Below are 115,343 nucleotides of genomic sequence, written 5' to 3' on the forward strand. Positions count from 1 at the left end.
CAACAGCGTGTGCACCGCCAGATGCGCGGAACGCAGCGCAATCGTCACTCCGGACGAAAACACCGGGTCGAGGAACTCGCCCGCATTGCCAAGCAATGCGTAACCCGGCCCATGCAGCCGTTCAACGTTCGCCGCATAGCCGCCAATCTGCCGCACCGGCATCAAAAACGGCGCATCGCCGACCAGCGCGGCAAAGGTCGGCTCGGCCTGGAGCAGCGCACGCAGTCGCGCGTCACGCTGGTCCTCCGGCACATCGAGAAAGCTCGCCTCGGCCACGCAGCCCACCGACACGCGGCCGCCCGCAAGCGGGATCATCCAGTACCAGACGTCGCGATGCTGCGGATGCACCGCAACCAGAATCTTGTTCCGATCGTAGGCGCCCGGCGGATTCATATCGCTTGCATGCGTGAAAATCGCCGCGCGGGTCGGCATGCGCGTCGGCGCTTCGAGATTCAACAGGCGCGGCAGCACGCGGCCAAAGCCGCTCGCGTCGAACACGAAACGTGCACGCACCTGATACGCGGTGCCGGCTTCGTCTTCGACGTGGAGCACGGGTGCGTCGCCGGTTTGCATCGCCTGCACGGTATGGCCAAAACGCACGTCCGCACCGTCGCGCATCGCACAGCGAATCAGCAGATCGTCGAAGGTCGCGCGTTCGACCTGATACGTGGTGCCCCAGCCGGGCGAATGTTTGTCACGAAAGTCAAACGCCGCGAATCGTTCGCGATGCACGAATTGCGCGCCGTTCTTGAACTGGAAACCCGCTTCGACCACCGCCTGCAGCATGCCCGCCTCTTCGAGGTACGCCATGCTTTGCGGCAGCAGGCTTTCGCCAATCGAAAAACGCGGAAAGTGCTGACGTTCGAGCACCAGCACCGACAGCCCGGCTTTTCTGAGCAGCGCTGCGGCGACCGCGCCTGATGGACCCGCCCCGATAATCGCGACGTCGGTCGCGATGTTTTTTGCATTGTCGTTATTCATGTGTTGCGACCACTCCGATCAAAAATCACTGCATTCAATACGGCATCCGCTACACGGCTTTTGCGTCGCGATTACAATGTCGCGCGACCACACGATGAATTGAACAAACCGAATAATCACCGGGGAAACTGATGCCGTCGTCCGAAACATCCAGCGTGCCGTATGTGCCTGAATCGGCATTCGGCGTCTGGTTTTTGCGCACCCATACGTGGGAACACCATGTATTGCGCGTTGCAATCCACGATCTGAAACTACTGATCGACGCACCGCTGCCCGAGCGGCCTGTGCTCGTCGATGCAGGCTGCGGGCAAGGCATTTCATTCCGGCTGCTCGCTGAAGCGTTCAATCCATCGCGCATCGTCGGCGTCGACTTTCATCAACCGTCGCTGACGCTCGCCGCACATGCGGCTCGCGCATGCGGCGAGCGCCATCCACAGACCGCATTCGAACTGCGACATGGCGACTGCGCGGCGCTGCCGGTGCAAGACGCAAGCGCCGACATCGTGTTCTGCCATCAAACGTTTCATCACCTCGTCGAGCAGGAACGCGCACTCGCCGAATTCCATCGCGTGCTGAAACCGGGCGGCCTGCTGCTGTTCGCCGAATCGACCGATGCGTATATCAAGTCATGGGTTATTCGCCTGCTGTTCCGCCACCCGATGCAGGTGCAGAAAAGCGCGGACGGCTACCTCGACATGATCCGCAACGGCGGCTTTGCGTTTAGCGGACGCAACGTGTCGCTGCCTTATCTGTGGTGGAGCCGTGCCACCGACTTCGGTCTGTTCGAGCGGCTCGGCCTGCATCGTCCGCAGCCGGGCAAGCGTCGCGAGACGCTGGTCAACGTCGCCGCCGTCAAGATCGCGTGACGAACTGCGCGTGACTCACTGACGAACGGCAGTCACGCACCGGCCCGCCATGCGCTTACTTCTTCAGCGTCACCACGTCGCCCTTCAGCGCGACACCGGCGACCATCGCGCCCGCGCCACAGGTGAACTCAGTCGCGCTCTCGCGAAGTTCATTTTTGTAGTTGCTCTTGATATTGATCACCGCGTTCGCGCCCTCCTTGCGCGCACGTTCCTGCAGTTCGAGAACCGCGGACAGGAACACGTGCTGGCAGGCCGTCTCGTCGCTCTTGCCGAACGCGTTGGTCTTCTTGTTGGTGGCAAATTCACCGAACGACTTCGCGACCACCGCGTGTTTCTGCCCCGCGAAATACAGGGCGACGTCGTCGCCAACCTTGCCGGGTTCGCTCTTCAGCGCCGGTTCGATCGCATAGCTGCCGATCGAATCGCGCGCGAACACAGGCGACGACGACGCGCATGCGAGGGTCAGGATTACAACGGTCATCTGGCATTTCAGCTGCTTCTTCATTTTTATTCCCCGTCTGGTGGTTTTACTGCGACTCGAGCACGACAACGTCGCCGCGCACAATGATCGACGCGGCGCTGGTGCTCAGGCCGCAGGTGTAGTTCGTATTGGATGACGTCTCGGTGCTGTGAAAGCGCGTCGTGATATTGATCACCGCGTTCGCCTGATGATCGCGCGCATAACCGCGCAGCTTTTGCAGCGCGTCGGTCAGCGCCTGATCGCACGACGCCTGCTTATCGTCGTTCTTGCGTGCGATGCGTACCGATTGCGTGCGTTCGCCCAGCTTGCGCTTCACCCCCGGATGCGCCTGCGAGCCGAAATACAACGCGACGTCCTGCTGCGCGCCAGCCTGACTCGTCACCGGTTGCAGCGACAACGACTCGACATGGGTTGCACAGCCGGCTTGCGTCAATGTGACGACAGCCAGCACCCCGATCGTGCTTCTGACTTTCATTGTTATTCACCTCGTTGTAGAGAAAACCACTGGCCCGCTCACGTCATACGTCTTTCCAGGCCTCGAATATCAGGCTCGCGCAACTGCCGCCGAACCCGAATGAAACCGACATCACCGTGTCGAGCGCCGCGCCGCGCGTCGCCCGCACCAGCGGCAACCCTTCGATGCAAGGGTCAGGCGTCGCGATCCGCGGCGTGCCGGCGATCAACCCGTCGCGCATCATCAGCAGCGCGTAGATCGCTTCGTGCGCGCCGCACGCGCCGAGCGGATGCCCGGTCAGGCCCTTGGTCGACGAAAACGGCGGCATCTCGTTGCCCCATACCACCTGCAGCGCGCGCAGTTCCTCGATATCGCCAAGCGGCGTCGATGGCCCGTGCGTGTTCACGTAGTCGGGCCTCCGCCCGCCGGCATCCGCGAGCGCGCTGCTGATCGCGCGTGCGATGCCCTGCGCGCTCGGCGTCACCATCCCCGCGCCGTCGGCGCACTGCCCGAAGCCGGTCAGCTCCGCGTGGATGCGCGCGCCGCGCGCGCGCGCATGCTCGAGCGATTCGAGCACCAGCACGCCGCCGCCCGATGCAATCACGAAACCATCGCGCGCGACGTCGTACGGACACGATGCATGTTGCGGTTCGTCGTTCGAGCGGCGCGACAGAGCGTGCATCGAATCGAACATCAACGTCATGTTGTCGTGCAGGCCTTCGCTGCCGCCGGCGAGCACGATATCCTGCGCGCCGCTTGCGATCAGCTGCATCGCCTGGCCAATCGCGAGTGCGGACGTCGTGCACGCGGACGACGGCGAATACGCAACACCTTCGATGCCAAACACTTGCGCGACGTTCGCGGACGCGGTGCTGCTCATCACCCGCGGCACGGTGTACGGCGGCACCTTGTCGAGCCCGCGCGCGAGCGCGGTGGAGATCGCCGCGTCGTACGCCGATATCGTGCCGACGCCCGAGCCGATCACCGCGCCCGCGCGCGGCGAGTGCAGCGCGTCGTGCGCCAAGCCGGCGTCGTCGAGCGCGCTGCGCGTCGCGTGACACGCGAAGCGCGCGGTGTCGCCCATAAAGCGTTCGAGCTTGCGCGCAAATGGCGGCTCGCCGTCAGTCGACGCGACGCCCGCGACCTGACTCGCGAAACCGCGTTCGCGCCACGCGTCGACACGCACGATGCCGCTTGTGCCGTCACGCAATGCGGCGGACACGCGCTCGAGCGTATTGCCGATACATGACACGATGCCCATCCCGGTCACGACGACGCGCCGGGGTTCCGTCGCGACACGCTGGATGCTCATCGAACGCGCCTGAAAATCAGCGATGTATTGATGCCGCCGAACGCGAAGTTATTGCTCATCACGTACTCGGCATCGATCTCGCGGCCCGCGCCGGTGATGTAATCGAGCGGCGCGCACGCGGGGTCGACCTGCGTGAGGTTCAGCGTCGGCGCATACCAGTTGCGCTTCATCATCTCGATCGACCACCAGGCCTCGATCGCGCCGCACGCGCCAAGCGTATGCCCGATAAAGCTCTTCAGCGAACTGATCGGCATGCGCGCGCCGAACGTCTGCGCGGTCGCCGCGCTCTCGGCTACATCGCCGCGATCGGTTGCGGTGCCGTGTGCGTTCACATACGCAATCGCGTCGCGGTGCAACTGCGCGTCGTCGAGCGCAAGCTGCATCGCGCGCGCCATCGTGGTGGAACTCGGCTGCGTCATATGCGCGCCGTCCGAGTTGCAGCCGAAGCCGACCACTTCGGCGTGGATGCGCGCACCGCGGGCGCGGGCATGCTCGTATTCTTCGAGCACCAGCGTCGCCGCGCCTTCGCCGACCACGAGTCCGTCGCGCGCCGCGTCGAACGGGCGCGGCGTCAGATGCGCTTCATCGTTGCGCGTGCTGGTCGCGTAAAGCGTGTCGAATACGGCGACCGCCGGCCCCGACAGTTCTTCCGCGCCGCCCGCCAGCATCAGCGCCGCCTTGCCGGTTGCGATCGTTTCGTACGCGTAGCCGATTGCCTGACTGCCCGACACGCACGCGGAGGACGTCGGCACGATGCGGCCCTTCAGATCCCAGAACAGGCTCACATTGACGGCCGTCGTATGCGGCATCATCTGCACATAGCTGTTCGACGTGACATTGGACATCGAACCCGTATCGAGCATCGTGCCGAACGCGCGAATCGGCTCGACCGAGCCGGACGACGAACCGTACGCGACGCCCATCCGGCCGTCCGCAATCGACGCGTCGTCGGCGAGGCCCGCATCCGCGAGCGCCAGTTCGCTCGCGCGCACCGCGTACATCGACACCGGCCCCATCGCGCGCGTCTTCTTGCGCGGGTAATGCGTGGGCGTATCGAAGCCCGGCAGCGGACACGCAAGCCGCGTATGCAGCGACTCGAAGTAATCCCACTGCGGCATGCGCCGCACCGCATTGCGGCCGGCCTTCAACGCCGTTTCGATTTCTTCCCAGCGGCTGCCGAACGCGGTCACGCCGCCCATGCCGGTAATGACGACGCGTTTCATCACACCATCCCGCCGTTCACGCCAAGCACCTGGCGCGTCACATAAGAAGCCGCATCCGACATCAGGAAGCTGACCGCCGCCGCGACTTCGGCCGGCTGGCCGACGCGATTCATCGGCACGGTCTTCAGCGCATGATCGAGCGGCACATCGTCGAGCATGCCGGTTTCGATCAGACCCGGCGCGACGCAGTTGACGGTGATGCCGCGCGACGCGAGTTCGACAGCCAGCGCCTTGGTCGCACCGATCAGCCCTGCTTTCGCCGCGCTGTAGTTCACCTGGCCGCGATTGCCCATCACGCCGGATACCGATGCGATCGTGACGATGCGGCCGCCCTGCTTCGCGCGCACCATCGGCATCGTCAGCGGATGCACGACGTTGTAGAACGCGTCGAGGCCGGTTTCGATCACGATGTCCCAGTCTTCGTCGGTCAGAGCGGGAAACGCTGCATCGCGCGTGACGCCGGCGCTGCACACGATCCCGTAGTACGGGCCGTGCGCGGCGACGTCCGCTTCGAGCACCGCGCGGCACGCGGCACGCTCTCGCACGTCGAACTGCAGCACGCGCGCGGCGCCGCCTTGCGCGGCGATGCCGGCGGTGACCGCCTCCGCTTCGCTGCGGCCGGTGCGGCAGCCGACGGTGACCGCGAATCCATCCGCGGCCAGTTGATAAGCAATCGCGCGGCCGATGCCGCGGCTTGCGCCGGTAACGAGAACGCGGCGGCTCATGACTCGACACTCCCTTCGATAAATGCGTGAAAATCGGTCGGCTGGAACACCTTGATCACCGCTTCGGCGACGCGCGCGCCATCGTGATCGATCGTGCATTCGTACGCGCCGTGGCCTTCGGTGCTGCGCAGCACTTCCTTCACGTCGATGCGCAACGACGCGCCGCGCGCGAATGCCGGCACATGCGCCTGATAACTGCGCGAGCCGAGCAGCACACCGGGCCGCGCGCGGCCGCCCGCGCGCATCGCGATCACGCACACGTGCGCGGCGATCGCTTGCGCCATCAGTTCGACGCCGATCCATGCGGGCATCGCGCCATCGGCATCCGCATACCATGCGTTGCTGTCGACCGTTGCATGCGCGCTCAGCGTGTCGTCGGTGCACGCGCTGACGCGCTCGACCAGCAGCATCGTGCCGCGATGCGGCAGGATGTCCTCGATCGGTGCGAACGCCGGATCGGCGTCGGTGGCGCCAAGCGCAATCAATGAGTTGGTTTCGCCCATCGTCTGTTCACCCTGCGAGTATCAGGCTGGCATTGCTGCCGCCGAATGCAAACGAGTTGCTCATCACATAGCGCAGGCCCGCGCCGCGCGGCAGATAACGCTCGCTTTCGACGAGCTCGAGCGGCGGCAGCGCCGGGTCAGCCTGTCCGTCCCAGCAATGACGCGGCAGCGCGGTGCCATCGCGCGCGAGCGTGAGCCACGCGAAGGCGAGTTCGGTCGCGCCGGCCGCACCGAGCTGATGACCGGTGTACGGTTTGGTGCCGCTTGCCGCAACGCCATCCGCGAATACACGCGCCATCAGGTGCGCTTCCATTTGGTCGTTCTTGCGCGTCGCGGTCGCGTGCAGATTCACGTAGCCGATCGCGGATGGCCGCAGGTTTGCGTCGCGCAGTGCTTCGCGCAACGCCCGCTCGCCGCCCACGCCATCCGGGTCCGGCGCGGAAATATGGTGTGCGTCGCTGGCCTCGCCGGCGCCGACCAGCGCGACCGGCCCTTCTTCGCGGCTCATCAGGAACACCGCCGCGCCTTCGCCGACATTGATGCCGCGGCGATTCACGCTCATCGGATTGGTGCGTGTCGCGCTGGTCGATTCAAGCGCCGCGAAGCCTTGCACGGTCAATTCGCACAGCGAGTCGACGCCACCGGCGACCACCGCGTCGCACAGACCCAGCTGCAGCAGCCGGCGCGCGGAGACGAACGCCTTTGCACTCGACGTGCACGCGGTCGACACCGTGAACGCCGGGCCATCGACACCCAGCGCTGCCGCCGCAAACGGCGCGACCGCGCCGATTTCCATTTGCCGGTAGTCGAACTGCGCGGGTAGCACGCCTTCGCGCGCCTGATGGGCGAACGCCGCCTCGGCGGCCTGAATGCCCGACGTACTGGTGCCGAGCACGACACCGATCCGCTGCGGACCAAAGCGCTCGCGCGCCGCTTCGACCTGCGGCGCAATCTGCGCGAGCGCGGCGAGCAGGATCCGGTTGTTGCGGCAGTCGTAGCGCGCAAGCGCGTCCGGCGGCGCGATATCGAGCGGGTCCATCACGCGGCCGACGAACGCATCGCCGATGCCGGTGCGAATCGTGGCCATGCCGCGCGCGTGTCCGGCGGCAAGCGCGTGCGCAATCGATTCGACATCGTGGCCGAGCGCGTTGATCATGCCGGGCGTGTGCAGATAGACAGGGCGCATGGCCGTTGTGATGCCAGGCAAAGCGCTCATGCGGTTCTCCGGGAATGCGCGGGCATGCCGATCGGCGCAAGCAGCGCCGACACGGCGATGCCAAGCGCAAGCGTGACGCCGAAGCTGTGCAGCGCGGGCATCGAGCTTGCGCCGAGCGTGCCGAACGAAAGCAGCGTCGTCGCGGCGGACAGCAGCACGCCCGTCCATACCGCACCGAGATCGGCGCCGTCGCGCACGCACCCTTCGCGCAGAAACACCGCGTAGTTCGAGCCGACGCCGAGCACCAGCATCAGCGCGAGACAGTTGAACAGGTTCAGCGGGATGCGCGCATAGCCGAATACCGCGAGCGTCACGACTACCGCGAGCAGCACCGGCAGCATCACCGTCGCGCCACCGTGCAGACCGTAGCGGAACATTGACAGCAGCAGCACGAGCACCAGCGCACCGGCCAGCCAGATCATGCTGTAGGCCCGATACTCGCCGAACAGCTTCGATACGCTCGCCGCCTTATCGACGAACACGACACCGGACGACGCATGCGCGACGGCTTCGAGCGAATGCCGGTTCGCGTCAGTCACGCGCTGCGGGATCACGATCGCCGCGTAGCCGTGCGACGCGGTGTCGGTTGCGCCGAGCCACAGATGGCGAAACGGCCGCGACCACGGTGCGGCAAGCCAGCGATCGAGCGTCAGTGGACCGGCGTTCGCCGACTGCCGGTACGCGGCGAGCCACGCATCGGCGACGCTGTCGCGAAAGCCCGCGGCGATTAGCGTGGCGCGCAGTGCGGCGGGATCGTCGAATACGCGATGTGCGAGCAGTGTGCGATCGTCCGCCTGGCGCTGCGCGGACGGCACGAACGATGTGACCGATTGCCAGCCGCCCGTCGACTGCGTGTCGCCAAGCCTGTCGAGTGCGACGCCGAGCGCCTCCGCGCGCTGCAACACGATTTCCGGTGTCTCTGCGCGCACCACGAAGAACTGCGCGGTGTTATCGACGCCGATCGCCACGCGGATCGTCTGTTCCTGCGCGGCCAGCGACGCATCGCGCTGGACCAGCAGATGGATGTCGTCGTCGCCGGACAGACGCAGCCAGCCGGGCGCCGACACGATGAGCAGCAGCGCCGCGACGAGCCACGCGCGAGGTCCGCCGAGGCAGCGCTGCCAGCTCGCGAGCAGACGCGCGGCCGCGTCGAACAGACGTCGCGAATCGCGTTTCGGCGCGTGCGGCAGCAGCGCCGGCAATAGCGTCAGCACCGACGCGAACGCCGCGCAGAGTCCGACAATCGCAAAGCACGCGATCTGCCGCAATGCAGGAAATGGCACGCAAGCGAGAATCGCGTAGCCGAGCAGACTCGTTGTGAGTGCAACCGTCAGCGCAGGACGCACCGCGCGTGCGCCGCGCCACGGGTTCCACCGTTCGCGCGTGCTGCGCGCCGCACCGAGATAGACGACGAAATACTGAATCGAGTAATCGACCGCCTCGCCGATCAGACTCGCGCCGAACACGAGCGTCACCAGATGCAGCTTGCCGAACACCAGCAGTGTCGCCGCGAGCGCGCAGACAATCCCGAGTGCCGTCGATACGAAACCGAGCGCGAGCAGGCGCGGCGAGCGGAAGATCCATAACATCAGCAATGCGATACCGAATACGGAGACCGCGGCGATCAGATGCACGTCGCGCTCGGCCGCGCTGCGCGCCGCCTGCGCGTAAAACACCGCGCCGGTGCGCGCGAGCGATACATCGGGGAACTGCGTGCGAAGTTGCGCGTCGCCGCGCGACACCGCGCGCAGCACCGCCTGCTCGACTTTCGTTTCGTACGCAGAGCCCGGCAGCGTCGCGACCACCAGCACGCTGGTTGCGTCGCCACGGTGCGCCACCAGCAGACCGTCTTCGATGTCGAGGTTCGACGTCGCGAGCGGCAACGCGGCCAGCCAGTGTTCGAGCCAGCCAAATGGATCGTCGGCGAGCGGCGTCGCGAGGCCTCCACGCAGCGGGTTATATAGACGCCGCGCAAGCGCGTCGTGCAGCGTGAGCGAGCCGTCGGTCAGCGCCGCACGGTCGGCCGGCGTCAGCAGACCGAACCGGTACGGCAGATACAGTGTGCCGATCTGCGACAGGTCGAAAGGGGGTAACTTCGCGGTCACGGAGCGAAACGCGCCGCTCGCGGTCAGCATCGCGGCGAGATCGACGGCAGCGGTTTTCGCGTGACCCGCATCGCGGCTCGTGACGACGAACACGGTGCGCTCGCCGAGCGCGGCCGCCAGCGTGTCCACCGCTTTTTCGGCGACCGGGTCGGCTTCGGTCTCAGGCAGCAGTTCGAGCAGGTTCGTCTGCAGCGGCGAAGAGGCGGCGAAGCGCCACGCGCAAAAAAGCGCCGCAGCCAGCGCGAGCACGAGCCATGCGGCGCGGATGCCCCAGCGCTGTCTGACGAGCCGCTCGCGCGCGAGAAGATCCATCACGACGCCCCAAATAGCGCGCGTTCCGCGGGCGTGAGCGCATTGACCGCGGTGCTGCCGGTGAAATCGATCTGCGTGACGTCGCCGCTTGCGAGCGTGATGCGCAACGTCTGCAGATACGCGCCGCCGCTCATCTGCAAGCTGCGGATCGACTGGGCGAGTTGCGGCTGATTCGGCGTCAGCTGCATCTGCCAATGCGCGGTCGTGCCGCGCGCATCGACGTTGAATTGCGTGTACAACGCCGACAGGTCGCCGCCTAGCATCGCGCGCATCATCCGCGATACCTGCGCGACGCCTTGCGCGCCGCCGGAGTGGCCGGCACTTGCACCTTTTTCGCGCTGGCCGTTTGCGTTCACTTCGTTCACGCCGGCATCGCCGATCACATAGGTGGTCCGATACGGCGTGTCGATTTCCCAGACCACGCCGCGGTCGCGGTAAAACAGCAGCGAGCCGGTGCTGACAAGCGGCTCGCGCATCGCAGCGAGCGTCTGCGTTTGTTTGAATTGCGCACGCACGCCTTTCAGTTCGGCGAGGTGCGCGGCGATCGTCGCAACCAGTGACGGGTTGCCCGCTACCTGCGCGGCGGTTGCGTTGGCGCTCGTCGCGTTTGTGCCCGTTGTATTTGTACCCGTTGCAGCGGTTGCGAATGGCGCGCAGAGCATCGCAAGCGCGGTCACGGCTGCCATCGGGATAGCGAAAAGCGCGGCGACCCGCGCGACGCGCAGCCGCGCACCCACGGCCAGCCCGCATGACATGCGATTCAACGTGCCCATGCGCGCTCCAGCTTGTCGAACACAACCGGCGGCGACACAAACTGCAATTCCTGCGTTGCCGCGTCGACCGCGACCTGGATCGTGTAGCCCTTCGTCAGCCGCGTGCCGGACGCACGATCGAATATCTGATAGCCGATCTTCAGCCGGTTCTGATACTCGAGCAAGTCCGCTTGCACGTCGAGCACCTGGCCATACGTGGCCGGCCGCACGTACTTCAGATGCGCTTCGACGACCGGCCACAGGTAACCGGACGCCTGCATCTCGCGATAGTCGTAGTCGAATGCGCGCAGCAACGCCGCGCGGCCGATCTCGAAGTACTTCAGATAGTGGCCGTGCCAGCAAACGTTCATCGCATCGACGTCGTGAAACGGCACTTCGACGCACGCGCTCGCGCTGAGCACAGGCGCGGTCACGGGCTTAGCGATCGCGTGCATCGCTGCCCTCCTCGTCAACCTTCTCGCGGGCCGTATCCATCAGCGCGCAAGCGGCGATTCGCGCGGTCAGCGCGCGTAACTCGTGTTCGAGCGCCCGGTCTTCATCAACGAACGGCGACTGCGCATTGACGCTGTCCGCGAACGCGGCAAGCGGCACGGGCACAGGCGTCGACGCGTTGCCACGCACGCGCAGCCGCAACGCCTGCACCGCGGCCAGCGTATGGGCGGCCGCTACCTGCTCGGTCAACTCGATCACGCGCAGGCAATCGCGCGCGGCGATCGTGCCCATGCTGACCTTGTCCTGGTTATGCGATTCGGTCGAACGCGAAAACACGCTCGCCGGCATCGTCAGCTTCAGCGCCTCGGCCGTCCACGCGGACGACGAGATCTGCACCGCCTTGAAACCGTGATTGATCGGCGCGCGCGCAGGCGCCGCGCCCGACAGGTTGCGCGGCAGGCCGTTGTTGAATTTATCGTCGACCAGCAGCGCGAACTGGCGGTCCATCAGGTCCGCGAGATTCGCGACCGCGGTCTTCAGCGCGTCCATCGCGAATGCGATATGACCGCCGTAGAAGTTGCCGCCGTGCAGCACCTGTTCGCTGTCCGGATCGACCAGCGGATTGTCGTTCGCGCTGTTGAGCTCGTTCTCGATGTCGCGCCGTACCCACGACAGCGCATCGCGCGCGACGCCGATCACATGCGGCGCGCAGCGCACCGAATAGCGGTCCTGCAGCCGGTGGCCGGGCGTGTCGGCGCGGCCCGCGAGGTCCGCGCGAATCCATGCGGCCGCCTCAGCCTGGCCCGCATGCGGTTTCGCCGCGAAGATCCGCGCATCGAAATGCGCGGCGCGGCCGTCGAGCGCGACTGTCGACAGTGCGGTTAGCCGCGCGGCGATCCGCGTCAGATGATCGGCTCGCGCAAACGCGAGACAGGCGAGCCCGGTCATCACCGCGGTGCCGTTCATCAGCGCGAGGCCTTCCTTCGGCGCCAGTTCGAGCGGCGCGTGCCCGAGCTCGGCCCATACGCCGCGTGCGTCGCGTTGAGCGCCGCGAAACAGCACGTCGCGCTCGCCGGCGAGCGCAGCGGCGACATAGGACAGCGGCGTCAGATCGCCGCTTGCGCCAACCGAGCCTTCCGACGGGATACGCGGCAACACGCGATGATTGATCAGATCGGCAAGCCGTTCGAGCAGCACAGGCCGCACGCCGGACAGCCCGTAGGCGAGCGAATTGAGTCGCGCGGCGATCACCGCGAGCGTCTGGCCGTCGTCGAGATACGCGCCCATGCCGCAGCCGTGATAACGCGTCAGTTGCAGTGGCAACGCTTCGACCAGCGCCATCGGCACGTCGACCACGCACGCTTCGCCGTAACCGGTCGTCACGCCGTACACCGTCGCGCCGGACGCGAGATGGCGACGCAGAAACGCCGCGCCGCGCTCGATGCGCGCGCGCCATGCGGGGTCCGCATTCAGCGTCACCGGTGCGCGGTGCTGCGCAATCGCGACCACCTCTTCGATCGTCATCCGACGGCCGCCGACCACGACCGGCGCCAGCGCGGCGGCTGTCGAACTGGTTGTGCGCGCATCGGTTGCGTGCTCACCCAACGTGCGCGTGCGGTCGATCAGATCATGCTCGGCCATTCGCCTCTCCATTCGTTGCTGCCGGCGCGCGCGTATCGACGGCCGCCCGCCGCGCCGGTTGCGCGTTCATTGGACGCGACCAGAAATCGTAAAAGTTGAACCATTGATAAGGCGCCTTGCGGCAGTAGTGTTCGAGACGCTGCGCGTAGCGCTGCGCCCACACGGCGATCTGCGCGGCACGTGCGCCGCGCGGCAGATCGATACGCTCGGCGAACGGCTCGAAGTACACGCGGTGGCCGGCACGCTCCTGCAGACAGAAGAACAGATAGACCGGGCAGCGCAACGCATGGGCGAGCACGTAAGGTCCTTGCGCGAACGGCGCGCTCGCGCCGAGAAATTGCGCATTGACCGTGCGGCCCGCTTCGCTTGCAGGCACGCGGTCGCCGACGATCACCAGCAGTTCGCCGGCTTCGATGCGCTCCAGCATCATCATCGACGTCTGCGGACCGAAGTCGCTCACTTCGACGAGGCGCTGTGCGAAGCGGCTGTTTGCACCGGCCAGCACGCTGTTGAAGCGCCGCGCATGCTCGGTATAGACGATCGCGGTGATCTTCGTATACGCGCCGCGCATCGCCAGCGCGCGCATCATTTCGAGGTTGCCCAGGTGCGCGCCGATCACCAGCGCACCACGCCCGCTCGCGGCGAGCGCTTCGAACGCGCGCGGGTCGTCGAATCGGATCGTATCGACGTCGATGCGCCCGGACCACGCGGCAAGCTTGTGGAGTCCCGCTTGCGCAAACGCGAACATCTGCCGGTACGCAGTGAGCCATCCGGCCCGCGGCATCGGTTCGCCGGGCGCGCCGCTCGACAGACGCGTGAAATACAGCCGCGACGCTTCGCGCGCGGCGCGACCGGTCAGCAGAAAGTACGCGACGATCGGATGCAGCATCCAGCTGGTCACGCGCAGGCCAAACCAGCGGCAGCTTAGGGCGAGCGTCAGCATGCCGGCGCGGCTGCCGCGTTCCGCGATGCGCGCCCAGTGACGGCTGTCGCTGCGCGCGGGTTCTCGGGTGGATGTGCCTGTGCCTTCGCCGATATGCGCATCAGGCGGCATACCCGCATCGCGCGGCATCGCCTTGTGCGCAAGCAGCATCGGCAACCGCCATAGCATGCCGCCGACGAGCCGCGTATGACTTCGCGTGATGCGCAGGTTGTCGCGCAATACGTCGAAATGCGATACGCCGTCGGCCGCGTAGGTCACGCGCGTCGGGATCGTGTGGAACGCGATGCGACGCCAGTACAGGCGCACCAGAATTTCTATATCGAAGTCCATGCGCGTCGGCAGTGCGACGCGCTCGATCAGCGCGCACACGGCCGCTAGCGGATACATCCGGAAACCGCACATCGAATCGCGGATTGTCAACGACAGTGTTTCGATCCAGACCCACAGATGCGTCAGATAGCGCCCGTACAGCCTGGCCTTCGGCACACTCGCGTCGTACACCGGACGTCCGACGATCACCGCGGCGGGCGCCGCGCGCGCCGCCGCGATGAAGTGTGGCACGTCGTTCGCGTCGTGCTGGCCGTCCGCGTCAATTTGCAGTGCGTGCGTGTAGCCGGCATCCCGCGCGGCACGCAGCCCGGCCATCACCGCCGCGCCCTTGCCACCGTTTTCCGGCAAACGCAGCAGCGTCAGCTGCGGCGCGTATTGCGCGCGCAGCGCATGCAGCACCTGCTGCGTCGCGTCGTCGCTGCCATCGTCGACGACGAAGATCGGCAGTTGATGCACCGCGAGCCGCGCCACGGTGTCGCCGATCGCATCCTTGTGGTTGTAGATCGGAATCACGATGCACGCGGTGAAGCTCATGCGCGCTCTCCTGCCGGTGCTCTGGCCTGTTCGCCTGCAAGCTCCCGGTACACGATCACGCCGGATGCGCAATCGCGTTCGCCGAGCCGGTACGCGAACTGAACGCGCCGGCGCGTCGCGTCGTGCGACAGCGTCAGGCCGAGCATCGCGCCGGGTCGCACCGGCGCCATGAATTTCAACCGGTCGATCGACGCGACTGCACGCACACCCGGTACATGCTCCGCTGCGAAACGGATCGCCCAGTCGAGCTGCACAACGCCCGGCAGAATCGGCACGCCTGGGAAATGGCCGGCAAAGTGCGCGAGCGTCGGCGGCACGCGCAACACGTAGTGGATAACGTCGCCACCGCGCGCTTGTGCAAGCACGTCGACGCCCTGCGCGTCCGGCTCGAACGCTTGCGCCAACGCAGCAGCGGGCAGCTTGCCGCGTGTATCGAATGGCAACGCGATACGGAAGCGCCAGCGGCGCGGCAACACGACCGCGTCGAAATACCCGGCGAGATGTCGATGCAATGTGTTCGCCATTGCAATGCGTCCACTGTCGCGCAACGCGGCGCTGCCCGCTTCGCTCAACGCGACCACCGCGCCGATGCGCTCGCGCGACGCGCCGGCCAGCAGCACCGTGGCAGCCTGCGCGACATACGGATGCAGCACAAGCCGCGCCTCCAGCTCCGGCAGCGACACACGCTTGCCATCCAGCTTCACGATGCGGTCGAGCCGGCCTTGCAGAATGAAGCGGCCATCGGCGTCGAATGTCACCGCGTCATCGGTGCGATGCCAGTCGTGGTGCACAAGATGCGGCGAGCGCACTTCGAGCGCGCCGTCCGCGCCACGCCGCGCGTCGATGCCGGCCAGCGGCCGCCATGCGGACGACCCGGACGATTCGGACGATTCGGACGATTCGGAAGACCCGGACGAGTCGCTCTGACGTCGCCAGCCAATGCCGCCGGTCTCGGTGCTGCCGTAAATTTCGACAGGCGCCGCGCCGAATGCCGCTGCGTATTCGTTCGCAGCGTGCGGATCGAGCGGACCGCCGGACGAGAAGAATGCGCGCGGCGCCGGCGCAAGCGTCGCGAATCCCGCCAGCGCGGGCCAGCGCGACAACTGCGCGGGCGCCGACACGACCACCGTCGCGCGATACGCGTCGATACGCGCCTGCAACTGCTGCGGCTCGCCCATCGCAGTGCGATCGAATGGACGCCCGGCTGCAAGCGGCCATAGCACGCGAAACAGCAAGCCGTAGATATGCCGATGCGGCACGCTCGCGACCACCGTCGCATCGCCAGCGAGCGCGCCCCACTCGCGTTCGAGCGTACGCACTTCGGCGTCGAACTGCGCGAGCGTCTTGTGGACCGGCTTCGGTGTGCCGCTGCTGCCCGACGTGTATAGCGTCAACCGTGCGTCCCGATCGATCGAAAGATCGCTGTGCGCGGCGAGGTCCGCTACAGGCACGCTTGCGATCGCACGCAGATCCGCGTCGGTCAATACAGTGTCGTAGCTACCGGCAAGATCGGCCAGATAGCCAGGCGTCGCGCTGGCCGGAATGACCGGCTCCTTGCCGCACGCGAGCACGGCGAACAGCGCACACGCGAATTCATACGTATCGTCGATACACAGTGCACAGCGCGGCCCAGCGTACGTATGCAACCACGCGGCCATCGCATGAACGCGCGCACGAAACGCGGCGAAACCGATCGAAGCCGCGCGCTCGGCATCGCGGCAAACCGGCGCTTGCGACCCACGCGTCGCGCACAGCAGGTCATGCAGCGCGACCATGCTCATACAGCCTCCGCGCGGGCGACACGCGGCAACACAACGAGATGGCGCCAGACAATCTCGACAACCAGCAGCGTGCCGATCAGGCCGTACGCAATCGCGCCGTTATAGAGCGACCATGCCTGACGCGGCCAGTACAGCGCGGTGTAAAGCGAGAACCCGCCGTTCAGCAGAAAGAACGCGCACCACACCTGCGTGACGCGGCGCGTATAGCACACCGCCGGCTCAGTCAGGTCCGGCGTGCGCAACCGCGCGAACTTCTCGACCATCGATGGTCCGCGCGCGAGCGTCGCACCGAATGCGATCAGCAAGCCCAGATTCACGAGCGACGGATAGATGCGCAACAGCAGTTCGCTGTTCGTCAGCACGATCGCCGCCGAGCCGCACCCGAGCAGCGCGGCGACGCTCCAGTCGAGCAGCGACAAGCGTTTGATCGATGCCGCGAACGCGCGGCTACGCGGCAATTGCTGGAGACAGAACAACGCGAACAGCATGCCGCCGATATAGCGCGGCGCATGCCCTTGCCACGCGCCCAGAATCACGACCGGATAAGCGAGCTTCGCCGCGACACTCAGCGTGCGCGCCGCGCGCCGGCGCAACGCGCCGCCAGCAGGCAACCGGCGCGAAGAATCGGAGCAGTCGGACTGCATCAGCCCTGCGCCGCGAGCAGCGATTCGACCGCGACGATGACATCGCCCACGGTGCGCACCGACCTGAACTCCTCCGGTTTGATCCGGCGCCCAGTCATTTCCTGCAGCTTGATCGCGAGATCGACTGCGTCGATGCTGTCCAGATCCAGTTCTTCGAACAGATGCGCTTCAGGCGTCACACGCTCCGGCTCGATCCCGAAGTTCTCGTGCAAGATCGCGCGAATGCGCTCAAGAATTTCTGTGTCGGTCACCGTCTATTCCCCCTTCTTTATTGTCTGATTGCCGGCGTGCGCCAGTTCGCGCTGGCTCGCGACCAGCGCCGCAAGCGTGTTGATCGACCGGAAGTGCTCGCGGGTGCTTTCGTCGTTTGCCGCGATCGTCAGCTGGTAGTGCTTGCGCAGCGCGATGCCGATCTCGAGCGCATCGATCGAATCGAGGCCTACGCCGTCGGTCGAAAATAACGGAGCGTCATCATCGATGTCGGCGGGTGCGAGGTCTTCGAGATCGAGCGCTTCGATCAGAAGTTGTTTGATCTCAAGCTTTAAAGAATCCATAGTCGAACAGATGCTGGGTAATGTGGGCTTCGATCGCATTCGTCATGCGGCGCGCCGCGAGCGACGCCGGCACATCGGGCGCGGCGAATTCCTCGACCGCGATCGGTGCAAGCACGTTGACACGCATGTGAAACGCGCGCGCCGGCACGTCGTACCAGCGCATCCCTTTTGAGAAAGCCGGCGGATCGCAATCCATCAGCACCGGCAATACCGGCGCGCGAGTGCCGAGCGCCATGTACGCGAAGCCACGCGAAAATGCATGCAGCCGGTTCGGCGCCGGACTGCGCGTGCCTTCGGGAAAAATGATCATCGTGTAGCCGGCGGCAAGCTGGCGCGCGCCCGTTTCGACGAGTGCGACCGGATCGGCGTTGCTCACATAGCCGGCCGCGCGCACGATGCCCCAGAAAATCGGATTGCCCCAATGCGCGCTTTTCACGACGCAGCATGCGCGAGGCGTGAGCGACAGCAACACCATCACGTCGAGCCAGGTCGGATGGTTCGCGACCACGATCGCCGGTCCGCGCGCACGTAGCGAGCGCGCGCCGACCGCGTCGAGCTTCATCACGCCGATCACCTTCAGCACGGCGACCAGCGCGCGAAAGTACGCGTGAATCAGCGCGGATACCGCGCGCTGCCGCGCCGCACCGTCCGGCCACAGCCACGCGAGCGGAAACGCCAGCACCGAAAAGCCGAGCCCGCAGAGGCCGAACGCCACGAAGCTCATGCCGGTCGCGAACAGCCGCCAGTAGTAGTCAAGCCTGGCTGTCATGCCAGTTCCACTCCCATGTAACGGAACCTCGCCGCCATTGCGTCGTGGTTCGCCCGTCGAGGCAATGCAGCAGCGCCTCGCCTTGCGTGGTGAAGACCGCCGGCGGCGCCCCATCGGCCGAGCTGCCCGCGGCGTTCCGATCCGCGATCGCGTCGGCGTCGGCCGCGCGGCCAGTCAACGCGCCCGAACTGGACGTTCTGCAGGACAACCGCCCTTGCGCGCCGGACCCGTCGATCAGAATGGCGAGCGCGCCGCCGTTGACTTCGTCTTCGATCGCGCCGTAGGCCGGGTCCGCCAACTCGTCCGCATACACCAGCAGCACCGGTTCCGAAGGCTGCGTCGCGTACTGCGCATAAGCCTCGAGCAGCGCATAGCCGAGCGTCTCGGCGCCCGCCGACAGCGCACCCGCCGCCGACCGGTCGGCGCGCGCGATGCCGAACACGCCGGTCATCGCGTTCAGTACGGACAGACTGAACGAAGTCGGCGACACCGGTTCACCTGCGTTGATTGAACGCAGAATCTCGGTAGTCCGTCGCAATTCGCCGTGCCGGGATGCGAACAGCACGCGAACGCTATCGCGGCCCGCCGCGCAATCGTGGGCAACCTTCAGCGCGATACGCGACAGGCTGCTCAGGCGGCGCCGCACGAGCGGCTCGATAAAGCCGATATCGGGTGCGGCGGCTGCGGCGACAGGCCATGAGGACCACCGAGCGACCGGAAGGCTCCAGTGCAATTGGGTCATTTCGGTGCTCATGCGAATGGGACGGCGGGGGCCTGGGAGAGGCGAGGCCGCGCGCGACGGCGCACAGACTCATCCTTCATCGAGATCGATCGCTGATCAGGTCGTCCGGTCCTGCTTCGGTTTAGCGATATATAACGGCACAAAGCGTTCTTTATTTAGCGGTGTGTCGCCAAACCTTTTCACGGTGTTGTCGTCGTCATATTCGAGACAGGCCGTGATCATACTCAACATTCTTCAAGAAATCAGCCTTAAGCATGGATGTTCGCGATCCTCCGTATCGCTCACGCGACGTAGCAAACGTTAGACGAACGTGTGGAAATGGCTAGTCATGCAAAACGCATTGCATTGCGCAACGTGGATGACCGTTCAGGATTCCGACGCGCCTCGCGAAGCCGGTCGCCTGGTGAAGATGGTTGATCAAAGCGGCCACCTTGCAATGAAATATCCCGAACGGCCAGCTTGACGAAAAAAGCCACGAAAAACTTGCGACATTCAATGCAAACCACCGTGCTATACTCCGCACCTCATTGGGGAGTAGCCGCCCTGCTGCGTCGTCAGCGGGGGTGTCTGTCAACAAGCTTGGCCCGTGCGGCCATGGCAGACACAGCCTTGGGCCTGGCGAGACCGATGATCCAAAGCGCGCCGCAACAGGGCCCGGCGCGTAATGGATCGTCGCTCGCTCACATCCGGCCCGGGACATCAATAAAACGTGGATCAAGCCTTTCTGGTCTCGACCGGTGCGGTCGCGCTCGCCGAAATCGGCGACAAGACGCAACTTCTCTCGCTCGTTCTCGCTGCCCGCTATCGCAAACCGATACCGATCATTCTCGGCGTGCTCGTCGCGACGCTGATCAACCACGCCGGCGCAGGCGCGCTCGGCGCGTGGCTCGGTTCACTCGTCACGCCGACGATCATGCGCTGGGCGCTCGCCGCATCGTTTATCGGCATGGGGCTGTGGATTCTCGTGCCGGACAAGCTCGAAGAAGGCGAAGCCAACGCGAACCGCTCGCACCTCGGCGTATTCGGCGCGACGGTGGTCACGTTCTTTCTCGCGGAAATGGGCGACAAAACGCAACTCGCCACGGTCGCGCTCGCGGCGCGCTTTCACGATTTCTTTGGCGTCGTCGCCGGCACCACGCTGGGGATGATGATCGCGAACGTGCCCGCCATCCTGCTCGGCGACCGTTTCGCGCACAAGCTTCCGACGAAGCTCGTGCACGGCATCGCCGCGGTAATGTTCGTCGTGCTTGGGGTGCTCGCGTTGTGCGGCGTTGGAATGTGAGCGACGACACGCGGCCAAACTGCTGTGGTGCCGGCTCCTGCTGCGACGCATGTTGCTGACCGCCTGAAGGTGGAAGGTGGCCTGCTGACGCAGCCTGCGGCAACACTGTCTGCTGACGCGCCTGCTGCAACGCTGTCTGCTGTCGGCCTCGTGGTGCAACGCCGCCGGTTGCACCACCTACGACGATACGTTGCCGTCCACGCCAGCGCCTACTGCACCGTTTTTGCACCCGACGCCGGCGCCGCAGGCGCGGCGGCTCCCGCCGCGACTTCGTTCGGCGCGCCGCCGTGCTGATCGACCGGAAGTTTCACGGTGCGGACCACCCCATTGCCGAGCGGGAAATCCGCCAATGCACTGCGTGCCAGATACGGCATCGCATAGATGAGCGACGGTTCGTCGCCGGAGCTGCGCGCGGTCACGTTATAGACCTCCTTGCCGCTCAAACGATCGGTGATACGAATGCCAAGCGTATGCGTAAACACCGGGTAGCTTTGCGTCACGTAACCGCCGCCGTAGCCGTACGGTCCCCACGGGCCCCAGCCGCCCCAGCCGTACGGTCGGCCCCAGTAATAAGGGCCCGGCCACGGGTCGTAGTAGTAAGCCGGCGTAGAAGACACCGCCATATCGGAGCGCGTCCCATACGCGATCGCCACGAGGTAATGCGCTTGCTGCGGATCGACGCGTGTAAAAGCATGCGTCGCCAGTTCGTTCGCAATCACCTGTTCGTAGGTCGAGTCTTCGAGGCTGTTCTGCTGCGTAGCGTTGCGCTGGAATGCGAAGGTCCGGGTCGCATCGCTGCCGCCGTCCCAGTCGGAGAACGCGGTCACCTGGGTCGTCACATACGAAGTGCAGCCTGCCAGTAGCGTAGCCAGCGCGACGACCATCAACGCGGCCTGGCGTGTCCATCGATCGAGCTTCATCGTCATTCCTTTCTTTCGCTGTCGTCGCCCACGCACGCCGCGCAGGCGGCCCAGATAATACGCTGACCGTGCGGCCGCGCGAAAAGTTCGGGCCGTATACGGGCTGTTGGTGCGGTGTCAACCCTTTGCCACAAGGGGCGCTGGAGCGGATTACGAAGCCCGCGCCAGACGAAGCGCGCCTTTGCTTTTAAAATGGTCCGACCAGCCCGGCTTGCGCGCGATGCAGGCCGGCTTCAAGACTCTCATTTTCTACCCACCATGGCCGATACCGCTACGCCCCCTGTGATCCGCCGCGCCGATTACGCGCCGCCCGCCTTCCTCATCGATACCGTCGCCCTGGAATTCGACCTCGTGCCTGAACGCACCACCATCAGGAACACGATGCATGTGCGTCGCAACCCGGACGCCACCCGCGCCGCGCACCTCGAACTGATGGGAGAACAGCTCGAATTCGTCAGCGCCACCGTCGACGGCACGCCGCACGCCGCGGTGCGAGTGCACGAGCACGGGCTCACGCTCGAAGACTTGCCTGATGCATTCGAACTGACACTCGTCGGCACCTGCAACCCGGCGGAAAACACCACGCTTTCGGGTCTGTATGTATCGAGCGGCAACTTTTTCACGCAGTGTGAAGCCGAAGGTTTTCGCCGCATCACGTGGTTTCTCGATCGCCCGGACGTGATGGCCACGTACACGGTGACGCTGCGCGCCGACAAGGACACGTACCCGGTGCTGCTGTCGAACGGCAATCTGCTCGAACAGGGCGATCTGCCGGATGGCCGGCATTTCGCGCGCTGGGAAGATCCGTTCAGGAAACCGAGTTATCTGTTCGCGCTCGTCGCCGGCAAGCTGGTCGCGCTGGAGGAGCGCGTGAAGAGCGGTTCGGGCAAGGAAAAGCTGCTGCAGGTCTGGGTCGAACCGCACGATCTCGACAAGACGCGGCACGCGATGAACTCGCTGATTCACTCGATTCGCTGGGACGAACGGCGTTTCGGTCTCGAGCTGGATCTCGACCGCTTCATGATCGTCGCGGTCAGCGACTTCAACATGGGTGCGATGGAGAACAAAGGCCTGAACATCTTCAACACGAAGTACGTGCTCGCGAACCCGGAGACCGCCACCGACACAGACTTTGCAAACATCGAAGCGGTAGTCGGCCATGAGTATTTCCATAACTGGACCGGCAACCGTGTGACTTGCCGCGACTGGTTCCAGTTGAGCCTGAAGGAAGGTCTGACGGTCTTTCGCGACCAGGAATTCTCCGCCGACATGGCGAGCGGCTCGGACGGCAGCGATGTCGGCGACGCTGGTGCGCGCGCGACCAAGCGCATCGAAGATGTACGCGTGCTGCGTCAGATGCAGTTCGCCGAAGATGCCGGCCCGATGGCGCATCCGGTGAGGCCGGAAAGCTACGTCGAGATCAACAATTTCTACACGATGACGGTCTACGAAAAGGGCTCGGAAGTCGTGCGGATGTATCAGACGCTGTTCGGCCGCGACGGCTTCCGGCGCGGGATGGATCTGTACTTCAAGCGCCACGACGGCCACGCGGTGACCTGCGACGATTTCCGCGGAGCGATGGCTGACGCGAACGGCCGCGATCTCGCGCAATTCGAGCGCTGGTATAGCCAGGCGGGCACGCCGCGCGTAACGGTGTCGACCGGTTACGATGCCGCGCAACGCCGCTACCGCGTCACGCTCAAACAGGGTTACGGCAATGGCTCGGCGGCCGCGCGCGAAACGCAAAAAGGCCCGCTGCTGATTCCGTTTGCGATCGGTCTGATCGGGGCGGACGGCAAAGATTTGCCATTGCGCCTCGAAGGCGAAAGCGGAGCTTCCACCGACACCACCCGGGTGCTCGACTTCACCGAAAGCGAGCAGACGTTCACGTTCATCGACGTCGCCGAAAAGCCATTGCCGTCGCTGCTGCGCAATTTCTCGGCGCCGGTCATCGTCGAGTACGACTATAGCGGCGACCAACTCGCGTTCCTGCTCGCGCATGACAGCGATCCGTTCAACCGCTGGGAAGCGGGCCAGCGCCTCGCGACGCGCGAACTGCTGACGCTCGCCGACCACGCCGCGAGCGGCACTCCGCTGCAGCTCGACGATGCGGTGGTTTCCGCCTTTGCCCGCGTGCTGAACGACGAAAAGCTGTCGCCGGCATTCCGGGAACTGGCGCTAATGCTGCCGTCGGAAACGTATCTGGCCGAGCAGATGGACGAATCCAATCCGGCTGCCGTACACCGTGCGCGCCAGTTCGTCCGTCAGCGCCTCGCGAGCGCGCTGAAGCGCGACTGGCTCGCGATCTACGAACGGCATCAGACACCGGGCGTCTATCGCGCGACGCCGGAAGACGCCGGCCATCGCGGCCTGAAAAACCTCGCGCTCGCGTATCTCGCCGAGCTCGACGATCCGCGCGAAGCCGTGCAGCTCGCGTCCACGCAATATGCGGCGGCCAACAACATGACCGACCGCTCGGCCGCGCTGTCCGCGCTGCTCACCGCGGCGTCGAATTCCGGCAACGGCGATGCACAGCACGCGCTGGATGATTTCTATCGACGCTTCGAGAAGGAGCCGCTTGTCATCGACAAGTGGTTCGGGCTCCAGGCGACACAGCGCGGCACGCCGCAGCGACCGGTGATCGAGATCGTGCGCCGGCTGATGACGCACCCCGCGTTCAACCTGAAGAACCCGAACCGCGCGCGCTCGCTGATCTTCAGTTTCTGCGCGGGGAATCCGTCGCAGTTCCACGCGGAAGATGGTTCCGGTTACGCATTCTGGGCCGAGCAGGTGATCGCGCTCGATGCGCTCAACCCGCAAGTCGCCGCGCGCCTCGCTCGTTCGCTCGAACTGTGGCGCCGCTTTACGCCCGCGCTGCGCGAACAGATGCACGGCGCGCTCGAAAAGGTGGCCGCGCAGGTGAAGTCGCGCGATGTGCGGGAGATTATCGAGAAGGCGCTCGCCTGACCGGATAGTCGGCACAATCCATACCGTCTTTCCTGCAGCATACAAGCCGGCACATCGTGCCGGCTTTTTTATTTGCGTGCACCCCGGCCATTCGGACGACTACTCGGGCACGCGCAAAGAGATCACAGTAAACGCACCTTCTATAACTCTTCACGTTTAACGCAGTGCGTTATATACTGACCATGATTTCTACTTTTGGCGATAAGGCAACGGCGCTCGTCTTTTCGGGTGGCTTTGCTCGCACACTACCGGCCCACATTCAGTCCGTCGCGCATCGCAAGCTGCAGCTCATCGATGCGGCCGCGTCGCTATCGGACCTGTTCGCGCCGCCCGGCAATCGGCTTGAGGCGTGGCAGGGCGAGCGCACCGGGCAATGGAGCACTCGCGTGAACGACCAGTGGCGAATCTGCTTTCACTTCGTCGACGGCGAAGCGCTGAACGTGCAAATCGTCGACTATCACTAATTCAACGGAGGGCGGTATGGTCATCAAACGTTCCGAACTGGCCAGCACGGATTTTTCGGATATCGCGACCGGCGAGCGGATCTCCGCGGTCCACCCGGGCGAAGTGCTGCGCGTGGAATTTCTCGATCCGCGCGGTATGTCGGTGAATGCGCTCGCACTCGCGCTGCGTGTGCCGGCCCCGCGCATCAACGATGTGGTACGCGGCAAGCGTGGGGTATCGACGGAAACGGCGCTGCGGCTCGCGCGCTATTTCGGCACCAGCGCGCTGTTCTGGATGAACCTGCAGATCGCGTACGACCTGCGCGTCGTCACCGAGGCATCGGGCGCGCAGATCGAACGCGAAATCGAACCGCTGCCGCTGCGCGATCGGCCGAAGCCGCCCAAAACGCAGGCCGCGCATGCGCGCGCCGCCGCGCTCGCGACGAGCGCGGCGCAGCGGGTCAGCCGCGGCACCGCGCGTGGTAAGCCCCGCGGTGCCACTGGTGGTTCAGGCACTGGCTCAAGCCTTGGCTCGGCTGCCCGTTCGGCCCGCCGTTCAACGATCACGTCGTCGCGTAAGGCTTGACGCGCGCTTGCAACGCCGCACGCGTCTTCTTCGCTGCCTCGACCATGCCGGTCAGCGCCACGTCCACCTGCTGCCAGTCGCGTGTCTTCAAGCCGCAGTCCGGGTTCACCCACAGCCGCTCCGCGGGAATACGCTCGAGCGCGAGCCCGAGCAACGCGGCCATTTCGTCCGCACCCGGCACACGCGGCGAATGGATGTCATAGATGCCCGGTCCGATCTCGTTCGGGTAATCGAACGTTTCGAACGCGCTCAGCAGTTCCATATTCGAGCGGGTCGTTTCGATCGAAATCACATCGGCATCGAGTGCCGCGATCGAAGGCAGAATGTCGCCGAACTCCGAATAGCACATATGCGTGTGAATCTGGGTGTCGTCGGCCACGCCCGACGCCGCCACTTTGAATGCGCGCACCGCCCAGGCAAGATACGCTGCGCGGTCGCGTGCTTTCAATGGCAGGCCTTCGCGCAGCGCCGGTTCGTCAATCTGGATCATGCCGATACCCGCGCGTTCGAGCGCAACGGTTTCCTCGCGCAGCGCGAGCGCGATCTGCAGCGCGGTTTGCGCACGGGGCTGGTCGTCACGCACGAACGACCATTGCAGCATCGTGACCGGCCCCGTCAACATGCCTTTAACAGGCTTGTCGGTCAGCGATTGCGCGTACGTCACCCAGCCTACGGTCATCGGTTCGGGCAGGTACACGTCGCCGTAAATGAGCGGCGGCTTCACGCAACGCGAACCATAGCTCTGCACCCATCCGTTCTCCGTGATCGCGAAGCCCCATAGCAATTCGCCGAAGTATTCGACCATGTCGTTGCGCTCGGCTTCGCCGTGCACCAGTACGTCGAGGCCATACGCGCGCTGCCGGTCGATCGCAATACGGATCTGCGAGCGCATCGCTTCCAGGTAGTCGAGGTGGCTGATCTTGCCTTGCTTGTGCGCGGCACGCGCCGCGCGGATTTCCGCAGTCTGCGGAAACGAGCCGATAGTGGTCGTTGGCAGCAGCGGCAGGTTAAAGCGCGCGCGCTGCGCGACCGCTCGCGATGCATAAGACGAACGGCGCGTCGCATGCTCGCCGGTCAACGCATCGACGCGCCGCTTTACGAGCGGATTATGAATGCGCGTCGATGTGCGGCGTGCGTCGGCCGCTGCGCGCGCCGTGTCGAACTCGGCCGCCACCGATTCGCGGCCCGCTGTCAACGCATCGCGCAGCAGCGCCACTTCACGCGTTTTCTGCACCGCGAACGCTAGCCATGTACGCAGTTCGCCATCGAGCTTCGCTTCGTTGCGAAGGTCCACCGGCGCATGCAACAAAGAGCAACTTGTGCCGACCCACAGGCGTGCACCCAGACGCTGATGCGCGGATCTTAGCCGTATAAGCGACGCGTCGAGATCGTTGCGCCAGACATTGCGTCCGTCGACGATTCCGCACGACAACACCTTGTCCGTTTGCTCGAGCGCCTCGACAAACGCATCGAGTTGTTCTGGCGCGCGCACCGCATCGATATGCAGTCCCGCGACCGGCAGTGCGGCCAATCGCGCGGCATGTTCGCTCGCATCGCCGAAATACGTGGCGACGAGCAGCTTCGGCGCATGCGGCGCCAGTTCTGCATACGCTTGGGCCGCCGCATCGCGCCATGCCGGCGGCAAATCCAGCGCGAAAATCGGCTCGTCGATCTGCACCCATTCGATGCGCTGCGCGCGCAATCGCTCGAGCAGCGCGCGGTACGCGGGCAGCAAGCGCGGCAGCAGCGACAGGCGGTCGGCTAGACCGTTACGCTCCTTGCCGAGCCATAGCAGCGTCAACGGGCCGACCAGCGCAACCTTCGCGCGATGGCCCGCGCGCTGCGCGTCGTCGACTTCATCGAACAGCCACTGCACACCCGCGCCGAACTGCGTCGACGGCGAGTATTCAGGCACCAGGTAGTGGTAGTTCGTATCGAACCATTTGGTCATCTCCATCGCGGGTTGCGCGTCGCTGCCGCGCGCCATCGCGAAATACTGAGGCAGCGTCAGATGTTGCGCGTCCAGGCCGAAACGCTGCGGCAACCCGCCGACGTGCGCAAGCGTCGTTAGCACATGGTCGTACCACGCGAAGTCGCCGACGGTGACGTACGTGAGACCGGACTCGCGCTGGCTGCGCCAGTGCGCTTCGCGCAACGCGCGGCCGGTTTCGAGCAGCGCGGCTTGCGCGTCGGCCGACATGCGCTCGCGCCAATAACGCTCGAGCGCGAATTTCAGCTCACGGTGTGCGCCGATGCGCGGAAAACCCAGGATGTGTGCGGTGCTCATAGCGGTGTCGTAGTTCGAGGTTCGGGAAACCACGCCAGTATTCGACGCGCACGATTATTATTCAAACGAAAGTTTTTCCCGTTTATTATTAAAATAATTCAAGTTGAGGCTCACCACCACGTACCCGCAGCATCACTGCGCTTTCCTATGATCCGCTCCCCGCTCGAGTTCCGGCATTTGCAGACGCTGATCGCGTTGCGCGATACCGGCAATCTGTCGCGCGCCGCGCAGTACCTGTGTCTGACGCAATCGGCGCTGTCGCACCAGTTGAAGGCGCTGGAAACACACTTTGGTTTGCCGCTGTTCATGCGCAAGTCGTCGCCCCTCGCGTTCACGCCGGCCGGCAAACGCCTTGTCGCGCTCGCGCAGACGCTGGTGCCGGCGGTCGAGGAAGCGGAGCGCGACATCGCGCGTCTTGCTCAAGGTACGGGCGGCACGCTGCGTATCGCGGTCGAATGCCACACCTGCTTCGACTGGCTGATGCCGGCGATGGACGCATTTCGCCAACGCTGGCCGGAAGTCGAGCTCGATATCGTGTCCGGCTTTCACGCCGACCCGATCGGCCTGTTGCACCAGGACCGCGCGGATCTCGCGATCGTTGCCGAGGCGGACCCGGACGAGGCCGTCGATCATCACCCGCTGTTTCGCTTCCAGATCGTCGGGCTGGTCGGCAACGACCATCCGCTCGCGCGGCGCGACATGCTTGCCGCGGACGATTTCCGCGACGAAACGCTGATCACCTATCCGGTCGCCGACGACATGCTCGACGTCGTGCGCCAGGTGCTGAAGCCGGCCGGCATCGAACCGAAGCGGCGCACATCGGAGCTGACGGTGGCGATCCTGCAGCTGGTAGCGAGCCGCCGTGGGATTGCGGCGCTGCCGCTATGGGCGGTCGCGACCTATCTCGACAAACGCTATGTGAGCGCGCGGCCGGTGCGCAAAGCGGACGGCTCGGTGCTTGCCGGCGAACTGTACGCGGCGACGCTGCCGGCGTTTTCAAGGCGGCCGTACGCGGTCGACTTCGTATCGATCATGCGCGAGACGAGCGTGCTGAACCTGCCGCAAATCGAATTGCTGTAATCCTGGGTTGTCTCGCGCGTGCCGGCCGCGCGCTTTGCGTGGCGCTTTTTTGTCAACTCGCGTCGCGAAATGGCGGCGTGACGGCCAGCGCAATTTTCTTTATGCGGGATCGCATCAGGCTAGCGGGTAAAATCGAGGCATTCCCAAGCCTCTCCGGAGCACTGCAATGTCACTGCCACGCCGCACCACTCTCACGAAGTACCTGATCGAGCAGCAGCGCGAATACAACAATTTGCCGGCCGATCTGCGCCTGTTGATCGAAGTCGTTGCACGCGCGTGCAAGGCGATCAGCTATCACGTCAGCAAGGGCGCGCTTGGCGATGCGCTCGGCGTCGCCGGTAGCGAAAACGTGCAAGGCGAAGTGCAGAAAAAGCTCGACATCCTGTCGAACGAAATTCTGCTCGAAGCGAATGAATGGGGCGGCAACCTCGCCGGGATGGCGTCGGAGGAGATGGAACAGTTCTTCCCGATTCCGGCGAACTATCCGCGCGGCGAATATCTGCTGGTGTTCGATCCGCTCGACGGTTCATCGAATATCGACGTGAACGTATCGATTGGCACGATCTTCTCAGTGCTGCGCTGCCCGGACGGCCAGCAGCCGACCGAAGCATCGTTCCTGCAGCCGGGCACGCAGCAGGTGGCGGCGGGCTACGCGGTATACGGTCCGCAAACGGTGCTGGTGCTAACGACAGGCAACGGCGTCAACTGCTTTACGTTGGATCGCGAACTGGGTTCCTGGGTGCTCACGCAAAGCGATATGCGCATTCCGGTCGATACGCGCGAATACGCGATCAATGCGTCGAACTCGCGGCAGTGGTACGAGCCGGTGCAGCAGTACATCAGCGAACTGAACGCCGGCAAGGATGGCCCTCGCCAGGAGGACTTCAATATGCGCTGGATCGCGTCGATGGTCGCGGACGTGCACCGTATCCTGAGCCGTGGCGGCATCTTCATGTATCCGGCGGACAAGCGCACGCCGGACCGGCCGGGCAAGCTGCGGTTGATGTACGAAGCGAATCCGATGGCGTTTATCGTCGAGCAGGCGGGCGGCGCTGCGACGAACGGCGAAAAGCGCATCCTCGACATCACGCCGAAACATTTGCATGAGCGTGTCGCAGTGTTTCTGGGCTCGAAGAACGAAGTGGACCGCGTGACCCGCTACCACCTCGAAAGAAAAAAATAAGCGTCGGCGGGGCTTGTCAAACGGACAAAGAAGTCCCTATAATCGCGGTTCTCCTGATGCCGGAATAGCTCAGACGGTAGAGCAGCGCATTCGTAATGCGAAGGTCGGGGGTTCGATTCCTCTTTCCGGCACCAACAAGAATCAGGCAAAAAGCCCAGTCGTTGCGACTGGGCTTTTTGTTTTTCTGGATGGTTCTGAATAACGGCTATTGCCTATCGCCGCCACCCGTCGAGCGAACCAGGCGCGTCGCGATGTTTCTTCTGCCATTGCGATACGCGCGACATTCTCGCGGCAACAGCCGCAATCCAGCGACCGGATCCCGACGATCCGCGCGTTGCCAGGCTCCGTCGCCAACACGCGATCGACGTCGACGGCGACGAGCGGCTGCACATCCGCAGCGGCGCGCGCCGGCAACACCTTCGATGAAAAGCACGAGCGACGCGATCAACTCAATCAGCTTGCTCATCTACTTCTTCCCGTCCACCGGCAACGGCATGTACCGTCATTCCGCGTGCGCCACGTTAGATATACCCGCCCGGCACCAGAAACGCCCGACCTTGTCCGCCAGATGCGCGATCCGATGATTGCCGCCGAAAGTCTTCGCAAATCCATAAGGATTGTCGTAGTGCTGTGAGAAACGCTGCGCATCGTGCAATGCCTCGCGCTTCTCGGGCTTGTGCGTCGTGATCTGCACGGCCGAGCCGATCGCGTTGCCGGGATAAAGCGCGGAGAACGGCCCGTATAGCATTTCGATCAGCTCGACATTGTCCGGCGCGATCAGTGAGCGGCGCGGCGGAAACGCGTAACTCGAGCCGAGCAGGTCGACAGCAGCAGGCCGTCGGCATAGACAAGGCCGCGCGCGCTTTGTAGCTCCGTTGCAGTCGCGGCCGCTGAAGACGGAATTGCGATCGCCGGTGAAGCGTTTACGTACCAGGAGGTTCGGCGCGTACTTGAGCGCGTCTTCCGTCGTGAAGAACTGAAGGGCGTCGATCTGACCGCAGCCGATTGTATCGACGACACCGCGCGCATCCGGATCGAATGCGCGCGCGTGGGCGTCGCGGTAACCGTAACCGCCTACAGCGTGTGCGGCGCGTCAACGTACTGTCCGAATCGCTCGTTATGGTGGAAAGCGCCGCCGCGCACGCGATCGGAAACGACCGGCGCGCGGATGCGCAGTGGAAACAAGGCGCATAAGAGTGCTGAAATCGTGATCCACGCGGCGCATGAGCTCACGCCGCGCAAGCGAGCGCGAGCACAACGCGACGCGCGGAGCGGACTACGGCGGCGCAGATGGCCGAGCGGACGGATGAACGAGCGCAGCGACCCGATACGGTGAACACGCGGCGAGCGTTGCTTCAGATCAGTGTTTCAGGTGGGCGCGAGGCTGTGCGACGCGAACGCTGCGGAGCACAAAAAAAGATGACGGTTCGTACGATTGAAGCGGGACGAACGTGCGGACTGGAATGGATACAGCAGTAAGGGCTGCCGCCGAGTGCGAAGTTCGCGGCGAAGCCCAAGCAGTGCACGCAGTGCGGAGCGACCGGATTCGTCCTGGTCCGCTGGTCGGAACTGCCCAGGTCGATGGCAACCTCCCGGCTGAGTGGCAAAGCCGAACCGACAGTGGACCGCCCCGCGCTACACGCGCGCTTAGCCGATGGCGGTCTATAGCACGTTCAGTACCAGCGCAAGCCGCACAAGGCCGATCCAGCGTGTTGAGCGTTTCATCGCCACCTGAGCAAAAATGTGCGCGGAGATAGCAAGGGCTCGCGAGACTGTGTTCGAAGTGGACTTGAAGTGGTGCGGAAGTGGTCTTGAACGAAGCATTAAGGACAAGCAATAAATTTTATTGAAGCATCTTCAATCGCGGAACGGATGTGCCGTTAAAGCAACAACAACCTGTTCAAACCATCGTTTTGCGGTCAACCGCACTAGTGGCAAACGGGGACTGAGGCAGATAATGGATTTGCATAGGAGAAAGATCATGGATACGAAACCGCCGAAGATTCCGACCCCCGACAAGGTGTTCAGCCCGGATCCGGAACCCGCAGGCGTCGAATTTCTCGGGGCTGAGTTGCCTGAACACGTGCGTGCGTTTTTCGACGAACAGCGCAAGTCGTGCGAACCGAAATAACGACGAACGGGGACTTTACGTCGGACACACAACGCATTAGCGGTGCGGCGGCGTTGCACGCCGTTTGACCGTCGGTGCGCGCGATCACGGAGTCACGGGTCAAGCGCGCCGGATGCAATGGCTGGCATCCCGGCCGGCCGGCGCAAGCAGGACGATGTGCGTATCGTTCGAACTTTGCCGCGACGCTTGCGGTCATCATCATAACGGCCGGTCAGTCTGGGCTTGCGCTGCTCTCACCCGTTTTCCCGTTCTCATTCTCCTTTATGGCCAGTTCACCTCGCATCGGCGCGCTATGCGCACTCGCAGCCGCGCTCGCGATCGCGATCGCGCCCATCACGGCCCTCGCCGATACAGATGACACCGCTGTGACCAACCTGATCTCGCTCGTTTCGCAGCGATTGGCGCTTGCCGAACCCGTCGCGCACTGGAAGTGGGTGAACCATCGTCCGATCGACGATGCGAGCCGCGAATCTGCGCTGCTTGCCGACGTTGCGAAACGCGCGCACGCCGCCGCCCTCGACCCAGCGTTTGCACGTGAGTTCTTCCGTGATCAGATCGACGCGAACAAGGACATTCAGAACGCGCTATTTGAACAGTGGCGCACCACGCGGCCGCCCGAAGGGCCAGCGCCCGATCTCGACTCAAGCACGCGCCCGCAATTGGACCGCCTGACGCAATCGATGATCGCGGCGCTAGCGCGCGTGCAAACTGTGCGCGCGGTGCCCGACTGCCCGACACGGATCGCGCAAGGCGTCGCGAACTGGAAATCGCTGACTCGGTATGACGCGGCGCAATCGGCCGCGCTCAACCGGGCGCTCGGGCATGTTTGCGAATCGGGCGGCGTCGGCGCGACCGGCTAACCGGCGCTCGACACCGCCGAGGTGTCCTCGCTGAACGACGTGGTCAGAGGCTCAGGCTTCGGTGACATCAACGAGTCCGAGGGTTCCGCCGGTTCGATCGGCTTCGCTGGAACAAGCGGCGTCACACGTAGCCCGCGTGCGAGGTGGGTCTGCATGATCCGGTACGTCGATAGCTCGAACGCACGCGCCGCGTTCGGTGCCAGTAGTGCGCCGGCTTCCGCGGCGGATCGCGCATGTCCGAGATAGCACCAGCGATCGACGACGTGAAATATGCGCACATGTTCGCCAGCGCGCTCACGGTCCCCACCGCTCTCTTCGAATGCGATTGCGCCGTCGAACGGCCATGGTGCGTCGACCGGATCGCGCTTCGACGTCCGCGGCAACCGGTTGTGGCTCGGGCGCAGCGTCGCGATGCTTTGCGCTTCGGCAAGCAGCGCGCCCAGTTCGCCGCCCGTAGCACGCCAGTCGACCCGGCGCACCAGTTGCGCAAGCCGCACGTCCTTCGACGACCGGCGCTCGCCGGTGAGATGCGCACGAATCCGCTGCCGGACACGTACGCTGCGCCCGACATACAACGGCACGTCGTCTTCGCCGTAAAACAGGTAGATGCCGCAGCCGGCCGGGGCCGCGTCGAGCGAATCTTCGGTGAGACCGCCGGCTAGCCGGTAGCGGCGCATCGTGCGGTCGACCTGCGCGCGAAGCGTGTCGAGCGGCACGAGGTCATGCAGGCGTTGCCAGAATTGCCACAGCAGATCCGCATCGGCGAGTGCACGGTGCCGGTCCGACGGCACGAGCGCGTGCCGCTCGACCAGCGCATCGAGCCCGTGCCGCTTTTCGGCTGGAAAAAGCGCGCGCGACAGCCGGACCGTGCAAAGCACATCCGGGTTGAACGCCAATCCGGCACGCCCGAACTCGCTGCGCAGAAACCCGCGATCGAAGCTCGCGTTGTGCGCGACAAACAGCTTGCCTTCCAGACGCGCAAACAGCTCGGGCGCGATCGCGTCGAAAGTCGGCGCGCCGCGCACCATCGCATCGGTAATGCCGGTCAATTGCTGGATAAACGGTGGGATCGGCTGCCGCGGATCGACCAGCGTGCTCCAGCGCGATACGCCGTGCGGGCCGACTTCGACGATGCCGACCTCGGTAATCCGATCCACGCCGGTCGAACCGCCGGTCGTTTCAAGGTCGACGAACGCAATCGGCGCATCGAGCGCAGCCGGCGTCGCGGGAAACAGTTCAGACATGAATGAGAGATGGGTTTAAGTGCGACTATTCCAGCCGAAGTATGCACCATCGACCCGTCGACCGCGCGCGAAAGAATGCTGTCGCCCCACTGACAGCATGTACTGATCGACCACATGCATTCCGGACAAAATCCGAAGTTCGAACGCAGGTTAAAACGAATAATTTAGTGTTTCTGAGATAAATCTCATAATCAATCGGATAATCCGATTCTCTATCCTTTTGATTTTCGGCCACATTTTATGCACATCGCAGCTTCGGCTCATCAAATAAAAAGCCCTCGCCAATGCGAGGGCTTCTTTCAGGCGCCGGGTTCTGCGATGCCGTTACAGCGGCTGGATGTTCGCAGCCTGCTTGCCTTTCGGGCCGGTCTTGACGTCGAACGAGACGCGCTGGTTCTCTTTCAACGACTTGAACCCTTCGGCGCGGATTTCGGAGAAGTGCGCGAACAGATCGTCGCCACCCGCATCGGAGGTGATAAAGCCAAAGCCCTTAGCATCGTTGAACCATTTGACGACACCGGTTTCCATATCCATTTCCTCGAATTTGTTTTGAGACAAACACCACATTGCACCGACCGAATCTCATTCGTTATCGGCCTCGCATTTATACGTGGAGTTGCAGCGGATCGTCAAGCACTCGTTTACCAGTGTCGATTGATAGTTTGACTAATGCAGCCCGCATTCGCGTGCGTTTCTTTTAATTCGCAACATAAGTTGTTAACGGCATTTTTACCGTGGTGCCGGCGCCAGCAAGAAATTTATGCCGACATGTAACAAAACGTGAGTTTTCGTAAGTGTTTTTACTGGTTGTTGGCGACGAGCGCGCATTACATGATGGTTCTCAGCAGTTGGATTTAGGGAGGCTGCCATGCTGTCACATATTATTCGTCGCTTTACGTCACTATTCTCTGATTCGTCTGAGAAAAATCCCACCCAATCTCCATCCACGCTGTCGACGCAGTTTCAGTTTGATCCGATGTGGCACGGCGATCACTGGCAGAACCTGCTGTCTTCCCCGATGGACGCCCGTCATTATGTAATGGAAGATTGGAGCGTCGTTCCGGGGGTCGAATGGGCGCCAGCAACGGTCAAGGCCGCGCGCCGCTGATCGTCAGTAGTTCTTCCGAACGCATGAGCAAAAAAAAGCGCGACTGAGAAGTCGCGCCGACAAAGTTTGGAGATCTTTTTCGTCAACGAAAAAGTCTGCTTCGGAAAGCAGAAATTTAAGTATAGCGCCCTATTTCGACGGGATTATCAGCGCATCAGACAATCCATCATTTCCTTTCCGGCAATAATCGGAAGTTTGGTAGGGATTTTGTTGTTTTTTCGCATCATGTGACGTAGCAATTACACAACGCAACATCGCCGACTTACATCCCAGGGTCATCCCGGAGACCTGTAAGGCCTTTGCCAGTAAGGCTTCAGCCACGAATCCTCATCATTTCCCATCTCGTAATACTTTATTGCGAAAACTGGAACGGTCACGCGGCGATCAGCGTCTCTACACTTTGCCTACCGGAAAACGAACGCGTTTGGTGCACGCGCGTTTCTCATGCGAATTCCGCCTCTCGCAGCGCCTCGCGTGAAGGTTTTCTTCAAGCCTGGGTTTCCAAAACCCATCCTGTTCTCGGAGTTACAAAGATGAAAAAGACACTCATGGTCGCCGCCCTCACGGGCGTGTTTGCTACTGCCGCCCACGCGCAGAGCAGCGTTACGCTGTACGGCCTGATCGACGCCGGCATCACCTATACGAATAACCAGCACGGTCACAGCAACTGGCAACAGACGAGCGGCTCGATCAACGGCAGCCGTTGGGGCTTGCGCGGTGCTGAAGATCTCGGTGGTGGTCTGAAGGCGATCTTCACTTTGGAAAGCGGTTTCGGCATCAACGACGGCCAGTCCAAGCAAGGTAGCCGTCTGTTCGGCCGTCAAGCGTTCGTTGGTCTCGCGAGCGACCAGTTCGGCGCCGTTACCCTTGGCCGTCAATACGACAGCGTGGTCGACTACCTCGCTCCGCTGGCACTGACGGGCACGCAATACGGCGGCACGCAGTTCGCCCACCCGTTCGACAACGACAACCTGAACAACTCGTTCCGCGTGAACAACTCGGTGAAGTACACGAGCGCGAACTACGCGGGCTTCAAGTTCGGCGCGTTGTACGGCTTCTCGAACCAGGCTGACGGCTTCGCGAACAACCGCGTGTACAGTGCGGGCGCGTCGTACAGCTTCGCGGGCTTCAACTTCGGCGCAGGCTACTTGCAGGTCAACAACAACGCTGGTGCGAATTCGGCCACGTCGGCAGCGTTCAACTCGACCGGCGCAGTGTCGGGCGACACGACGTTTTTCGCTACCCGTCAGCAAACGTGGGGCGCAGGTGCAAACTACACGCTCGGACCGGCAACCCTGGGCCTCGTGTACACGCAAACCAACCTGCAGAACCTCGCAGCGTTTGGTTCCGGGGCAGGCGGTCAGCCGTCCTTCGCCGGCAACCCGCAGGGCGCACGCTTCCAGAACTTCGAAGCTAACGCACGTTACGCTCTGACGCCGGCTCTGAGCATCGCTGGTTCGTACACGTACACGCGCACGAACATCGACGCGACGAGCCCGCACTTCAACCAGGTCAACCTGCAAACGGACTACGCGCTGTCGAAGCGTACGGACGTGTACCTGCAAGCCGAGTACCAGACGACCAACGAAAACGCGATCGTTCACCCGATCATCAACGGCTTGAGCGGCTCGTCGTCGACGAACAACCAGGTCGCTGTCACGGCTGGTATGCGTCACCGCTTCTAAGTACTACAGCAGTATCCGCAGTCTTGAAGGCGCCGCTTGCGGCGCCTTTTTTATTGCCGCGTCGAGCAACGGCACGCGGTAATTACGCTTCCTCTTCTTCCGCTGACGGATACCGCACCTCCAGCACATCGATCGGCTCCGGACCGCCCGGCGTGTGCAACGTGACCTGATCGCCGATCTTCGCCTTCAGCAGCGCACGTGCAATCGGCGAAATCCAGCTGACGTGTCCGTGGTCCAGATCGACCTCGTCGATGCCGACAATCCTCACCGTATGCGATTCGCCATCGTCGGTCGCATATTCGACGGTCGCGCCAAAGAACACCTGATCGGTGTTCTCCTGCCTGCTGCTCTTGACCACTTCCGCAAGGTCCAGCCGCCGCGTCAGAAAGCGGATACGCCGGTCGATTTCACGCAGCCGGCGCTTGCCATAGATATAGTCGCCGTTCTCGGACCGATCGCCGTTCGACGCGGCCCACGACACGAGCTTCACGACCTCCGGCCGCTCCTCGTCGATCAGATGCAGCAACTCGTCACGCAGCCTGCGATAACCGGCCGGCGTGATGTAGTTTTTCGCTCCCGCGGGAACGTCGGGTTGCGCGACGTCGAGATCGTCATCATCGTCGTCGCTCGATTCTTTAACAAAAGCCTTGTTCATAATGATCCACCCATACCACCGACGCTCGTCCAACGAGCGTCATCCCTGAATGACGTCTGGTCTGCGCGTGCGGCAAGGCAACAAAGCCCGCCCCATTCGAAGCCCGCACGGACGTCCAGACGCCCTACCATCAAGCCTACACGATCGCACCAATCGGACAAATCGTCGATTGCTGCTTCCCTTTTCTCTCAGCTTTGCTATAATCCCGTTTCTGCGTGCGGCTGTAGCTCAGTTGGATAGAGTACTTGGCTACGAACCAAGGGGTCGTGGGTTCGAATCCTGCCAGCCGCGCCACTTATACGAGGGCCTTCTTCCGGGAAGGCCCTTTCATTTGATCCGGCCTATCCGGGTCCGCTCGTGGCGGTTTCAACGGGCTTGTCGTCATCATTTGCAAGTAGCACCGTCTTGCGTGCGGCTGTAGCTCAGTTGGATAGAGTACTTGGCTACGAACCAAGGGGTCGTGGGTTCGAATCCTGCCAGCCGCGCCATTTTTAAAGGGCCTTCCATAGGGAAGGCCCTTTTTGTTTTTTTGGGTGCGCTTCTTTGCGCGTTTCGTGGTGCGCTTCGTCGCACAGTTCCTAGCGCGGCGCCGACTTGATGTCGCCGATCTGCGCGTTGGGCATCGGCGGGTCGTCGATTGCACCGGTCGCCGCCTGCTCACCGACCGGTTCGGCACGCGTGCCGAACCGTGCTTGGGATTGCCGCAGCACATCATCGACAGTCTCGCCAAAATGGCTTGAAACAAATGCTCGCAGCATCGCGATGCGCAGCGACTCGCCGTGCGCTTGCGCTGTCCGGCGGCTGTCATCGTCGTCGCAACCGCCTTCGAATTCGGCCACACAAAGCACCGCGCCGCTGCGCAAGCGCTCTCGCACCTCGATGCGTCGCGCACGGTCGAAGACGACCGCCGCGACTTCCCACGACGTCGATGGCGTAAAGCGCCCGTCCCACGGCCGGCCGCAAACATTGCCGCGAATCGACACCGTTCGGCCGCTATCGGTGAAGTGAATTTCACGCACGAAGTCGTGCAGACTGCGCGCGACCCAATAGTCGAGCGCCACACCGTTTAAGTCCGCTACGTTCATTGGGTTCGCTCCCGGGAACAAACGCAGGTCCATTGCATTGCAGCAAAGCAGGCGTGGAACAAGCGCACGCAAATGACGCAAGAGCATGCGCGAGCCCACCGCTATGCGAGCGACGCACAGGCGTCGATCAGTAGTCGGCGCGCTCGCGATCGATGCGCATACCGCCATCGTGACGATGATGGCCTTCTTCGCTTGGCCGCTCACGCGCGATGCGCATCACATCAGGGTTGGTCCGCGCGCGCCGCATCACATTAGCCAGATGCACGCGATCGCTGACCTGAATGACAAAGCGCAGCACCGTCGACTCCTGCGTCTGATCTTCGTCCATCGCGATATGGACGATATTCGCATCGGCCGAGGTGATATCGGCCGCCACGCGCGCAAACACGCCCTTCGTGTTCTTCACGAGCACCTTGACCGCGACGTCGAACAGGCGCCCCGGCTGCGGCGCCCACGCGACATCGATCCAGCGGCCCGGATCGCGCCGGTGGATGCGCTGCGCGACGCGGCAATCCGTGGTGTGAATCGCCATACCGAGGCCGATGCCGATATAGCCCATGATGTTGTCGCCCGGAATCGGCCGGCAGCACGCGGACAACTGCACCGACATGCCTTCGGTGCCAGTAATGACCACAGGCGGCGCATTGGTCGCCGCGTGCTCAGCACGCGGATGGCCGTCGTCGTCGCCGTCGTGGCCGCTCATCAACACTTCGATGCGTTTGGCCATCACCGCGGCGACCCGGCGACCCAAGCCGATATCGGCGAAGATTTCCTGGCGATTCTTGTTGCCCGTCCACTGCACGAGCTTTTCCCATGCTTCCGGCGTAACGTCGGCAAGCGACAACCCGTAGCCTTTCAACGACTGATCGACGAGCCGCTCGCCCAATTGCACCGACTCATTGAGCCGCATCGTCTTCAGGTAGTGGCGAATCGCGGTACGCGCCTTGCCGGTGCGCACGAAGCCGAGCCACGCGGGGTTGGGCTTCGAATACGGCGCGGTGATCACCTCGACGATGTCGCCGCTCTTCAGCTCCGTGCGCAACGGCAGCAATTCGTTGTTGATCTTCACCGCGACGCACTGATTGCCGAGGTCGCTGTGAATCGAATACGCAAAGTCGAGCGCGGTCGCACCACGCGGCAGCGCCATAATCTTGGACTTCGGCGTAAACACATAGACCGCATCCGGAAACAGATCGATCTTCACATGCTCGAGGAACTCGCTCGAATCGCCGACCTCGCTTTGAATATCGAGCAACGACTTCAGCCATTGGTGCGCGCGCTTCTGCACATCGTTCAGATCCGCACCGCCGTTCTTGTACAGCCAGTGCGCGGCAACGCCCGCCTCCGCGATCTCATGCATCTTGCGTGTGCGCACCTGGAACTCGATTGGCGCACCGAACGGCCCGACGAGCGTGGTATGCAACGACTGATAGCCGTTGACCTTCGGAATCGCAATGTAGTCCTTGAATTTGCCCGGCACCGGCTTGTAGAGCGCATGCAGCGCGCCGATACACGTATAGCACTCGAGCGGACTCTCGACGACCACACGAAAACCGTACACATCGAGCACCTGGGAGAACGACAACTGCTTGTCGCGCATCTTCTTGTAGATACTGAAGATGGTCTTCTCCCGGCCGGTCACTTCCGCATCGAGCTTCGCTTCGCAAATGGCGCGCTGCACTGACTCGAGAATCTTGCCCACCACTTCGCGCCGGTTGCCGCGCGCGGCCTTTACGGCCTTCTCGAGCGTTGCGTACCGATGCGGATTGAAGTTCGCGAAGCTCAGGTCCTGCAACTCGCGATACGTATTATTCAAACCCAGCCGATGCGCGATCGGCGCGTAGATATCGAGCGTCTCGCGCGCGACGCGCCGGCGCTTCTCGGGCGGCACCGCGCCGAGCGTGCGCATGTTATGCAGCCGATCCGCGAGCTTGACGAGAATCACGCGCACATCGCGTGCCATCGCGAGCAGCATCTTGCGGAAGTTCTCCGCCTGCGCTTCTTCGCGATTGCGAAACTCCATCTTGTCCAGTTTCGACAACCCGTCGACCAGTTCGGCGACCTTCGCGCCGAAGCGCTCGGCGAGCTCCGCCTTGGTCACCCCCTGGTCTTCCATCACGTCGTGCAGCAGCGCTGCCATGATCGACTGCGCGTCGAGCTTCCAGCCGGCGCAGATTTCCGCGACCGCAACCGGATGCGTGATGTAGGGTTCGCCGCTTTGACGATACTGCCCGAGGTGGGCTTCGTCGCTGAAGTGGAACGCCGCCTTGACGGCCTTGATGTCTTCCGGCGACAGATAGCCGGATAACGCGGCGGTCAGCTTGGCGATCGAGACGACGTCGTGCCGGCGCGGCTGCTCCGGCGTGGCGGTCGGCCCGAACAGATGGCGAAACGATTGTTCGAGGACCGCGTCGATGTACTTGCGTGCGGACGAAGGCGCTTCGGTATCGTGCGCGTCGTCCGTGTGGGATGCGACGTCCGACATGGAGGACGAGGGATTCGAGCTCATGTCCGCCTCCTGATCGGGTTAATCGACGCTAGCGATGTGCAAGTCCGCACGCGTGGGTTCAACTACATGACATACGACAGCGAACAAGGTACTCGCTTATACCGGCACCTTCTTCAGCATCTCGACGCCGACCTGGCCGGCCGCGATTTCACGCAGCGCGACAACGGTGGGCTTGTCGCGGCTTTCGATCTTCGGCGTGTGGCCTTGTGCGAGCTGACGCGCGCGGTACGTCGCGGCGAGCGCCAGCTCGAAGCGATTCGGGATCTGTTTCAGACAGTCTTCGACGGTAATGCGGGCCATGTTGAAATTCCTTCTCTGGTTGTTGCTTATTCTACCTTATGTGTTCGAACTGACGCCCAGTCAGCCCGCGTGCGGCAGGTGGATGCCAAGCTGCACGAACAGGTTCGTATGCCGAGCGTACTGCGATCCGAAGCGCAAACGCGTGGCGGCAACGAGGCACTGCAAATCGGCGAGTGCGCGATCGAAGTTTTCGTTGATCACGACAAACTCCGCTTCGGCCGCGTGCGCCATCTCGCCACCGGCCGCGAGCAGCCGCCGCGTAATGACGTTCGGCTCATCCTGGCCACGCTTTCTCAGACGCTCTTCGAGCGCTTCGAGCGACGGCGGCAGGATGAAAATCTCAACGGCATTGTGAAACTGGCGCTTCACCTGCTGCGCACCTTGCCAGTCGATTTCGAGCAGCACATCATGGCCGCTTTTCATTTGCTCTTCGATCCACAGCCGCGACGTGGCGTAGTAGTTGCCATGCACTTCCGCGCTCTCGAGAAACTCGCCGTCCGCATGGCGTTCGAGAAAGTCTTCGACGCTCGTGAAGTGGTAGTGCTCGCCGTCCTGCTCTTTAGGACGCGGCGGGCGCGTCGTGTACGAAATCGACAGGCGAATCGCCGAATCGCGTGCGAGCAGCGCATTGACGAGCGTCGATTTGCCCGCGCCGGACGGTGCGACAACCATGAACAGGTTGCCCGGATAGGCGCCCGCGTACGGATTGCGTGGCGCGTGGCTTTCGCGTGTATGGTCGGTCATGCCCGTAGCTCCTGCCTCTAACCTGCTTTTTGATCTGCGTTTCTGATCCGCGCGATGCAAGCGGCCGAAAAAATCCGCTTGCGAAAGCGTGCGTCTTTATTCGAGATTCTGCACCTGCTCGCGCATCTGCTCGATCAGCAGCTTCAACGTCATCGACGAGTCGGCAAGCTCTTTTGCCGCCGCCTTCGAGCCGAGCGTATTCGCTTCGCGATTGAGTTCCTGCATCATGAAGTCGAGCCGCTTGCCGACCTTGCCGCCCTTCTGGATCACATGGCGAGTCTCGTTCAGATGCGCGGTGAGTCGCGACAGTTCTTCGGCGATGTCGATGCGGATGCCGTACATCGTCACTTCCTGACGGATGCGTTCGGCGATTTCCTCGCGCGACACGATGGTCGCAGCGGTATCGGGCGCCGCGACGCCGAGCGCTTCCTGCAAGCGTTCGACGATCTTCTGCTGATGCTTCGCGATCAACTCCGGCACGAGCGGGGTGATGCGCGTGACGATCGACTCCATCTCGGTGACGTTCGCCAGCAGCATCGTCGCAAGCTGCGCGCCTTCTCGCGCACGAACGTCGATCAGTTCGGCGATCGCCTGCTTGCCGCATTCAAGCACCGCGTCGCGCAGCACGTCGGCCGGCACGCCACTTTCGGCGAGCACGCCGGGCCAGCGAAGAATCTCACCAGTACGCAGGCGCCCAGCCTGAGGAAACGCTTCGAGCACCGCGCGTTCCAGTCCGGCCAGCTGATCGAGCGCGTCGCGGTTCAATGCGCCGGCGTTGGCCGTCTGCTCGCTGCGCTGCAAGTTCACCCGAATGTCGACCTTGCCGCGCGACAGCTTGTTCATCAGCATTTCGCGTAGCGTCGGTTCGCAGACGCGCACATCTTCCGGCATGCGGAAGTTGAGATCGAGGAAGCGCGAGTTCACCGTGCGCAGTTCAACCGACACGCTGACGCCGCCACTGCCGGAAGCCGCGGCGAGCTCGCGCGTGGCGCTCGCATAACCAGTCATGCTGTAGATCATCGTTCGTCTCGCGAAGATGGGCGTGCGGCGATGCGCACCGCCCGGGATGCGGGTCGCCCGGCGTGTACGAGACGCGAGGCGGGGAACGCGCATTATCCCATTTTTGGCGAAAGTGCCCGTCAGACGTGCGTCTGCGGCCAGTGCCGGGATCGGCGGTAAAATCGACCTTTCCCGAGCGCCTCCTTCCGACCACCACGATGAACGACACCACGATCCGCCCGAGCGGCCGCCGCGCCGACCAGCTACGCGACGTAAGCATCACGCGCCATTACACGAAACATGCCGAAGGCTCCGTCCTGATCGAATTCGGCGACACCAAGGTGATCTGCACCGCAAGCATCGCCGAACAGGTGCCAGCGTTCTTGCGCGATCGCGGCCAGGGCTGGCTCACGGCCGAATACGGCATGCTGCCGCGCGCGACGCATACGCGCAGCGACCGTGAGGCGGCACGCGGCAAACAGACCGGCCGCACGCAGGAAATTCAACGCTTGATCGGCCGCGCGTTGCGCTCGGTATTCGATCTCGAGCGACTCGGGCCGCGCACGCTGCATATCGATTGCGACGTGATTCAGGCGGACGGTGGCACGCGGACTGCAAGCATCACCGGCGCGTTCGTCGCGGCGCACGATGCGGTTGCGAAGCTGCTTGCCACCGGCCGCATCGAATCGTCGCCGATCACCGACTACGTCGCGGCGATCTCGGTCGGCGTGTTCGATGGCCTGCCGGTGCTCGATCTCGACTACGACGAAGACTCGCAGTGCGATACGGACATGAATGTCGTGATGACCGGCGATGGCGGCTTCGTCGAAATACAGGGCACCGCGGAAGGCGAGCCGTTTACGCGCGACGAAATGAATGCGCTGCTCGATCTCGCGCAAAGCGGCATCGACACACTGATCGCGAAGCAGAAGGAAGCGTTGGAGCTACACGGTGAATGATCGTCAGGCAACCAGCGGCGGCGATGCGGTGAAGCCGACGCTGGGCAAGGTGGTGCTCGCATCGAACAACGCGGGCAAGTTGCGCGAGTTCGCGGCGTTGCTGGACGCCGCGGGAATCGAACTGATTGCGCAGGGCACGCTCAACGTGCCTGAAGCGGAAGAACCTCACCCGACGTTTGTCGAGAATGCATTGGCGAAGGCGCGTCATGCGGCGAAGCTCACCGGGCTGCCTGCGCTCGCCGACGATTCCGGCCTGTGCGTGCGCGCGTTGCGCGGTGCACCGGGCGTCTATTCGGCGCGCTATGCGCAGCTTGCCGGCGGTGAGAAAAGCGACGCCGCGAACAATGCGCGGCTTGTCGCGCAACTTGCCGATGTCGCGGATCGTCGCGCGTATTACTTTTGCGTGCTCGTCCTCGTGCGCGCGGCCGACGACCCGGAGCCGCTGATCGCCGAAGGGCGCTGGCAAGGTGAGATCGTCGATGCGCCGCGCGGCGCGCATGGCTTCGGCTACGATCCGCATTTCTTTATTCCTGCGCTCGACGCGACGGCCGCCGAGCTCGAACCGTCAGTGAAGAACGCGACCAGTCACCGCGCGATCGCGCTGCGGCATCTGCTCGCGCGGCTCGAGGAGGAAGCGTGAGCGCGACGCCCTCCAGCGGCGGCACCGGCGTGATCCAGGCCTTCACCGCACCGGGCAGCATTCGCCTCACGTCGCTGCCGCCGCTCGCGCTTTACGTGCACTTCCCCTGGTGCGTGCGCAAGTGCCCGTACTGCGATTTCAATTCGCACGAATGGAAAGGCGACCGTTTTCCGGAAGACGATTACCTCGACGCGTTGCGTGCTGACCTCGAACACGCGTTGCCGCTCGTCTGGGGCCGCCAGGTGCATACGGTGTTTATCGGCGGCGGCACGCCTAGCCTGCTGTCGGCGCCGGGGCTCGACCGGCTGCTGTCCGACGTACGCGCGCTGCTGCCGCTCGACGCCGATGCCGAGATCACGCTCGAAGCGAACCCCGGCACGTTCGAAGCCGCAAAGTTCGCGCAGTTTCGCGACAGTGGCGTCAACCGGTTGTCGGTGGGCATCCAGAGCTTCAACGAAACACATCTGAAAGCGCTCGGCCGCATTCACGATGCGACGCAGGCGCGTCATGCGGTCGAAGTCGCCGCGCGCACGTTCGACAACTTCAATCTCGACCTGATGTTCGCGTTGCCGCAGCAAACGCTCGCCGAATGTCAGGCGGATGTCGAAACAGCGCTGTCTTACGCGCCGCCGCATTTATCGCTGTATCACCTGACGCTTGAGCCGAACACGCTGTTCGCGAAGTTTCCGCCGCCGCTGCCCGACGACGACGCGTCCGCCGACATGCAGGACTGGATCCACGAACGCACGGCTGAAGCGGGCTACGAGCGCTACGAAGTGTCCGCGTATGCGAAGCCGCATCGGCAATGCAAGCACAATCTGAACTACTGGCGTTTCGGCGACTATCTCGGCATCGGCGCAGGCGCGCACACGAAGCTTTCGTTTCCGAACCGGATCATGCGGCAGATGCGCTACAAACATCCGTCGACGTTTATCGAAGAAGCAAAGGCTGGCCGCGCGGTGCAGGAAGAGCACGAAGTCGGCACGCGCGATCTGCCGTTCGAGTTCATGCTGAACGCGCTGCGACTCGTCGCGGGCTTTCCGGTGCACCGCTTTGTCGAGCGCACCGGGTTGCCGATGACGTCGATCGAACCCGCGTTGCAGGAAGCGGAACGACGCAAGCTGATCACACGGGACTACGAGAAGATCGCGCCGACGCCGCTGGGTCAGGCGTTTCTGAACGATTTGCAGGCGTTGTTTCTGAAAGAATCACAATAAGCGACCGACGCACTGGGGCCGGCGCCGCATTTCAGGTTACAATTTCGGGCTCGGAGGGCTGGCAGAGCGGTTGAATGCACCGGTCTTGAAAACCGGCAAGGCTTTACGGCCTTCGTGGGTTCGAATCCCACGCCCTCCGCCAGGACAGCTTATCCATTCAATCTGAATCGGTCTGAATCAATCGGGCAAACGCCCACCAGGCAAGGCGCTCCGCCAGAATCGCCCTCTGAAATCCCTCGGAATCGGTTGCCATCAGTCGCCAATAATCGTAAAGTTTTTGGTGGGCTAGATGGTGGGTTACAAAAACGGGGCCGAAAATGCCAAAGATCGCAAGGGAGCTAGGCGCGCTGGCCGTATCGCGCTTATCGAAGCCGGGTTCGCATGCAGTGGGGCACGTGGCCGGCCTTGCACTACAAATTTCCGCGACTGGCGCACGTTCGTGGATATTGCGCGTTACCGTTGGCGACCGCCGGCGGGAAATCGGCCTAGGTGCATACCCAGGCGTCTCGCTAAAGGAGGCCCAGGAGAAAGCCCAAGCCAAGCGCGACGAGATCGCGGCAGGCATCGACCCCGTGCTTGAGCGGAGGGCGGCTGCGAGCCGGCTAAGGGCTGACCAAGCGATGGAAGTGACCTTCGAAGAGGCCGCTGGGCGCTTCATCAAAGCCAAGTCGCCAGAGTGGAGCAACCCGAAGCACGCGAAGCAATGGACCAATACGCTGACCGAGTACGCCTATCCAGTAATCGGCCCGATGCAGGTTCGCCACGTAACGCGTGCACACGTCGTTTCGATCCTAGAGCCGATCTGGACAGAGAAAACTGAAACGGCCTCGCGCGTTCGTGGCCGCGTCGAACAGGTACTTGATTGGGCGCGAGTCAAGGGACTGCGCGACGACGGTGTGAACCCGGCAGCATGGCGCGGCAACCTCGACAAGGTGCTGTCATCGCCGAAGAAGACGAAGCGCGTGCGCAATCACCCCGCGCTGCCAATTATGCAGATGGGCGACTTCATGGTGACACTCCGCACGACAGATGGCATCAGCGCACGATGCCTGGAGTTCACGATATTGACCGTTGCGCGGTCGGGCGAATCGCGTTTCGCGCAATGGCCGGAAATCGACCTGAAAAAGGCTATCTGGACCGTGCCGGCCGAGCGCATGAAAGCAAAAAAGGAGCACCGTGTGCCGCTTTCGCCTGCGGCGGTAGCATTGTTGGAAACGCTAGAGCGTAACGACAAGACAGACCTGATTTTTCCCGGCCCGCGGACGAATGCCGCGCTGAGCGACATGTCGTTACTTGCGATCATGCGCAAACGGCAGCTGGAGGCGACGCCTCACGGCTTTCGTTCGACGTTCCGGGATTGGGCGAGCGAGTACACAAACTATCCGCGCGAGCTGGCAGAGGTCGCACTAGCGCACCTAAAAGGCGATGCGACAGAGGCTGCGTACTGGCGCGGTGACGTTCTGGAGAAGCGCCGGCAGATGATGGTTGATTGGGCCGATTTCATCGCAAAGCCAGTAAAGAGCAACGAAGCTGCACCGGCCGACGAGGCTGGTTGAAGGTTTGCCGCGCATAGCTCGACGGGGCGAATACCGGGTGCCCTACCCGGCTGGCGCGCATCCCTTATAGGGCTTTCCTTAACGTAGCAATGTACAAACATATCCCGGAATTTGGTAGCGAGGAAGGCCATCCGATGTGGGAGTTGGGCATCGGCTTGGTCGTCTCGGACGCACAAAACTTCTGTCAGCCTGAATGGCATGGCTTTGATGTTCGGGCCAATGTATCGGACATGTTCGCACTGTCGATGTTTGCCCAGGCGCTTGAGGATTTTGTCAATTCAAAGATGGAAGAAGAGGCTCGCGAGTCTGGAAACGAATTTACACCCACTCGTGGCAAACACTGGAACATGAGGCTGGGGATGACCCAAGCAGTTGCGTCCGACTTGCCGAGCCCATATCGCGATTGCGTAGCGTCGAGCACGCGCGATGACGAAAATCCGTTCTACAACGCTGAAGGCAACCCCTTGCTTATCATGATGCTTGCAGCACAGACTTTGGCTTCAGCAGACGCAGCGGCAGAACACATTGTTGCGGGTCGGGGGCTCGAGGCGATGCAACGATTCGAGCTCGCCGCGCTATCCCTAGCTGAAGCGTCCAGGTTTGCGGGACATCAGGAAGCCGCCAGATTTGAAAGAATGGCAGAAGCGAAGAATAGAGCCAAGCGAGCAGCGCAAGGCGGCATGGCCCGTGCGGAAAGGTACGCGGCGACCAAGAAATGGGTCCTTGAACGGTATCTTGAGCGCACTTGGCCTTCGGATAGGCAAGCCGCGCTATCGATATACGAAGGTGCGTATAGCTATTCGGTCGCGATTGACCAGAAGATAAGCGAAGACCGGGCGTTCAATACCGTCTACGACTGGATACGCCGCGCACGGGATGAAAAGCCGGAATAGGTCGTTGCTGTGTACGCGTGCTCAGCACACGCACTCGGCAAGTTAGCACCCGTATTCGACTTCTAAACACGCGTACACGTCTGCCCGAGTACGCGGCTATCCTGCGCTTTCACGCTGTTCAATACTCCGTATCGACCCGCCCAATCCCGGGCGTTTCCGAGTCGATACGATGAAAAAATCAGACGCTCAAGCCCTCCAGAATTTCGACAGCCTCCCGAATGCAGCCGGAGTCAGTGACACCGTTGTAGCCTCTCTGTGTGGCTGCAACGTCGCTACCGTCTGGGATCGTGCTAAGCGTGGTGTCCTACCCAAGCCCATTAAGATCGGTGGCTCGACCCGCTGGAACGTTGGCGAGCTGCGCAAGCGCCTGATGCCGGAGGCGGCGTAAATGCAAAAGAAAAACGCCCGCCTCCCCGAAGGAAAGACGAGCGCCCTAGACAGCGCCAATGCTAACACCACTGCCGCCCATCTGGTACACGGCGGCGCGGCGGCGGTGGCGCGTGAAAATTCAAGTGCGGCCACCCGGGGCACTGACAAAACTGACAGAAGTCCCCGGCTTTTTCGAAATACAACCCCGTCCCTCACCGACAAAACTGACGGAAGCCCCCTTGTGTCAGTTGCGTCAGTGACCCCAGCGCCCGTTTTCGAAAAAATGCGCTTGCATGGCGTAAACCGACGCGCGTATACTTTTTGCGTGGCTGAGACAAAAGCCACCGAGATTGGCGTCTCGAATTGCATAGGCGGACAACCGCCGACCGGCGGTATTTTTTCGTCCGCAGCCAATGCGCGCCTTCAATGGTCGGGCCTTGGTGGGGGTGCGCTTGCGCACGCCGGTTCCTATGCTCCGGTACGCCAACCCCGTCATGTGCCCGGCCACCCAATTGGCGTTGGGGCCGGGTTACTCAACCCAGCATAGGAGGCCGCACCATGCGCCATATCCTCGCTCGTCCAGAGCAAACGCAATCCCGTACCGCACTCGCTGACAGCGCCCTGCGCACCGCTGCGCTCGCGCCAACTGTTTTTGACGCTCTCGACGTGCTGGCTGACGCCCTACTCCCGCTGGCCACTCTCGCCGAGCCGCTGGAGGTCCGCCATGTTTAAACACCACGAACTCGCGAACCGTATTAGTGACGCCGCCGGATTGCTCTCCTACGCCGAAGAGTCGTTCGAGAAGCTCACGGCCTTGACCGCCGCCATTGCCGAGTTGGCGGACAAACCCGAAATCTGCCACAGCCTCGCGCGCTTGGCGAGCGACATGGCCGAAAAGCTGGCCGATAGCTTTGGTGGCTTCACGCACGAATACGACTCTGAATATCGGTGTTTTCTCAACAATGAGCAGTCCTCACAAGGTAACGCATGAGCAAGGGCCAATTAATCAAAGCCCGCGTGGGCCAGATGATCGAACGTGAGCGCAACCGCTGTCTAATCGCTATGGGCGCCGCCGCATGGGCGGTGCACGATGAATGGGTAACGGCGTACATCGTCGCCTCGGCCAAGGAATGGCTGACGCAGCAAGCAGCGGAGGGCCGCCTGTGAGCACGCACCTCGAAGATTTCGACATCAACGCGCTTCTGGCGCGCAATGATGTAGCGAAGGCCCGCACGTCATTCTTCGCGAAATCCCCATCGACATCGGGCGATTGGCCAGAAATCGAGCCGCTGCCGGATTCGCTGAAGCCGGTTGAGCCGTTCGACATGGCACTCTTGCCTGAGAGCTTGCGACCGTGGGCACAGGACATCGTCAACCGTGTGCAGTGCCCGCCTGATTTCATTGGCGCAACCGTCATCTGCGCGCTTGGCATCGCTATTGGCCGCCGTGTGGGCGTCCGCCCGAAGCTGCGCGACGACTGGACCGAGTACGGCAACGTGTGGGGCGGCATCGTGGGCCGCCCCGGCGTAATGAAGTCGCCTGCGATGAGCGCCATACTCGCGCCGTTAAAGCGCCTGGACATTGAGGCAAGCCAGCGCTATGAGGACGAGCTGGCGGAGCACGAGAACGCCGCCAAGCTGCATAAAATGCGTCAAGACGCGGCGGACAAAAAGGCAATGGCGACGCTGAAGAAGAACCAAGACGCCACGGTTGACCTGCGTTCGCCCGGAGCGCCTGAACCGCCGAAGCTGAAGCGATACCTTATAAACGACGCGACCGTAGAGAAGCTGGGCGAAATCTGCGCCGACAACCCGCAGGGCGTGGGCGTGTTCCGTGACGAGCTCGTGAGCCTGCTGAAGGGACTAGACCGCGATGGGCAAGAGGCGGCGCGCGGCTTCTACCTGACGGGCTGGAACGGCAACGATGGCTATACGGTTGACCGGATCATGCGCGGCCATCAACGCATAGAAGCCGTGTGCCTGTCACTGATCGGATCGACGCAGCCCGGACGCCTGTCCGAATACCTGCGCATCGCCATCGCCGCAGGTGCGGCGGACGATGGCCTAATTCAACGCTTCGGCGTGCTCGTATGGCCAGATGTGCCGCGCCAGACGTGGGAGAACGTCGATTGCTGGCCGGACGCCGAAGCGAAGCACGCCGCGCACGCGGTCTTCAAGCGCCTCGTTGACGCCGACCCCGTGGAGACATGGCAGGCTGAAGTTCCAACCGGCCCTGATGGCGAACCAGATGGTGATCCGCCATTCCTGCGCCTATCTCCCGAGGCAATGGAATCCTTTGTCGAGTGGCGGACGGAACACGAAAACACCCTGCGAGGTGGCGATTTGCACCCTGCAATGGAATCGCACCTCGCGAAATACCGGAAGCTAGTGCCATCGCTTGCGCTCGTACTACACCTCGCCAACGGCGGCACTGGCCCGGTGGCCGACTACGCCATGAATCAGGCGCTCGCATGGGCGGCGTACCTACGCAGTCACGCCGAGCGCGCCTACGGCTCAGTGCTCGTGGCAGAAGTCAGCGGCGCAAAGGCGCTATTGCGGCGAATCAAGGCAGGTGACGTGACGGACGGATTCTCGGCACGCGACGTATACCGTAACCAGTGGTCCGGTCTGGAGAACCGCGAAGCAACGATGAAGGCCATCGGTGTGCTGATCGAGTACGGGTATCTCGTGGCCGAGGCTGCCGAGACTGGTGGCCGCGCGAAGTCGATCTACCGCATTCACCCGGGGGCGACGCGATGAACAAGTATCTCTCCCGCTTGCGGCCGGGCTCGAACGCAGCCAAGCCGGTGCCCTCTTCTGTCGGTTTTGTCAGTGCCCCGGGGAGTCGCGCACAGAAAAACGCATCACCTGACGCGCCAGGCGAATTCTGGCCGTGGGCGCCCTACCTCGCCGCCGCTGATGTCCAGCGGATGCGAACGGAGCTGGTCGGAATCATCGAGCGCCTGGCGGACATGGAGCATTGGCCGGCCAAGCATCGCGACGACGTACTTGCGCGAGCCATACGCGGCCCGCTTGCAGACCTGCTGCCGAACGTTGCCCACTTTAACGAACGCTTGATGGAAGCCAATGCCGCAGCGGCGGCCCGCGAAGCCGTCAAGCAAAACTCCTGGAGATCTAACCGATGAACACAACAGAGAAGGCTATCGCAGCCTATCAGCTCGCCGTGAAGAACCTGCTTCAAGCCGCGTTCGATCAATTGCGCGTCGAGGACCCGAAGTATTACGACGGATGCTCGCTCGTGCTGGCATCGGGCGGCATGGTCGAGCTCCGCAGTTGTGCAATGGCTGGTGGCGTACTGGAGACGGCCATAAGCGTCGTAGATGCGGCGGGCGAGAAGTCGGAAGTGTGCAGGCTTGAAACAAGCGTCTCTGCTCACTAAGAGTACGTACACTATTACACGTTGACAACTAGCCTCACATGTGATTATCGAGACGCGATGACAACTCATAAGGCGGCATGCCGAACGCGGGCGCAGCAACTTTTCAATAATTTCGAACGGAAAAAGCATATGGGCAATCAACACATCGCAGCAGCAGCAGTTCGCAACGCAATCGCAGCACACGCAGCAGGGCAAAGCGGCACCGTTCGGCGCGGCATTCTCGGCGGCGTTCGCGCCCAAGCTAGCTTGACTGACATTAAGACGTTTGTTGGTGGCGTCAACGCCGCTTTCGATGAGTTCAAGGCAACGAACAACGAAAAGGTCGATAAGCTCGAAAAGGACATGAGCGCCGTGACGGCCGCAATCGACAAAATGGCAATACAGATGGCGGGCCGTCCGGGCGGGGGCGATGCTGACGACTCCGCAGCACGAGGTGAGCAACAGCCGATTTATGCGGCTCGCGGGCTGCGTGCGGCACAAATCTCCGCGCACTACGGCCAACGTGCTAAGGCGGCAGGCGAAGACACCAGTATCAATATGGCAGCCTTCCTGCGCGGTGTGGCCGGTATGAAGACTACTGATGGCGTCATGGCCTCACTGGCCGCAGGCACCGATTCGTCGGGCGGATATGCCGTGCCGAACGTTGTGATGCCACGGATTCTCGATGCAATGGTTGATCAGAGTGCGCTGCTTTCTGCTGGTGCGGGAATTCTCCCGATGGAGAGCGGAGCAAAGAGCGTGACCGTCGCGAGCATCGATACGCTCCCGACGCCGGCATGGCGCGCTGAGCTGGGCGCGATTGCGGAGAGCGATCCGACGTTCCGTGGCGTGGTAGCGACGCCGCGCTCACTCTCGTGCATCGTGCGTATCAGTCGCGAGTTGCTGGCCGATGCCACCGACGTATCGCGCGCGGTGATGCATGCAATCTCTCAGGCGTTCGCGCTGGAGTTTGACCGCGTCGGTCTGGTTGGTAGCGGAACCACGCCGGAACCAATGGGCTTGTATGGCATGGATGCGGTGACGAAGATCCAGCAGGCAGGCGCGAAGTTCGCATACAGCGACATGCTGGCCGCGTATCAAACGCAGCTTGAGCACAAGGCACCCGCGCCAACCGCCGCCATCATGGCGCCGCGCACGCTGGTTGGCCTTGCCGGTCAGGTGGACACGCTGGGCCAACCGCTCAACGCCCCGCCGCTGCTCAATAGGGTGCGTCAACTCTCAACCAACGGCGTGCCGGTCAATCTCGGCAGTGGCAGCTCCAAGAGCCTCGTGTTCGTCGGCAACTTCTCGACGGTGCAGTACGCGCTGCGTGAGTCGCTGAACATCGGTCTGTTGCGCGAATCCTATGCGAAGACTGGCGAAATTGGCTTCTTGTGCCATGCGCGCGTGGATGTCATTGCGAACTACCCGCAGGCGATCACGGTGATAGAGAGCGTCGCGAGCTAACACCGCTGGGGGCAGGGGGGCCAAAGTTTCAGCACCGCCCTGCCCCAGACCGACCGCTCCCGCACGCGCGGAAAAAATCCCCTTTTGAAAAGGAATTCAGCAAATGGCAGGCGTCAAAGGACGTTCCGGAGGGCCGCGAGCCAATAGCGGCGGGGTTCGGCCGGGCGCTGGCAGACCGAAGAAATCAAAACCCGCGCCCACTCCGCTCGAAGAGCGCGACATGCTCCAGCTTTTGCAAGACATTGCGCTCGGGCGTGTGGACGCAACCCCAATTCAGGTGCGGGCCGCCGTCGAAGCAGTGCGGTACACACACGCCAGGAAGGGCGAGAGCGGGAAAAAGGCCGAGAAGGCGGAGTCAGCGAAAGCCGCCGCATCGAAATTCGGTGGGGTTCCGCCGCCTCCCCGCATGATTGTCAACAATATGAAATAGGAGCCACCATGAGCGATCCAGAGCAGAAAGCTTGGCACGAAATCCCGAAGGTCGACGACCCAAAGGAGTTTCTGTTGTCTGTTATGAACAACACGGGCATTGCGGTGGAGGATCGCGTAGAAGCCGCGCAAGCCCTAATGCCTTACTACCACGAGCGACTGGCAAGCGAAGACGACGAGACAGACGTCTGAATAACGGCAACGGGTTCGCAGTCGTCAATTGGACCGGTATGCAGGCGTATGGCGGTGCAAGCCGCTTGCGCCTGCTTTCGGGTATCTGGTGATTACCGGGAGCAAAAATGTCAGCTGTTGGTTTGCAGGTTTGGGATGAGGCGGGGCGCTTGATGCTTGATGGAACGCACCGGCTTGGACGCATCAAGAAAATGGTTAAGGTGGGAGACGGCCCGGGCGTGTGTTTAATTGAGGACATTCAGCCCGGAGAGCAGATTTTCTACTCATTCCAGCCCAATCAATTGTTTTTCGATTCCAGGCACAACGAGTGCCCGCCGTGGTTTCAGATTGTCAACGGTAATGCTGTGACTTGGGACTATTCGCCAAACACGAGTACCGCGCCAAGATTCAACATTCAAGGCATGCTTATCGTAGGAGTTTATTAGGATCGGCGTTAGATCGGCCCAATTTGAGGGCGGCGGCGAACAACCTAGAGATTGAGCAATATGAACAGCAATCGAAAAGTGAGTAGGAACACGGCGGCAGAGGAAGCGGCTATTAAAGCTCAATCCACGACCGATGCTGACTTGCCAGAGTCGAGCGACGCGGAGCTTTCGCGCATGCGTCCTTTCTCCGACGTGGTTGGCAAGCGCATGGGCCACCCGCCGAAAGAAGTTAAGAAAGAGCGCAAGTGACCATCCATTACGATGCGGACGTGGTCCGGGCTTTCCGCGCTACCGGCGACGGATGGCAGGCGCGAATGAACAATGCGCTGCGTGATTGGCTGAAAGATCACCGACCAGCGTGAACGACGCTGTAAAACGAGCCGTTTAACCGTGACGGCTCGCATGTACCAATGGACGACGCGCAGCGCGGCGCTAGACCGGTTGCAAGGCTGCGTCCACTTGCTCAATGGGGATAAGCCCGCACCTGTTAAGCTTGAATGTCCCGTGCCTGACCATCTTGCCGACCGTGTTGCGGCTCAGTTCCAACATTTCCGCAGCTTGCGTGATCGTCACATGGGCGGGGCGCGGATGGCGGGCGGCGTGAATCTCCAGTGCCCGCACGATGGCGGCGGTAAGCTCAATGTTCACTCTGCACTTTCCTTTGCATGCAAATGGTTTGAAGTTGGCCTATAACCGGAGGGATTCGCCACCGAATCTACCGGTGAAGATTTGTTGCGCTCCCGTAGCCTGCCGTAAATGAGCCCGCGCTTCAATTCCCTATTGGTGATTACCTATTGGTGGGTCTTTTGGTGGGTAGGACCAGACCATGGCCTCAAAACCCACGCCGGCATTGAATCCTTAGCGGACACGCCCTCCGCCAGACATTGCGAGCCGATTCTCGCGTTCGCATGCCGCGAGTCGCTGACGTACCCGCGCGCCATGAGAGCGGCGCCTATCATTCCTCCCAGCGCACTCTTCATCGGGCGGCAATCCACAAAGGCCGCGCGCCAGACCGGCAGGCAACTTCTGCGCCGTACGCGCACACTGCACACCGCAAATGGACGGCAACAAGCGGCATACGTTGCGAAAACCGTCCGAGCTTATCTTTTGTTTTACGAATCGATGCGCTATACCCATTAAAGTGATTCGCAAAGGCGGCTACAGCGCAAGGGAGCGAGAAATGGCACGGCTTGCTTTCTCAGTAATCAAGGTGCGAGTGCTCAACAAGGCGCTTGCATTGACGACATTGCTATTCCTTTCGCTCGTGGCAACACCTGGGCACGCAGGGACGATCTCATGCAACGTCACAAGCATTGCAAACTATTCGCCCAACGTCCCCACAAGCACATTTGGCCGCGACGCACCAACAGGAACTGCCACGCCCCCCTATTCCACTCAACTGGGCTTTCATTGCCCAGCTGACCCCTGCTGTGATCGCGACATTTTCGTCACGTTCGCAGCGTCGCCCTCCACGCTCGCCTCCGGCTACACCGACATATACCCGACTAACGTAGCAGGCATAGGCGTACGCTATACGATTTCCAATAGTCCGGGAACATCGTGCAACGGCTTGCCCTCGACTATCAAAAACGCCTCCACACAGGTGACATGCCATCAAATGCACGGAGCGACCTCACCAGGCTACGACTTCACGCTCAGCATTTCCGCAACGTTTATCAAGACTGGCCCGATTACGTCCGGGCCACTAACCAACATACCGGCCGTGTCAGCGACCAACACGATCAATAACCAAAGCGGATCCAGCCTATGGGGTAATGTATTCAGCGGTACGGCAAGTGGAAGCTTCAGCAACATCGCCTGCTCCGTCAATGAAACGGCGATTCAGGTCACGATGCCGCAAGCCAATACGAGAGATCTGCCATCGACAGGCTCAACCTCCGGTGCAACACCGTTCAATCTCTCGCTGAATTGTGACGCTGGTGTGCTCGTTGCGGTCACACTAACGGATGTGACCACACCCTCCAACCGGAGCACAACGCTTACCCTCACGCCCGATTCCACGGCCAAAGGAGTCGGATATCAGATCGCGTACGCAGGCACGCCCATTTCCTTCGGTGCCGACACGTCTGCAGCGGGAAATCCCAACCAGATTTTTGTATCGCCGTCCCCCACCGCCGGTGGGCTGTTTCCAGTGCCGCTGAAGGCAAGTTACATACGTACGGGCACGATCAACCCTGGAACGGCGAATGCAAAGGCCACCTTTACGATGAGCTATCAGTAGCATGCGTGTCCATCTACACCGGGCAACATGAAGCGCTTTGTAGTCTCGGGAAACACAACGACGCAGCGCGCCTCTCTCCGTCTGGTGTCACAGTGCACGGCAGCCGCCCTGGCACCACCTTGCGGATCCATCCGCCGCCCCTTGCCAGTGATCCCCGCAACTTCGGCAAACCCCTCTACAATTAATCAACAACCCTTCCTTGCCTCACCTTTCCCAGTCAAAAGGAAGGAGCTGCAATGCTCAAAATCGCTCTCATTGCCAGCGCTGCCGCGCTCCTGACAGGCTGCGTCGCCGCCCCTCCGTACTATGGCTACGGTTATCCGTATGGCACATACGGCGCGTACGACCCGTACTACGGCTACGCCTACGGCCCGTATTACTACCCTTACTCCTACTACCCGTATTATCCGTACCCCGCGTACGGAAGCATCAGCATCGGCTTCTGGGGCGGCGGACATTGCTGCTACTACGGGCACGGCTACTACCACCACGGCGGCTATTGGCATGGTGGCGGAGGCTGGCACGGCGGCGGAGGCTGGCACGGTGGCGGAGGCTGGCACGGCGGCGGAGGTTGGCACGGCAGCGGAGGCAGCAGCGGCTGGCACGGCGGAGGCGGGGGCAGCCGTCACTAACGCGATCCGATACAGCGGCGCGGACGGACCTGCGTTCGTCGCCCCTCATATCCGTATGAACATCAATTGAATCGCCGCGCGCGTCGACTACGATCCTGATACCGGCTCACCATCGCACTCAGGTGTCGAAGATGTTCGCTCGCATCCACCACCGCCGCGCACCCCTGCCCGATACCCGCTGTGCCACTCAACGCGCACTGCCCGCCGGGCGCGCCGCCGCTTTCCTGTTATTGCTCGCGCTCAGCGCATGCACAATCACACCACCGGAAAGACCCACCGCGTCAGTCCCGCTCGACGCCATCAACAGCGTCACCCTCGACCAATACCGCGGCGCCGTTGCACGACGCATCCTCGAGCGCAATCCGTCGTACGTGCTGCAAGGTCATCCGCAGGCGATGCTGCGCTCGCTCGTCGTCGTGTCGTTCGTCGTCGACAGTCGCGGACAGATCGTCACGTCTTCGGTCTATCGCACGAATGGCGACGACGAAGCGGAAAGCACCGCGCTCGCGACGCTGCGCCGTGCCACACCCCTGCCGCTACCGCCAGCAAAACTGCTCGACCGCGCGGGCCACCTCGAACTGTTCGAAGACTGGCTCTTCAACGACAACGGCAAATTCCAGTTGCGCACCTTCGCTGCGCCACAGGCGCAAAACTTCGATTAGCAGCGACGCACGATCAACATGCGCTGCAACGTCACGGAAGATGCGAGCAGTAAACCGCGCGAAGTAAAACCCGCGACACCGGTAAAACAACGACAGAAAGCGCACCGAAATCGGCGCTTTAATGTGCCGACGCTTCGCTGTCGATATAATTTCGCTACTCCCCGCCGGAGCTTTCCGGCACCGCTTTCGCCGCACGGCCATCCGCCCGCGCCGAACAGCCCGGTCGCCGCGACCCGCGTTATCCGCGCGTTCGCCCGCCCACCTTGCATCGACTGGCACGCTGCCCGAACCGGCAGCAGTCCGACAGGTTGCCGCACAGGCATGGCAACCGCATTGCAAGCTGCGTGACCCTTGCGTTGGCGTTGCATCAGCAGCGCACTGCGCGACTTATCGCCATCCGGGTTCCAGGCTTCCGGTGTCGTTTCATCAGCCGCGCCCGGAATGGCCAAACAAACAAAAGGTGCACCGAAGCCCAGGCCAGCGCCACGCGTCTCGTGAACCGCTTATACCGAACGCGCGCGCATACGGGCGCTCACACGGTCGCACATCAATATTGGAGAGTCTTACGCATGTCTTCATCGCCGATTTCAACCGCAGGCCCGAAGCTCGGCCAGCAGCAAAGCACCGCACGCGTCATTTTCGCGAGCTTCATCGGCACGGCGATCGAGTTTTACGACTTCTATGTGTACGCAACCGCCGCGGCGCTGGTCATCGGACCCGTGTTTTTCCCACACGGCTCAGCGACCGCGCAAGCACTATCGGCGTTCGTCACATTCGGCATCGCGTTCGTCGCGCGGCCAATCGGCTCGTTCCTGTTTGGTCACTTCGGCGACCGCATCGGCCGTAAATCGACACTCGTCGCGTCGCTGCTGGTGATGGGCGTGTCGACCACGCTGATCGGCTTCCTGCCCGGCTACGACTCGATCGGCAGCCTCGCTCCGATCCTGCTGTGCGTCCTGCGCTTCGGGCAAGGCATCGGCCTTGGCGGTGAGTGGGGCGGCGCCGCGCTGCTCGCCACCGAAAACGCGCCGGCCGGCAAACGCGGCTGGTTCGGCATGTTTCCGCAACTGGGCCCGTCGGTCGGCTTTCTTGCATCCAATGGCCTGTTCTTCGGACTTGCGCTATCGCTTAGCGACGACCAGTTCCGCAGCTGGGGCTGGCGCGTACCGTTTATCGTCAGCGCGGTGCTGGTCGCGCTCGGCCTGTACGTACGGCTGAAGATCGCGGAGACGCCGGCATTTCGCGCGGCGATCGAGCGACGCGAACGCGTGCGCGTACCGGTCGCGACGCTGTTCGCGCGTTACTGGTGGCCGACGCTGCTCGGCTCGCTCGCGATGGTCGTGTGCTACACGCTGTTCTACATCTCGAGCGTGTTTTCGCTGTCGTATGGCGTGTCGTCGCTGCATTTCACGCGTCAGAGCTTTCTCGGCATGCTATGCGTCGCCGTCGTGTTCATGGCGCTCGCTACGCCTCTGTCCGCGTGGGCAAGCGACCGGTTCGGCCGCAAGCCGGTGTTGATCGTCGGCATTCTCGCCGCGTTCGCTTCGGGTTTCGCGATGGAACCGCTGCTGGGCAGCGGCTCGATGCCGCTCGTCCAGTTGTTCCTGATCATCGAGCTGTTCCTGATGGGCGTGACGTTCGCGCCGATGGGCGCGTTGCTACCCGAGCTGTTCCCGACCAACGTCCGCTACACCGGCGCAGGTGTGTCGTACAACCTCGGCGGCATACTCGGCGCATCGGTTGCGCCGTATATCGCGCAGCTGCTCGCGGCGCGCGGCGGCCTCGCATGGGTCGGCGGCTATGTGTCGGTGGCCGCGCTAATCAGCCTGTTCGGCGTCGTGTGCATGCGCGAGACGCGCGATACCAAGCTGATGTAATACGTCGCTTTGCAGCGTGTTTGCAGCGACTTCGCGAACACGTGGTGCAAACGGTTCTGCATCCTGATCCAGACAGCCTTGAAGAAAAAACCCGGGCGCGCCATCGCGCCCGGGACCAGGCATCGCAGCAGTAGCCGGCATGACGCCGCCTCCCTGTCGATCGTCACGCCGGCCACGCGCGATGCACTGCATCACCGATAGTCATACCCGCGGTGATGATGATACCCACCGTCGTACGGCACGAAGACACATCCTCCGAGTGCGCTAGCCAGCAGCGCACCTGCAATCAGCGTTGCGATCAAGCGCTTCACTTCACGTTTCACGTCTTTCTCCCTCGAGTCAGTATCGTTATTCGAGCGGTCCTCGAATGCTTCCGATTGAACACGAACGCCTGACGCAGGAGCGTTGCAAGTTGTAAGCAACTTCGGGGGATCTGTTACACAGGTGGCGCAGTACATGCACCCCGTCGCGATGCACATGCACATCGACGCTCGCAACTGACGCAGCAGCAGGCGTCCCCGGGCATCGGCACTGATCGCAGCGTGGCTTGACCAGCGCCTCGACGCCAATCAAAAGCGACAGATTTAACAAGCTTGTAATGCGCTTTGACACATCTGTCGTACGCAACGGCGACAACGGCGGCACCGGCGACGCTCATGTCCGATTGAACTTGGCGCACGCGGCACAGTCTGTATCCATGTTGTGCCTGATTGTTTGTTCATTGCAGTGTTTCCTCTCCGCCCGCGTGAGCAGCGCGAGCGTTCCTGGGGCGTAGCACGCGCGACTGCGCGCTACGCCTCTTTTTCTTCTTCGTCATGCGTGCGCAATGAAGGACCGCGCGAAGCATGTTCGCGCGATTGCGGTTAGAGGTTCGTGTGATGTGCCGCGTGCGCCGGTACGCAAAGGCGGGCGCGCAACGCCGGCAGTTGTGGTGGCGGGCCGAGAACCCGCCACCGGAAGTCAGGTTGCAGCGACCTGGCGAACTGGCCCGCTGCCTGGTTCGCCCGGTCGCGCAAACAGCGACCCACCCGGCTGCATGCCAGACCCGCTACCCTGGCCGCCTGGCTCACCGTCAGCAGGCGGGCTGCTGTGCACATAGTCGATCGCCTCGATCACACGCGCGACCGGCGGCACCGAGTGTCCGTCGCCGATCGACGTCGAACGGTACGGCGCTTCATTGCCGAAGTGCGTCGGCGACGTCGCGATAAAAATCATCACCGAGCGTTTGCCGAGCGCGTGCGCAAGATGCACAAACCCGGTATCGACGCCGATCACAAACGACGACGCGTCGATCAGCTGCGCGATAGCGGATACGCTCAACGGCGGCAACACCCGCGCCTGCGGCACCTGTGCGGCGATCTGCTGCGCTTCATTGCGCTCGCTCTCCGACCCCCACGGCAGCACCACATAGAAGCCGCGTTGCACGAGTTCGGCCGCTACCGCGACCCAATGTGCAATCGGCCATTTCTTGTCGTCTTTCGATGTCGCGTGAAACAGCACCGCGATCGGCTTGCCGTCTGGATCGACGATCGGCTGTGCGGGAGACGGAATACGCAGGTTATAGACCGCGGCCCCTTCGGCCTTATAACCGAGCGCATCGGCGACGGTATCGCGCATGCCCTGCCATGCATTGACGTCGCGACGCGGCGCGAAGCGGCCGGTGTACGCGAACGCCGCACCCTGCTCGCCGAGATTTTTCGAGTGATAGCCCAGGCGCGCTTTCGAGCGCGTGAGAAACGCAATGATCGCGCTCTTGTAGACGCCGTGGATGTCCACGACGACGTCGTAGCGATACGCGCGCAATTCGGCAATCGACGCCGCGATCGCCTTGAAGTCCGACCAGCGTCGCGCCTTCTTGAAGCGCCGCAACGGTGCGCACAGCACGCGATCGACACTCTGGTTCCAGCGCGCCACTTCCGCGTGCGCCTCGTCGCAAGCCCAGTCGACCGCGACGCCCGGAAACGCGCGCTTCAGATCGGCGACCACCGCCTGCGCCTGGATGACGTCGCCCAGTGATGTGACCTTGACGACAAGAATTCGCTTCATTGATGAAATAACCTGCTCTGTTTCCTGCTGTGATCCCGGCCATGTTCGGCGCGAGGTCGTTTCGCTGTGTGATACCACCGCCGGCTAACCCCGGCCCGACCCCGGCCAATCCTGAATTCTAGCCGACCCGTGCCGCCCGGTACCGGCATCGCGGCAAACCCATGCGTGACTGCGAACCGCGCCGATGGGGTGCTCTGACGTGTCCGGAAACGTCAACCCATTCTATTTCAACCCGCTTTCGCAAACGCGAACCGATCGCACACCGCTATAATTTTCGCTCTTCAACCGTACGCCTGCTCGCGCAACCGCGTTTACGCCATGCTTAGGACACCCACGCCTCTGTCCTCGAACGTCGTCCGGCACACGAAGCGTCTGTGGCGCCAGTTCGGGATCTTCTGGCTCGGCGCAATCTGCGTCGGGCTTGCCGCGGTCTACTACGCGCGGCTGATCGACTGGGGTTATAACGCGTTCTTCGAACAGCAGCGCGCAAGGCCATGGCTGCCACTGCTGCTCACACCCGCGGTCGCCGCGCTCGCCGCGTGGCTCACACGGCGATTCTTTCGCGGCGCCGAAGGCAGCGGCATCCCGCAGGTCATCGCCACACTGCACACGAGACCGGCGGAAACCGGCGCGCGGCTGCTGACGTTTCGCATCCTGTTCGGCAAGATCCTGGTGTCGTTCCTCGGCATTCTCGGCGGATTCACCATCGGCCGCGAGGGCCCGACGGTCCAGGTAGGCGCCGCGTTGATGTTCAACCTGCGGCGGCTCTACCCACGCTCGAGCGCGCTGATCGAACGACAGCTGGTGCTCGCCGGCGCCGCCGCGGGCCTGTCCGCCGCATTCAACACGCCGCTCGCGGGCATCGTGTTCGCGATCGAAGAACTCACGCGCAGCTTCGAAGCACGCGCAAGCGGCGTGCTGATTACCGCGATCATCGTCGCCGGCGTGATCTCGCTCGGTCTGAACGGTAATTACACGTACTTCGGCACCATTCACGTCGGCACCCAATTTCCCGATTCGCTCGCACTCGCGGTGCTGCTCACCGCGATCGTCACCGGGATTGCGGGCGGGATCTTCGGCTGGTTGCTGCTCAACACGTCGCGTTGGCTGCCCGCGCCGCTGTACAAGCTCAACGCCGAGCATCCGGTCGTATTCGCCGCGCTGTGCGGACTCGTGATCGCCGTAGTCGGCGTGATTTCCGGCGGCGCGACGTTCGGCAGCGGCTACTCCGAAGCGCGCGGGCTGCTCGACGGCCACCAACAGATGTCGATGTTCTATCCGCTGCTGAAGATGGTGTCGATGGTCGGTTCGTATCTGCCCGGTATTCCGGGCGGCATTTTCGCGCCGTCGCTGTCGATCGGCGCGGGGTTCGGCAACGTGCTGCATACGGTCTTCAGCGGGCTGCAGCTGCAGATGCTGATCGCGCTCGCGATGGTCGGCTATATGGCCGCTGTCACGCAATCGCCGATCACATCGTTCGTCATCGTCGTGGAGATGATCAACGGCCACTCGCTGGTGATCGCGCTGATGGCGACCGCCCTCGTGTCGAGCCGTGTGTCGGCATTTTTCACGCCGCCTCTGTACGAATCGCTCGCGCGGCGCTATATGGCGCCACAGCCGTCCGCTGCCGAGGCAGCGGCGCCGCACCAGCAAGACCTGCCGGAGCCGCTGGAGCACGCGGTGTCGGACGCGGACGCTGAAGATGCGTGCACAGATAGCGTCGCGGCAACCGGTCAACGTGCGGATAAACGCGAGCAGACAGACGCGCAACCGCACCAGGACGTGGATAACGATTCGTCGCGCCGCTAAACGGCCAACGGTAACCGGCGCAAAATCGGTCGACTGCGGATGCATGCCCGCCAGCGGTAGGCCATCGGTGCGGCGTATGAATGCAGGCTATCGACGTAGGCTATCGACGCCGGCTTGCGACGCGCTCACGCCGCAAGCCGAAAGAACCGCCTGAAGAGATAGGTTCGGGCCAAACCTTCGGTTAGACCCGCCCGACCCTACCCGGCCGATCAACGAACGGGGATCAGGCCTGCGGGATCTCGATCTTGACCTCGAGCACTTCAAGATCGTCGTGACGCTCGAGATTTACGCGGATATCGTCGTCGTTGATTTTGACGTACTTCGAAATCACAGCGACAAGCTCGCGTTGCAACGCCGGCAGATAATCGGCGGGCGCACGGCCGCCAGCACGTTCGTGCGCGATGATCAACTGCAGGCGTTCCTTCGCTACCGACGCGGATTTCTTCTTCTCGCCCAGCAAAAACGAAAGAATCGACATACGTGCGCTCCCTTACTTGGTGCCGAAGAGGCGCTGCAGCAGGCCTGGCTTCTGGTAATCGGTAAAGCGAAGCGACTTCTGTTCGCCGAGGAAGCGCGACACGATGTCCTTATACGATTCCGCGACATCGGTCCCGTCGAGGTGCACTGCGGGCAGGCCCTGATTCGACGCGTGCAGTACCGCTTCAGACTCGGGCACGACGCCGATCAGCTCGATGCGCAGGATTTCCTGGATGTCCGACAGCGACAGCATCTCGCCCTCGCTGACCCGCTTCGGGTTGTAGCGCGTGATCAGCAGATGCTCCTTGATCGGCTCCTTGCCTTCGATCGCACGTTTGGTTTTCGACGACAGAATGCCGAGAATACGGTCCGAATCGCGCACCGACGACACTTCCGGGTTCGTCACGATCAGCGCTTCGTCGGCGAAGTGCATGGCAAGCAGCGCGCCCGATTCGATACCCGCCGGCGAATCGCAGACGATGTACTCGAAGTCCATCGCGATCAGGTCGTTAATGACTTTCTCGACGCCTTCCATCGTCAGCGCGTCTTTATCGCGTGTTTGCGAAGCCGGCAGGATAAACAGGTTCTCGCACTTCTTGTCCTTGATCAGCGCCTGATTCAGATTCGCTTCGCCCTGGATCACGTTGATCAGGTCATACACGACGCGGCGCTCGCAGCCCATGATGAGGTCGAGATTGCGCAGGCCGACATCGAAGTCGATCACGGCGGTCTTGTGGCCGCGCAATGCGAGGCCCGACGCAAAGCTCGCGCTCGTGGTCGTCTTGCCTACGCCACCCTTGCCCGAAGTCACCACAATGATTTTTGCCATTGGCCTTTACCTTGTATCCGTCGATTTCGTGAAATGAGTTGTCCGGCAATTCGTTGCGTACGTATTGCGTATCGCGCGCAATGCAGCGCCCCTACGTGAGACGCAGCGGCTCGATCATCAGCTTCTCTTCGTCGAGCCAGATCTGCACCGCCTTGCCAAGCACATCGCCGGGCAGCGGGTTCTCGGTCGTGCGATAGATGCCAGCGATCGAGATCAGTTCCGGCTCGAGACAGGTGCAGAAAATGCGCGCTTCGTGATTGCCGTGCACGCCGGCGAGCGCGCGGCCGCGCAGCGGTGCATAGATATGAATGTTGCCTTCCGCGATGACTTCCGCGCCGTGGCTCACCAGACCGAGCACGACGAGGTCGCCCTTCGCATAGATTCGCTGACCCGAACGCAGCGGCTTGTCGACGACCAGCGTCTGCGACGCGGCGCCCGGCGTACCGATCTGCACCGGTTCCGCCGGCTGGCTCGCGGCCGGCGCAAAGTCGGCCGAAGGCGCGGGCGCCGGTGCGGACGAAGCCGCCGTGACTGGCTCCTGCGACGCTTGTTCGCTTGCCGCCTTCGCGTTCGGACGCCGGTCGCGCGCTTCGAGCAGCGGCAGACCGCTGTCGCCGACCCAGACGTGCTGCGCCGCATCGGCGACCACGCCGATCGGGCGCATCCGCACGCTGTCGAGCAGCGCGGCAATCTCCGCGAGTGGCACGCGCTCGTTTTCCGCGAGGCGGCGCACGTCGATCGCGACGACGTCATTGGCGAAAAACTCGGGGGTCGCCTCGAAGCGGCGCGTCAGTTCGGCGCGCATTTCGCCGAGGTCGGTGGTTTTTACCACGAACAGAAGCGTGTCCACCGTACCGCTGCGCAATTCGAAAAAGGGCGATTTCTTGGGCGACATAGCGTTCGGCAAAAAATTTTGCGTATTTTACAGGGGTCCTGGCGCACGTCGAACATTTTTGCCAATAAACGGCGCGAGCCATGCGGCAACGCGTGCGGCACACATGCGCGAAGCCCGCCAATCGCGGTACGACCCCGCGATAGCCGCAAAGCACAATGGTTGGGATAAACACACAGGCCACGCGGCAGACAAACACCGTGGACGCCGCGCGCAATGCCAGCACGCATCGCGAGAAGCGCGCCGGGCAGTGCGCGCGCAAGTGCGCCAAGCGGCGCGTCCGAATAGCGCGTCCGAATAGCGCGTCCGAAAAGCACGCCGGAAAATTGCATCCGGAACGTGCGGCCGGAAAGCGCCCCGCTTACCCGGCCGGCGGCGCCGCCGCAGGCGTCACATGGCGCACCAGTTGCGTTTCCCACTGGTTTTGTGCGCGCGCGGTTGGCCGGTGATCACCGGTGGGACCGAACCCGAGCCGCTCGTAAAAGCGCATCGCGTTCCGGTTGCTATCGGCAACCCACGCGTACACCTCGGTCGCACCACCGTGCGCGAGCCATTCGCTCGCGGTATTGACGAGCAGTTCACCGCCGCGCAGGTGACGCACGGCCGGCGCGACCCACAACTCGCTGACGAACGCGCGGCGCGCGGGCGTATCGTCGAAGCAGGCATCGATCAGGCCCGCCGGATGGCCCTCGGTGTAAAGAATGAAAGTCGTGGACGTGATGGACGTCGCGTTCAGCGCGGCCTTTGCATCGAACGTGGTGGCATCCGCGGACAAAGCTTCTTCGAGCGTATCCCCGAACGCGTAAGGCGCCTCCCGTAACGATGCGGTACGGAGTTCGCGAAAGACATCGCCCTGATTAGCGGCAATGCGCGCAACGGTGAGTGACGGACTCATGCAGACGTAGATTCCCGGACCTGAAAGCGTAAAACGATACACCCAACCCAAACCCGATCGCACCCGCACGAACGAACCGTGCGCCCCTGCGCAGCCCGCTTCGACCCGCCCCCTTCCGCTCGACGGTATAGCCTAACCGAACCGCCGTACGAGTCAAATGCTTATTTCGGACATCGGTGGTGCGCATTCGCACCGACGCAAAAGGGCTGAACTGACGGATGGACAGAGATCAAGGCGCGTCGTAACGGCCGGTGCCATCGGGCCACGACGTCAGCACCTCGAAGCCGTCGTCGGTGACCGCAATCATATGCTCCCATTGCGCGGACAACGATTTGTCCTTGGTCACGACGGTCCAGCCGTCGCGCATAACGGTCGTGCCCGCGCGCCCCGCATTGATCATCGGCTCGATCGTAAACACCATGCCCGGCTTCAGACGCACGCCCTGCCCCGGCTGACCGTAATGCAGCACCTGCGGGTCCTCGTGATACACCTTGCCGATGCCATGGCCGCAGTAATCGCGCACGATCGAAAAACCGTCGCGTTGCGCGACCTTCTGGATCGCGTGGCCGATATCGCCCAACGTTGCGCCGGGCTTTACCTGGCGAATGCCCGCAATCATCGCTTCATACGTGGTGTCGATCAGTTGCTGCGCGACCTTGCTCGGCTCACCGACCGTGTACATGCGGCTCGTGTCGCCGAAGTAACCGTCCTTGATCACCGCGACGTCGATATTGATGATGTCGCCGTCCTTCAAGACCTCATTGCGGTTCGGAATGCCATGACATACGACCGAGTTCACCGACGTGCAGACCGTTTTCGGAAAACCCATATAGCCGATGTTCGCCGCCACCGCCTGCTGCGTGTTGACGATGAATTCACGGCACAGCGCGTCAAGCTCGTCAGTCGACACGCCAGGTTTCACGTGTTCGCCGATCATCACGAGTACATCAGCCGCGAGACGGCCGGCAATGCGCAGCTTCGTGATGTCATCGGGAGTCTTGTAGGTAATGGCCATGTGCGCAAAAACGGAGGCGGTGCGCGCCATTCGGCCTGCGGCTCGCGCGGCGTGCACCCGGTTATCGATCAGCCATTGTACCGAGTCTGAACGCCGCGCATTTCTCAGCCGGGTGCATCGTGGCGATCGGGATGGCTCGCCGCCGCTGCGCCGATGCCGATTGTCGCCGCGCCCGCAACCGCTGGCGGCGCCGGCGGCAAGCGGCGCCGGAAAGGCAACAGCAGAAGCGGCGTGGTGATCATCGACAGCACGACGGCCAGCGTCACGACAGCTGACGCGCGCGGCTCGACCACGCGCACCGCCAGCGCGGAAGCCATCACGACGAACGCGAACTCGCCGCCCTGCGACAGCAGCAGCGCGAAGTACGCGCGCTGCCCGCGCGGCACGTTAAAGCGCCGCGCGAGCAGCCAGAGCGCCGCGGCCTTGACGCCGACCACCGCCGCGACGACGACCAGCACGCGCCGCGTGTCGCTGACGAGCACGTCGAGGTCGATCGACATGCCGATCGCGATAAAGAAAAGCCCGAGCAACAGGCCCTTGAACGGCGCGATATCCGCTTCGACCTTCTGCTGATAGCCGGAATCCGCGAGCAACACGCCAGCCAGAAACGCGCCAAGCGACGCCGACAGATGCACGCTGCGAAACAGCAACGCGACACCGATCACCCATAAAAGTGCGAATGCGGTGAAGATTTCCGGCGCGCCGGTGCGTGACACCATGCGCAAGCCGCGGCGCAATGCGACACGGCCAACCAGCACGACCGCGGCCAGCATCGCCAGCGCTTTGCCGGTCGCGATCCAGTTCTCCGCGGCGCTTCCGCCGACGTCGAGCGGGCTCAGCAGCGGCATCAACGCGATCAGCGGAATCGCCGCCAGATCCTGAAACAGCAGGATGCCGAATGCGGCTTCGCCCGCGCGCGTGTTCATCTGGCCGCGCTGCTGCAACTCGGACACCGCCATAGCGGTCGACGATAGCGCGAGCGCGAGACCCGCCGTTAACGCGATTTGCCAACGCGAGCCGAACATCAGAAAGATCGCCGTCAGCAGCCCGGCGCATAAAACCATCTGCATGCCGCCATAGCCAAAAATGGTCCGTCGCATCGCCCAGAGCCGTCCGACATGCATCTCGAGGCCGATCACGAACATCATCAGCACGATGCCCAGTTCCGAGAAGTGCAGGATCGCGTCGACGTGAGTCACGAGCTTCAGGACGGCCGGGCCGATCAGCACGCCCGCAAGCAGATAGCCAAGCACCGCGCCAAAGCCGAGCCGGATCGACAACGGCACGACGACGAGCGCCGCGCCGAGAAACACGACAACATGGAAGAGCGCGCTTTTCATCGGCAACGACGTGCAAGCGAAGCCGCCTGACCAGAAAGACTGCGCGACGCACGGCGCATGCGCGGCGTGCGCATCAGGACGACTGTGCGCCGCGGATGGCCGCCGCTATGTCGCGACTGACTGCCGCCAGCGCGCGGCTGTGAGCCGCGACCAGCGCGTCATCGCTGGCCGTGCCGACCGGTTCGCGCGCGACGGTCCGGCCGGACACCGGCAGCGCCTTGCCGGGCACGCGCACGACCCACTGCGCGTCGATGGTCACCGCGTCGCCCGGCGCGGAATCGAAGCGCACGATGTCCACCCGCACGCGGTACGCCTCCTGGACAAGCGCCGCCTGCCCCAGCACCGACACCTGTTCGGCACCGAGCAGTTGCCCGAGGTCGGCCGCGATCGTGCGCGCGATGCCGCTCTTGAGCGGCTCGCCCCAGCGCGCGAATTCGTTCAGCGCGACTTCGTTGTCGGACACGCGCGTGACGAGTTGCGGCCGGTCCACCAGTTCCGGAATGGTCACCGGTCCAACCACAACCGCCGTGCGCAGCGGCGCGCCGGTGTGCTCGAGTGACGCATCGGGGCTCAGCGTATAGAACGTCGAATTCGGCGACTTGCAGCCACCGGACGCCAGCAATGCCGCGAACGCGACCAACGCGAGCACCCGCTGCGCCGTCCGCCCGCGCGCACCGCGCAGCGCACTCGCGCGAGTGCCTGTGATTCGCTCATCCCCATCACGCCTGCGCATCGAACGCATCACTTTCCATCCTCCGCTTTGCCCCGGATCAATGCCTCCGGATGACGTTCGAGATACTCGGCGAGCGAACGCAGCGCCGACGCGGTGCGCGACAGCTCGCGAATCGCGTCGGCGGTGTCCTGCTGCAACGCCGAATCGGGTTGCAGCGCGGAATTCGCCGAATTGAGCGTGGTGCGCGCTGCCGTCAACGCGTCGCTCGCCTGCGGCACCAGTTGCGTGTCGAAGCTTTGCAGCAGCGTATCGGCACGCGCGAGCGTCCGCTGCGCGTTCTTGCCGATCGCCTCGAACGGAATCTTGTTCATCCGCACCATCAGTTCCGAGACCGATTCCTGCAGCGATTGCAGACCGCTCGGCACGGTCGGCAACTCAGGCGGTTTGCGATCCCAGTCCACTTCGGCCTTCGGCGCGTTCGGGAAGAAGTCGAGCGCGATATACAGCTGGCCGGTGATCAGACTGCCCGTCTTCAATTGGCCGCGCATGCCGCGCGACACGAGGAAGTCGGCCATTTCGCGCGGCGAGCGCGCCAGTCTGCCGCCGCGCGGCTCGTTTTCGTAACGCGACGTGAAGCGCTCCGGATAGAGCTTGATCTGAACCGGAATGCTGAACTGTCTGGTGTCCGGATCGAAGCGCGTATGGATCGCTTCGACCTCGCCAATCTGAATGCCGCGGAACTCAACCGGCGCGCCGACCACGAGTCCACGGACGGACTCCTTGAAATTGAACACGTAGGTCTCGACGATGCGATCATGCATCTTCATCGCTTCGGTGCGGTCGCTAAAGAGCTGGAAGCTCGTATGCGCAGGCGCGGGCGGCTCGTCGGGCGCGCCGGGCACCGACTGGAACGCAAGACCGCCGATCAGGATCGACACCAGCGACTGTGTATTGACCTTAACGCCCTCCGTACTGAGCGAGACGTCAACCCCGCTCGCATGCCAGAAGCGCGTATCGGCGGTGACGAAACGGTCGTACGGCGCGTTGACGAACACGCGCATCGTGACGCCCCTGCCATTCGGATCCAGTTCGTACGCGGTCACCTGTCCGACCTGAAGGCGGCGGAAGTAGATCGGCGAGCCGACATCGACCGAGCCAAGGTCCTCGCTCTTGAGCACGTACTCGCGGCCCGGCACGTCGCTGGCGAACACCGGCGGCGTCTCGAGACCGACGAAATCGCGCCGCTCGTTTTTCTTCTTGCCGATATCCATGCCGATATACGCGCCGGACAACAGCGTGCTAATGCCCGACACCGTGCCGCCGGATACGCGCGGGCGGACCACCCAGAAGCGCGTATCGTCGCGCAGCATGCTCGATGCGTCAGGCGTAAGTTCCGCGGTCGCGATCACGTGCGAAAAGTCCTTCGACAGCGCGACGGTCTTGACGACGCCGATATCGACGTCCTTGAACTTGATCTTGGTCTTACCCGCCTCCAGGCCTTCGCCGGTCTTGAAGCTGATCGTGATGGTCGGGCCTTGCTCGAGAATCGTCCGCGCCGCGAGCCACGCGCCGATCAGCACGGCGACCAGCGGCACCAGCCAGATCCACTGGACACGCCAGCGCGCACGCGGCACGGCGAGCGCGTCCGGAAGGTCGGGCGGCGGTGAATCAGGAGGTCGCGCCATGAGCGTGTGCCTTTGTATCCCAGATCAGCCGCGGGTCGAACGACATCGCGGCAAACATTGTCAAGACGACGACCGCGCCGAACGCGACCGCGGCCGGCCCTGCGGTGATCGTCGCGAGTGCGTTGAACTGCACGAGCGCGGTCAGGATCGCGATCACATAGATGTCGAGCATCGACCAGCGGCCGACCAGTTCGACAATCCGGTAGATCCGTGCGCGTTGCACCGGCTGCCAGCTGGAGCCGAGGTTCGCCGAGCCGGCGAGAAACGCGATCGCGATGATTTTCAGCATCGGCACCGCGATGCTCGCGATAAACACCAGCACCGCGAGCGGCCACGAGCCGGACGTCCATAGATAGACGACGCCGCTCATGATCGTGTCCTTCTGCGCGCCGAACAGCGAACTGGTGTGCATCACCGGCAGCAGGTTCGCCGGCAGATACAGCACCAGCGCGGCGATCAGGAAAGCCCACGTGCGCGCGAGGCTGTTCGGCTTGCGCAGATGCAGACGGCTGCCGCAGCGCGTGCAGCGCAAGTCGTGACCCTCTACGTTGGCGAGCGGCGCGGATAGTAGGCCGCAGTCGTGGCACACGCAGCGTCCGCTGCCGGCGGCGGTACGCGCGAGCAACGGCGCAGCGGCCGCGTGGCCGCGCGCGGCGACCTCGGGCCGGCCGCCCTGACCCGCCGCAGGCAACGCTTCGAGACGCGCCCACAGATCGCGCGGATCGAACGCGGCCGCCGCCGCGGCCAGCAGCAGCATCAGTGCGCCGAACGACCACAGCGCGATATCGGGCACCACGCTCGCGATATGCGCGAGCTTCACGAGCGCCACCAGCAAGCCGAGGATCAGCACCTCCGTCATTCCCCAAGCTTGCGCGACATGCAGCATGCGGAACACCGGTTCCGCGCAATACGGCCGGCGCCCGAACCGCAACGGCAGCAATAGCCAGACGATGCCCGCCGCCTGCACTGCCGGCATCAGCAGCGTCGTGACGAAGATCAGCGCCGCGAGCGGCCACATCCCATCGCGATACAACACGCGGACCGAGCCGAACAGCGTGGTTTCAACGAGGTCGCCATTCACCGACAACCCGACAATCGGAAACGCATTCGCGAGCACGAACAGCGCAAGCGCGGCAACCGCGTATGCAAGCGCGCGATCAAGCCCGGGCCCGTGACGGCGGTAAAGTGCCGCGCCGCAGCGGCAGCAGCGCAGCACACCGTTCACTGGCAACGGCCGCTCGCGTTGCAGCAGATCGCATTCGTGGCACGCGATCACACCGGCTGAACGGGCCGCGTCGGTTTCCTGAACGCCGGGTGGCGTATTCATTTGACGTTCTCCGCGGGCGCCACGCCCGATGCCGGCGGCGCGCTGGAGCCGGCGCCGGTATCAGTGGCCGACGATTGTTGTGTCGTCATCTTTTCCGCCTCGATCACCCATCCACCGCCCATCGCCCTGTATAACGACACGAACGAGGTCAGCACCGCCTGCCGGGTTTGCGTCTCGCTCAACTCCGCATTGAACAGACTGCGCTCCGCATCGAGCACTTCGATGTAGCTGGTGTAGCCGCCCTCGTAACGCAGCCGCGCCATATGCGAGTACGTGCGCAGCGCGTCGACCTGGCGTCCTTGAACCACCAGTTGCTCACGCAACTTCTGCGATGAAATCAGCGCATCGTCGACTTCCTGGAACGCGGTCTGGATCGCCTTCTGATACGTGTATAGCGCCTGTTGCTGCTGCGCCTCGGCCGACTTCACCTGGCCGGTGATGTTGCCGCCGGTGAAGATCGGCTGCGCGACCGAACCGGCGAACGCCCATATCTTCGACGGACCGGTAAACAGGTTCGAAAACGCGAGGCTCTCGGTGCCGAGCAGTCCGGTCAGCGAGATCTGCGGGAAATACAACGCGCGCGCGGCGCCGATCAGCGCATTCGCGGCCACCAGATCCTGTTCGGCCTGACGAAGATCCGGGCGGCGTTGCAGCAGATCCGACGGCAGGCCCGCCGGCACGGCCGGCGACGCGAGCGCCGACAGTTCGCGGCCGCGCAGGATCGGCCCCGGGTTGTGGCCGAGCAGCACGGACAACGCGTCCTCCTGCTGCGCAATCTGCGCTTCGAGCTGCGGAATCGTCGCCGCCGACGCTTCATATTCGGACTGGCTTTGCGCAAGTTCCATCTGCGACACCTCGCCGCCCTGGAAACGCAGTTCGAACACGTGCACCGACTCGGCACGGCTTTGCGTGGTGGCTTTCGCAATCTGCAGTTGCTGGTCGAGACTCAGCAGCGCGATATACGATTGCGCCACCGACGAAACCAGCGCGAGGATCGTCGCGCGCCGGCCTTCTTCGGTCGACAGCAGGCTCGCGCGCGCCGATTCGGTGAGACGCCGGTTGCGGCCGAACAGATCGATTTCCCATGACGCGTTGAGCGTCGCCTGAAAGTCGTTGAAAATCGCGCCATTCGACAAGATCGGCGTCGGCCCGACCTGGCTAATGCGCTCGCGCCCCGCGCTGAAGCCGGCGCTGACTTGCGGAAACAGCGCCGAGCGGGTGCTCCAGAACTGGCCGAGGAACTGGTCGACGCGCGCGGCGGCGACCTTCACATCCTTGTTGTCGGCGAGCGCCGTCGCGATCAGATCGTTGAGCACCGGGTCGTTGAACTGCTTCCACCATTCGGTGTTCGCGAGATCGGCGGCTTCGCCTTCCTGGAAGCGGAACGTCGCGGGTGTGTCGATCACCGGCCGCTGGTAGTTCGGCCCGAGCAGACAGCCGGACAGGCCGAACGCAAGAACCGACGCGGCGCCCATCGTGCGTAGTGAATGTCGCATGTCATTCACCCTCGCGACGGGCGGACGGTGTCACGTGCGGGCCGCCCGGCGCTGCCGGAGTCGTTGGCCCCGTCGGCCCCGCGGGCGGCTCAGTCGGGCCGCCCGAGGTCGGGCCCGGGCCCGGGCCCGATGGCGGCTCGGACGGCGGCACATCGCCTGCCACACCCGCCTTCTTCTTGCCTTTGCGCTTGTCGGACAGCGTCTCGAGCACGTAGTAGAACATCGGGATGAAGAACACCGCGATCGCCGTCGCGCCCAGCATCCCGCCAATCACGCCGGTGCCGATCGAATGACGGCTGTTCGCCGATGCGCCGGTCGCGATCGCGAGCGGCACGCAGCCGAGAATGAATGCGAGCGAGGTCATCACGATCGGGCGCAGCCGCTCTTCCGCCGCGGTCATCGTCGCGTCGTACACCGACTTGCCGCTATGCCGGTTCAATACCGCAAACTCGAAAATCAGAATCGCGTTCTTCGCGGCGAGTGCGACCAGCATCGTCAGGCCGATCTGGAAGTACACGTCGTTGTTCAGTCCACGCAACAGAATCGCCAGCAGTGCGCCGAAGATCGCGAACGGCACCGCCATCAACACGCCTACCGGCAGGTTCCACTTCTCGTATTGCGCGGCGAGGATCAGGAACACCATCACGAGGCCGAACACGAACACGAGTCCCGACGTGCCGCCGGACTGCTTCGCCTCAAACGCTTCGCCGCTCCACGCGAGGCTATAGCCTTCGGGCATCTGCGCGCCGATCTGCTCGAGTGTCTGGATCACCTGCCCCGAGCTGAAGCCGGGCGCCGCGTTGGTCGTGATCTTGACGGCCGGGTAGTTGTTAAAGCGGGTGATCAGATCCGGACCGGTCACGTACTTGTACGTCACCACCGACTTCAACGGCACCATCTGGTTGGAGCTGCTGCGCACGAACACCTGGGTCAGATCTTCCGGCCTGAGGCGATAGGTCGGTTCGGCCTGCAGGATGACCTGCCATAGCCGGCTGTTGCGATTGAACTGCGACACGTACAGCGAGCCGAACATCGTCTGCATTGCGCTGTAGACCGCCTCGACCGGCACACCGAGCGTGGTGGCCTTGTCGCGATCGACGTTCACCAGCAATTGCTGCGATGACGCATTGAACGTCGACGTGACGCCGGAAAGCTCGGGCCGCTGCTTCGCCTTTGCGACGAAGTCCGCGACCACCGCCGCGTACTGCGCCACCGTCGCATCGCCCTTGCTCTGAATCCATACTTCGGTGCCGCCGGTCGTGCCGAGGCCCGGAATCGCGGGCGGATTCAACGGCACGATAATCCCTTCCCGCACCTGCGACAGCGCCTTGTAGGCATTGATCAGCACCGCCCGCGCATTCTGCGTGCGAATGTTCGCGCGCGTATAGCGCTCTTCGAACGACTTGAAGCCGACAAAGAACGTCGACGAGTTGTTCTTGGTCTGGCTGTCGAGCAGGCTATAGCCATCGATCACGGTGATGCTGTCGACCGCCGGCTCGTTCATGAAATAGTCGGTCACGTGCTGCGACACCTCGCCGGTACGATCGAGGCTCGCCGCATCGGGCATGATCACCGCGCCAAGCAGATAACCCTGGTCCTCCGGCGGCAGGAACGCGCCGGGAATCGTGCGCATCATCCACACCGCGAGCGCGATCACACCGGCAAAGATCAGCAGGCCGATCACGAAGCGTTTGATGATCAGTCGAACCGCGCGCGTGTAGCCGGCAGTCATCCGCGCAAACTGGTTGTCGAACCAGCGGAAGAAGCCCCGCTTCTCGCCGTGACCCGGCTTAAGCAGCAGCGCTGCGAGCGCAGGCGACAGCGTCAGCGCGACGAAGCCGGAGATCACCACTGAAATCGCGATGGTGATCGCGAACTGCTTGTACATCTGGCCGGTAATGCCGCCGATAAACGCGACCGGCACGAACACCGCGCACAGCACCAGCACGATTGCGACGACCGGGCCCGCGACCTCGTCCATTGCGCGCTTCGCGGCGGTCTTCGGGTCGAGCTTGAGCACGGTCATGTTGCGCTCGACGTTTTCGATCACGACGATCGCATCGTCAACGACGATACCAATGGCCAGCACCATGCCGAACAAGGTCAGCATGTTGATCGAGAAGCCGAGTGCGGCCATCCCCATGAACGTGCCGACAATCGACACCGGCACCGCAAGCACCGGAATCAGTGTCGCGCGGAAGCTCTGCAGGAACACGAATACGACGATCACCACCAGCACGACTGCTTCGAAGAACGTGTGGACCACATCCGAGATCGACGCGCGCGTGAACTCGGTGGTATCCATCGCGATCTTGTAGTCGATCCCTTCCGGGAACGTCTTCTTCATCTCCTCGAGCGTCTTGCGCACCGCCTTCGAAACATCGAGCGCGTTCGCGCCCGGCTGCTGATAGACGGCGATCACGGTGGCGGGCTTGCCCTGGAATTTGCTGCGGATCGAATAATCCTTCTGGCCAAGTTCCGCGCGGCCGATGTCTTTCAGACGCACGATCGCGGCGCCGCCGCTTTCCGCGCGGATGATGATGTTCTCGAACTCGGACGGTTCGGTGAGCCGCCCGGTGGTCGTGACCGCAAACGACTGCTCGACCGTTTTTCCGGTAGGCGACTGCCCGATACTGCCGACCGCGTACTGCTGGTTCTGGTTGGCGACCGCGGTTTGCACATCGGCCGCGGTGATGCCCAATTGCGCCATCCGGTCAGGTCGCAACCAGATCCGCATCGCGTAGTCAGGCGTACCAAAGATACTCGACTGGTTCGCGCCAGGGATGCGCTTTAACGCGTCGAGCACATAGATGTTCGCGTAGTTCGCAATGTAGGTCGAGTTATAGCGTTCGGTCGGCGAATAGATCGCGATCACCATCATGAACGCCTGCGACTTTTTCTGCACCGATACGCCCTGCGCCTGCACCGACTGCGGCAATTGCGGCAACGCGAGGTTCACGCGGTTCTGCACGTCGACCTGCGCGAGTTCCGGGTTCGTGCCGATCTCGAAGTACACATTGAGCGACAGGTTGCCGGTCGACGAGCTCGACGAGCTCATGTAGATCATGTTGTCCGCGCCGTTGACCTGCTGCTCGATCGGCGCGGCAACGTTGTTCGCGACCACGTCCGCGCTCGCGCCCGGATATGTGGCGGACACGGTGATCTGCGGCGGCGTGATGTCCGGATACTGCGCAATGGGCAGCGACAGCATCGTCAGCGCGCCGCCCAGCGTGATGATGATCGAAATGACCGACGCGAAGATCGGCCGGTCGATACAGAAGTGGGAGATATTCATCGGCTGGGCTCGCTCACCTGATCACGCTGTCGCCTGCGCGATTGCGCGTGCTGCCGTCCGGGCGCCGCTGTGCTAGCTGCGGCCCGTCGTGCTGCCCGTGTTGCCGTTCATGCGACGACGCGCTCGCGCTGGAGGCGGCCGCCGGTGCGCTGGCGGGTGGTTTCGGTCCAGGACCATCCGGCGCCACTGCGCTGACGATCTTGATCGTCGAATCTGTGTTCACGCGAATCGCGCCATCGACGATGACCCGCTCGCCCGCGCGCAAGCCTTGCGTGATGAACCAATTGTCGCCATGCCAATCCCCGACCTCGACGACCCGCTGGCGGGGCTTCGATTCGCTATCGAGCACCCACAGGAAGTGGCTTTTCGCGCCCTGCAGCACCGCGCGTTGCGGCACGAGGATCGCGTCCGGGCGCACCGCGCCGGATACGCGCGCGCGTACGAACTGGCCAGGACGCAACGTGCCTTTCGGATTAGCAAATACCGCACGCACGAGGAACGTGCCGGTCTCCGAGCTGAACGCGGGGTTCGTGAAATCGATATGGCCCACCCCGGGATAGATCGAACCGTCGGCCAGAATCACCGACACATCGAACTTGTTTTCCGGCGGGAAACGCAGTTGCCCCTTCGCAATCTGCTCGCGATAGCGCAGCAACTCGTTTTCGGAGATGCTGAAGTTCACCCAGATCGGATCGAGCTGGTACACGTACGTGAGCAACCCGCCCTGGGTCGGTGTCACATACGCACCTTCCTGCTGACGCGCATAGCTCGACAGGCCAAGCAGCGGCGACTTGATGACCGTATAGCTGAGGTTGAGTTCGGCGGTCTGCACCTGGCCTTTCGCGGCGATCACCGCGGCTTCCGCTTCTTTCTCGTTACCGACCGCATCGTCGAGATCCTTCTTGCTCAATGCGTTTTGCGCGGCAAGCGGCACGACGCGCGCCAGATTCGCCTTGGTCACCGTGAGTCGCGCCTGCTGCTGCGCGAGTTCGCCCTTCGCGGTCTGCAACGCCGCTTCGAACGGTTTGCGGTCCATCACGAACATCACCTGCCCTTCGTGCACGAGGTCGCCTTCCGTGTACATCCGCTTGCCGAGAAAGCCGTCGACACGTGCACGGATCTCGACCTGGCGCGAGCTTTCCGTTTGCGCGGTGAATTCGAAATCGACCGGTGTGGCCTTCTGCTCGACCGTGACGACGGTCACTTCGACGGGTGGCCGCGGCGCTTCCGTGGGCGCCTTCTTGCAGCCCGCGAACAGCGCCGCAGCAGCGGCAAGCGGCAGCCACCAGCGCGCGCGCCGGCCCATGATCACGGCACGCGACCGTTGCGCGTCGCGCTCAAACGATCGATTCATTATGTTTGCTCCGCCTGATCATTACGCTCATTGAATGCTTTAGCCGCGGCTGCCGGAATCGCCGGTGCGCGTGCCGCCTGCACAGGCGCGATTCGGATCGCTGGTTTCATCTCTTTGTATCCTTGATCAGTCTTATTGCCTCTCGTGCCCGCCTGATTCGCCGCCTGTGCGCAGCGCGTGGACGCGCCTCGACGCCTGCCGTCGATCAGAAGGCAAGTGTGATGTTGTCCATATTGGAAGTGCCCAGGGTCGAAGACAATTGGACCTTGGTCCAATAGCTGCGCCGATGTGTTAGAAGGCGGCCGCGAGCGTCAACGCGGCGCTTCGATTTTCAGCGCCGCGCAGACCGTGCGGATAAACAGTGCGTCGTTAAAGGGCTTGCGCAGATAGGCGACCGCGCCCGCGGCGAGCGCTTCGTCGCGAACGCCGGCGTCGTCGTGCGCGGTGATGAAAATCACCGGCACACGCTGACCCGCCAGCCGCCGCTGGACTTCGAGTCCGTTCGAACCAGGCATCTGCACGTCGAGAATCACGCAGTCCGGGCGATACGAGGGCATGGACGACAAGGTGTCCAGAAATTCGTCGCCGCTCGCGAACGTGTCAGCCACGATCCCGACGGAGCGCAACAATCGTTTGATCGCCCGGCCCACCGATGCATCGTCGTCGACCACTACAACGAATGGCTTGGCAGTGCCCATTTTGAATAGTCCGGTGACCGGCAACGCGCATGCAGACGTCTGCGACGGCGTTCCCAGCAATAGACTATGAGACAGCGCGCGACAGCGATATTGGACCTTGGTCCCGTACGGCGCGATTCAGATGGATTGCGAAACAGTTGGAGATGCTTTGCAGCAGCGGGTGAAGCTCAGTCGTGCGAATCCGGATCGCGCGTCGTGCCGGCGCGCGCGACCTTGTCGGCGACGCGCACCAGCTCGGCAAGCGAGTTCACTTCCATCTTCTGCATCACGCGCGCGCGATGTGCTTTCACCGTCTTCTCGACGGTGCCGAGTTCGCAGGCGACCTGCTTGTTTAAGCGACCCAGCACGACAAGGTCCATCACTTCTCGCTCGCGTGGCGTCAGGCGTTCGACGCGGCTCTTCAGTTCGTGCAATTCGCGCAGGCTCTGCAACGCGTCGGTGGAACGGGCAAGCGCTTGCGCGATTGCGTGGAGCAGATCGTCGTCGCGTACTGGCTTGGTCAGGAAATCGGCGGCGCCGGCCTTGAGTGCGCCGACTGTCATCGCAATGTCGCCGTGGCCGGTCAGAAAAATGATCGGCAACGACGGCGGTAGTTCGCGCTGCAACTCGAGTCCGCTCAGGCCGGGCATTTGCACGTCGAGTACGATGCAGGCAGGGCCATCATCTTGCGCGACGGTTGCATCGGGCTCGCGTAGCGGCACGCGCGCCAGAAATTCATCGGCCGCGCCGTAGGCATCGACACGGTAGCCCGCCGACTGGATCAGCCGCGTGAGCGCACGGCGCACGCTAGCTTCGTCGTCCACCACATACACCGTTGCATCGCACATGTTGCGCTCGTTCATCGTGATCACCGCGCCGCTTCCGGCACGCTCCATGGCGGTAACACGAGATAGAAGGTCATGCCCTTGTCGGCATTGTTTTCGGCCCACAGCCGCCCGCGATGCATCTCGACGATCGAGCGGCTGATCGACAGACCGAGACCGAGACCGTGCGGTTTCGACGTGACGAATGGTTTGAAGATTCGCTCGAGCCGATCGGCGGCGATGCCTGTGCCGCGATCGCGAATCGCGACGCGCACGTTGCCGTCGCGATCGAGGCCCGCAAATGCGGTCACCACGCGTTCGAGCGCGTCGCGGTCACTGACTGCGTCGAACGCATTGATCACGAGGTTTAGCACGACCTGCTGCAATTGAATCTTGTCGCCGCGTACCGGCGGCAGCGCATCGTCGATATCGACCGACAGATGCACGCCACGCACGATTGCATCGCTATGCACGAGTTGCATCACGTCGCGCAGCACGTCGCCGACATCGAGCCGCACGAGTTCGAGTTCATCTTTCTTCACGAATGCGCGAATGCGGCGAATCACTTCGCTTGCGCGGCAGCTGTCGTCGACGATGTCCTTGAGAATCTCGCGGACCTCGGTGAGATCCGGCGGATCGAGATCGATGAAACGCTGCGCTGCCTGAACGTTGCTCAGGATTGCAGTGAGCGGCTGGTTCAGTTCGTGCGCGAGCGAACCGGCGAGTTCGCCGAGTGTCGACACGCGCGTCAGATGCGCGAGTTCCTGGCGATCGCGCTTGAGCTCGTAGCGCTCGGTCCGGTCGGTGATGAAAGCGAGTGTCGCGATATCGTCGCCATTGTGGAGTTCGCGCGTGACGACTTCAACCGGAAACAACGTGCCATCACGGCGCTTTGCGCGGATCTCGCGCGTTTGCACGGCTTCCTGCGCGCCCGGCGCCATCAGCGGATTGGGCGGTTCGTGCGCGGCGCTCAGCAGGTGCGGAACGAGTCGTTCCGCCGGTAGTCCGGCAAGATCGCTGCGTGGACATTGGAACAGCCGTTCGGCGTGTAGGTTCGCGCGCGCGATGCAGCCGTGCCGGTCCACGATAATCGCCGCAACCGGTGCGTGTTCAAGCGGCGCGAATACGGACGACAGGTCCGCACCCCCCCCGGCCGCGCGCCGCCTGACGATCAGCCGCCATGCGCGCGTCAGCCGGCCGATGCGGACCCCAGCCCGCGATATGGTGCCCGCCCGCTTCGCCGGATCGACGCCTGTGACTGACGAGGCGTGCAACAACGGTGTGGCCGCGTTGAGCGCGATGCGTTGCCGCGGGTCCGGCACGGGGGCCAGCGACGCGGTCCACGATCGGGCCAACCACGGCGCCAACCCTGAACCCATCAACTGGTTAAGACGAGCGGCAACCGCGTTCGCGATGGCAAAGATGGCGATCTTCATGGCTTACGTTCCTCGTCGACGCTCGCACAAGACAACCTGATTTGCCTGCCTGGTGATGACGCGGAATGCCGGCTGAAACACGGGCGGTGCAGATGCCTGAGCAGACCATTCGACGCGTCGATCGTTTGAAACACTGACGACTTCAACAACTTGTTCTGATGCGTTTAATAGGGAACTGGGGAGTCCGATTCGATTCGCACCCAATGCGGCACACATCTCAAAAGGTTCGCTATCACCCTTAATGCGATAGCGGGAAGCATTTACATTGCTATTCGATTGGCTTGAGAAAAAAATGCAACTTAATCCTAGGCACAAAGTACCCGTTAGTAAAGAGGTTCCTCGGCCGAAAAGCCAGACGATTACAAAGTTCTCCAAACTTGTATGAGATTTCGCCTATCTCATGATTTTTGAATCTTATTTATTCTTATGCCGCATGCGATTTTTATGGAAGATTCTTATTTTTCTGCATCGACATGCGATCAATGATTTGACGCGGGACGGGGACGCGACACGCTATCAAGCAACTCATCCAGCACGTCGATTTCCAGTGGCTTCACGAGATGCGCATCGAAGCCCGCCGCGAGCGATTGCTCGCGGTCGCTTGACTGACCAAATCCGGACATCGCGACCACACGTGTGAGGGACAGTTTCGGATTCGAGCGCAGCTCGCGCAGCAGGCCAAAACCATCGACGTTGGGCATCGCGAGGTCGGTCAGCACCAGATGCGGCAGGTACGCCTTGGCCGCCGCTAGTGCGCCATTGCCGTCGTACGCGACGCGTGCCTCATGTCCTTTCATCTCGAGCAGCACGGCGAGACTGTCCGCGGAATCGCGATTGTCGTCGACCACCAGTACGCGTAGCCCTTCGCCGTTCACGGTGGTCGCGGTCGCAGGCAGCGTGTCGTCGTGATGGACCTCCACGCCGGGCGCGAGCGGCAACCGCACCGTGAATGTGCTGCCGCGCCCGCGTCCCGCGCTGGCCGCGACGATCGCACCGCCATGCAGCTCGACGAGCGAGCGGCACAGCGTGAGTCCGATGCCGAGGCCCGTGTCGGTCGGGTTCTGCGCATGGCCCTCCTGCGTGAACAAATCGAAGATCGAATCTAGCGCGCTCTGCGCAATGCCGCGTCCCTGGTCCTTCACACGCACCACGACGGAGCGGCGCTCGGTCGCGACGTGGATTGAAATCTGCGTGCCGTTCGGGGAAAACTTCGATGCGTTGTTCAACAGGTTCTGCAGCACCTGCACGAGGCGGGTCAGATCGCCGCGCACCACCAGCGGCGTGGCCGGCATGACGACGCGAATCGTCTGGCCACGTGCGTCGGTGAACGGGCGCGCGGCTTCGACGCTGCGTGTGACGACATCCTGCACATCGACGGACGCGATGCGCAGTTCGATCTTGCCGGTCGTAATACGGCCGATGTCGAGCAGATCGTCGACAAGGCGCGTCAGGTGGCCGATCTGCCGGTCGATCACATCGCGGCATTGGCGCAGCAGCGGATCGCTGTTCGGCGCGATCTGCATCGCGCTGACCGCGTTACGCACCGGCGCAAGCGGATTGCGCAGTTCGTGTGCGAGGGTGGCGAGAAACTCGCTCATGCGGCGGCTCGACACCTCGAGTTCCTCAAGCCGTTTTCGTTCGCTCATGTCACGCGTGACCTTCGCGAAGCCGAGCAGATGTCCGGTGGTGTCGCGCACCGCGGTGATCACGACGTTGGCCCAGAACATCGAACCGTCTTTGCGTACACGCCAGCCTTCGTCTTCGACGCGGCCGAAGCGCGCGGCAATTTCGAGTTCGCGCTGCGGCTTGAGCGCGGCGTTGTCGTCAGCGCTATAGAACACCGAGATGTGCCGGCCGACGATCTCGTCGCGCCGATAGCCTTTGATCTGCATCGCGCCCGCGTTCCATGTCGCGACATGGCCATTCGCATCCAGCATGAAAATCGCGTAGTCCTTCACGGACTCGACCATCAGACGGAAACGTTCCTCGCTTTGCCGTAACGTCTCCTCTTGCGCGCGCCGTGCGGTGACGTCGCGCGTGACCTTCGCGAAGCCGCGCAAGCGCCCGTCCTCGCCGCGCAGCGCGGTGATCACGACATTCGCCCAGAACTTCGTGCCGTCCTTGCGAATGCGCCAGCCTTCGTCCTCGAGCCGGCCGAACTGTTCCACCAGCACCAGTTCGCGGTCGGGCTTGCCGGCGGCTTTATCTTCGGCCGAGTAAAACGTTGAAAAATGTCGTCCGATGATCTCGTCAGGGCGATAACCCTTGATGTGCTGTGCGCCTGCGTTCCAGCTGATGACATTGCCGCGCCGGTCGAGCATGAAAATCGCGTAGTCCTGGATGTCCTGGACGATTTGCGCAAAGCGTTCGGTGCCCGGGTCGATGAGTTGCGCATCGTCGATATCCGACATCGGTTCGCGCGGTGTAAAGATGCAGTTGAAGCCCGCTAGTTCGCCTGCCGGGTCTGTTGACGCGGCGATCGACACGCCGGCGCGTATTGGCATGCCGCCATTGCAATGCAACCGGCGTTCGCCGTCGACGCGCCCCTGATATGCGGCGCTGCTCAGATCGCGCTGCGCAAGCGCGTCCGCGGCAAGCCCACCCTCGGCCGCTGCGCCGGCGTAGAGGAACGATAGGTGTCGTCCCGTCGCATCGGCGCGGGTATGGCCGGTCAGGCGCTCGGCCCCAACGTTCCAGCCGATCACGATGCCGTCGCGATCGAGGATGGCCAGCGCGCAATGATCGATCGATTCGACGAGGCTTTTGAAGAGCGCGTCATTCGATGAAGTCGCGGCTTGCGGCGAACACGGGTTGTCGCCGGCGACATATGCGGTTTTCCGGTCGCGGGTTGTCATCAGGTCTATCGGATTTCAAATATCGGATGAAAGTGGACGCTGGTTATCTTATGCCAATCGGGGGATAAGTAAGGTGTCGCAAGACACGCGCCCACTACGAGACCCGGGCCCAGCAGATTTTGTACCTGGATCGCCGGGCGACGCGATGCGTCAGGCTTGCTTTCGAGACGGGAGCTTGCGGAGATGGGAGAGGTTCGAACGGAGGACGTTTGCTGCGGCAGCGTAGATAACACATCGCTCTATGCGCGTCGCAACACTGAGGGACTGTGAAAATCCGTTTCGGGAAGTGCTTGAAGATCGCAGCTTCGGGATGCAACTGGCGGCGGCGCTTGAGACGCGCGAAGGAGGAACGGCCAAAGACGACGGACGAGCCGGCGCGCGATTCACGAATCCCGAATGCGCGCGCCGGCTACTGCGACATCGACGATTAGTGGCTAGCCCACCACTCGGTCGCTTTTTGCTTGTCCCACGCGGGCAGCACGTCACGCTCGATCGATGCATTGCTTAGCGCGGGGAAATCCTTTTTGAAATCCGTCACGTCGCGGTCGAACTGGTCCGACACGCTGACGTCCCACGTGCCGCCGCTAAAGCCCGTCGCCGCCTGATCAAGCAGCGGGATGACCGGCCCTGCGCGCAACTCGCCGTCCTTGCGCTCGACGACCGTCGCATCGATGTGCCCAAGATACACGATCGAATTCGGCTTGATTTCGATGCTCTCGTGAAGCGGCGTGAAGAACATGCCGTGGAACGGGAAGATGCCGCTCTGGCCCGTGATGCCGCGAATGACATATTTTCCGGGCGCCAGCGGGAGGCGAACGAAATAATGATTGCCGAAGTCGCTGGTGGTCGTTGCCTGGTCATCGAATTTGAAATTCAGGCGGTCCGCGCGGGAATCGGCGGCGCCGCGTTCGAGGTGAACGACGATCGGGCTGGGTTGGTAGCTGGTGTGGTATGCGTTCTTGAGGGTGACCGTCATCAGCGCGTAGGAGTTCTTCGTTGTGTCGACGGAACTGGATGATATCGATGGCGACATGTTGGCGACGGTGGCGCAACCGGAAGTCAATAGCGTGCCAACGAGGGCAAGAATGGCGATGTAGTGTCTCATTGCTTTGTCGGAGGGGCAGTGTTTTATAGGTTTGGCCCAAAGGTCGTCTGGCGACTCTGGGTATCGCTCTGCGTCGATATGCTGTTTGAATCATGCGTGACGCGGCGCATGCCACGTAAACGACATGAAAATGACAAACTTGAGGGGCTTGCTGCGTAAGGTGTTGTCCACGATCACAGACGCTATTGCGGATGGACAGGGACATACGTTGCACGCTCGCCGGCCGGATAATGTCGGAACGCTGGTTCGTCGCTCACCGGTGCAGTCCGTTTGATATCGGCACGCCGGCGCGTGGTCACCTCGGGCACGATTGAGCCTGGAGCAAATGAGCGAATATCGAGCTCCACAAAGTAAAACGACAGACACCAGTTCGTCGCTTACCAGGAATACGGATTCGCTTCTTATCTTTCAGATGTACAGGATCGCGAATCAATTGAATTCGACCGGTTGATTCAGAACCGTTCACCATTGCGAACAATGGCAAACGGCTCCAGTTCGGATCACGAACTGAGGTCTTTCGACCCGAACCGCTTTAAAACAACCTCGTCAGCTTGTAGAGATTCACTTCGGTGACTTTGTAGCTGTCGAAGTTGTCCTTCAGCAAGCCCGGAAACTTCGTCAGCGCGTCATTGCCGGAGTACCTCCATGTCCCGTAGTTCGGGTCGAACAATGCCCATTCACTGCCGCGTTTGGTCACAGCCATCGCGTGCCGGCCGCCGGCGAGAGAAATAATCAACAGACCGTAGTAGTCGTCCGCCTTGCTTAACAACGCAGCGGCAATCGCCATCGACTTGCTCTTCGATACTCCAGCGTGCGAACTGACCGCTCCGTCGGCTTGCGTATCGCGCGCCGCATCGAACTGGCCGTTGGAAAGCATGACCACGCCATTTGCAATGTTGTTGTCGCCGGACGCGCCGCTCAGGAACTGATTGCCACGATCGGCATGAGTGATCAACGCCTCGTGGGCCGTCGTCCCTTGACCGAGCGCGATCGCGGCTGCGCTTGCGCCGCCCGATTCACACGACCGTACCCACGTCATCGTCAGTCCCCAGCACGCGCCGTTTTTCAACGTACTGGTCATGCCTCTCAGGAGATTAGCTTGCCTGAAGCTAAATGTTGGTTGCTCCATCGTATCCTCGTTGTATCGGTGCATTCGGATCGATCGGTCCAGTGGGACCCGGATGCGGTTGCACGCGCGATGATATGCGCGTATGAACCATTCGTGCCATGTGGCGTTTTCCACGCTCCAGGAACAGGACAACAGCCGATCCGCCGTTTCTATTCCTTTGCCGGCCGAAAGACGCTCCGACAGGTGGTATTCAGACATCTGTCCGGTTGAACACCGCTTTCGCCGGACCCGGGCGTGAGGTTTCTCGTTTAAACCTCGCGTAATCAGGCCTCGAGTTTGCGTCATCACGATTCGAAAAGCTCTTCCGACACGCCGTCTGATAAAACGCGGTCATCTGACGCAGAATTTGGTTTTCCAAACAACATCGAATATCCGCAAATGCGCCGAACGCCTGAAGCAGGATGCCTTCGTCGTGCAGGGGTGTTCTTATCGATGTGTTCGGTTAGGCTTTCGAAGTCAGCGCCGCGATCCTGCAGGCGTTCAACGATGCTGAAGCGGTATCGAGCAATCAAGCAATGCAACCGAGCTTGCAGACGATGAGCGTGTCGCCGCGCGCGAGGTTTCGGGGAAGTTTGTTTAGGACCGGTCGCGACGAAAATAGCGCCCGGCTGCTTTTCTTCGAGAATCGGTTCGACCCTTGCCTGGGTCAGTTCAGTGTGTCGGGTTCAGCACGCGTTTCTTGTTCTGTTCTTGTATTGATACAAGCGCATAGCCGATTTTCATTGTCCGCACCAAAGCGGCAACGTGCTGTCGTACAGGGCAAATCAAATGGGAAACACTGCGGGGAAACACTGCGGAGCCATCGCGCGAAACACGCAACAGGCGATATCACTGGCGGAAAGGGTGGGATTCGAACCCACGGTACGGTATAACCGTACACCGGATTTCGAGTCCGGCGCATTCGACCACTCTGCCACCTTTCCTTGGGATTCTGCGGGAGCTTGAAGCGAGACCTTCACAGCGCTTCAAGGCAAGTACTTGACCTGCTACTGATGAGCTATTTGGGACGCTTCGCCAAGCGGGTCGCTGCTCGGCGAAGCGAAGATTATAGAACAGTTGAATCGGGTTTCCAAGCTTTTTTGTGCCGCCCCGAGCAATCAGATCGAACGCATCAAAGGCCTCAACCCGCAGCCGGCACTTCCAACCGCTCGATCCCACCCAGATAAGGCCGCAACACGACCGGCACCGTCACCGAACCATCCGCATTCTGGAAGTTCTCCAGCACCGCGACCAGTGTGCGCCCGACCGCGAGCCCCGATCCGTTCAACGTATGCACAAGCTCCGGCTTGCCCTGCGCATTGCGGAACCGCGCCTGCATCCGCCGCGCCTGAAACGCCTCGGTATTCGAACAGCTCGAGATCTCGCGATAAGTGTTCTGCGCGGGCAGCCACACTTCGAGGTCGTAAGTCTTCGCCGCCGAGAACCCCATATCGCCCGTGCAAAGCGTAAGCACCCGATACGGCAACTCGAGCTTCTGCAGAATCGTTTCCGCATGCACGACCATCTGCTCAAGCGCGTCATACGACGTCTCCGGCGCGACGATCTGCACCATCTCGACCTTATCGAACTGGTGCTGGCGAATCATCCCGCGCGTATCGCGCCCATACGATCCCGCCTCCGAACGGAAGCACGGCGAATGCGCGGTCAGCTTGATCGGCAGCGCATTCGCATCGACGATGCTGTCACGCACGGTGTTAGTCAGCGAAATCTCCGACGTCGAGATCAGATACTGCGTGACCGTATTCTCGCCGCCGCCCTTTTCGACGCGGAACATATCGTCCGCGAACTTCGGCAGTTGGCCGGTGCCGTACAGAATCTCCGGATTCACGATGTAAGGCGTATAGATTTCCGTATACCCGTGCTGCTGCGTATGCGTGTCGATCATGAACTGCGCAAGCGCACGATGCAGCCGCGCAATCGGCCCACGCAGCATCGTGAAGCGCGCGCCGGCCAGCTTCGCGCCGGTTTCGAAATCGAGGCCCAGCGGCGTGCCGACATCGACATGGTCTTTCACGTCGAAGTCGAACTGACGCGGCGTGCCCCAGCGGCGCGCCTCGACATTGCCAGTTTCATCGTTGCCCACCGGCACGCTCTCGTGCGGCACGTTCGGCACGCCGAGCATCAGGTCCGACAGGCGGCTCTGAATCACTTCCAGCTGCACCGCCGATGCCTTCATCTCGTCGCCCAGCCCGCTCACTTCGGCCATCACCGCCGACGTGTCCTCGCCGCGCCCTTTCATCGCGCCAATCTGCTTCGACAAGCTATTGCGGCGTGCCTGCAACTCTTCGGTGCGGGTCTGAATCGCGCGGCGCTCCGCTTCAAGCGAGGAGAACGCAGCGACGTCGAGGGTATAGCCGCGGCCGGCGAGGCGTTTCGCGACGCCGTCAAGATCTTTGCGCAGCAACTGGATGTCGAGCATGACGAGGGGGAAGTTCGTTGTGTGAAGCTGCGATTTTAGCGCACCGGCGTGAACGGCCGATGTGCACGCGCACCGCCCCCGCGCGAGCGGCAAAGGCGGCGCGGCTCAGCCCTTCTTCGGCTTGTGCTCGCTGCGCCATGCGTCGTCGAGTTCGGCGAGGCGCGCGAGCTTCTCGCCAATCTTCCCCTCGAGCCCGCGCGGCGTCGGGCGGTACCAGTGCGGCTCGCGCATCCCGTCCGGCAAATAGGTCTCGCCGGCCGCATACGCGTCCGGTTCGTCATGCGCATAGCGGTACTCGTGGCCATAGCCGAGCTCTTTCATCAGCCGCGTCGGCGCGTTGCGCAAATGAATCGGCACCGCGCGCGACTGGTCCTTGCCGACGAATGCGCGCGCCTCGTTATAAGCCATATAGCCCGCGTTCGATTTCGGCGCGATCGCCATGTAGATAATGGCCTGCGCAAGCGCAAGCTCGCCCTCCGGCGAACCAAGGCGCTCGTAAGTTTCGGCCGCATCGAGCGCGATGCGCGCGGCACGCGGGTCCGCGATACCAATGTCTTCCCACGCCATGCGCACGATGCGGCGCGCGAGATAACGCGGATCCGCGCCGCCGTCGAGCATCCGGCAGAACCAGTACAGCGCGCCGTCCGGATTGCTGCCGCGTACCGACTTGTGCAACGCACTGATCTGGTCGTAAAACGCGTCGCCGCCCTTGTCGAAGCGGCGCAGATTTTCCGCGAGCGCGCTGCCGAGCAGCGCGCCGTCGATTTCGGTGGTCTTCTGCTGGGCCGCTGCCCGCGCGACGATCTCGAGATTGTTCAGCAGCTTGCGGCCGTCTCCGTCCGCGGAACCGATCAGCGCGCCGCTTGCTTCGTCAGTGAACGCGAGGCCGCCCAGTTCCTGCTGCGCACGTTCGAGCAGTTCACGCAGTTCGTCCGCATCGAGGCTCTTCAGCACGTACACTGCCGCGCGCGACAGCAATGCACTGTTCACCTCGAACGATGGATTCTCGGTCGTCGCACCGACGAACACGAACAACCCCGATTCGACGTGCGGCAAAAACGCGTCCTGCTGGCTCTTGTTGAAACGATGCACTTCATCGACAAACACCAGCGTCTGCCGCCCATGCGCACGATGCACCTGCGCGACCTCGACCGCTTCACGAATATCCTTCACGCCCGACAGCACCGCCGACAACGCGATGAACTCCGCATCAAACGCATCCGCCATCAGCCGTGCGAGCGTGGTCTTGCCGACGCCGGGCGGTCCCCAAAGGATCATCGAATGCGCCTCGCCGGACTCGAACGCGACGCGCAGCGGCTTGTTCGGACCCAGCAGATGCTTCTGGCCGATCACTTCATCGATGGTGCGCGGCCGCAGACGTTCGGCGAGCGGAACATTGGCACGGGTTTCTTCGAACATGGCGTTTGGGATAATCTCGGCTTTTTCGGCGCAAACTGAGCAAGTTCGCCAACATGGTCGCATTATGACAGCCGCCGCCCGGCGACTGCGTGCGAGTCCATCCGGCCGGGTCCATCCGGCATCGCGCGCAAGCGTCACGACAAAGACAGAGAGGAAGACACCCAATGGCCCAGAACATGGCCCAAGAGCCGCTCGCCGACGATACCGGCTCCACCTACGCCCCACTGTCGCCCGTCCCCGACACGCGCCGCGCGTTTCGCACCGGCGACGCGTTCGCGCTCTGGTTCTCGCTCGGCATCGGTCTGCTGGTCGCGCAGGCGGGCGCACTGCTCGTGCCCGGCCTTTCGCTGGCGCATGCGCTGGTCGTCATCGTGATCGGCACTGCGCTCGGGGTGGTGCTGCTCGCGCTCGCCGGCGTGATCGGCACCGACACCGGGCTCGCCGCGATGTCGTCGCTGCGCCCGACGCTCGGCGTACGCGGCGCATCGGTGCCCGCGGTGCTCAACGTCATCCAGCTGGTCGGCTGGGGCTCGTTCGAAGTGATCGTGATGCGCGATTCGGCCGATGCGCTCGCGCGACAAGCGTTCGGTATCGCGATGCCACTCGTGTGGACCGTGCTGTTCGGCGTGCTCGCGACGCTGCTCGCGATCAGCGGCCCGCTATCGTTCGTGCGGCGCTTTCTGCGCACCTGGGGCATCTGGCTACTGCTCGCGGGCGCGGGCTGGCTCACGTGGGCCGTGCTCGCGAAGCATGACATCACCGAACTGCTGCATCGCCCCGGCACTGGCGAAATGTCGTCGGGTGTCGCGATCGACCTGGTGGTCGCGATGCCGCTGTCGTGGCTGCCGCTGATCGCCGACTACACGCGCTTCGGACGCCGCGCCGGCGAAACCTTCCGCGGCACGCTGCTCGGCTACGGCATTGCAAACATCTGGTTCTATGCGCTCGGCGCGATATACGGGCTCACGGCAGGAGGCGGAGATGCGCTGCTGACCACCGCGCTCGCCCAGGCAGGCGGTGGTCTTGCGCTGCTGCTGGTGCTGATCGACGAAACCGACAACGCGTTCGCCGACATCCACTCAGCCGCGGTGTCGACCGGCACATTCTGGCGGCGCTCGAGCGTGCCGATGCTATCCGCGGCATTCGGCGCACTGTGCACGCTGATCGCCCTGATCGTGCCGATGGCGAAGTATCAGAACTTTCTGCTGCTGATCGGCTCGGTGTTCGCACCGCTATTTGGCGTGGTGCTTGTCGATCACTTCATCGTCCGCAAGCGGCGCATCGACGTCGCGGTGCTCGGCGACCCGCAGGGGCGCTACGGCTATTGCGTCGGCTGGCACGTGAGCGCGTTCGTCGCGTGGGCGATCGGCATTGGCGCCTATCAGGCGATCAACCAGTGGCTGCCGAATGTCGGCGCGACCTTGCCTGCACTCGCCATCGGCGCATTGTGTTACCTCGCGTTCGTGTCGACGCGGCGGCAGGCGTTCGCGTAACGCGGCTTAACGCACGATCGCCCAGGCAGTGGCACGGGCGCGGTTGACCCTCGCGCGCTCTGCTTGCCCCCGCCGCTCAAACGCCGCCGCGGCCGCGCATCGTCAGATCAATACGTCTGATTCGCGCGCGACGCCGCGTCGGAGGGACGGCGCGCAGTCAGAAACTGACCGAGCATGATCGTGCGGCGTTCGACCACATAGTGCATCAGCGTCGCCACTGGAATAACCAGTGCGGCCGCGGTCAGCATCGTGCGCCACATCGAACTTTCGGACGGCATCAGATGAAGCACGGTCAGCAGAACGATCGTGTGCGTCAGATACAAGCTGTATGAAATCTGCCCGAGAAATGCGATCGGCTTCGCCTCCAGCACCGCGGTAAAAGTCGACGACACAAGCGACGTGCAGATCAATCCCGCCGCACCCGCGGTCACGAACCAGTCGAACAGAAACTGGCCGACCGCGCCGGACGTCAGCGACAACACCGAGCGCGACACGAAGTACAACACTGCGGACGCGCCGAGGACCATACGCATCCGCCCGTCCTTCATCAGCCACTGGCGCCACCCCGCACGATGCACCGCAAGCGCCGCGCCGACGATAAAGATGCCGAGGTAGTGCAGCGTCATCGCCCAGTCGCCGTCGAAATTCGCACTATTCGGATCATCCCCTTCCAGCAGCACCAGCACAAACGACAACAGCGAAATGCCGATGCCCGCACTCACCGCGGCGCGCCCCGAAACGCGCGCGACCCAATAAGCGACCAGCGGCATCACCAGGGAAATGCGCAACTCGTAAATCAGCGACCAGATGACCGGAATCATCTGCCCGGCTTTATACCGCCCGATAAACAGCAAATGGTCGGCGATCTCGGTGCCGGTAAACGGACCGCTCCACACGCCGTCGGCCCAGTCTCCGGCCCATCGTATCGGCTTCACATCGATCGCATCGACGATCCAGAAAGTCGCGACCAGCACGACCAGATACGGCAAATAAATCCGGCAAATCCGTTTGATCAGAAAATCCTTATATGAAATGCCGCGGCTTGAACGTAATTGCAATGTCAAAACGAAACCACTCAGTATAAAAAAGAGAATAACTGCTTCATGCCCGAGCGCGACTACACGTAAAGGCGACCGGGGAATCCACGCGAGAGGACCGATCAGGACAAAATGACTAATCACTACCATCAGCGCCGCGACGCCGCGTAACGCATCGAGCTGATGATAATGCTGACTATTTGAACGGCTCATTTCTTTCATCCGATAGATACCCCGCGGCGTAGAACAGGCGCGCAAAAAGGCGCGCAAAGGAGCGCGCCGGCGGATAGGGGGTCTGGATCTCGCACCTACGCAAGGTGGCCAGTAAAGATATGTTTAATTGATCAGACGGTAGACGTGAAGATCTGTATAACTTTCTAATACTTTTACTTATTTATCTTTTTGTCGGCGCGAATTGGCACGACGAGGCGCGCTTTTTGCGGCGCTTACCGGTTACGCGCGAAATCTCATACGGGCCGGTAGCATTGGCCGATAAATCCGTTGTGAAACATTTGAAAAGAGCCGTGAAACATCGGGGTATCGCCGGATAAGATATCCGCAGATTAAATATTTCCGAATTAATTTTCTCTTTTGGGTCATGCGCGACTTCGCGCATCACGCAAGCTCTGCGCTTGCCGATGCGCGATATCAGGACTGCCCATGCACGTGATGCAAACAGGCGTCGGATCGGTCGATGTCCGATCAATGCCCTCTTGCAGCGCGGTACTCGACGCCCGGCAGCACGCACAGCAGCTCGAACGCGAGGTTCGCGCCGAGCAGCGCGGTCGTGCCGAACGGATCGTAAGGTGGCGCCACTTCGACGAGATCGGCGCCGACCACATTCAATCCGCGTGCGCCCCGGATAATCTCCAGCGCTTGCGGCACCGTCAGCCCCGCGATCTCCGGCGTGCCCGTGCCGGGCGCAAAGGCCGGATCGATTCCGTCGATATCGAAGGTGATGTACACCGGCGTATCGCCGATCCGTTCGCGCACACGCGCCATCAGCGGCGCAAGCGACTGGTTCCAGCACGCCTCGGCCTGCACGACTTCGAACCCCTGGTCGCGGCACCAGTCGAAGTCTTCCGCTGCGTAGCCGGTGCCGCGCAAACCGATCTGCACGACCCGCTCGCAGTCGAGCAGCCCCTCTTCCACCGCACGCCTGAACGGCGTGCCGTGCGCGATCTTTTCGCCCATCATCGTGTCGTTGACGTCCGCGTGCGCGTCGACGTGGATCAGCGCGACCTTGCCGTGCCGGCGATGGATCGCGCGCAGGATCGGCAGCGCGATCGTATGGTCGCCGCCCAGCGTGATCGGCTTCGCGCCGTGCTCGAGTATCTCGTCGTAAGCAGTTTCGATGCGCGCAATCGAATCGTGCAGATTGTACGGATTGATCGCGACATCCCCGAGGTCCGCCACGCGCAGCGAGTCGAACGGCGCGGCGCGCGTCGCCATGTTGTAGGGCCGCAGCAGCACCGACTCGCTGCGGATCTGCCGCGGACCGAAACGCGCGCCGGTGCGGTTCGACGTGCCCAGATCGAACGGCACGCCGACGAAGCACGCGTCCAGGCCCTTCGGAGAGCCGGCGTTCGGCAAACGCATCATCGTCGTGATGCCGCCGCAGCGGGGCATTGCATTGCCCGACAGCGGCTGCGGGCGCTCGGCGGACAGGTCCGGGGAGACGAAGGATGACTTATTCATCGTAGTTCACCAATGAAGGGCGGTGAATGGGCCCGGACCGCGTCAGCTCGCCGTGACGGGAAACGGCCGGGAGATTGCCTATTCTTGTACGCAGTTCGTCAAGATAAAATGCAATCTCAAAAACGTTCACATCGATTGCCATCGATGTATCGCGCCATATGCTGACGCCGCCCGCCCCCGCCGCGCTGATGACCGATCTCGATTTGCGACTGATCCGCGTATTCCTCGCGATCGTCGACGCTGGCGGCGTGTCGTCGGCGCAAGCGACGCTCAACATCGGGCAATCGACGATCAGCACCCAACTCGCGACGCTCGAAACGCGCCTCGGCTACCGGCTTTGCGAACGCGGCCGCAGCGGCTTCAACCTGAGCGCGCGCGGCGAGCAGTTCGCCGACGCAGCGCGCACGCTGCTCGCCGCGGTCGATACGTTTAGCGCGCAGGCACGCAGTGTCGGTCGCAAACTGGTCGGCACGCTCGCGATCGGCATGATCGGACACACGCCGATGTCCGCGAGCGCGCGCATCAGCGACGCGATCGCGCGGTTTCGTTTGCGCGACGAATCGGTGCGCTTTGCGATTCTGATTCGCTCGCCGGGAGAACTCGAGCAGCTGTTGCTGCGCGACCGCATTCAGGTGGGCATCGGCTACTTCTGGCACCGCGTGCCGTCGCTCGAGTACCGCGAGCTCTTTACCGAAGATCAGTTCGCCTATTGCGCGAAAGGTCATCCGCTGTTCGCACGCGCGGGCCGGATAGCACCGGCAGAGGCCGCGCAGCATCCGTGGGCGTCACGCAGCTACCCGGTGCCCGAGGCCGAGGCCGCGCTGCCGCATAACGTGACGGCCGTCGCCGACAATATGGAAGCGGTCGCGATGCTGGTGCTGTCGGGCCATCACCTCGGCTTTCTGCCGGGGCACTTCGCCGAACCGTATGTGAAAGAGGGCATGCTCGCCGCGCTCAACCCGGCGAAGATGCGCTACCGGGTCGCGTTTCAGATGGTGACGCGCACGCGGCAACACCGGACTGAAGTGGTCGATGCGTTTATCGACGATATGAAAGCCGCGCACGCATCGCGCGGCGCGGCCAGCTGAGGCTGAATAGCGGCTGAATGGCAATTAGCCGTTGATCACATCGGCGCCCTTGGGCACCGTGAATTTGAACGCGTCGGCGGGCAGCGACGGATTCTTCTGGATATTCGAGAACTTCAATAAAGTCACATTTCCGAATACGTCGTGCAGTTCCATCGCTTCCAGATTGCCGTCGCGGAAACCGATGCCGATACGCTGGAACTGCGTATCTTTCGATTTCGGCGTCAGTTCGAGCCAGTCGATACCGGCCTTCACGCCCGCATCCTTCAGTGTGAAGTTCTGCTCGAGATCGTTGCTACCGAACAGGATCGCCGCCGGACTCGCGCCGAGCGCGCCGCCGAGCGCACGCACGGTGACCTGATTCAGGTCCTTGTCGTATACGTACAGCTTGTCGCCATCGGCCTGCAGCAGCTGCTCGTAGGGCTTCTGGTATTGCCAGATGAACTTGCCGGGCCGCGCGAATGAGAACGTGCCGCTCGATACGGTGTTGCCCTTCGGCATCTGCGTCGGCTGCGCGTCGCTTGCGCTTTGCGCCTTGCTTGGTGAGCGGATTTCGGTCTGCACGAACTCGCCGCGCGCCGAATGCACTTGCGACACGAATTGCCTTAACTGGTCAGTGCCGCTTGCGAACGACGGCGTCGCAACCAGCAATGCCGTGCAAGCCGCGATGCAGCCGATGCCGGCCGATGCGAGACGGCGCCAGGATACACGGCACGCAAGCGCGCGCAGCAGGCCGCCGACGTCGCGGAAGTGAACAAAGCGGGCGTTCGGCCCGCCGACGGTGTGCTGCATGGATCTCTCCGTGGAATGAGTCTGGAAGCGCGGGCCGAACAGGGGTTCGGCCGGCAAAAATCGGGAGCAACCCGCGAGCTGCCCGGGCGTTATTCGCGCGTCGCTCGGACCTCAGTGGCGCTCAATCGGCCTCACGCGCCGGCACGAGAATTTCACGGTTGCCGTTCGACGACATCGCCGACACGAGCCCCGATTGCTCCATCTGTTCAAGTAGCCGGGCCGCGCGGTTGTAGCCGATTCGCAAATGCCGCTGCACCAGCGAAATCGACGCACGGCGATTCTTGATGACGATTTCGACCGCCTGATCGTAAAGCGGGTCTGCCTCACCACCACCCGCGCCGCCCGCCGCGCCATCGGCCGAACCTTCGTCGCCTTCGCCTGCGACGCCGCCTTCGAGAATGCCCTCGATATAGTTCGGCTCGCCCTGTTCTTTCAGCTTGTCGACGACGCGATGCACCTCGTCATCGGATACAAACGCGCCGTGCACGCGTATCGGCAAGCCGGTGCCCGGTGGCAGATAAAGCATATCGCCCATGCCGAGCAGCGACTCGGCGCCCTGCTGGTCGAGAATCGTGCGCGAGTCGATCTTCGACGACACCTGGAACGCCATCCGCGTCGGCACATTGGCCTTGATCAGCCCGGTAATCACATCAACCGACGGCCGCTGCGTCGCGAGAATCAGGTGAATGCCGGCCGCGCGCGCCTTCTGCGCGATGCGCGCGATCAGCTCTTCGACCTTCTTGCCGACCACCATCATCAGATCGGCCAGTTCGTCGATCACTACGACGATATGCGGCAAGCGCGACAGCGGTTCAGGTTCGTCCGGCGTCAGGCTGAACGGATTCGGAATCTTTTCTTCGCGCTTGGCCGCGTCGTCGATCTTGTTGTTGTAGCCGGCCAGATTGCGCACACCAAGCTTGCTCATCAGCTTGTAGCGGCGCTCCATCTCGGCGACGGTCCAGTTGAGCGCGTGGCCCGCCTGCCGCATATCGGTGACCACGGGACACAGCAGATGCGGAATGCCCTCATAGACGCTCATTTCGAGCATCTTCGGATCGATCAGGATCATGCGGACCTGGTCGGCGCTTGCCTTGTACAGCAGCGACAGGATCATCGCGTTGATGCCGACCGACTTGCCCGAACCGGTCGTGCCCGCGACCAGCAAGTGCGGCATCTTCGCGAGGTCCGCGCATACCGGGTTGCCGCCGATGTCCTTGCCGAGGCCCATCGTGAGCGGCGACGCGGCATCCGCATAGACGGTCGAGCCGAGAATTTCGGACAGACGCACGGTCTGCCGGCGCTGGTTCGGCAATTCGAGCGCCATGAAATTCTTGCCCGGAATCGTCTCGACGACGCGAATCGACACCAGCGACAGCGAACGCGCGAGATCTTTCGCAAGGTTGACGATCTGACTGCCCTTCACGCCGGTCGCCGGTTCAATTTCATAGCGCGTGACGACCGGCCCCGGATACGCGGCGACCACGCTGACATCGACGCCGAAGTCCTTCAGCTTCTTTTCGATCAGGCGCGACGTGAATTCGAGCGTATCGGCGGAAATGGTTTCCTGCGTCGCGGACGCCTGATCGAGCAGCGCGATTGGCGGCAGCGTCGAATCGCCGGGCAAATCCGTAAAGAGCGGCACCTGCCGTTCCTTTTCGACACGCACCGATTTTTCCGGCGTGATCACCGGCGGCACGATCGTGACCGGCTCGTGCTCCTCGATCTTCACGCGGCTTTGCTCGACCTTTCCTTCGCGCTTGACCGCCGCTGCTTCGCCGGCCTTGCGGTCGCGCACTGCTTCGCGGCGCAGCTTCGCGAGCGTCACCGCGGAAATGATCGACTCGCCGACGCGTTCAGCCACCGACAGCCACGAAAAGCGGAAATACACCGATAACCCGATCGCGAGCGCGAGCAGCAACGCGAGCGTGCCGCCGGTGAAGCCGAGCGCATGCGACACCGCGCGCGCGACCGCCTCGCCGACCACACCGCCCGGCGCGCGCGGCAGTTGCACTTTCAGCGACCACATGCGCAATGCTTCGAGACCGTTGCTCGACAGCAGCACGAGCACGAACGCGCCCGCTTCGGCGAGCCATGTATGGTCGCGCGGCGCGTCTTCGTCGGGTTCTTCGTGCTGCGTGATGCGGCGATAGTTCGCGGAAATACGCCGCGCGATCAGCACGACCCACCAGTAAGCGGAGAGGCCGAACAGCAGCAGCAGGATGTCGGAAGTCCAGGCGCCGACGCGGCCGGCCCAGTTCGCGATGTGATCGACCTGCGCCGCATGCGTCCAGCTGGGATCGCGCCGGCTGTAGCTGACGAGGGCCATCAGCAGGAAAACGCCGAGCGCGACCTGCAGAATCCAGCGGATTTCGGTGAAAAGGCGCGACATCCGGTGAGGCAATGCCTGCGCATTCGCGGAATAGGTAGCTTTTGCCATTGATCCTTAGCGTGTGCGACCGGTGCCTGGGCCAACGGCCGCGCCGGTTCGGCGGGCTCCGCGGCGCGCCGGTCGTTGATCGAGGGCTATTGTAAACGCACTGCTGCGCGCAAGGCTGTAAATGACGGTAACCGACAACACCTGTAGCCGGGTCGAATCGGTTCAATGGACAAAACGGCGGGCACCGCGTCGATACCCGTGGCGACAGTGCCGGTGCGTGCGGCGCGCGGCCGCCCGGCAGGCGCGAACGACCACACACGCCTATCGGTCCGATCGCAAACCTTGATGAAGCGGCGAAAGGTCGCCGCCTTTATAATGCCGGTCTGACTCCCATCTACAGTGGGACATTGGCTGCACCGGCTTTGCAACCGCAAGCCGGACGCTTTTTACGGATTTCGATCATGCCAGCAACCTCGACAAAACACGCAAAGGTCCTGATTCTCGGTTCCGGCCCGGCCGGCTACACGGCGGCGGTCTATGCGGCACGAGCCAATCTGTCGCCGGTGCTCGTCACGGGTCTCGCGCAAGGCGGGCAGCTGATGACCACCACGGACGTCGAAAACTGGCCCGCCGATCCGAACGGCGTGCAAGGTCCTGAATTGATGCAGCGTTTCCTCGAACATGCGGAACGCTTCAAGACTGAAATCATCTTCGACCATATCCACACTGCGAAGCTGGACGAAAAACCGATCCGCCTGATTGGCGATTCGGGTGAATACACGTGCGACGCACTGATTATCGCGACCGGCGCGTCCGCGCAGTATCTCGGGCTGCCCTCCGAGGAACTGTTCATGGGCCGCGGCGTGTCCGCGTGCGCGACCTGCGACGGGTTCTTCTACAAGCAGCAACACGTTGCGGTGGTCGGCGGAGGCAATACCGCGGTCGAAGAAGCGCTATATCTGGCCGGCATCGCGAAGAAGGTGACAGTTATCCACCGCCGCGACAAATTCCGCGCGGAGCCGATTCTGATCGACCGCCTGCTCGAAAAGCAAAAGGAAGGCATCGTCGACATCAAATGGAACCATGTGCTCGACGAAGTGAAGGGCAATGAAGGCGGCGTCAACGCGGTGCGTATCAAACACGCGCAAACCGGCGAGACCACCGATATCGAACTGCAAGGTCTGTTCGTCGCGATCGGCCACAAGCCGAATACGGACATCTTCCAAGGCCAGCTCGAGATGAAGAACGGCTATATCGTCACGAAGAGCGGGCTGCAGGGCAATGCGACCGCGACGAGCGTGCCGGGTGTGTTCGCCGCCGGCGACGTGCAGGACCATATCTATCGCCAGGCGATCACCAGCGCGGGCACCGGCTGTATGGCCGCACTCGATGCGCAACGCTATCTCGAGAGCATTCACGAATCGATCGGCGAGCGCGCGATGAGCGCCGAAGCCGAACGTTAATCGGAAACGGCGCGGACAGCGCGCCTGTTTTACGCAGCGGTTACGAAGGGCTGTTGCCAGTCAAATGGCGACAGCCCTTCTTTCACTTGCGGGCGTCGTACCGCATCGTGTCGTACGGGCGCATATGCGCGTCGCGATAGGCCGATTGCGTGATGTTCGTTTCGCCATGACATCGCGATTACGCCATCACGCGATCACGCGGTCCTGAACACGCTGACCACGCCGTTCATCCGCTCCGCCTGCTCGCGCAGCGACGCCGCGGCCGCCGCAGCCTGCTCGACCAGCGCGGCATTTTGCTGCGTGACCGAATCCATCTGGGTCACTGCCTGCGTAACCCGTTCGATCCCGTCGCTCTGCTCTTCCGACGCCGCTGAAATCTCGACGGTAATCTCCGTCACGCGCCTGACGGCCTCGTTGATCTCGTTCATCGTGCTGCCCGCGCGGTCGACCAGCGCGGTGCCGTTGCCAACCCGTTCGACCGATTTATCGATCAGTGCCTTGATCTCCTTCGCCGCGGCCCCGCTGCGTTGCGCGAGCGTTCTGACCTCGCCCGCGACGACCGCGAAGCCCCGTCCTTCCTCACCCGCGCGCGCGGCCTCGACTGCCGCATTCAACGCGAGGATATTGGTCTGGAACGCGATGCCCTCGATCACGCCGATGATGTCGGCAATCTGCTGCGAGCTGCCGTTGATCTCGCCCATCGTCGACACGACCTGCGAAATCACCTGGTGCCCCGTCTGCGCGACGCTCGCCGCGTCGCGCGCGAGACTGGTCGCCTGGCGCGCGTTATCGGAGTTGCGGCGCACGGTCGACGTCAGCTCGGTCATGCTCGACGCGGTCTCGCCCAGCGACGCGGCCTGCTCCTCGGTGCGTTGCGACAGGTCGATATTGCCGGCGGAGATTTGCCGCGTCGCAGTGGCAATCGACTGCGCGCTATCGCGCACCGTGGTGATGGTCTCGGTCAGCCGCATTTGCATCGCTTGCAGCCCTTCCATCAGGCGGCCCATTTCATCGCGCGAGCGCACGCCGATGCGTTGACTCAGGTCGCCATCGGCAATCGAACGGAAGTGAAGCAATGCATCGTCGAGCGGTCCGGCAATCGACTTCTGCAGCGTGTACCACCCGAACACCGCCATTACGAGACCGACCGCGAGGCCCGCGGCCGCAATCACCAGAATCGTATCGAAGCGCTTTTGCGCGGCATCGTAAAGCGCACGCGCCTGCTCCGCCTGCATCGCTTCGAGTTGCGCGGTGCGGTCGGTGATGTCGTTGAACGGCGCGGTCATCTTGTGCGAAATCAGATCGCCCAGCGCTGCTGTATCGCGGCGCCCGATTGCCGCATAGACCTGCGGGACCGGCCCGGACATCGCGACGGCCCGCTTCGCATCCACTTCATCGCTGATGCGCGTTTCGTCCGCGCCGGCAGGCAGCGCACGATACGACTGCCATGCCTTATCGGCAATGTCGAATTGCTCACGGGCGCGCTGCAGCAGATTCGGCACATCGGGGCTATCGGGCGCAGCGCCGATGCGATCGAGCACAAGACGCCCACGCGCGATATGGAAATCGTATTTGCCGAGCGCGATCGCCGACGCGAGTTGATCCGTATAGAGCTCCTTCTGATCGTCGTTGCTCATTGCAATGCCGACGACACCCAACACGGCACCGACGATCATCAACAAGCCAAGAAATCCCATCGCCAGCGCGAGACGAATACGGATCGTGATATTTCTGAACATGAACATCCTCGAGGACGGGAAAGCGCAGCGAAAGGTCGCGTACGACGGCATGAATCCGTTCCCTCCGTTTACGGCAGGCCATTGACGATATGAAGCACAAGGTAGCGACCAGTCACAACCGTTTGCGCCAGATCAAATTCAACGACAGTTCGCGCAACGATCGATACCCGAAGCGAGTGCGAATCGACGGGAAGCATTCGTTTGTTGAGGTGTTGTGGAAGAAGCCGCGCTATTGTCGATTCGAGTGCAACGCGCACCGCACCCGAAAAAAACCAGCCGGCGTCGCAATCGTTGCATCCGCAACCGCTTTGAGGAAAGGAGAAGATTTGATGAAGAACATCCGTCTCGTCACAGCTGTGTCCACCTCCGCGCTCGCAATCGTTGCCGCGTGTGTTTCCGTGAACGCTGACGCGCAAGCGTCGGGCATCACGCGTTATCAGGTCGGCGCCGAGCTTGCGCAGCTACAGGCCGCCGGCTACTTCGGCGAAAAGGTGACCTATCCGAACCGGCTGCAAGCCACGGAAGCACGCATCCAGACGATCAACGCCACGCAATCGAACAATGCGGCCGGCGGATACGGCGGCTCCAGCGGATACGGCGGCTCCGGCGATTACGCGCCCGGCCGTGCGCCGCGGTGACGACTCGCCGACAATATTGCAAAGACCGGAACAGATCGGCCGACCAGCACCGGTAGACGCAACGCGAACGCGAACCTCATCGATCGCATCGATCGCGTTCCGTCGTGTTCCCTGCATGCCGCGGATGGCGACGCTTATAACCGGTGACCATCGCGGCAATCAGATTTTCGCGTGTCCAGACGCTCATCGCGATCGCCGCGGCGATATGAATACACACGCACACTTCGAGGGCGATCGCGAGCGCAGTGTGAATCGCTTGAGGCCAGTCTTCGCCCCAGAACGCATCGAGGCGCATCAACCAGCCGCTGAATGCCAGCGCGAGCACAAGCGCCCACAGCACGAGCGCCATCACACCGCCAAACGGGTTATGCGACAAATGACGTAAAGGCTTGCCTGACGCAAGCGAACGCCCATACGCACGCAGATACGAACACGTAGGCCACCATGCGGAAAAACGCGCGTAGCGCGTGCCGATAAAACCCCACACGATACGCAACACGACCAGCGCGGCGGCCGCATAACCGAGCTTGCGATGCAGCGGATCGGTCGGGCCGAACAGGTCCCAGATCACAATGGCCGCGATGACCCAGTGCGTGAAGCGCACCCACCGGTCCCAGATTCTGATTCGCGCGGCGTCGGGCATCGCGGACATATCGCGGGCTTACAGGGAAAAGCGGGATTCAGTCGAGCGTCAATCGATTTCCGACTTCACGACGTCAAGCGTTTTGGTGTCGAAGTAGATTTCGACCTTCTTGCCTTCCTTGTTGCTGCCGTAAATCTCATAGCAGTTGCCGTCGATTTTGAACTTCTTGATCTTGTAACCCTGCCCTTCAAGTTGCGCGCGCGCATCGGACTCTTTCATCCACTCGTCTTTCGGATGCGCGACGCAATCCGCCTTCGCGAAGGCCGCCCCCGAAAAACCAATCGCCGCGATCACCGCAATTAGCTTGAGCATCCGAAACCTCATCGTTAGTTAATCGAAAGGCTAATGTGCCACAAATGAGAACAGTTCTCAATCAGACAATTCAACAATGCGTGAGAGACACGTCCGGACGTAAGAAGTGTGTTAAGCGGGTTTTCCATAAACGCGTTTGCCACTATCATGTCCGGACTTCAGCCGAAGTCGCGTCGCCCCGTCTATCCTCCCCGCCGGTCTTGAGCAGCGCGCCTTTCGGCAAGCCTACGGCGCGCCAGACGCCCGCCCCAATCACTTCCAGATGAACAAACAGTCCACGCACGCCGCGTTGTTGTGGATCGTCGCCACCGGCTTCTTCATGCAGGCGCTGGACACGACGATCGTCAACACCGCTTTACCTTCCATTGCCCGCAGCCTCGGCGTCCCCGCACTGGCGATGCAGCCGATCGTCGTCGCGTACACGCTGACGATGGCGCTGCTCACTCCGGCCTCCGGCTGGCTCGCCGACCGCTTCGGCACACGCCGCGTGTACTTCGTCGCGATCCTGCTGTTCGTGATCGGTTCGGTATGCTGCGCAAGCGCGCACACGCTCGGCCAGCTGATCATCGCGCGCGTGCTGCAAGGCGTCGGCGGCTCGATGCTGCTGCCGATCGGCCGGCTCGCGGTGCTGCGTACGATCAGCGGCGAACAATATGTATCGGCGCTCGCGCTGATCTCGGTCGCGGGCCAGGTCGGACCGATCCTGGGCCCAACGCTTGGCGGCTGGTTCGTGCAGTCGTTCACGTGGCACTGGATTTTCCTGATCAACGTACCGATCGGCGCGGTCGGCCTGATTGCGGTGAGCCGCTATCTACCCGACGGCGCGTCGCGCGACGCACCGCCGTTCGACCTGATCGGCTGCGCGCTGCTATCGCTATGCATGGTCGCGTGCTCGCTCGCGATCGACGTGCCGATGCGCACACAACGTGTCGAATGGTCGGCCTGCCTCGCGGTGCTGGGTGTTGCCGCCGCGCTGGCTTATATCCCGTACGCGCGGCGCTCGCGCAATCCGCTATTCCGTCTGGGTCTGTTTCGCGAGCCCAACTTCAGCGTCGGGCTGATCGGCAACCTGATCTGCCGGATCGGTTCGAGCGCGGTGCCGTTCCTCGTGCCGCTGATGCTGCAACTGGAACTCGGCTACACGCCACTGCATTCCGGGCTGATGATGTTGCCGTCCGCGCTCGCGGGCACCGTCGCGAAACGCTGGATTGCGCCGCTGATTCGTCGCTTTGGCTATGAAGCGTTCCTGCTGGTGAACACGTTGATCGTCGGTAGCTCGATCGTTGCGTTCGCACTCTTTTCGCACGGCACACCGCTGGTGATCGAAATCGCGGTGCTCGCGGTGTTCGGCGCGGCGAACTCGATGCAGTTCGCGGCGATGAACAGCGTGACATTGAAAGACCTGTCGATTGCGGACGCGGGCAGCGGCAACAGCCTGTTTTCGATGGTGCAGATGCTCGCGATTGGCCTTGGCGTATCGATCGGCGGGGGTCTTGTGAATCTGTTCACCGATCAATGGGGTTCGGGCGCGTTGGGCTTCCGGCTGAGCTTTGTGTGCGTCGGCGTAATCACGCTAGTGTCGGCGCTGGTGTTCCGGCGCATCGACAAGGAACCGGCGCGGCCGGTGGCGATCGCAACGAGCGCCGCACAGCGCTGACGCGCGAACCGACGCACGCGCGCAAGCGCCGCCGCGCGCTACCGTGTGCATCGATCGGCTGCGGAAGCAGGCCGCATTGCCTTCAGATCGAACTCCGCTTCCTTCGGTCCCTGCTGCGTCAGCGTGACCCAATGCAGAGTAGTGGGAGATTTGACCAGCCCGAGGCTGCCCACTTCACCCCATTTGACCGGCGAGCGTTGCGTCCCGGCCAGCTCGATCGATGTTGGCGCGAGCTTCAGATCGAGCAGCCGTCCATCCTGAGCCGGCACATAAGCATGATCGCCGGCCACCATGATGCTGGACTCGCGCACCGACGCGGGCATGCAGGCAAGCGTCGCGGTGGTCGCGCCGGTTGCATCGAGCAGTTGCGCAAAGCCCTTGCCGTCGAAGCCGGTCGCCACCACCAGAAAACGATCCAGCGTGGGCACATAGGCGGCCGCATACGTGTAATAACGCAAGCTCGGCGACAGCACGCGCGCGTCGCTGAGCGTGCCATCGTCCGGATTGAATACCGCGGACTTCAGCCGCGCATAGGTCGCGCCCGGCACGTACTGCTGCCACATCAGCAATGCGCGCGTCGGCGAACCGGCAATCATCGGCCACCATTCGCGCACGCGCGGCGCGACCTCGACCGACTGCTGCAACGTGCCGTCCGCGTCATACGTCTTCAGATACACGCCATTGCCGGTGCCGAGATTGTCGGCACCGCCGCCGTCGACCCAATCGTCCGAATAGAACACGATGAAGCGCGAGCCGACCGCCGCCGCATGCCCGGAATGCCCGCCCGATTTAACGTCGACTGGATACGGTTTGACCGCTTGCAGATCCGACGTATAGACGCCATAGCGCTGGCTCACTTCATTCGGCGTGTTCCATCCGTCCTCAAAGGTGACCATCACGTTGCCGGTGTCGTTCTGCGCAATCGACACCGGTTCCTGCGCTTCAGGACGGCTGATGAAAATACGCGGCTTGTCGAGACTGAATTGCTGCGGCGACCAGCGCGCGACATACACGTCGTGCGTCCAGTTGCGGTCACGCCCAGGTCCGCGCGGCGGCAAACCCGAACTGCTGAAGAATACCCACGTGCCGCCCTGGCCATCGCTCGCCGCGCCGATGCCATGCATGTACGAACGCGGGTCGACCGTCGCCCGCGCGCGGCTCGAGCCCTTCGCGGCCCCGGCGGACATTGGACAAAACCACACACAGACGCCGAGCATCGCGGCGACGGCCAGCACCTTCCGCATGTCGTGACTCACTCGACAGTGACAGACTTCGCGAGATTGCGGGGTTTGTCGACATCGGTGCCCCGCACACAAGCCGTATGATACGCAAGCAGTTGCAACGGCACGACATGCAATATAGGCGACAGCGGCCCACGCAACGCCGATCGTCCTCGACAGGCCCGCATGGTGGTGCCTTGAACACAGGGCCTCTAATTTCTCGCTAATTCACCGCGCGGATCATGCACACATGGCTTAAACAAGCCGGCACGCATGACCCGAGATCCACGCGGTACGACATGTTAGCGAGGCCCCAAATGTACAAGCATATTCTGGTAGCAGTCGGCACCCGTGCCGATTCGATCACGCTGGAAGCTGCGATCCGGCTGGCGCGCCAAACTGGCGCGCGGATTACCGCATTGCATGTCGTGGACCCGGTGCCGCCGTATGCAGGCGTGGACACTTACGACTTCAGCGTGACGCTCGAAGCATTCGATGCGTATGGGCGCGCAGTGGCCGAACGCTGCGTCGCCGCGATCCATCAGGCCGGTTGCGAAGGCGACGCGCGCACCATCGTGCTACCGATGTGCGGCAGCACGATGGGCCGCGCGATCGCCGAACAGGCGCGCGAAATGGGCGCGGACCTGCTGGTGATCGGTAATCGGAAACAGACGCTCTGGAGTCTGTTTCGCGAGAATCTGTATAAGGAACTGCTGCGCTACACGGACGCACCGGTGCTGGTCGCAACCGACGCACTGCCGGCGGCGTCGGGCCTCGCGCTCGCGCTGCGGCCACGTTATGCGCAAACCATCGATGCGTGAGCGCGTACCTGGTCCGACATACAGCGGACGCGCGCCCCGCAGTACAGCACTGCGCGGCGCGCGCAATCAACGGTACTCGAGCTTCGGATACCAGTCGGTGCCGCGCCCTTCCGGCGTCAGGTCGAGGATCGTCCACAACGGCATCGGATCCGGCGCGCCGCGCGGGTCCTGGCCCGGGTCAGAGGTCGCGAAGCCCATTTCGCTGCCCCAGAAATGGCGGATCGTACCGTCGCGGCGCGTAAACACATTGAGCGCCGGTTCGTCGCCGCCTTCGTCGGAAATCGCGAAGTAGTCGCGGCTGTAGTTGCCGTTCAGGTCCGAATACAGCTTCAGGTCGCGCCAACCGCGCGCGCGCGTGAACGCGACGATCCGCTCGAGCGGCGAACGCGCGACTACCGCCATCGCGATGCGCTGCTGCACATCGGCGGCCTCGCCTTCCCACGCGCTCAGCATTGACGTGCACATCGGGCAAGGCCGCTCACGCTGCGGACCGAACATATAGCTATAGACGACGAGCGTGTCCTTGTCGCCGAACAGACCCGCGAAATCGACCGGACCGCCCTCGCCGGCGAAGCGATAGTCGCCGCTGACCATGCCGCCAGGGGGCAATGCGCGGCGCAATTCGGCCACGCGTTCGATATGCCGGCGCAGTTCGATTTCCTCCGCGAGCAGTGCGGTGCGCGCGCGCCGGTAATCCGCGCTTTCATTCGGGAACGTCATCGTGTTGCGCCGTGCGAGATCGACGGCGGGAATCAGGGTTGGGGCGTTGGCCATATCAATCTCCTCTTTCCTGTGACTAGGGAAGGTCCGCTATCAGTCGCGATCCGGCGCGCCCAACGGAAACAACGACCGGTACGGTCGTGCTTCATCGACAGCGCGCGCGAACGATGGTCGCGCAAGCAGCCGCTGCCGGTACGCAATCACGTTCGGAAATGCCGCGCCGATCCGATGCGCCCAATCGGCATAGAACAGCGCAGGCGCGGCCGCGCAGTCGGCGAGACTGAAGTGTCCGCCGGCCGCCCATTGGCGGTCTTCCATTGCGCGATCGAGCCAGCCGTATGCGGTATCGAGCATGTCGCGCGCCTCCGCGACGCCGCGCACATCGCGCTGCTCCTGCGGCCGCATGCTATCGAAGACAATTTTCTGCAGCGGCGTGGCCACGTAGTTGTCGAAAAAGCGGTCCATCTCGCGCACCTTGATCGCCGCGCGACGATCGTCGGGTATCAGCGACACCGTACCCGGATAGTACAAACCCAGATATTCGATGATGATGGTCGACTCGGTCACCATCCGTGCGTCGTCGATCAGCAGCGGAAAGCGCCTGATCGGCCAGCGCGCGGCGAATTCGTCGTAGACCTGCGGGCTTTCGGACGTCAGCATGCGCCACTCGAACGGCGTGCCGTTCTCGTAGAGCGCAATCAGGACTTTCTGGCAGTACGACGAAAAAGGGTGGGCGTAGAGCTGCAGCGTCATCGTAGGTCACCTCCGTTGGCTTACGTGTTCATCGGGTGTTCTGATGAATGACGAACCAGCGAGGATGAAATCGACATGCGCGCCAAAAAAATTTGCCCGTGCGCAACCTCTACCGGCTCTCCATCGCCTCCAGCAGGATCGACGCCGCGGCATCCGCGGCCACCTGGCATCCGAGCACGATATGTTCGTCGGCCGTGTCTTCGATGAAATCGTGACTGACGCCGCCGATGCTCGGCACAAAAAGCATGCACGCCGGCAGATGCGCAGCGAGTAATTGCGCATCGTGCGCGGCACCGCTCGGCATGCGCACCCACTGGCCCGGCGCCACCGCTTGCGCGGCGCGCGCGATATGCTCCTGCATCGCCGGGTTCATCGTCACCGGCTCGATCGCTTCGTCGAGCGTATCGAGCGCGACACCGACCAGCCCGCGCGCATGGAACTCGTGCGCGAGTTGCGCGAGCGCCGCCTCCATCGCACGCAGCCGCGCCGCGTTGCCGTCGCGAAACTGCAGATACAGGTCGGCCTGACCCGGCACCACGCTCAGCGACCCAGGATCGAGATCGATCCGGCCGACCGTCCACACGGTATCGGCATCGGCCAGCGCGCGAAACGCATCGTCCATACGCGCGATAAACGCCACCAGCGCCGCGCCGGCGTCGCGGCGAATCGACATCGGCGTCGTGCCCGCGTGGTTGCGCTGGCCGGTAAAACGCACGCGAACTTCGCGCATGCCGACGATCGTCGTGACCACGCCAATTGCGTTGCCGCTCGCTTCCAGCCGACCGCCCTGCTCGATATGCGGCTCCAGATAACCGATCTGCCGCGCACGCTCGAGGTGCACGCGCGGCCGTCCCGCGAGCCCCGCCGCTTGCAGCGCATCGTGCAGCAGTTGACCGTCACGGTTGCGTGCACAACGGATTGCTTCGTCAACCGATGCGTCGTGCTCGCCGCCGATAAAGCTGCGGCTGCCGAGGAACCCGGAGAACGTGCCCTCTTCGTCGATCCACGATGCGACGTCGAGCGCCAGATGCCGGGTGTCGTTGTTTTCGGCAAGCGCACGGGCAATTTCGATTCCGTAAATCACGCCGAGCGCGCCATCGAGCCAGCCGCCGGTCGGCTGGGTATCGGTATGCGAACCGATCAGCAGCGCGGGCCCCGGATTGCGTGAGCGGCCGAACACATTCCCTACGCCGTCAATTTGCGCGTCGAGCCCCGCGTCGTTCATCCGGCCTGCGAGCCAGCGGCGCGCGTCGATGTCGATCGGCGACAGCGCAAGGCGCACGACACCCGGCCCGGTTGCGCCGAAGCTGCGTAGCTTGCGCAGGTCGCCGAGCAGCCGCTCGGGGTTGATCATCGGCACAGGTCATTCCTCCTTTTGCATGATCGGCACAGCGCGCTTCTTTGCCTGCTTCTTCACCAGGTCACGCGAACGATAGCCCGGAGTCGGTGGGTTGCGCCAATGCGCGGTGCGACGCAATGCACAAAGGAGCCGGAAAGAAACGCGGGCGGCCGTGGTGGCCGCCCGTGCGGGTCGTTTCGTTTGAAAGGCGCGGTGTCTCAGCTGTCACTAATCAGCGCGTCAGTCCATCAGCGCTGCTTGATAAACGCGTCGAAGGCGGCCGCATAGTCCGGATGCCAGCGCGATAGCGCGGGCCGGTTTTCGACGATGTCCCCGGCCGCCCACAGAATGCGCCGCTCGTCGAGCGAGCGCGGCACGTCGTTGTCCGGGCACAGAATATAAAAGTCACCGGCCGCGAGCCGCTGCATCATGAAATCGACGGTCTGCTCAGGGGTCCATGCGCCCGCTGGCTTTTCAGTGCGATCGCGCCGCGTGAGACCGGTGAACACGAAACCGGGAATCAGCAGATGCGCGCTGATCTTGCCGTTCGCGGTGTTGCGCAACTCATGCTGAAGCGCTTCGGTGAACGCTTTCAGCCCTGCCTTCGCGACGTTGTACGCCGGGTCGCCCGGCGGCGTCGTGATGCCCTGCTTCGAGCCGGTGTTGATCACGAGCCCTGGCCGGCCCCGTTCGATCATCTCCGGTACGAATACCTGCGTGCCGTGAATCACACCCCACAGATTCACACCGAGCACGCGCTGCCAGTTGTCGTCCGGGCCGAATATCGTACTGCCGGGCTGAATGCCCGCGTTGTTCATCAGCACATCGGTGCCACCGAAGCGGTCGCGCACGGCCGCCTGCAAACGGCGCAGGTCTTCGACGCGGCTAACGTCGGTCTCTTGTGCAAACACGTCCTGCTTGCCGTGCGCGGCGAGCGCGGCCACTTCGGCGACTGCGTGCGCGAGACGCTCGGCGCCGAGATCCGCAATGCACACGCGCAGCCCGAGCTGCGCGAAACGCTTTGCAGCCGCGAGGCCGATACCGGCGGCGCCACCGGTAATGACCGCAACGGCGCCTGGTGTGAAGGTGGAATGAACAGCGGGCTGTGTAGAGGAAGCGGAAGCGGCGGAATCAGTCATCTGGACCTCGTTGGCGCGGGGAAACGCGACACCGGCGCCGCGGTCCCGATTCAAAAATGCGATGTGGCCGACGATGCTAGCACGAAGCCTCGCGACGCATCATGCACCCGCGCCACCGTCGCGGCTTTCAACCAGCTTCACCAGTGTATGCAGCACGCGATTGGCCGGCGTCGGCACGCCGCGCGCGGCGCCGCGCCGCACCACGTATCCGTTCAGATGATCGATCTCGCTGTGCCGGCCGCGCGCGAGATCCTGCGCAGTCGACGAATACTGCGTGGCCATCGTCTCGGCAATGCGCCGCACGGCCGCGTCGACATCGCCGGGAATCGCCACCTTGTCGGCCTGCGCGACCGCGACGCATTCATCGACGACGTCGCGCATCACGTCCGGCACGCCGTCGCGTTGCACGAGCTGACCGTACGGCAGCTGCGCAAGCGCGGACAGCGCGTTATACGCGCAATTGAGGATCAGCTTCGCCCACAGCGCGCCGAGCACGTTATCGGAAATCTCGGTCGGCACGCCGGCGTCGATCAGCGCGCGCGCCACGGCATCGCTAGCCGCCGACGGCTCGATAACCAGCTCGCCGCGCCCGTGATGCTTCACATGGCCCGGGCCGGCCATGCCGGTCGCGACATAGACGACTGCCGCCGCCACCGGCTGCGAAACTTGCGTGCGCAGACGCTGCGCATTGTCGACGCCGTTTTGCAGCGACACAATCAGCGCATCCGGCGCGAGATGCGGCTGCAACTGCCGCGCGGCGCTTTCAGTATCGGTGGACTTCACGCAGAACAGCACGAGTTGCGCGCCGGCTGCCGCGTGAGCGTCGGTGCTCGCCGCGACGCGCACGGTTTCATCGAAGCTTTGCGTTTCGAGCCGCAAGCCGTGCGCGCGAATCGCGTCGACGTGCAGCGCGCGGCCGATCAGCACGACGTCGTGGCCCGCGCGCGCGAGCATGCCGCCGTAATAGCAGCCGACGGCGCCCGCTCCCATCACGGCGACCTTCATGGATGTCTCCTCGAGGCATGTGCGATGTGCAATCAAGCTAAAACGGTAGCACAACGGCGCGCATGGTGAGCTAGCCGGTTCGCATCGGCGCGGGCGGCTCGGACGGCGACCCGCGGCCCGGCGCGAGGCTCAGGCGTTCGTATTCGGCAATCAGTTGCGCGCCGAACAGCAGCAGCGTTGCGAGCGCTTCGAGACTGAACAGCACGACAATCGCCGTCGCGAGCGAACCGTAGACGACGTTGACCTGCGACAGCGTCGCGAAGTACCAGACCAGCACGCGTCGCGTGATCTCCCATAACAACGCGGCGGTGAGCGCGCCCATCAGCGCGTGACGCAGCGTCGGCCGCCCGACCGGGATCACGAGATAAATGGCGGTCAGCACAAACACCTCGCCGGCGACGCCGAGCAGATATAGCACCGTGCGCACCGGCCCGGTCAGCGAAAACGCATGGCCGAACAGCACGATGCTGTCGGTCGCCATGGCCTGCAGGCTGCTCGTCACCAGCGTCACGACCAGCACGCCGATACCGAGCGACAGACTGAAGCAATACGGGACGAGTGCCGAAACCAGAAAATGCCGGCGCCGGATTGCAACGCGATGCACGAAGATGATCGACAACGCGTTCTCGAGCATCGTGAACGCCAGCGAACTGAAAAAGATCATCGTGACGAGCAGCACCCAGCCGACCACGTTGCGATGGGCAAGGAAGTTTGCGAGTTCGCGCACGATCGCGGTCGATTGCCCGGGTATCAGCCATTCGAGCAAATGAGCGAGCGCATCGAGCAGGCGCTGCTCGCCAACGAAATGCGAGAACGCGATAGCAACGAGAATGAGCAGCGGCACGATCGACAGCAATGCATAGTAGGCCACCGCGCCCGCGAGCAGCAGCCCCTGGTTCGCACGAAAGGCTTTCAGCGCAATCAGCACGAAGCGCGCGGGGTGCGTTGCGACGAAACGTAGCGCGTCGTTGCGTCGCGCGTTGCGAAGCGCGTCGTGCAGCGCGTCGTGTAGCGTCGTCATCGTGCGCTCCCACGGTGAAGGACCAAACCGCAATCCGACAGCGGCAACGCGTGTGTAAGGATTACGTGGCTTCGCGAAAACCCAACTCGCTTGTCACGCCGTTCGCGCAGGGCTGTCGGGATTGCACGGTCTGTACGGGGCCGCTATCTTGTTCGCTGCCTGTTTGCTGCCTATTCGCCGCCAGTCCGCGGTTTGTCCTCTGTTTGTCCGCTATCTGGCCCGCGTCGCGCGCGGCGTCGCGGCCTTGCCGATGCCTTGCTCCGCGTCGTCCTGCGGCACCGCGTCTTCCATCTGACGCTTCTTCGATTGATCGGCGGAAACGGACGCCGGCCCGTCGTCTCCTTCCGCAAGAATCTGTCTGCGCGCCTTGTCCCAGTACTCATCAGCCCGGCCTTCCGGCGAGCCGTCCTGCTCCCACAGGTGATACGCGCGTTCGCGAATACGCAGTTCGCTGTCTTCGTCTGCCATGGTTGCCGCCTCCCGATCAGTGTATGACTGGCCGTGCCGCACCACCGCCGCCCCTTCGCAATTCATCGGCCGCACCGGCGACGACACGCATCACCGCCCAGCATCTGCCGTACCCAGGCTTCACTGACGATCGGCGACAACGGCGGTAACATCAAACCCGGCACGCGATGCATGCAACGGAACTGGAACACAAACTGCTTGCACCACGTGATGGCGCCGCCGACCATACCGTGCAGCGCGTGACGCGGCGCGGGCGTGCATCTCCATCCCAACTGCTACTCGAACGAGGCAATCCCCATGGCTCACACCACTGAAAGCAAGCCGGTCAAAATCACGCTGCGTACGCCGTCCGATCTTTCACAGCAGGCGACCGCACGGGTAGCCGACGCGCTCAACCCGCTGCTGGCCGACACATTTGCGCTTTATCTGAAGACGAAAAATTTTCACTGGCATATGTCGGGCCCGCATTTCCGTGACTATCACCTGCTGCTCGACGAACAGGGCGAGCAGATCTTCGGGATGACCGACGACATCGCCGAACGCGTGCGCAAGATCGGTCAGACCACGCTGCGCTCGATCGGCCAGATCGCGAAGCTGCA

106 protein-coding genes, 5 tRNA genes, 2 pseudogenes and 1 riboswitch (2 of these 114 cut by a window edge) are annotated in these 115,343 nt (G+C 62.9%); of the genes and pseudogenes, 45 read left to right on the forward strand and 68 right to left on the reverse strand.

Translation table 11 applies throughout. The annotated features are described in order from the left end of the window. Positions 1-981: the 5' portion of an NAD(P)/FAD-dependent oxidoreductase gene (locus tag BX592_RS18130; protein WP_134193196.1), read on the reverse strand. 273 nt of this gene lie to the left of the window's left edge; 981 of the gene's 1,254 nt are visible here — the first part of the coding sequence; its start codon is at positions 979-981; its stop codon lies off the left edge, out of view. A gap of 131 nt (positions 982-1,112) precedes the next feature. On the opposite strand from BX592_RS18130, the gene BX592_RS18135 reads away from it, so the two are divergent. After that, entirely contained in the window at positions 1,113-1,847 is a 735-nt protein-coding gene (locus BX592_RS18135) for a class I SAM-dependent methyltransferase (RefSeq protein WP_134193197.1), read from the forward strand. Between the two features lie 55 nt (positions 1,848-1,902). Here the strand turns inward: BX592_RS18135 and BX592_RS18140 are convergent, their stop codons facing one another. From BX592_RS18140 to BX592_RS18225, 18 genes are read right to left on the reverse strand one after another with little or no spacing between them, the layout of a single operon-like run. Continuing rightward, the gene (locus tag BX592_RS18140) at positions 1,903-2,352 is read right to left on the reverse strand and encodes an excinuclease ABC subunit A (RefSeq protein ID WP_208327915.1); all 450 of its coding nucleotides are present in this window, start codon (positions 2,350-2,352) and stop codon (positions 1,903-1,905) included. A gap of 22 nt (positions 2,353-2,374) precedes the next feature. After that, positions 2,375-2,803, reverse strand: coding sequence for a signal peptidase (locus BX592_RS18145; protein WP_134193198.1), 429 nt, complete (start codon positions 2,801-2,803; stop codon positions 2,375-2,377). Positions 2,804-2,846: 43 nt separating this feature from the next. After that, on the reverse strand, positions 2,847-4,094 hold the full coding sequence (locus BX592_RS18150; protein WP_134193199.1) for a beta-ketoacyl-[acyl-carrier-protein] synthase family protein: 1,248 nt from the start codon (positions 4,092-4,094) through the stop codon (positions 2,847-2,849). Then, positions 4,091-5,317, reverse strand: coding sequence for a beta-ketoacyl-ACP synthase (locus BX592_RS18155; protein ID WP_134193200.1), 1,227 nt, complete (start codon positions 5,315-5,317; stop codon positions 4,091-4,093). The genes BX592_RS18150 and BX592_RS18155 overlap by 4 nt, the downstream gene beginning before the upstream one ends. Beyond that, on the reverse strand, positions 5,317-6,042 hold the full coding sequence (locus BX592_RS18160) for a 3-ketoacyl-ACP reductase FabG2 (RefSeq protein WP_134193201.1): 726 nt from the start codon (positions 6,040-6,042) through the stop codon (positions 5,317-5,319). Before BX592_RS18160 ends, BX592_RS18155 begins: the two co-directional genes overlap by 1 nt. Further along, positions 6,039-6,545 carry a hotdog family protein gene (locus tag BX592_RS18165; RefSeq protein ID WP_134193202.1) on the reverse strand — a complete coding sequence of 169 codons (507 nt, stop codon included), beginning with the start codon at positions 6,543-6,545 and terminating at the stop codon, positions 6,039-6,041. The genes BX592_RS18160 and BX592_RS18165 overlap by 4 nt, the downstream gene beginning before the upstream one ends. Positions 6,546-6,552: 7 nt before the next feature. Beyond that, entirely contained in the window at positions 6,553-7,761 is a 1,209-nt protein-coding gene (locus BX592_RS18170; RefSeq protein WP_243849605.1) for a beta-ketoacyl-[acyl-carrier-protein] synthase family protein, read from the reverse strand. Further along, positions 7,758-10,178: an MMPL family transporter gene (locus BX592_RS18175; protein WP_134193203.1), complete on the reverse strand. Its 2,421-nt coding sequence runs from the start codon at positions 10,176-10,178 to the stop codon at positions 7,758-7,760. The genes BX592_RS18170 and BX592_RS18175 overlap by 4 nt, the downstream gene beginning before the upstream one ends. Beyond that, positions 10,178-10,951: an outer membrane lipoprotein carrier protein LolA gene (locus BX592_RS18180; RefSeq protein WP_243849606.1), complete on the reverse strand. Its 774-nt coding sequence runs from the start codon at positions 10,949-10,951 to the stop codon at positions 10,178-10,180. The genes BX592_RS18175 and BX592_RS18180 overlap by 1 nt, the downstream gene beginning before the upstream one ends. Beyond that, entirely contained in the window at positions 10,939-11,385 is a 447-nt protein-coding gene (locus BX592_RS18185) for an acyl-CoA thioesterase (protein WP_134193204.1), read from the reverse strand. The genes BX592_RS18180 and BX592_RS18185 overlap by 13 nt, the downstream gene beginning before the upstream one ends. Continuing rightward, positions 11,369-13,024, reverse strand: a complete 1,656-nt coding sequence (locus BX592_RS18190; protein WP_134193205.1) for an HAL/PAL/TAL family ammonia-lyase — start codon at positions 13,022-13,024, stop codon at positions 11,369-11,371. The genes BX592_RS18185 and BX592_RS18190 overlap by 17 nt, the downstream gene beginning before the upstream one ends. Continuing rightward, positions 13,011-14,831, reverse strand: a complete 1,821-nt coding sequence (locus tag BX592_RS18195) for a glycosyltransferase family 2 protein (protein WP_134193206.1) — start codon at positions 14,829-14,831, stop codon at positions 13,011-13,013. Before BX592_RS18195 ends, BX592_RS18190 begins: the two co-directional genes overlap by 14 nt. After that, positions 14,828-16,606 carry an ApeI family dehydratase gene (locus BX592_RS18200; RefSeq protein WP_134193322.1) on the reverse strand — a complete coding sequence of 593 codons (1,779 nt, stop codon included), beginning with the start codon at positions 16,604-16,606 and terminating at the stop codon, positions 14,828-14,830. The genes BX592_RS18195 and BX592_RS18200 overlap by 4 nt, the downstream gene beginning before the upstream one ends. 2 nt (positions 16,607-16,608) lie before the next feature. After that, positions 16,609-17,256 carry a COG4648 family protein gene (locus BX592_RS18205; RefSeq protein ID WP_134193207.1) on the reverse strand — a complete coding sequence of 216 codons (648 nt, stop codon included), beginning with the start codon at positions 17,254-17,256 and terminating at the stop codon, positions 16,609-16,611. Next, positions 17,256-17,507, reverse strand: a complete 252-nt coding sequence (locus BX592_RS18210; protein ID WP_134193208.1) for an acyl carrier protein — start codon at positions 17,505-17,507, stop codon at positions 17,256-17,258. The genes BX592_RS18205 and BX592_RS18210 overlap by 1 nt, the downstream gene beginning before the upstream one ends. A 3-nt stretch (positions 17,508-17,510) precedes the next feature. Beyond that, positions 17,511-17,810, reverse strand: a complete 300-nt coding sequence (locus BX592_RS18215; protein WP_134193209.1) for a phosphopantetheine-binding protein — start codon at positions 17,808-17,810, stop codon at positions 17,511-17,513. After that, positions 17,791-18,579: a lysophospholipid acyltransferase family protein gene (locus BX592_RS18220; protein ID WP_134193210.1), complete on the reverse strand. Its 789-nt coding sequence runs from the start codon at positions 18,577-18,579 to the stop codon at positions 17,791-17,793. The genes BX592_RS18215 and BX592_RS18220 overlap by 20 nt, the downstream gene beginning before the upstream one ends. Continuing rightward, positions 18,563-19,321: a beta-ketoacyl synthase chain length factor gene (locus BX592_RS18225; protein WP_134193211.1), complete on the reverse strand. Its 759-nt coding sequence runs from the start codon at positions 19,319-19,321 to the stop codon at positions 18,563-18,565. Before BX592_RS18225 ends, BX592_RS18220 begins: the two co-directional genes overlap by 17 nt. Before the next feature lie 517 nt (positions 19,322-19,838). Next, positions 19,839-19,977, forward strand: a riboswitch (yybP-ykoY riboswitch). A 53-nt stretch (positions 19,978-20,030) separates the two neighbouring features. Here BX592_RS18225 and BX592_RS18230 point away from each other — a divergent pair. Then, positions 20,031-20,603: a TMEM165/GDT1 family protein gene (locus BX592_RS18230; protein WP_134193212.1), complete on the forward strand. Its 573-nt coding sequence runs from the start codon at positions 20,031-20,033 to the stop codon at positions 20,601-20,603. Positions 20,604-20,812: 209 nt separating this feature from the next. Here the strand turns inward: BX592_RS18230 and BX592_RS18235 are convergent, their stop codons facing one another. Next, positions 20,813-21,523, reverse strand: coding sequence for a DUF4136 domain-containing protein (locus tag BX592_RS18235; protein ID WP_134193213.1), 711 nt, complete (start codon positions 21,521-21,523; stop codon positions 20,813-20,815). Between the two features lie 258 nt (positions 21,524-21,781). Here BX592_RS18235 and pepN point away from each other — a divergent pair, with 258 nt between their 5' ends. From pepN to BX592_RS18250, 3 genes and pseudogenes are all read left to right on the forward strand, one after another. Beyond that, on the forward strand, positions 21,782-24,490 hold the full coding sequence (pepN, locus tag BX592_RS18240) for an aminopeptidase N (protein WP_134193214.1): 2,709 nt from the start codon (positions 21,782-21,784) through the stop codon (positions 24,488-24,490). Between the two features lie 182 nt (positions 24,491-24,672). Next, a complete protein-coding gene (locus BX592_RS18245; RefSeq protein ID WP_134193215.1) occupies positions 24,673-24,954 on the forward strand; it encodes a type II toxin-antitoxin system RelE/ParE family toxin in 282 nt (93 codons plus the stop codon). A gap of 16 nt (positions 24,955-24,970) precedes the next feature. Continuing rightward, a pseudogene (locus BX592_RS18250) lies at positions 24,971-25,420 on the forward strand (HigA family addiction module antitoxin); the annotation flags it as partial. Positions 25,421-25,496: 76 nt separating this feature from the next. Here the strand turns inward: BX592_RS18250 and metE are convergent. After that, a complete protein-coding gene (gene metE, locus BX592_RS18255) occupies positions 25,497-27,806 on the reverse strand; it encodes a 5-methyltetrahydropteroyltriglutamate--homocysteine S-methyltransferase (protein ID WP_134193217.1) in 2,310 nt (769 codons plus the stop codon). Between the two features lie 147 nt (positions 27,807-27,953). Between metE and BX592_RS18260 the strand changes: the two genes are divergently transcribed. The 3 genes from BX592_RS18260 to BX592_RS18270 all read left to right on the forward strand — a co-directional run bounded on the left by BX592_RS18260 (position 27,954) and on the right by BX592_RS18270 (position 30,203). Further along, positions 27,954-28,886: a LysR family transcriptional regulator gene (locus BX592_RS18260; RefSeq protein ID WP_134193218.1), complete on the forward strand. Its 933-nt coding sequence runs from the start codon at positions 27,954-27,956 to the stop codon at positions 28,884-28,886. 166 nt (positions 28,887-29,052) lie between these two features. Then, entirely contained in the window at positions 29,053-30,069 is a 1,017-nt protein-coding gene (locus BX592_RS18265) for a class 1 fructose-bisphosphatase (RefSeq protein WP_134193219.1), read from the forward strand. Between the two features lie 58 nt (positions 30,070-30,127). Further along, positions 30,128-30,203 (forward strand) — tRNA-Thr (locus BX592_RS18270). Positions 30,204-30,610: 407 nt separating this feature from the next. On the opposite strand, the pseudogene BX592_RS18275 reads toward BX592_RS18270, so the two are convergent. Further along, a pseudogene (locus BX592_RS18275) lies at positions 30,611-31,123 on the reverse strand (TonB-dependent receptor plug domain-containing protein); the annotation flags it as partial. 927 nt (positions 31,124-32,050) lie between these two features. On the opposite strand from BX592_RS18275, the gene BX592_RS33900 reads away from it, so the two are divergent. Together BX592_RS33900 and BX592_RS18285 are read left to right on the forward strand one after the other, a co-directional pair. Beyond that, positions 32,051-32,200: a hypothetical protein gene (locus BX592_RS33900; RefSeq protein ID WP_166676390.1), complete on the forward strand. Its 150-nt coding sequence runs from the start codon at positions 32,051-32,053 to the stop codon at positions 32,198-32,200. 263 nt (positions 32,201-32,463) lie between these two features. Continuing rightward, a complete protein-coding gene (locus BX592_RS18285) occupies positions 32,464-33,060 on the forward strand; it encodes a chorismate mutase (RefSeq protein ID WP_134193221.1) in 597 nt (198 codons plus the stop codon). Here BX592_RS18285 and BX592_RS18290 read toward each other — a convergent pair. Together BX592_RS18290 and BX592_RS18295 are read right to left on the reverse strand one after the other, a co-directional pair. Beyond that, entirely contained in the window at positions 33,057-34,304 is a 1,248-nt protein-coding gene (locus tag BX592_RS18290) for an exonuclease domain-containing protein (RefSeq protein ID WP_134193222.1), read from the reverse strand. The two genes, BX592_RS18285 and BX592_RS18290, sit on opposite strands and share 4 nt — an antisense overlap. 324 nt (positions 34,305-34,628) lie before the next feature. Beyond that, complete coding sequence (locus BX592_RS18295) at positions 34,629-34,832, reverse strand: cold-shock protein (RefSeq protein WP_075158921.1); 204 nt, start codon at positions 34,830-34,832, stop codon at positions 34,629-34,631. Positions 34,833-35,172: 340 nt separating this feature from the next. Here BX592_RS18295 and BX592_RS18300 point away from each other — a divergent pair, with 340 nt between their 5' ends. Both BX592_RS18300 and BX592_RS18305 read left to right on the forward strand, forming a co-directional pair. Continuing rightward, positions 35,173-35,412, forward strand: coding sequence for a hypothetical protein (locus BX592_RS18300; RefSeq protein ID WP_134193223.1), 240 nt, complete (start codon positions 35,173-35,175; stop codon positions 35,410-35,412). 533 nt (positions 35,413-35,945) lie between these two features. Beyond that, positions 35,946-37,097: a porin gene (locus BX592_RS18305; protein ID WP_134193224.1), complete on the forward strand. Its 1,152-nt coding sequence runs from the start codon at positions 35,946-35,948 to the stop codon at positions 37,095-37,097. Positions 37,098-37,179: 82 nt separating this feature from the next. On the opposite strand, the gene greB is transcribed toward BX592_RS18305, so the two are convergent. After that, a complete protein-coding gene (greB, locus tag BX592_RS18310) occupies positions 37,180-37,752 on the reverse strand; it encodes a transcription elongation factor GreB (protein WP_134193225.1) in 573 nt (190 codons plus the stop codon). Between the two features lie 217 nt (positions 37,753-37,969). Between greB and BX592_RS18315 the strand changes: the two genes are divergently transcribed. Together BX592_RS18315 and BX592_RS18320 are read left to right on the forward strand one after the other, a co-directional pair. Beyond that, positions 37,970-38,046, forward strand: a tRNA-Arg gene (locus BX592_RS18315). Between the two features lie 117 nt (positions 38,047-38,163). Next, positions 38,164-38,240 (forward strand) — tRNA-Arg (locus BX592_RS18320). 90 nt (positions 38,241-38,330) lie between these two features. On the opposite strand, the gene BX592_RS18325 is transcribed toward BX592_RS18320, so the two are convergent. The 5 genes from BX592_RS18325 to BX592_RS18345 all read right to left on the reverse strand — a co-directional run bounded on the left by BX592_RS18325 (position 38,331) and on the right by BX592_RS18345 (position 43,410). Beyond that, positions 38,331-38,837, reverse strand: coding sequence for a phage protein NinX family protein (locus BX592_RS18325; protein ID WP_134193226.1), 507 nt, complete (start codon positions 38,835-38,837; stop codon positions 38,331-38,333). A gap of 127 nt (positions 38,838-38,964) precedes the next feature. Further along, a complete protein-coding gene (locus BX592_RS18330; protein ID WP_134193227.1) occupies positions 38,965-41,346 on the reverse strand; it encodes a RelA/SpoT family protein in 2,382 nt (793 codons plus the stop codon). A gap of 96 nt (positions 41,347-41,442) precedes the next feature. Beyond that, positions 41,443-41,646 (reverse strand): DNA-directed RNA polymerase subunit omega, encoded by a 204-nt coding sequence (gene rpoZ / locus BX592_RS18335; protein WP_006025620.1) that lies wholly within the window; start codon positions 41,644-41,646, stop codon positions 41,443-41,445. Between the two features lie 60 nt (positions 41,647-41,706). Continuing rightward, the gene (gene gmk / locus BX592_RS18340) at positions 41,707-42,390 is read right to left on the reverse strand and encodes a guanylate kinase (protein ID WP_134193228.1); all 684 of its coding nucleotides are present in this window, start codon (positions 42,388-42,390) and stop codon (positions 41,707-41,709) included. 96 nt (positions 42,391-42,486) lie between these two features. After that, positions 42,487-43,410: a YicC/YloC family endoribonuclease gene (locus tag BX592_RS18345; RefSeq protein ID WP_134193229.1), complete on the reverse strand. Its 924-nt coding sequence runs from the start codon at positions 43,408-43,410 to the stop codon at positions 42,487-42,489. A 197-nt stretch (positions 43,411-43,607) separates the two neighbouring features. On the opposite strand from BX592_RS18345, the gene rph reads away from it, so the two are divergent. From rph to BX592_RS35210, 19 genes are all read left to right on the forward strand, one after another. Next, positions 43,608-44,348 carry a ribonuclease PH gene (gene rph / locus BX592_RS18350; RefSeq protein ID WP_134193230.1) on the forward strand — a complete coding sequence of 247 codons (741 nt, stop codon included), beginning with the start codon at positions 43,608-43,610 and terminating at the stop codon, positions 44,346-44,348. After that, entirely contained in the window at positions 44,341-44,988 is a 648-nt protein-coding gene (gene rdgB / locus BX592_RS18355) for an RdgB/HAM1 family non-canonical purine NTP pyrophosphatase (protein ID WP_134193231.1), read from the forward strand. The genes rph and rdgB overlap by 8 nt, the downstream gene beginning before the upstream one ends. Next, positions 44,985-46,205, forward strand: coding sequence for a radical SAM family heme chaperone HemW (hemW, locus tag BX592_RS18360; RefSeq protein WP_134193232.1), 1,221 nt, complete (start codon positions 44,985-44,987; stop codon positions 46,203-46,205). Before rdgB ends, hemW begins: the two co-directional genes overlap by 4 nt. Before the next feature lie 52 nt (positions 46,206-46,257). Beyond that, positions 46,258-46,347: transfer RNA gene (locus BX592_RS18365), tRNA-Ser, on the forward strand. Between the two features lie 175 nt (positions 46,348-46,522). Next, on the forward strand, positions 46,523-47,761 hold the full coding sequence (locus BX592_RS18370; protein ID WP_134193233.1) for a tyrosine-type recombinase/integrase: 1,239 nt from the start codon (positions 46,523-46,525) through the stop codon (positions 47,759-47,761). Positions 47,762-47,850: 89 nt separating this feature from the next. Continuing rightward, positions 47,851-48,654: a hypothetical protein gene (locus tag BX592_RS18375; RefSeq protein ID WP_134193234.1), complete on the forward strand. Its 804-nt coding sequence runs from the start codon at positions 47,851-47,853 to the stop codon at positions 48,652-48,654. Positions 48,655-48,823: 169 nt separating this feature from the next. After that, complete coding sequence (locus tag BX592_RS18380) at positions 48,824-49,042, forward strand: helix-turn-helix transcriptional regulator (protein ID WP_134193235.1); 219 nt, start codon at positions 48,824-48,826, stop codon at positions 49,040-49,042. Between the two features lie 539 nt (positions 49,043-49,581). Further along, positions 49,582-49,755, forward strand: coding sequence for a hypothetical protein (locus BX592_RS33905; protein ID WP_166676391.1), 174 nt, complete (start codon positions 49,582-49,584; stop codon positions 49,753-49,755). Further along, complete coding sequence (locus tag BX592_RS18390) at positions 49,748-50,014, forward strand: hypothetical protein (protein ID WP_134193236.1); 267 nt, start codon at positions 49,748-49,750, stop codon at positions 50,012-50,014. Before BX592_RS33905 ends, BX592_RS18390 begins: the two co-directional genes overlap by 8 nt. Then, positions 50,011-50,190 carry a hypothetical protein gene (locus tag BX592_RS18395; protein ID WP_134193237.1) on the forward strand — a complete coding sequence of 60 codons (180 nt, stop codon included), beginning with the start codon at positions 50,011-50,013 and terminating at the stop codon, positions 50,188-50,190. Before BX592_RS18390 ends, BX592_RS18395 begins: the two co-directional genes overlap by 4 nt. Beyond that, positions 50,187-51,782: a YfjI family protein gene (locus BX592_RS18400; protein WP_166676392.1), complete on the forward strand. Its 1,596-nt coding sequence runs from the start codon at positions 50,187-50,189 to the stop codon at positions 51,780-51,782. The genes BX592_RS18395 and BX592_RS18400 overlap by 4 nt, the downstream gene beginning before the upstream one ends. Next, complete coding sequence (locus BX592_RS18405) at positions 51,779-52,168, forward strand: hypothetical protein (protein ID WP_134193239.1); 390 nt, start codon at positions 51,779-51,781, stop codon at positions 52,166-52,168. The genes BX592_RS18400 and BX592_RS18405 overlap by 4 nt, the downstream gene beginning before the upstream one ends. Further along, the gene (locus BX592_RS18410; protein WP_134193240.1) at positions 52,165-52,422 is read left to right on the forward strand and encodes a hypothetical protein; all 258 of its coding nucleotides are present in this window, start codon (positions 52,165-52,167) and stop codon (positions 52,420-52,422) included. Before BX592_RS18405 ends, BX592_RS18410 begins: the two co-directional genes overlap by 4 nt. 57 nt (positions 52,423-52,479) lie before the next feature. After that, positions 52,480-53,868, forward strand: a complete 1,389-nt coding sequence (locus BX592_RS18415; RefSeq protein WP_134193241.1) for a phage major capsid protein — start codon at positions 52,480-52,482, stop codon at positions 53,866-53,868. A 103-nt stretch (positions 53,869-53,971) separates the two neighbouring features. Beyond that, positions 53,972-54,298 (forward strand): hypothetical protein, encoded by a 327-nt coding sequence (locus BX592_RS18420; RefSeq protein WP_208327916.1) that lies wholly within the window; start codon positions 53,972-53,974, stop codon positions 54,296-54,298. An 8-nt stretch (positions 54,299-54,306) separates the two neighbouring features. Next, positions 54,307-54,489 carry a hypothetical protein gene (locus BX592_RS18425; RefSeq protein ID WP_134193242.1) on the forward strand — a complete coding sequence of 61 codons (183 nt, stop codon included), beginning with the start codon at positions 54,307-54,309 and terminating at the stop codon, positions 54,487-54,489. 107 nt (positions 54,490-54,596) lie between these two features. Next, positions 54,597-54,914, forward strand: a complete 318-nt coding sequence (locus BX592_RS18430; protein WP_134193243.1) for an SET domain-containing protein — start codon at positions 54,597-54,599, stop codon at positions 54,912-54,914. A gap of 60 nt (positions 54,915-54,974) precedes the next feature. Next, complete coding sequence (locus tag BX592_RS35205; protein ID WP_243849607.1) at positions 54,975-55,163, forward strand: hypothetical protein; 189 nt, start codon at positions 54,975-54,977, stop codon at positions 55,161-55,163. 20 nt (positions 55,164-55,183) lie between these two features. Further along, entirely contained in the window at positions 55,184-55,276 is a 93-nt protein-coding gene (locus BX592_RS35210) for a BrnA antitoxin family protein (protein WP_243849615.1), read from the forward strand. Between the two features lie 70 nt (positions 55,277-55,346). On the opposite strand, the gene BX592_RS18440 is transcribed toward BX592_RS35210, so the two are convergent. Beyond that, entirely contained in the window at positions 55,347-55,562 is a 216-nt protein-coding gene (locus tag BX592_RS18440) for a helix-turn-helix domain-containing protein (protein WP_134193244.1), read from the reverse strand. A 409-nt stretch (positions 55,563-55,971) separates the two neighbouring features. Here BX592_RS18440 and BX592_RS18445 point away from each other — a divergent pair, with 409 nt between their 5' ends. The 4 genes from BX592_RS18445 (at position 55,972) to BX592_RS18460 (ending at position 60,327) form a co-directional block, all read left to right on the forward strand. Continuing rightward, a complete protein-coding gene (locus BX592_RS18445) occupies positions 55,972-57,156 on the forward strand; it encodes a fimbrial protein (RefSeq protein ID WP_134193245.1) in 1,185 nt (394 codons plus the stop codon). 236 nt (positions 57,157-57,392) lie between these two features. Continuing rightward, positions 57,393-57,788 (forward strand): hypothetical protein, encoded by a 396-nt coding sequence (locus BX592_RS18450; RefSeq protein WP_134193246.1) that lies wholly within the window; start codon positions 57,393-57,395, stop codon positions 57,786-57,788. Positions 57,789-57,919: 131 nt separating this feature from the next. Then, complete coding sequence (locus tag BX592_RS18455; RefSeq protein WP_134193247.1) at positions 57,920-58,450, forward strand: TonB family protein; 531 nt, start codon at positions 57,920-57,922, stop codon at positions 58,448-58,450. 569 nt (positions 58,451-59,019) lie between these two features. Further along, the gene (locus BX592_RS18460; RefSeq protein ID WP_134193248.1) at positions 59,020-60,327 is read left to right on the forward strand and encodes an MFS transporter; all 1,308 of its coding nucleotides are present in this window, start codon (positions 59,020-59,022) and stop codon (positions 60,325-60,327) included. Positions 60,328-61,287: 960 nt separating this feature from the next. Here the strand turns inward: BX592_RS18460 and waaC are convergent. Further along, entirely contained in the window at positions 61,288-62,373 is a 1,086-nt protein-coding gene (gene waaC, locus BX592_RS18465; RefSeq protein ID WP_134193249.1) for a lipopolysaccharide heptosyltransferase I, read from the reverse strand. Between the two features lie 318 nt (positions 62,374-62,691). On the opposite strand from waaC, the gene BX592_RS18470 reads away from it, so the two are divergent. Then, positions 62,692-64,182 (forward strand): chloride channel protein, encoded by a 1,491-nt coding sequence (locus BX592_RS18470; protein WP_134193250.1) that lies wholly within the window; start codon positions 62,692-62,694, stop codon positions 64,180-64,182. Positions 64,183-64,405: 223 nt separating this feature from the next. Here BX592_RS18470 and minE read toward each other — a convergent pair whose 3' ends face one another. The 21 genes from minE to BX592_RS18575 all read right to left on the reverse strand — a co-directional run bounded on the left by minE (position 64,406) and on the right by BX592_RS18575 (position 91,324). Then, positions 64,406-64,660, reverse strand: a complete 255-nt coding sequence (minE, locus tag BX592_RS18475) for a cell division topological specificity factor MinE (RefSeq protein ID WP_134193251.1) — start codon at positions 64,658-64,660, stop codon at positions 64,406-64,408. 12 nt (positions 64,661-64,672) lie between these two features. After that, positions 64,673-65,488, reverse strand: coding sequence for a septum site-determining protein MinD (gene minD / locus BX592_RS18480; RefSeq protein ID WP_134193252.1), 816 nt, complete (start codon positions 65,486-65,488; stop codon positions 64,673-64,675). Positions 65,489-65,579: 91 nt separating this feature from the next. Further along, entirely contained in the window at positions 65,580-66,383 is an 804-nt protein-coding gene (gene minC / locus BX592_RS18485) for a septum site-determining protein MinC (RefSeq protein ID WP_134193253.1), read from the reverse strand. A gap of 358 nt (positions 66,384-66,741) precedes the next feature. Continuing rightward, on the reverse strand, positions 66,742-67,275 hold the full coding sequence (locus BX592_RS18490) for a GNAT family N-acetyltransferase (RefSeq protein WP_134193254.1): 534 nt from the start codon (positions 67,273-67,275) through the stop codon (positions 66,742-66,744). A gap of 229 nt (positions 67,276-67,504) precedes the next feature. Then, positions 67,505-68,290, reverse strand: a complete 786-nt coding sequence (gene map / locus BX592_RS18495) for a type I methionyl aminopeptidase (protein WP_134193323.1) — start codon at positions 68,288-68,290, stop codon at positions 67,505-67,507. 104 nt (positions 68,291-68,394) lie between these two features. Next, complete coding sequence (locus tag BX592_RS18500) at positions 68,395-69,630, reverse strand: monovalent cation:proton antiporter-2 (CPA2) family protein (RefSeq protein ID WP_134193255.1); 1,236 nt, start codon at positions 69,628-69,630, stop codon at positions 68,395-68,397. A gap of 73 nt (positions 69,631-69,703) precedes the next feature. Next, complete coding sequence (locus tag BX592_RS18505) at positions 69,704-70,279, reverse strand: PqiC family protein (RefSeq protein ID WP_377681542.1); 576 nt, start codon at positions 70,277-70,279, stop codon at positions 69,704-69,706. A 92-nt stretch (positions 70,280-70,371) separates the two neighbouring features. Then, the gene (locus tag BX592_RS18510; RefSeq protein WP_134193256.1) at positions 70,372-71,988 is read right to left on the reverse strand and encodes a PqiB family protein; all 1,617 of its coding nucleotides are present in this window, start codon (positions 71,986-71,988) and stop codon (positions 70,372-70,374) included. Then, complete coding sequence (locus tag BX592_RS18515; RefSeq protein WP_134193257.1) at positions 71,972-73,315, reverse strand: paraquat-inducible protein A; 1,344 nt, start codon at positions 73,313-73,315, stop codon at positions 71,972-71,974. The genes BX592_RS18510 and BX592_RS18515 overlap by 17 nt, the downstream gene beginning before the upstream one ends. Beyond that, entirely contained in the window at positions 73,312-74,811 is a 1,500-nt protein-coding gene (locus BX592_RS18520) for an efflux transporter outer membrane subunit (RefSeq protein WP_134193258.1), read from the reverse strand. Before BX592_RS18520 ends, BX592_RS18515 begins: the two co-directional genes overlap by 4 nt. 1 nt (position 74,812) lies before the next feature. Next, the gene (locus BX592_RS18525; RefSeq protein WP_134193259.1) at positions 74,813-78,106 is read right to left on the reverse strand and encodes an efflux RND transporter permease subunit; all 3,294 of its coding nucleotides are present in this window, start codon (positions 78,104-78,106) and stop codon (positions 74,813-74,815) included. Positions 78,107-78,119: 13 nt separating this feature from the next. Then, a complete protein-coding gene (locus BX592_RS18530) occupies positions 78,120-79,412 on the reverse strand; it encodes an efflux RND transporter periplasmic adaptor subunit (RefSeq protein ID WP_243849617.1) in 1,293 nt (430 codons plus the stop codon). A gap of 359 nt (positions 79,413-79,771) precedes the next feature. Then, entirely contained in the window at positions 79,772-80,158 is a 387-nt protein-coding gene (locus BX592_RS18535; protein ID WP_134193261.1) for a response regulator transcription factor, read from the reverse strand. 167 nt (positions 80,159-80,325) lie between these two features. Continuing rightward, positions 80,326-81,000 (reverse strand): response regulator transcription factor, encoded by a 675-nt coding sequence (locus BX592_RS18540; RefSeq protein WP_377681547.1) that lies wholly within the window; start codon positions 80,998-81,000, stop codon positions 80,326-80,328. A 5-nt stretch (positions 81,001-81,005) separates the two neighbouring features. Further along, entirely contained in the window at positions 81,006-82,397 is a 1,392-nt protein-coding gene (locus tag BX592_RS18545; protein WP_243849608.1) for a two-component system sensor histidine kinase NtrB, read from the reverse strand. Between the two features lie 479 nt (positions 82,398-82,876). Beyond that, positions 82,877-85,252: a PAS domain S-box protein gene (locus tag BX592_RS18550; protein WP_134193262.1), complete on the reverse strand. Its 2,376-nt coding sequence runs from the start codon at positions 85,250-85,252 to the stop codon at positions 82,877-82,879. Between the two features lie 427 nt (positions 85,253-85,679). Continuing rightward, positions 85,680-86,357 carry a hypothetical protein gene (locus tag BX592_RS18555; protein ID WP_134193263.1) on the reverse strand — a complete coding sequence of 226 codons (678 nt, stop codon included), beginning with the start codon at positions 86,355-86,357 and terminating at the stop codon, positions 85,680-85,682. A 532-nt stretch (positions 86,358-86,889) separates the two neighbouring features. Continuing rightward, positions 86,890-87,771, reverse strand: coding sequence for a YopT-type cysteine protease domain-containing protein (locus BX592_RS33910; protein WP_134193264.1), 882 nt, complete (start codon positions 87,769-87,771; stop codon positions 86,890-86,892). Positions 87,772-88,318: 547 nt separating this feature from the next. Then, positions 88,319-88,409 (reverse strand) — tRNA-Ser (locus BX592_RS18565). A gap of 197 nt (positions 88,410-88,606) precedes the next feature. Further along, the gene (gene serS, locus BX592_RS18570) at positions 88,607-89,905 is read right to left on the reverse strand and encodes a serine--tRNA ligase (protein WP_134193265.1); all 1,299 of its coding nucleotides are present in this window, start codon (positions 89,903-89,905) and stop codon (positions 88,607-88,609) included. A gap of 105 nt (positions 89,906-90,010) precedes the next feature. After that, positions 90,011-91,324, reverse strand: a complete 1,314-nt coding sequence (locus BX592_RS18575) for a replication-associated recombination protein A (RefSeq protein WP_134193266.1) — start codon at positions 91,322-91,324, stop codon at positions 90,011-90,013. A gap of 176 nt (positions 91,325-91,500) precedes the next feature. Here BX592_RS18575 and cytX point away from each other — a divergent pair, with 176 nt between their 5' ends. Further along, on the forward strand, positions 91,501-92,817 hold the full coding sequence (gene cytX, locus BX592_RS18580; RefSeq protein WP_134193327.1) for a putative hydroxymethylpyrimidine transporter CytX: 1,317 nt from the start codon (positions 91,501-91,503) through the stop codon (positions 92,815-92,817). 107 nt (positions 92,818-92,924) lie between these two features. Here the strand turns inward: cytX and BX592_RS18585 are convergent, their stop codons facing one another. Together BX592_RS18585 and speB are read right to left on the reverse strand one after the other, a co-directional pair. After that, on the reverse strand, positions 92,925-94,076 hold the full coding sequence (locus BX592_RS18585; RefSeq protein WP_134193267.1) for an acyltransferase family protein: 1,152 nt from the start codon (positions 94,074-94,076) through the stop codon (positions 92,925-92,927). A 480-nt stretch (positions 94,077-94,556) separates the two neighbouring features. After that, positions 94,557-95,552 (reverse strand): agmatinase, encoded by a 996-nt coding sequence (gene speB, locus BX592_RS18590; RefSeq protein ID WP_134193268.1) that lies wholly within the window; start codon positions 95,550-95,552, stop codon positions 94,557-94,559. A gap of 158 nt (positions 95,553-95,710) precedes the next feature. On the opposite strand from speB, the gene BX592_RS18595 reads away from it, so the two are divergent. Further along, positions 95,711-96,640, forward strand: a complete 930-nt coding sequence (locus BX592_RS18595; protein ID WP_243849609.1) for a LysR family transcriptional regulator — start codon at positions 95,711-95,713, stop codon at positions 96,638-96,640. Between the two features lie 24 nt (positions 96,641-96,664). Here the strand turns inward: BX592_RS18595 and lolA are convergent, their stop codons facing one another. Further along, positions 96,665-97,429: an outer membrane lipoprotein chaperone LolA gene (lolA, locus tag BX592_RS18600; RefSeq protein WP_134193269.1), complete on the reverse strand. Its 765-nt coding sequence runs from the start codon at positions 97,427-97,429 to the stop codon at positions 96,665-96,667. A 121-nt stretch (positions 97,430-97,550) separates the two neighbouring features. Then, a complete protein-coding gene (locus BX592_RS18605; protein WP_134193270.1) occupies positions 97,551-99,866 on the reverse strand; it encodes a DNA translocase FtsK in 2,316 nt (771 codons plus the stop codon). A 401-nt stretch (positions 99,867-100,267) separates the two neighbouring features. Between BX592_RS18605 and trxB the strand changes: the two genes are divergently transcribed. Next, a complete protein-coding gene (trxB, locus tag BX592_RS18610; protein WP_134193271.1) occupies positions 100,268-101,269 on the forward strand; it encodes a thioredoxin-disulfide reductase in 1,002 nt (333 codons plus the stop codon). 194 nt (positions 101,270-101,463) lie between these two features. Here the strand turns inward: trxB and BX592_RS34870 are convergent, their stop codons facing one another. Next, a complete protein-coding gene (locus BX592_RS34870) occupies positions 101,464-103,008 on the reverse strand; it encodes a methyl-accepting chemotaxis protein (protein ID WP_134193272.1) in 1,545 nt (514 codons plus the stop codon). A 329-nt stretch (positions 103,009-103,337) separates the two neighbouring features. Between BX592_RS34870 and BX592_RS33915 the strand changes: the two genes are divergently transcribed. Next, positions 103,338-103,646, forward strand: coding sequence for a DUF4148 domain-containing protein (locus tag BX592_RS33915; RefSeq protein ID WP_166676395.1), 309 nt, complete (start codon positions 103,338-103,340; stop codon positions 103,644-103,646). A 76-nt stretch (positions 103,647-103,722) separates the two neighbouring features. Here BX592_RS33915 and BX592_RS18625 read toward each other — a convergent pair whose 3' ends face one another. After that, positions 103,723-104,289 (reverse strand): cytochrome b/b6 domain-containing protein, encoded by a 567-nt coding sequence (locus BX592_RS18625; RefSeq protein ID WP_134193329.1) that lies wholly within the window; start codon positions 104,287-104,289, stop codon positions 103,723-103,725. Positions 104,290-104,337: 48 nt separating this feature from the next. Beyond that, positions 104,338-104,601, reverse strand: a complete 264-nt coding sequence (locus tag BX592_RS18630) for a PepSY domain-containing protein (protein ID WP_134193274.1) — start codon at positions 104,599-104,601, stop codon at positions 104,338-104,340. Positions 104,602-104,863: 262 nt separating this feature from the next. Here BX592_RS18630 and BX592_RS18635 point away from each other — a divergent pair, with 262 nt between their 5' ends. Next, positions 104,864-106,258 carry a DHA2 family efflux MFS transporter permease subunit gene (locus tag BX592_RS18635; RefSeq protein WP_134193275.1) on the forward strand — a complete coding sequence of 465 codons (1,395 nt, stop codon included), beginning with the start codon at positions 104,864-104,866 and terminating at the stop codon, positions 106,256-106,258. A 38-nt stretch (positions 106,259-106,296) separates the two neighbouring features. On the opposite strand, the gene BX592_RS18640 is transcribed toward BX592_RS18635, so the two are convergent. Beyond that, positions 106,297-107,502, reverse strand: a complete 1,206-nt coding sequence (locus BX592_RS18640; protein WP_243849610.1) for a hypothetical protein — start codon at positions 107,500-107,502, stop codon at positions 106,297-106,299. A 293-nt stretch (positions 107,503-107,795) separates the two neighbouring features. On the opposite strand from BX592_RS18640, the gene BX592_RS18645 reads away from it, so the two are divergent. Then, on the forward strand, positions 107,796-108,299 hold the full coding sequence (locus BX592_RS18645; RefSeq protein WP_166676396.1) for a universal stress protein: 504 nt from the start codon (positions 107,796-107,798) through the stop codon (positions 108,297-108,299). 66 nt (positions 108,300-108,365) lie between these two features. On the opposite strand, the gene BX592_RS18650 is transcribed toward BX592_RS18645, so the two are convergent. From BX592_RS18650 to BX592_RS18680, 7 genes are all read right to left on the reverse strand, one after another. After that, complete coding sequence (locus tag BX592_RS18650; protein ID WP_134193277.1) at positions 108,366-109,073, reverse strand: DUF899 family protein; 708 nt, start codon at positions 109,071-109,073, stop codon at positions 108,366-108,368. 39 nt (positions 109,074-109,112) lie between these two features. Beyond that, positions 109,113-109,772, reverse strand: coding sequence for a glutathione S-transferase family protein (locus BX592_RS18655; protein WP_134193278.1), 660 nt, complete (start codon positions 109,770-109,772; stop codon positions 109,113-109,115). A gap of 109 nt (positions 109,773-109,881) precedes the next feature. Further along, complete coding sequence (locus BX592_RS18660) at positions 109,882-111,126, reverse strand: Zn-dependent hydrolase (RefSeq protein WP_377681546.1); 1,245 nt, start codon at positions 111,124-111,126, stop codon at positions 109,882-109,884. A gap of 233 nt (positions 111,127-111,359) precedes the next feature. Then, complete coding sequence (locus BX592_RS18665; RefSeq protein WP_134193280.1) at positions 111,360-112,250, reverse strand: SDR family NAD(P)-dependent oxidoreductase; 891 nt, start codon at positions 112,248-112,250, stop codon at positions 111,360-111,362. Between the two features lie 99 nt (positions 112,251-112,349). After that, positions 112,350-113,255, reverse strand: coding sequence for a ketopantoate reductase family protein (locus BX592_RS18670; protein ID WP_134193281.1), 906 nt, complete (start codon positions 113,253-113,255; stop codon positions 112,350-112,352). Positions 113,256-113,325: 70 nt separating this feature from the next. Continuing rightward, positions 113,326-114,276, reverse strand: a complete 951-nt coding sequence (locus tag BX592_RS18675; protein ID WP_134193282.1) for a YihY/virulence factor BrkB family protein — start codon at positions 114,274-114,276, stop codon at positions 113,326-113,328. Between the two features lie 210 nt (positions 114,277-114,486). After that, complete coding sequence (locus BX592_RS18680) at positions 114,487-114,744, reverse strand: DUF2934 domain-containing protein (protein ID WP_134193283.1); 258 nt, start codon at positions 114,742-114,744, stop codon at positions 114,487-114,489. A gap of 297 nt (positions 114,745-115,041) precedes the next feature. Here BX592_RS18680 and BX592_RS18685 point away from each other — a divergent pair, with 297 nt between their 5' ends. Continuing rightward, a protein-coding gene (locus BX592_RS18685; protein ID WP_134193284.1) for a Dps family protein crosses the window boundary here: on the forward strand, positions 115,042-115,343 show its 5' portion. The gene runs 214 nt beyond the window's last position; 302 of the gene's 516 nt are visible here — the first part of the coding sequence; its start codon is at positions 115,042-115,044; the stop codon falls past the right edge of the window.

This window comes from Paraburkholderia rhizosphaerae (assembly GCF_004366595.1).
In the GTDB taxonomy this organism is placed as follows: domain Bacteria; phylum Pseudomonadota; class Gammaproteobacteria; order Burkholderiales; family Burkholderiaceae; genus Paraburkholderia; species Paraburkholderia rhizosphaerae.

Excerpts from the sequence above, each read along its gene's own strand:
- BX592_RS18135 (WP_134193197.1), top strand. The coding sequence starts at position 1,113 with ATGCCGTCGTCCGAAACATCCAGCGTGCCGTATGTGCCTGAATCGGCA.
- BX592_RS18140 (WP_208327915.1), bottom strand. The coding sequence starts at position 2,352 with ATGAAGAAGCAGCTGAAATGCCAGATGACCGTTGTAATCCTGACCCTC.
- BX592_RS18145 (WP_134193198.1), bottom strand. The coding sequence starts at position 2,803 with ATGAAAGTCAGAAGCACGATCGGGGTGCTGGCTGTCGTCACATTGACG.
- BX592_RS18150 (WP_134193199.1), bottom strand. The coding sequence starts at position 4,094 with ATGAGCATCCAGCGTGTCGCGACGGAACCCCGGCGCGTCGTCGTGACC.
- BX592_RS18155 (WP_134193200.1), bottom strand. The coding sequence starts at position 5,317 with ATGAAACGCGTCGTCATTACCGGCATGGGCGGCGTGACCGCGTTCGGC.
- BX592_RS18160 (WP_134193201.1), bottom strand. The coding sequence starts at position 6,042 with ATGAGCCGCCGCGTTCTCGTTACCGGCGCAAGCCGCGGCATCGGCCGC.
- BX592_RS18165 (WP_134193202.1), bottom strand. The coding sequence starts at position 6,545 with ATGGGCGAAACCAACTCATTGATTGCGCTTGGCGCCACCGACGCCGAT.
- BX592_RS18170 (WP_243849605.1), bottom strand. The coding sequence starts at position 7,761 with ATGAGCGCTTTGCCTGGCATCACAACGGCCATGCGCCCTGTCTATCTG.
- BX592_RS18175 (WP_134193203.1), bottom strand. The coding sequence starts at position 10,178 with ATGGATCTTCTCGCGCGCGAGCGGCTCGTCAGACAGCGCTGGGGCATC.
- BX592_RS18180 (WP_243849606.1), bottom strand. The coding sequence starts at position 10,951 with ATGGGCACGTTGAATCGCATGTCATGCGGGCTGGCCGTGGGTGCGCGG.
- BX592_RS18185 (WP_134193204.1), bottom strand. The coding sequence starts at position 11,385 with ATGCACGCGATCGCTAAGCCCGTGACCGCGCCTGTGCTCAGCGCGAGC.
- BX592_RS18190 (WP_134193205.1), bottom strand. The coding sequence starts at position 13,024 with ATGGCCGAGCATGATCTGATCGACCGCACGCGCACGTTGGGTGAGCAC.
- BX592_RS18195 (WP_134193206.1), bottom strand. The coding sequence starts at position 14,831 with ATGAGCTTCACCGCGTGCATCGTGATTCCGATCTACAACCACAAGGAT.
- BX592_RS18200 (WP_134193322.1), bottom strand. The coding sequence starts at position 16,606 with ATGGTCGCGCTGCATGACCTGCTGTGCGCGACGCGTGGGTCGCAAGCG.
- BX592_RS18205 (WP_134193207.1), bottom strand. The coding sequence starts at position 17,256 with ATGCAGTCCGACTGCTCCGATTCTTCGCGCCGGTTGCCTGCTGGCGGC.
- BX592_RS18215 (WP_134193209.1), bottom strand. The coding sequence starts at position 17,810 with ATGGATTCTTTAAAGCTTGAGATCAAACAACTTCTGATCGAAGCGCTC.
- BX592_RS18220 (WP_134193210.1), bottom strand. The coding sequence starts at position 18,579 with ATGACAGCCAGGCTTGACTACTACTGGCGGCTGTTCGCGACCGGCATG.
- BX592_RS18225 (WP_134193211.1), bottom strand. The coding sequence starts at position 19,321 with ATGACCCAATTGCACTGGAGCCTTCCGGTCGCTCGGTGGTCCTCATGG.
- BX592_RS18235 (WP_134193213.1), bottom strand. The coding sequence starts at position 21,523 with ATGAAGCTCGATCGATGGACACGCCAGGCCGCGTTGATGGTCGTCGCG.
- pepN (WP_134193214.1), top strand. The coding sequence starts at position 21,782 with ATGGCCGATACCGCTACGCCCCCTGTGATCCGCCGCGCCGATTACGCG.
- BX592_RS18245 (WP_134193215.1), top strand. The coding sequence starts at position 24,673 with ATGATTTCTACTTTTGGCGATAAGGCAACGGCGCTCGTCTTTTCGGGT.
- metE (WP_134193217.1), bottom strand. The coding sequence starts at position 27,806 with ATGAGCACCGCACACATCCTGGGTTTTCCGCGCATCGGCGCACACCGT.
- BX592_RS18260 (WP_134193218.1), top strand. The coding sequence starts at position 27,954 with ATGATCCGCTCCCCGCTCGAGTTCCGGCATTTGCAGACGCTGATCGCG.
- BX592_RS18265 (WP_134193219.1), top strand. The coding sequence starts at position 29,053 with ATGTCACTGCCACGCCGCACCACTCTCACGAAGTACCTGATCGAGCAG.
- BX592_RS33900 (WP_166676390.1), top strand. The coding sequence starts at position 32,051 with ATGGATACGAAACCGCCGAAGATTCCGACCCCCGACAAGGTGTTCAGC.
- BX592_RS18285 (WP_134193221.1), top strand. The coding sequence starts at position 32,464 with ATGGCCAGTTCACCTCGCATCGGCGCGCTATGCGCACTCGCAGCCGCG.
- BX592_RS18290 (WP_134193222.1), bottom strand. The coding sequence starts at position 34,304 with ATGTCTGAACTGTTTCCCGCGACGCCGGCTGCGCTCGATGCGCCGATT.
- BX592_RS18295 (WP_075158921.1), bottom strand. The coding sequence starts at position 34,832 with ATGGAAACCGGTGTCGTCAAATGGTTCAACGATGCTAAGGGCTTTGGC.
- BX592_RS18300 (WP_134193223.1), top strand. The coding sequence starts at position 35,173 with ATGCTGTCACATATTATTCGTCGCTTTACGTCACTATTCTCTGATTCG.
- BX592_RS18305 (WP_134193224.1), top strand. The coding sequence starts at position 35,946 with ATGAAAAAGACACTCATGGTCGCCGCCCTCACGGGCGTGTTTGCTACT.
- greB (WP_134193225.1), bottom strand. The coding sequence starts at position 37,752 with ATGAACAAGGCTTTTGTTAAAGAATCGAGCGACGACGATGATGACGAT.
- BX592_RS18325 (WP_134193226.1), bottom strand. The coding sequence starts at position 38,837 with ATGAACGTAGCGGACTTAAACGGTGTGGCGCTCGACTATTGGGTCGCG.
- BX592_RS18330 (WP_134193227.1), bottom strand. The coding sequence starts at position 41,346 with ATGAGCTCGAATCCCTCGTCCTCCATGTCGGACGTCGCATCCCACACG.
- rpoZ (WP_006025620.1), bottom strand. The coding sequence starts at position 41,646 with ATGGCCCGCATTACCGTCGAAGACTGTCTGAAACAGATCCCGAATCGC.
- gmk (WP_134193228.1), bottom strand. The coding sequence starts at position 42,390 with ATGACCGACCATACACGCGAAAGCCACGCGCCACGCAATCCGTACGCG.
- BX592_RS18345 (WP_134193229.1), bottom strand. The coding sequence starts at position 43,410 with ATGATCTACAGCATGACTGGTTATGCGAGCGCCACGCGCGAGCTCGCC.
- rph (WP_134193230.1), top strand. The coding sequence starts at position 43,608 with ATGAACGACACCACGATCCGCCCGAGCGGCCGCCGCGCCGACCAGCTA.
- BX592_RS18370 (WP_134193233.1), top strand. The coding sequence starts at position 46,523 with ATGCCAAAGATCGCAAGGGAGCTAGGCGCGCTGGCCGTATCGCGCTTA.
- BX592_RS18375 (WP_134193234.1), top strand. The coding sequence starts at position 47,851 with ATGTACAAACATATCCCGGAATTTGGTAGCGAGGAAGGCCATCCGATG.
- BX592_RS18380 (WP_134193235.1), top strand. The coding sequence starts at position 48,824 with ATGAAAAAATCAGACGCTCAAGCCCTCCAGAATTTCGACAGCCTCCCG.
- BX592_RS33905 (WP_166676391.1), top strand. The coding sequence starts at position 49,582 with ATGCGCCATATCCTCGCTCGTCCAGAGCAAACGCAATCCCGTACCGCA.
- BX592_RS18390 (WP_134193236.1), top strand. The coding sequence starts at position 49,748 with ATGTTTAAACACCACGAACTCGCGAACCGTATTAGTGACGCCGCCGGA.
- BX592_RS18395 (WP_134193237.1), top strand. The coding sequence starts at position 50,011 with ATGAGCAAGGGCCAATTAATCAAAGCCCGCGTGGGCCAGATGATCGAA.
- BX592_RS18405 (WP_134193239.1), top strand. The coding sequence starts at position 51,779 with ATGAACAAGTATCTCTCCCGCTTGCGGCCGGGCTCGAACGCAGCCAAG.
- BX592_RS18410 (WP_134193240.1), top strand. The coding sequence starts at position 52,165 with ATGAACACAACAGAGAAGGCTATCGCAGCCTATCAGCTCGCCGTGAAG.
- BX592_RS18415 (WP_134193241.1), top strand. The coding sequence starts at position 52,480 with ATGACAACTCATAAGGCGGCATGCCGAACGCGGGCGCAGCAACTTTTC.
- BX592_RS18420 (WP_208327916.1), top strand. The coding sequence starts at position 53,972 with ATGGCAGGCGTCAAAGGACGTTCCGGAGGGCCGCGAGCCAATAGCGGC.
- BX592_RS18425 (WP_134193242.1), top strand. The coding sequence starts at position 54,307 with ATGAGCGATCCAGAGCAGAAAGCTTGGCACGAAATCCCGAAGGTCGAC.
- BX592_RS18430 (WP_134193243.1), top strand. The coding sequence starts at position 54,597 with ATGTCAGCTGTTGGTTTGCAGGTTTGGGATGAGGCGGGGCGCTTGATG.
- BX592_RS35205 (WP_243849607.1), top strand. The coding sequence starts at position 54,975 with ATGAACAGCAATCGAAAAGTGAGTAGGAACACGGCGGCAGAGGAAGCG.
- BX592_RS18445 (WP_134193245.1), top strand. The coding sequence starts at position 55,972 with ATGGACGGCAACAAGCGGCATACGTTGCGAAAACCGTCCGAGCTTATC.
- BX592_RS18450 (WP_134193246.1), top strand. The coding sequence starts at position 57,393 with ATGCTCAAAATCGCTCTCATTGCCAGCGCTGCCGCGCTCCTGACAGGC.
- BX592_RS18455 (WP_134193247.1), top strand. The coding sequence starts at position 57,920 with ATGTTCGCTCGCATCCACCACCGCCGCGCACCCCTGCCCGATACCCGC.
- BX592_RS18460 (WP_134193248.1), top strand. The coding sequence starts at position 59,020 with ATGTCTTCATCGCCGATTTCAACCGCAGGCCCGAAGCTCGGCCAGCAG.
- waaC (WP_134193249.1), bottom strand. The coding sequence starts at position 62,373 with ATGAAGCGAATTCTTGTCGTCAAGGTCACATCACTGGGCGACGTCATC.
- BX592_RS18470 (WP_134193250.1), top strand. The coding sequence starts at position 62,692 with ATGCTTAGGACACCCACGCCTCTGTCCTCGAACGTCGTCCGGCACACG.
- minE (WP_134193251.1), bottom strand. The coding sequence starts at position 64,660 with ATGTCGATTCTTTCGTTTTTGCTGGGCGAGAAGAAGAAATCCGCGTCG.
- minD (WP_134193252.1), bottom strand. The coding sequence starts at position 65,488 with ATGGCAAAAATCATTGTGGTGACTTCGGGCAAGGGTGGCGTAGGCAAG.
- minC (WP_134193253.1), bottom strand. The coding sequence starts at position 66,383 with ATGTCGCCCAAGAAATCGCCCTTTTTCGAATTGCGCAGCGGTACGGTG.
- BX592_RS18490 (WP_134193254.1), bottom strand. The coding sequence starts at position 67,275 with ATGAGTCCGTCACTCACCGTTGCGCGCATTGCCGCTAATCAGGGCGAT.
- map (WP_134193323.1), bottom strand. The coding sequence starts at position 68,290 with ATGGCCATTACCTACAAGACTCCCGATGACATCACGAAGCTGCGCATT.
- BX592_RS18500 (WP_134193255.1), bottom strand. The coding sequence starts at position 69,630 with ATGAAAAGCGCGCTCTTCCATGTTGTCGTGTTTCTCGGCGCGGCGCTC.
- BX592_RS18510 (WP_134193256.1), bottom strand. The coding sequence starts at position 71,988 with ATGGCGCGACCTCCTGATTCACCGCCGCCCGACCTTCCGGACGCGCTC.
- BX592_RS18515 (WP_134193257.1), bottom strand. The coding sequence starts at position 73,315 with ATGAATACGCCACCCGGCGTTCAGGAAACCGACGCGGCCCGTTCAGCC.
- BX592_RS18520 (WP_134193258.1), bottom strand. The coding sequence starts at position 74,811 with ATGCGACATTCACTACGCACGATGGGCGCCGCGTCGGTTCTTGCGTTC.
- BX592_RS18525 (WP_134193259.1), bottom strand. The coding sequence starts at position 78,106 with ATGAATATCTCCCACTTCTGTATCGACCGGCCGATCTTCGCGTCGGTC.
- BX592_RS18530 (WP_243849617.1), bottom strand. The coding sequence starts at position 79,412 with ATGGGCCGGCGCGCGCGCTGGTGGCTGCCGCTTGCCGCTGCTGCGGCG.
- BX592_RS18535 (WP_134193261.1), bottom strand. The coding sequence starts at position 80,158 with ATGGGCACTGCCAAGCCATTCGTTGTAGTGGTCGACGACGATGCATCG.
- BX592_RS18540 (WP_377681547.1), bottom strand. The coding sequence starts at position 81,000 with ATGAACGAGCGCAACATGTGCGATGCAACGGTGTATGTGGTGGACGAC.
- BX592_RS18545 (WP_243849608.1), bottom strand. The coding sequence starts at position 82,397 with ATGAAGATCGCCATCTTTGCCATCGCGAACGCGGTTGCCGCTCGTCTT.
- BX592_RS18550 (WP_134193262.1), bottom strand. The coding sequence starts at position 85,252 with ATGACAACCCGCGACCGGAAAACCGCATATGTCGCCGGCGACAACCCG.
- BX592_RS18555 (WP_134193263.1), bottom strand. The coding sequence starts at position 86,357 with ATGAGACACTACATCGCCATTCTTGCCCTCGTTGGCACGCTATTGACT.
- BX592_RS33910 (WP_134193264.1), bottom strand. The coding sequence starts at position 87,771 with ATGACGCAAACTCGAGGCCTGATTACGCGAGGTTTAAACGAGAAACCT.
- serS (WP_134193265.1), bottom strand. The coding sequence starts at position 89,905 with ATGCTCGACATCCAGTTGCTGCGCAAAGATCTTGACGGCGTCGCGAAA.
- BX592_RS18575 (WP_134193266.1), bottom strand. The coding sequence starts at position 91,324 with ATGTTCGAAGAAACCCGTGCCAATGTTCCGCTCGCCGAACGTCTGCGG.
- cytX (WP_134193327.1), top strand. The coding sequence starts at position 91,501 with ATGGCCCAAGAGCCGCTCGCCGACGATACCGGCTCCACCTACGCCCCA.
- BX592_RS18585 (WP_134193267.1), bottom strand. The coding sequence starts at position 94,076 with ATGAAAGAAATGAGCCGTTCAAATAGTCAGCATTATCATCAGCTCGAT.
- speB (WP_134193268.1), bottom strand. The coding sequence starts at position 95,552 with ATGAATAAGTCATCCTTCGTCTCCCCGGACCTGTCCGCCGAGCGCCCG.
- BX592_RS18595 (WP_243849609.1), top strand. The coding sequence starts at position 95,711 with ATGCTGACGCCGCCCGCCCCCGCCGCGCTGATGACCGATCTCGATTTG.
- lolA (WP_134193269.1), bottom strand. The coding sequence starts at position 97,429 with ATGCAGCACACCGTCGGCGGGCCGAACGCCCGCTTTGTTCACTTCCGC.
- BX592_RS18605 (WP_134193270.1), bottom strand. The coding sequence starts at position 99,866 with ATGGCAAAAGCTACCTATTCCGCGAATGCGCAGGCATTGCCTCACCGG.
- trxB (WP_134193271.1), top strand. The coding sequence starts at position 100,268 with ATGCCAGCAACCTCGACAAAACACGCAAAGGTCCTGATTCTCGGTTCC.
- BX592_RS34870 (WP_134193272.1), bottom strand. The coding sequence starts at position 103,008 with ATGTTCAGAAATATCACGATCCGTATTCGTCTCGCGCTGGCGATGGGA.
- BX592_RS33915 (WP_166676395.1), top strand. The coding sequence starts at position 103,338 with ATGAAGAACATCCGTCTCGTCACAGCTGTGTCCACCTCCGCGCTCGCA.
- BX592_RS18625 (WP_134193329.1), bottom strand. The coding sequence starts at position 104,289 with ATGCCCGACGCCGCGCGAATCAGAATCTGGGACCGGTGGGTGCGCTTC.
- BX592_RS18630 (WP_134193274.1), bottom strand. The coding sequence starts at position 104,601 with ATGCTCAAGCTAATTGCGGTGATCGCGGCGATTGGTTTTTCGGGGGCG.
- BX592_RS18635 (WP_134193275.1), top strand. The coding sequence starts at position 104,864 with ATGAACAAACAGTCCACGCACGCCGCGTTGTTGTGGATCGTCGCCACC.
- BX592_RS18640 (WP_243849610.1), bottom strand. The coding sequence starts at position 107,502 with ATGCGGAAGGTGCTGGCCGTCGCCGCGATGCTCGGCGTCTGTGTGTGG.
- BX592_RS18645 (WP_166676396.1), top strand. The coding sequence starts at position 107,796 with ATGTACAAGCATATTCTGGTAGCAGTCGGCACCCGTGCCGATTCGATC.
- BX592_RS18650 (WP_134193277.1), bottom strand. The coding sequence starts at position 109,073 with ATGGCCAACGCCCCAACCCTGATTCCCGCCGTCGATCTCGCACGGCGC.
- BX592_RS18655 (WP_134193278.1), bottom strand. The coding sequence starts at position 109,772 with ATGACGCTGCAGCTCTACGCCCACCCTTTTTCGTCGTACTGCCAGAAA.
- BX592_RS18660 (WP_377681546.1), bottom strand. The coding sequence starts at position 111,126 with ATGATCAACCCCGAGCGGCTGCTCGGCGACCTGCGCAAGCTACGCAGC.
- BX592_RS18665 (WP_134193280.1), bottom strand. The coding sequence starts at position 112,250 with ATGACTGATTCCGCCGCTTCCGCTTCCTCTACACAGCCCGCTGTTCAT.
- BX592_RS18670 (WP_134193281.1), bottom strand. The coding sequence starts at position 113,255 with ATGAAGGTCGCCGTGATGGGAGCGGGCGCCGTCGGCTGCTATTACGGC.
- BX592_RS18675 (WP_134193282.1), bottom strand. The coding sequence starts at position 114,276 with ATGACGACGCTACACGACGCGCTGCACGACGCGCTTCGCAACGCGCGA.
- BX592_RS18680 (WP_134193283.1), bottom strand. The coding sequence starts at position 114,744 with ATGGCAGACGAAGACAGCGAACTGCGTATTCGCGAACGCGCGTATCAC.